This window comes from Lysobacter antibioticus, assembly GCF_001442535.1.
Taxonomy (GTDB): Bacteria; Pseudomonadota; Gammaproteobacteria; order Xanthomonadales; family Xanthomonadaceae; genus Lysobacter; species Lysobacter antibioticus.
Genome location: NZ_CP013141.1, coordinates 927,123 through 1,037,035, shown reverse-complemented (window position 1 = coordinate 1,037,035; position 109,913 = coordinate 927,123). Strand labels below are relative to the sequence as shown.

At 67.9% G+C, this 109,913-nt stretch carries 105 protein-coding genes (2 of these 105 cut by a window edge); 53 read left to right on the top strand and 52 right to left on the bottom strand.

Annotation, left to right across the window (positions count from 1 at the left end; translation table 11 throughout):
- From GLA29479_RS04385 to GLA29479_RS04350, 9 genes are all read left to right on the top strand, one after another.
- Positions 1-208: the end of a histidine phosphatase family protein gene (locus GLA29479_RS04385; protein ID WP_057918854.1), read on the top strand. The gene continues 437 nt to the left of window position 1, outside the view; the window shows 208 of its 645 coding nt (coding positions 438-645); the start codon falls outside the window, past its left edge; the stop codon is at positions 206-208.
- A gap of 31 nt (positions 209-239) precedes the next feature.
- Positions 240-581, top strand: coding sequence for a hypothetical protein (locus tag GLA29479_RS24315; RefSeq protein WP_144436346.1), 342 nt, complete (start codon positions 240-242; stop codon positions 579-581).
- A gap of 694 nt (positions 582-1,275) precedes the next feature.
- Positions 1,276-2,190, top strand: coding sequence for an energy transducer TonB (locus tag GLA29479_RS04380; RefSeq protein WP_057970893.1), 915 nt, complete (start codon positions 1,276-1,278; stop codon positions 2,188-2,190).
- Positions 2,191-2,251: 61 nt separating this feature from the next.
- The gene (gene folC, locus GLA29479_RS04375) at positions 2,252-3,541 is read left to right on the top strand and encodes a bifunctional tetrahydrofolate synthase/dihydrofolate synthase (protein WP_057970892.1); all 1,290 of its coding nucleotides are present in this window, start codon (positions 2,252-2,254) and stop codon (positions 3,539-3,541) included.
- 174 nt (positions 3,542-3,715) lie between these two features.
- The gene (locus GLA29479_RS04370; protein WP_057970891.1) at positions 3,716-4,828 is read left to right on the top strand and encodes an SPOR domain-containing protein; all 1,113 of its coding nucleotides are present in this window, start codon (positions 3,716-3,718) and stop codon (positions 4,826-4,828) included.
- Positions 4,829-4,930: 102 nt separating this feature from the next.
- Entirely contained in the window at positions 4,931-5,770 is an 840-nt protein-coding gene (locus GLA29479_RS04365) for a CvpA family protein (protein ID WP_057970890.1), read from the top strand.
- 33 nt (positions 5,771-5,803) lie between these two features.
- The gene (gene purF / locus GLA29479_RS04360) at positions 5,804-7,273 is read left to right on the top strand and encodes an amidophosphoribosyltransferase (protein ID WP_057918849.1); all 1,470 of its coding nucleotides are present in this window, start codon (positions 5,804-5,806) and stop codon (positions 7,271-7,273) included.
- A 7-nt stretch (positions 7,274-7,280) separates the two neighbouring features.
- A complete protein-coding gene (locus GLA29479_RS04355) occupies positions 7,281-8,096 on the top strand; it encodes a ferritin-like domain-containing protein (protein WP_057970889.1) in 816 nt (271 codons plus the stop codon).
- A 298-nt stretch (positions 8,097-8,394) separates the two neighbouring features.
- Entirely contained in the window at positions 8,395-10,665 is a 2,271-nt protein-coding gene (locus tag GLA29479_RS04350) for a TonB-dependent receptor (RefSeq protein WP_057970888.1), read from the top strand.
- A 151-nt stretch (positions 10,666-10,816) separates the two neighbouring features.
- Here GLA29479_RS04350 and lpxH read toward each other — a convergent pair whose 3' ends face one another.
- Positions 10,817-11,551: a UDP-2,3-diacylglucosamine diphosphatase gene (gene lpxH / locus GLA29479_RS04345; protein ID WP_057970887.1), complete on the bottom strand. Its 735-nt coding sequence runs from the start codon at positions 11,549-11,551 to the stop codon at positions 10,817-10,819.
- Positions 11,552-11,814: 263 nt separating this feature from the next.
- Here lpxH and gltX point away from each other — a divergent pair, with 263 nt between their 5' ends.
- Positions 11,815-13,215 (top strand): glutamate--tRNA ligase, encoded by a 1,401-nt coding sequence (gene gltX, locus GLA29479_RS04340; protein WP_057970886.1) that lies wholly within the window; start codon positions 11,815-11,817, stop codon positions 13,213-13,215.
- A gap of 31 nt (positions 13,216-13,246) precedes the next feature.
- Positions 13,247-13,735, top strand: coding sequence for a transcriptional repressor (locus GLA29479_RS04335; protein ID WP_036149149.1), 489 nt, complete (start codon positions 13,247-13,249; stop codon positions 13,733-13,735).
- 265 nt (positions 13,736-14,000) lie between these two features.
- On the opposite strand, the gene GLA29479_RS04330 is transcribed toward GLA29479_RS04335, so the two are convergent.
- From GLA29479_RS04330 to GLA29479_RS04320, 3 genes are all read right to left on the bottom strand, one after another.
- Positions 14,001-15,260, bottom strand: a complete 1,260-nt coding sequence (locus GLA29479_RS04330) for an MFS transporter (protein ID WP_057970885.1) — start codon at positions 15,258-15,260, stop codon at positions 14,001-14,003.
- 69 nt (positions 15,261-15,329) lie between these two features.
- On the bottom strand, positions 15,330-15,704 hold the full coding sequence (locus tag GLA29479_RS04325) for a MarR family winged helix-turn-helix transcriptional regulator (protein WP_169795613.1): 375 nt from the start codon (positions 15,702-15,704) through the stop codon (positions 15,330-15,332).
- Between the two features lie 223 nt (positions 15,705-15,927).
- Positions 15,928-17,952, bottom strand: a complete 2,025-nt coding sequence (locus GLA29479_RS04320; RefSeq protein ID WP_057970884.1) for a TonB-dependent receptor — start codon at positions 17,950-17,952, stop codon at positions 15,928-15,930.
- A 91-nt stretch (positions 17,953-18,043) separates the two neighbouring features.
- Between GLA29479_RS04320 and GLA29479_RS04315 the strand changes: the two genes are divergently transcribed.
- The 3 genes from GLA29479_RS04315 (at position 18,044) to GLA29479_RS04305 (ending at position 19,681) form a co-directional block, all read left to right on the top strand.
- Positions 18,044-18,451, top strand: a complete 408-nt coding sequence (locus GLA29479_RS04315) for a MerC domain-containing protein (protein WP_057918841.1) — start codon at positions 18,044-18,046, stop codon at positions 18,449-18,451.
- Between the two features lie 175 nt (positions 18,452-18,626).
- Entirely contained in the window at positions 18,627-18,815 is a 189-nt protein-coding gene (locus GLA29479_RS04310; RefSeq protein ID WP_031373010.1) for a 30S ribosomal protein THX, read from the top strand.
- Between the two features lie 233 nt (positions 18,816-19,048).
- Entirely contained in the window at positions 19,049-19,681 is a 633-nt protein-coding gene (locus GLA29479_RS04305) for an outer membrane beta-barrel protein (RefSeq protein ID WP_057970883.1), read from the top strand.
- A 145-nt stretch (positions 19,682-19,826) separates the two neighbouring features.
- Here GLA29479_RS04305 and GLA29479_RS04300 read toward each other — a convergent pair whose 3' ends face one another.
- Together GLA29479_RS04300 and hutI are read right to left on the bottom strand one after the other, a co-directional pair.
- Complete coding sequence (locus tag GLA29479_RS04300; protein WP_057970882.1) at positions 19,827-21,029, bottom strand: dipeptidase; 1,203 nt, start codon at positions 21,027-21,029, stop codon at positions 19,827-19,829.
- Between the two features lie 226 nt (positions 21,030-21,255).
- Positions 21,256-22,503 carry an imidazolonepropionase gene (hutI, locus tag GLA29479_RS04295; RefSeq protein WP_057970881.1) on the bottom strand — a complete coding sequence of 416 codons (1,248 nt, stop codon included), beginning with the start codon at positions 22,501-22,503 and terminating at the stop codon, positions 21,256-21,258.
- Between the two features lie 135 nt (positions 22,504-22,638).
- On the opposite strand from hutI, the gene GLA29479_RS04290 reads away from it, so the two are divergent.
- Positions 22,639-23,919, top strand: a complete 1,281-nt coding sequence (locus GLA29479_RS04290) for a formimidoylglutamate deiminase (protein ID WP_082638272.1) — start codon at positions 22,639-22,641, stop codon at positions 23,917-23,919.
- Positions 23,920-23,989: 70 nt separating this feature from the next.
- Here the strand turns inward: GLA29479_RS04290 and GLA29479_RS04285 are convergent, their stop codons facing one another.
- The 3 genes from GLA29479_RS04285 to GLA29479_RS04275 form a co-directional block, all read right to left on the bottom strand.
- Positions 23,990-24,502 carry a methylated-DNA--[protein]-cysteine S-methyltransferase gene (locus tag GLA29479_RS04285; protein WP_057920160.1) on the bottom strand — a complete coding sequence of 171 codons (513 nt, stop codon included), beginning with the start codon at positions 24,500-24,502 and terminating at the stop codon, positions 23,990-23,992.
- Positions 24,502-26,076 carry a DNA-3-methyladenine glycosylase 2 family protein gene (locus tag GLA29479_RS04280; RefSeq protein ID WP_057970880.1) on the bottom strand — a complete coding sequence of 525 codons (1,575 nt, stop codon included), beginning with the start codon at positions 26,074-26,076 and terminating at the stop codon, positions 24,502-24,504. Before GLA29479_RS04280 ends, GLA29479_RS04285 begins: the two co-directional genes overlap by 1 nt.
- Before the next feature lie 909 nt (positions 26,077-26,985).
- Positions 26,986-28,227, bottom strand: coding sequence for an alkaline phosphatase family protein (locus GLA29479_RS04275; protein WP_057970879.1), 1,242 nt, complete (start codon positions 28,225-28,227; stop codon positions 26,986-26,988).
- Positions 28,228-28,393: 166 nt separating this feature from the next.
- Here GLA29479_RS04275 and GLA29479_RS04270 point away from each other — a divergent pair, with 166 nt between their 5' ends.
- Both GLA29479_RS04270 and GLA29479_RS04265 read left to right on the top strand, forming a co-directional pair.
- Positions 28,394-28,948 carry a YybH family protein gene (locus tag GLA29479_RS04270; protein WP_144436345.1) on the top strand — a complete coding sequence of 185 codons (555 nt, stop codon included), beginning with the start codon at positions 28,394-28,396 and terminating at the stop codon, positions 28,946-28,948.
- A gap of 119 nt (positions 28,949-29,067) precedes the next feature.
- A complete protein-coding gene (locus GLA29479_RS04265) occupies positions 29,068-29,406 on the top strand; it encodes a hypothetical protein (protein WP_057970878.1) in 339 nt (112 codons plus the stop codon).
- 139 nt (positions 29,407-29,545) lie between these two features.
- On the opposite strand, the gene GLA29479_RS04260 is transcribed toward GLA29479_RS04265, so the two are convergent.
- A complete protein-coding gene (locus GLA29479_RS04260) occupies positions 29,546-30,127 on the bottom strand; it encodes a TetR/AcrR family transcriptional regulator (protein ID WP_057918834.1) in 582 nt (193 codons plus the stop codon).
- A gap of 143 nt (positions 30,128-30,270) precedes the next feature.
- Between GLA29479_RS04260 and hutU the strand changes: the two genes are divergently transcribed.
- Positions 30,271-31,941, top strand: a complete 1,671-nt coding sequence (gene hutU / locus GLA29479_RS04255; protein ID WP_057970877.1) for a urocanate hydratase — start codon at positions 30,271-30,273, stop codon at positions 31,939-31,941.
- A gap of 81 nt (positions 31,942-32,022) precedes the next feature.
- Here the strand turns inward: hutU and GLA29479_RS04250 are convergent, their stop codons facing one another.
- Together GLA29479_RS04250 and GLA29479_RS04245 are read right to left on the bottom strand one after the other, a co-directional pair.
- Positions 32,023-32,451 carry a hypothetical protein gene (locus tag GLA29479_RS04250; protein ID WP_144436344.1) on the bottom strand — a complete coding sequence of 143 codons (429 nt, stop codon included), beginning with the start codon at positions 32,449-32,451 and terminating at the stop codon, positions 32,023-32,025.
- Positions 32,452-32,699: 248 nt separating this feature from the next.
- Positions 32,700-33,143, bottom strand: coding sequence for an SRPBCC family protein (locus GLA29479_RS04245; RefSeq protein ID WP_057970875.1), 444 nt, complete (start codon positions 33,141-33,143; stop codon positions 32,700-32,702).
- A 266-nt stretch (positions 33,144-33,409) separates the two neighbouring features.
- On the opposite strand from GLA29479_RS04245, the gene GLA29479_RS04240 reads away from it, so the two are divergent.
- Positions 33,410-34,834: an MATE family efflux transporter gene (locus tag GLA29479_RS04240; protein ID WP_057970874.1), complete on the top strand. Its 1,425-nt coding sequence runs from the start codon at positions 33,410-33,412 to the stop codon at positions 34,832-34,834.
- A 100-nt stretch (positions 34,835-34,934) separates the two neighbouring features.
- Here GLA29479_RS04240 and GLA29479_RS24310 read toward each other — a convergent pair whose 3' ends face one another.
- The 4 genes from GLA29479_RS24310 to GLA29479_RS04225 form a co-directional block, all read right to left on the bottom strand.
- A complete protein-coding gene (locus GLA29479_RS24310) occupies positions 34,935-35,390 on the bottom strand; it encodes a hypothetical protein (RefSeq protein WP_144436343.1) in 456 nt (151 codons plus the stop codon).
- A gap of 75 nt (positions 35,391-35,465) precedes the next feature.
- Positions 35,466-35,816, bottom strand: a complete 351-nt coding sequence (locus GLA29479_RS04235; RefSeq protein ID WP_057918828.1) for a VOC family protein — start codon at positions 35,814-35,816, stop codon at positions 35,466-35,468.
- 31 nt (positions 35,817-35,847) lie between these two features.
- On the bottom strand, positions 35,848-36,726 hold the full coding sequence (locus GLA29479_RS04230) for an alpha/beta hydrolase (protein WP_057970873.1): 879 nt from the start codon (positions 36,724-36,726) through the stop codon (positions 35,848-35,850).
- A gap of 201 nt (positions 36,727-36,927) precedes the next feature.
- Positions 36,928-37,839, bottom strand: coding sequence for a CsgG/HfaB family protein (locus GLA29479_RS04225; RefSeq protein WP_425599969.1), 912 nt, complete (start codon positions 37,837-37,839; stop codon positions 36,928-36,930).
- A 354-nt stretch (positions 37,840-38,193) separates the two neighbouring features.
- Between GLA29479_RS04225 and GLA29479_RS04220 the strand changes: the two genes are divergently transcribed.
- On the top strand, positions 38,194-39,354 hold the full coding sequence (locus GLA29479_RS04220; protein ID WP_057970871.1) for an AAA family ATPase: 1,161 nt from the start codon (positions 38,194-38,196) through the stop codon (positions 39,352-39,354).
- A gap of 166 nt (positions 39,355-39,520) precedes the next feature.
- Here the strand turns inward: GLA29479_RS04220 and GLA29479_RS04215 are convergent, their stop codons facing one another.
- A complete protein-coding gene (locus GLA29479_RS04215; protein ID WP_057970870.1) occupies positions 39,521-40,462 on the bottom strand; it encodes a LysR substrate-binding domain-containing protein in 942 nt (313 codons plus the stop codon).
- Positions 40,463-40,603: 141 nt separating this feature from the next.
- Here GLA29479_RS04215 and GLA29479_RS04210 point away from each other — a divergent pair, with 141 nt between their 5' ends.
- The 3 genes from GLA29479_RS04210 (at position 40,604) to GLA29479_RS04200 (ending at position 42,907) form a co-directional block, all read left to right on the top strand.
- The gene (locus GLA29479_RS04210; protein WP_057970869.1) at positions 40,604-41,620 is read left to right on the top strand and encodes a zinc-dependent alcohol dehydrogenase family protein; all 1,017 of its coding nucleotides are present in this window, start codon (positions 40,604-40,606) and stop codon (positions 41,618-41,620) included.
- Positions 41,621-41,780: 160 nt separating this feature from the next.
- On the top strand, positions 41,781-42,347 hold the full coding sequence (locus GLA29479_RS04205) for a GNAT family N-acetyltransferase (RefSeq protein WP_057918822.1): 567 nt from the start codon (positions 41,781-41,783) through the stop codon (positions 42,345-42,347).
- The gene (locus tag GLA29479_RS04200; RefSeq protein ID WP_057970868.1) at positions 42,344-42,907 is read left to right on the top strand and encodes a GNAT family N-acetyltransferase; all 564 of its coding nucleotides are present in this window, start codon (positions 42,344-42,346) and stop codon (positions 42,905-42,907) included. The genes GLA29479_RS04205 and GLA29479_RS04200 overlap by 4 nt, the downstream gene beginning before the upstream one ends.
- Position 42,908: 1 nt before the next feature.
- On the opposite strand, the gene GLA29479_RS04195 is transcribed toward GLA29479_RS04200, so the two are convergent.
- From GLA29479_RS04195 to GLA29479_RS04180, 4 genes are all read right to left on the bottom strand, one after another.
- Positions 42,909-43,991: a DNA methyltransferase gene (locus tag GLA29479_RS04195; protein ID WP_057970867.1), complete on the bottom strand. Its 1,083-nt coding sequence runs from the start codon at positions 43,989-43,991 to the stop codon at positions 42,909-42,911.
- Complete coding sequence (locus GLA29479_RS04190) at positions 43,978-45,111, bottom strand: radical SAM family protein (protein WP_057970866.1); 1,134 nt, start codon at positions 45,109-45,111, stop codon at positions 43,978-43,980. The genes GLA29479_RS04195 and GLA29479_RS04190 overlap by 14 nt, the downstream gene beginning before the upstream one ends.
- A 117-nt stretch (positions 45,112-45,228) precedes the next feature.
- Positions 45,229-46,653, bottom strand: a complete 1,425-nt coding sequence (locus GLA29479_RS04185) for a nicotinate phosphoribosyltransferase (protein WP_057918818.1) — start codon at positions 46,651-46,653, stop codon at positions 45,229-45,231.
- A gap of 74 nt (positions 46,654-46,727) precedes the next feature.
- Positions 46,728-47,783, bottom strand: coding sequence for a bifunctional nicotinamide-nucleotide adenylyltransferase/Nudix hydroxylase (locus GLA29479_RS04180; RefSeq protein WP_057970865.1), 1,056 nt, complete (start codon positions 47,781-47,783; stop codon positions 46,728-46,730).
- A gap of 139 nt (positions 47,784-47,922) precedes the next feature.
- Here GLA29479_RS04180 and GLA29479_RS04175 point away from each other — a divergent pair, with 139 nt between their 5' ends.
- Positions 47,923-48,915 (top strand): hypothetical protein, encoded by a 993-nt coding sequence (locus GLA29479_RS04175; RefSeq protein ID WP_248842796.1) that lies wholly within the window; start codon positions 47,923-47,925, stop codon positions 48,913-48,915.
- 114 nt (positions 48,916-49,029) lie between these two features.
- Here the strand turns inward: GLA29479_RS04175 and GLA29479_RS04170 are convergent, their stop codons facing one another.
- On the bottom strand, positions 49,030-49,257 hold the full coding sequence (locus GLA29479_RS04170; RefSeq protein WP_057918816.1) for an RNA-binding S4 domain-containing protein: 228 nt from the start codon (positions 49,255-49,257) through the stop codon (positions 49,030-49,032).
- A gap of 171 nt (positions 49,258-49,428) precedes the next feature.
- On the opposite strand from GLA29479_RS04170, the gene GLA29479_RS04165 reads away from it, so the two are divergent.
- Positions 49,429-50,421: a zinc-dependent alcohol dehydrogenase family protein gene (locus GLA29479_RS04165; RefSeq protein ID WP_057970864.1), complete on the top strand. Its 993-nt coding sequence runs from the start codon at positions 49,429-49,431 to the stop codon at positions 50,419-50,421.
- A gap of 10 nt (positions 50,422-50,431) precedes the next feature.
- The gene (locus GLA29479_RS04160; protein WP_057970863.1) at positions 50,432-50,821 is read left to right on the top strand and encodes an MAPEG family protein; all 390 of its coding nucleotides are present in this window, start codon (positions 50,432-50,434) and stop codon (positions 50,819-50,821) included.
- Position 50,822: 1 nt separating this feature from the next.
- On the opposite strand, the gene GLA29479_RS04155 is transcribed toward GLA29479_RS04160, so the two are convergent.
- Positions 50,823-51,092 (bottom strand): GIY-YIG nuclease family protein, encoded by a 270-nt coding sequence (locus GLA29479_RS04155; RefSeq protein ID WP_057970862.1) that lies wholly within the window; start codon positions 51,090-51,092, stop codon positions 50,823-50,825.
- 151 nt (positions 51,093-51,243) lie between these two features.
- Between GLA29479_RS04155 and GLA29479_RS04150 the strand changes: the two genes are divergently transcribed.
- Both GLA29479_RS04150 and GLA29479_RS04145 read left to right on the top strand, forming a co-directional pair.
- Entirely contained in the window at positions 51,244-52,278 is a 1,035-nt protein-coding gene (locus GLA29479_RS04150; protein WP_057970861.1) for a fatty acid desaturase, read from the top strand.
- A 325-nt stretch (positions 52,279-52,603) separates the two neighbouring features.
- The gene (locus GLA29479_RS04145; protein ID WP_031373429.1) at positions 52,604-52,915 is read left to right on the top strand and encodes a metalloregulator ArsR/SmtB family transcription factor; all 312 of its coding nucleotides are present in this window, start codon (positions 52,604-52,606) and stop codon (positions 52,913-52,915) included.
- Positions 52,916-52,949: 34 nt separating this feature from the next.
- Here the strand turns inward: GLA29479_RS04145 and GLA29479_RS04140 are convergent, their stop codons facing one another.
- From GLA29479_RS04140 to GLA29479_RS04125, 4 genes are all read right to left on the bottom strand, one after another.
- Positions 52,950-54,005, bottom strand: coding sequence for an SRPBCC family protein (locus GLA29479_RS04140; RefSeq protein WP_169795612.1), 1,056 nt, complete (start codon positions 54,003-54,005; stop codon positions 52,950-52,952).
- Positions 54,002-54,988: an acyl-CoA desaturase gene (locus GLA29479_RS04135; protein WP_057918810.1), complete on the bottom strand. Its 987-nt coding sequence runs from the start codon at positions 54,986-54,988 to the stop codon at positions 54,002-54,004. The genes GLA29479_RS04140 and GLA29479_RS04135 overlap by 4 nt, the downstream gene beginning before the upstream one ends.
- A gap of 297 nt (positions 54,989-55,285) precedes the next feature.
- On the bottom strand, positions 55,286-55,780 hold the full coding sequence (locus tag GLA29479_RS04130; protein WP_057970860.1) for a GreA/GreB family elongation factor: 495 nt from the start codon (positions 55,778-55,780) through the stop codon (positions 55,286-55,288).
- A gap of 101 nt (positions 55,781-55,881) precedes the next feature.
- Positions 55,882-56,451, bottom strand: a complete 570-nt coding sequence (locus GLA29479_RS04125) for a hypothetical protein (RefSeq protein ID WP_057918808.1) — start codon at positions 56,449-56,451, stop codon at positions 55,882-55,884.
- Positions 56,452-56,625: 174 nt separating this feature from the next.
- Between GLA29479_RS04125 and dbpA the strand changes: the two genes are divergently transcribed.
- Entirely contained in the window at positions 56,626-58,044 is a 1,419-nt protein-coding gene (gene dbpA / locus GLA29479_RS04120) for an ATP-dependent RNA helicase DbpA (RefSeq protein ID WP_082638269.1), read from the top strand.
- A gap of 110 nt (positions 58,045-58,154) precedes the next feature.
- On the opposite strand, the gene GLA29479_RS04115 is transcribed toward dbpA, so the two are convergent.
- Together GLA29479_RS04115 and GLA29479_RS04110 are read right to left on the bottom strand one after the other, a co-directional pair.
- Positions 58,155-58,550, bottom strand: coding sequence for a DoxX family protein (locus GLA29479_RS04115; protein ID WP_057970859.1), 396 nt, complete (start codon positions 58,548-58,550; stop codon positions 58,155-58,157).
- A gap of 160 nt (positions 58,551-58,710) precedes the next feature.
- A complete protein-coding gene (locus GLA29479_RS04110) occupies positions 58,711-59,910 on the bottom strand; it encodes a glycoside hydrolase family 64 protein (RefSeq protein WP_057970858.1) in 1,200 nt (399 codons plus the stop codon).
- Positions 59,911-60,258: 348 nt separating this feature from the next.
- Between GLA29479_RS04110 and GLA29479_RS04105 the strand changes: the two genes are divergently transcribed.
- From GLA29479_RS04105 to GLA29479_RS04095, 3 genes are all read left to right on the top strand, one after another.
- Positions 60,259-61,677, top strand: a complete 1,419-nt coding sequence (locus GLA29479_RS04105) for a M1 family metallopeptidase (protein WP_248842795.1) — start codon at positions 60,259-60,261, stop codon at positions 61,675-61,677.
- Positions 61,678-62,135: 458 nt separating this feature from the next.
- Positions 62,136-64,580 (top strand): TonB-dependent receptor plug domain-containing protein, encoded by a 2,445-nt coding sequence (locus GLA29479_RS04100; RefSeq protein WP_057970857.1) that lies wholly within the window; start codon positions 62,136-62,138, stop codon positions 64,578-64,580.
- A gap of 31 nt (positions 64,581-64,611) precedes the next feature.
- Positions 64,612-65,031 (top strand): TfoX/Sxy family protein, encoded by a 420-nt coding sequence (locus GLA29479_RS04095; protein ID WP_057918804.1) that lies wholly within the window; start codon positions 64,612-64,614, stop codon positions 65,029-65,031.
- A 663-nt stretch (positions 65,032-65,694) separates the two neighbouring features.
- On the opposite strand, the gene GLA29479_RS04090 is transcribed toward GLA29479_RS04095, so the two are convergent.
- Positions 65,695-66,579: a LysR substrate-binding domain-containing protein gene (locus GLA29479_RS04090; RefSeq protein ID WP_057970856.1), complete on the bottom strand. Its 885-nt coding sequence runs from the start codon at positions 66,577-66,579 to the stop codon at positions 65,695-65,697.
- Positions 66,580-66,716: 137 nt separating this feature from the next.
- Here GLA29479_RS04090 and GLA29479_RS04085 point away from each other — a divergent pair, with 137 nt between their 5' ends.
- From GLA29479_RS04085 to GLA29479_RS04075, 3 genes are all read left to right on the top strand, one after another.
- Positions 66,717-67,013: a cupin domain-containing protein gene (locus GLA29479_RS04085; RefSeq protein WP_057918802.1), complete on the top strand. Its 297-nt coding sequence runs from the start codon at positions 66,717-66,719 to the stop codon at positions 67,011-67,013.
- Positions 67,014-67,284: 271 nt separating this feature from the next.
- A complete protein-coding gene (locus GLA29479_RS04080; RefSeq protein ID WP_082638268.1) occupies positions 67,285-68,217 on the top strand; it encodes a DMT family transporter in 933 nt (310 codons plus the stop codon).
- A gap of 262 nt (positions 68,218-68,479) precedes the next feature.
- Positions 68,480-69,391 carry a cyclase family protein gene (locus GLA29479_RS04075; RefSeq protein ID WP_237051674.1) on the top strand — a complete coding sequence of 304 codons (912 nt, stop codon included), beginning with the start codon at positions 68,480-68,482 and terminating at the stop codon, positions 69,389-69,391.
- Positions 69,392-69,466: 75 nt separating this feature from the next.
- Here GLA29479_RS04075 and GLA29479_RS04070 read toward each other — a convergent pair whose 3' ends face one another.
- On the bottom strand, positions 69,467-70,339 hold the full coding sequence (locus tag GLA29479_RS04070) for a LysR family transcriptional regulator (protein WP_211265031.1): 873 nt from the start codon (positions 70,337-70,339) through the stop codon (positions 69,467-69,469).
- Between the two features lie 119 nt (positions 70,340-70,458).
- On the opposite strand from GLA29479_RS04070, the gene GLA29479_RS04065 reads away from it, so the two are divergent.
- On the top strand, positions 70,459-71,115 hold the full coding sequence (locus GLA29479_RS04065; protein ID WP_057970854.1) for an NAD(P)-dependent oxidoreductase: 657 nt from the start codon (positions 70,459-70,461) through the stop codon (positions 71,113-71,115).
- A gap of 153 nt (positions 71,116-71,268) precedes the next feature.
- On the opposite strand, the gene GLA29479_RS04060 is transcribed toward GLA29479_RS04065, so the two are convergent.
- The 3 genes from GLA29479_RS04060 to GLA29479_RS04050 all read right to left on the bottom strand — a co-directional run bounded on the left by GLA29479_RS04060 (position 71,269) and on the right by GLA29479_RS04050 (position 73,866).
- Positions 71,269-72,255 (bottom strand): aldo/keto reductase, encoded by a 987-nt coding sequence (locus GLA29479_RS04060; protein ID WP_057970853.1) that lies wholly within the window; start codon positions 72,253-72,255, stop codon positions 71,269-71,271.
- A 298-nt stretch (positions 72,256-72,553) separates the two neighbouring features.
- Complete coding sequence (locus GLA29479_RS04055; RefSeq protein ID WP_082638267.1) at positions 72,554-73,450, bottom strand: DUF72 domain-containing protein; 897 nt, start codon at positions 73,448-73,450, stop codon at positions 72,554-72,556.
- Positions 73,447-73,866: a VOC family protein gene (locus GLA29479_RS04050; RefSeq protein WP_057918798.1), complete on the bottom strand. Its 420-nt coding sequence runs from the start codon at positions 73,864-73,866 to the stop codon at positions 73,447-73,449. The genes GLA29479_RS04055 and GLA29479_RS04050 overlap by 4 nt, the downstream gene beginning before the upstream one ends.
- Positions 73,867-74,000: 134 nt before the next feature.
- On the opposite strand from GLA29479_RS04050, the gene GLA29479_RS04045 reads away from it, so the two are divergent.
- Complete coding sequence (locus tag GLA29479_RS04045) at positions 74,001-74,351, top strand: GFA family protein (protein WP_057970852.1); 351 nt, start codon at positions 74,001-74,003, stop codon at positions 74,349-74,351.
- A 182-nt stretch (positions 74,352-74,533) separates the two neighbouring features.
- Here GLA29479_RS04045 and GLA29479_RS04040 read toward each other — a convergent pair whose 3' ends face one another.
- The 4 genes from GLA29479_RS04040 to GLA29479_RS04025 all read right to left on the bottom strand — a co-directional run bounded on the left by GLA29479_RS04040 (position 74,534) and on the right by GLA29479_RS04025 (position 80,306).
- Positions 74,534-74,842, bottom strand: a complete 309-nt coding sequence (locus GLA29479_RS04040) for a hypothetical protein (protein WP_057970851.1) — start codon at positions 74,840-74,842, stop codon at positions 74,534-74,536.
- The gene (locus GLA29479_RS04035) at positions 74,778-77,129 is read right to left on the bottom strand and encodes an FdhF/YdeP family oxidoreductase (RefSeq protein WP_057970850.1); all 2,352 of its coding nucleotides are present in this window, start codon (positions 77,127-77,129) and stop codon (positions 74,778-74,780) included. Before GLA29479_RS04035 ends, GLA29479_RS04040 begins: the two co-directional genes overlap by 65 nt.
- Positions 77,126-78,043: a formate dehydrogenase accessory sulfurtransferase FdhD gene (gene fdhD / locus GLA29479_RS04030; protein ID WP_082638266.1), complete on the bottom strand. Its 918-nt coding sequence runs from the start codon at positions 78,041-78,043 to the stop codon at positions 77,126-77,128. The genes GLA29479_RS04035 and fdhD overlap by 4 nt, the downstream gene beginning before the upstream one ends.
- Before the next feature lie 421 nt (positions 78,044-78,464).
- Positions 78,465-80,306, bottom strand: a complete 1,842-nt coding sequence (locus tag GLA29479_RS04025; RefSeq protein ID WP_057970849.1) for a DUF885 domain-containing protein — start codon at positions 80,304-80,306, stop codon at positions 78,465-78,467.
- A 956-nt stretch (positions 80,307-81,262) separates the two neighbouring features.
- Between GLA29479_RS04025 and GLA29479_RS04020 the strand changes: the two genes are divergently transcribed.
- Together GLA29479_RS04020 and GLA29479_RS04015 are read left to right on the top strand one after the other, a co-directional pair.
- Positions 81,263-83,914 (top strand): TonB-dependent receptor plug domain-containing protein, encoded by a 2,652-nt coding sequence (locus tag GLA29479_RS04020; RefSeq protein WP_082638265.1) that lies wholly within the window; start codon positions 81,263-81,265, stop codon positions 83,912-83,914.
- A gap of 446 nt (positions 83,915-84,360) precedes the next feature.
- Positions 84,361-85,197, top strand: a complete 837-nt coding sequence (locus GLA29479_RS04015) for a DUF4349 domain-containing protein (RefSeq protein ID WP_057918794.1) — start codon at positions 84,361-84,363, stop codon at positions 85,195-85,197.
- Positions 85,198-85,257: 60 nt separating this feature from the next.
- On the opposite strand, the gene GLA29479_RS04010 is transcribed toward GLA29479_RS04015, so the two are convergent.
- The gene (locus GLA29479_RS04010; RefSeq protein ID WP_031372893.1) at positions 85,258-85,554 is read right to left on the bottom strand and encodes a hypothetical protein; all 297 of its coding nucleotides are present in this window, start codon (positions 85,552-85,554) and stop codon (positions 85,258-85,260) included.
- 148 nt (positions 85,555-85,702) lie between these two features.
- On the opposite strand from GLA29479_RS04010, the gene speG reads away from it, so the two are divergent.
- Positions 85,703-86,287: a spermidine N1-acetyltransferase gene (gene speG / locus GLA29479_RS04005; RefSeq protein WP_057918793.1), complete on the top strand. Its 585-nt coding sequence runs from the start codon at positions 85,703-85,705 to the stop codon at positions 86,285-86,287.
- A gap of 148 nt (positions 86,288-86,435) precedes the next feature.
- Here the strand turns inward: speG and GLA29479_RS04000 are convergent, their stop codons facing one another.
- On the bottom strand, positions 86,436-87,389 hold the full coding sequence (locus GLA29479_RS04000; protein WP_082638971.1) for a peptidylprolyl isomerase: 954 nt from the start codon (positions 87,387-87,389) through the stop codon (positions 86,436-86,438).
- A 23-nt stretch (positions 87,390-87,412) separates the two neighbouring features.
- The gene (locus GLA29479_RS03995; protein ID WP_057970847.1) at positions 87,413-87,871 is read right to left on the bottom strand and encodes a DUF1579 family protein; all 459 of its coding nucleotides are present in this window, start codon (positions 87,869-87,871) and stop codon (positions 87,413-87,415) included.
- Between the two features lie 179 nt (positions 87,872-88,050).
- Between GLA29479_RS03995 and GLA29479_RS03990 the strand changes: the two genes are divergently transcribed.
- On the top strand, positions 88,051-88,416 hold the full coding sequence (locus GLA29479_RS03990) for a PadR family transcriptional regulator (protein ID WP_031372897.1): 366 nt from the start codon (positions 88,051-88,053) through the stop codon (positions 88,414-88,416).
- Positions 88,413-89,351, top strand: coding sequence for a sensor domain-containing protein (locus GLA29479_RS03985; protein WP_057970846.1), 939 nt, complete (start codon positions 88,413-88,415; stop codon positions 89,349-89,351). Before GLA29479_RS03990 ends, GLA29479_RS03985 begins: the two co-directional genes overlap by 4 nt.
- A 375-nt stretch (positions 89,352-89,726) precedes the next feature.
- Here GLA29479_RS03985 and GLA29479_RS03980 read toward each other — a convergent pair whose 3' ends face one another.
- The 3 genes from GLA29479_RS03980 to GLA29479_RS03970 form a co-directional block, all read right to left on the bottom strand.
- A complete protein-coding gene (locus tag GLA29479_RS03980) occupies positions 89,727-90,119 on the bottom strand; it encodes a hypothetical protein (RefSeq protein ID WP_057918790.1) in 393 nt (130 codons plus the stop codon).
- 519 nt (positions 90,120-90,638) lie between these two features.
- Positions 90,639-91,883, bottom strand: a complete 1,245-nt coding sequence (locus GLA29479_RS03975) for a polyhydroxyalkanoate depolymerase (RefSeq protein WP_057920151.1) — start codon at positions 91,881-91,883, stop codon at positions 90,639-90,641.
- Positions 91,884-92,177: 294 nt separating this feature from the next.
- Complete coding sequence (locus tag GLA29479_RS03970; RefSeq protein ID WP_057970845.1) at positions 92,178-92,786, bottom strand: class I SAM-dependent DNA methyltransferase; 609 nt, start codon at positions 92,784-92,786, stop codon at positions 92,178-92,180.
- 157 nt (positions 92,787-92,943) lie between these two features.
- Here GLA29479_RS03970 and GLA29479_RS03965 point away from each other — a divergent pair, with 157 nt between their 5' ends.
- Positions 92,944-93,366, top strand: a complete 423-nt coding sequence (locus GLA29479_RS03965) for a CopD family protein (protein ID WP_057973058.1) — start codon at positions 92,944-92,946, stop codon at positions 93,364-93,366.
- Between the two features lie 234 nt (positions 93,367-93,600).
- Here GLA29479_RS03965 and GLA29479_RS03960 read toward each other — a convergent pair whose 3' ends face one another.
- The 3 genes from GLA29479_RS03960 to GLA29479_RS03950 all read right to left on the bottom strand — a co-directional run bounded on the left by GLA29479_RS03960 (position 93,601) and on the right by GLA29479_RS03950 (position 97,594).
- Positions 93,601-95,310, bottom strand: coding sequence for an alkaline phosphatase (locus tag GLA29479_RS03960; protein WP_057970844.1), 1,710 nt, complete (start codon positions 95,308-95,310; stop codon positions 93,601-93,603).
- Positions 95,311-95,540: 230 nt separating this feature from the next.
- Positions 95,541-96,713 (bottom strand): MFS transporter, encoded by a 1,173-nt coding sequence (locus tag GLA29479_RS03955; protein ID WP_057970843.1) that lies wholly within the window; start codon positions 96,711-96,713, stop codon positions 95,541-95,543.
- A 104-nt stretch (positions 96,714-96,817) separates the two neighbouring features.
- A complete protein-coding gene (locus GLA29479_RS03950) occupies positions 96,818-97,594 on the bottom strand; it encodes an SDR family oxidoreductase (RefSeq protein ID WP_057918785.1) in 777 nt (258 codons plus the stop codon).
- A gap of 131 nt (positions 97,595-97,725) precedes the next feature.
- On the opposite strand from GLA29479_RS03950, the gene GLA29479_RS03945 reads away from it, so the two are divergent.
- The 4 genes from GLA29479_RS03945 to GLA29479_RS03930 all read left to right on the top strand — a co-directional run bounded on the left by GLA29479_RS03945 (position 97,726) and on the right by GLA29479_RS03930 (position 101,066).
- On the top strand, positions 97,726-98,151 hold the full coding sequence (locus GLA29479_RS03945) for an ArsR/SmtB family transcription factor (protein ID WP_082638970.1): 426 nt from the start codon (positions 97,726-97,728) through the stop codon (positions 98,149-98,151).
- 176 nt (positions 98,152-98,327) lie between these two features.
- A complete protein-coding gene (locus GLA29479_RS03940; protein WP_057970842.1) occupies positions 98,328-99,653 on the top strand; it encodes a dicarboxylate/amino acid:cation symporter in 1,326 nt (441 codons plus the stop codon).
- Positions 99,654-99,737: 84 nt separating this feature from the next.
- Positions 99,738-100,268: an energy transducer TonB gene (locus tag GLA29479_RS03935; RefSeq protein WP_057970841.1), complete on the top strand. Its 531-nt coding sequence runs from the start codon at positions 99,738-99,740 to the stop codon at positions 100,266-100,268.
- A gap of 87 nt (positions 100,269-100,355) precedes the next feature.
- Positions 100,356-101,066, top strand: coding sequence for a hypothetical protein (locus GLA29479_RS03930; RefSeq protein WP_057970840.1), 711 nt, complete (start codon positions 100,356-100,358; stop codon positions 101,064-101,066).
- A 16-nt stretch (positions 101,067-101,082) separates the two neighbouring features.
- Here the strand turns inward: GLA29479_RS03930 and GLA29479_RS03925 are convergent, their stop codons facing one another.
- Complete coding sequence (locus tag GLA29479_RS03925) at positions 101,083-101,571, bottom strand: NUDIX hydrolase (RefSeq protein WP_057970839.1); 489 nt, start codon at positions 101,569-101,571, stop codon at positions 101,083-101,085.
- 204 nt (positions 101,572-101,775) lie between these two features.
- On the opposite strand from GLA29479_RS03925, the gene GLA29479_RS03920 reads away from it, so the two are divergent.
- Positions 101,776-103,188: a M16 family metallopeptidase gene (locus GLA29479_RS03920; RefSeq protein ID WP_057970838.1), complete on the top strand. Its 1,413-nt coding sequence runs from the start codon at positions 101,776-101,778 to the stop codon at positions 103,186-103,188.
- 12 nt (positions 103,189-103,200) lie between these two features.
- Positions 103,201-104,625, top strand: a complete 1,425-nt coding sequence (locus GLA29479_RS03915) for a M16 family metallopeptidase (protein ID WP_144436340.1) — start codon at positions 103,201-103,203, stop codon at positions 104,623-104,625.
- A 95-nt stretch (positions 104,626-104,720) separates the two neighbouring features.
- Here GLA29479_RS03915 and GLA29479_RS03910 read toward each other — a convergent pair whose 3' ends face one another.
- Both GLA29479_RS03910 and GLA29479_RS03905 read right to left on the bottom strand, forming a co-directional pair.
- Positions 104,721-105,164 carry a hypothetical protein gene (locus GLA29479_RS03910; protein WP_057918779.1) on the bottom strand — a complete coding sequence of 148 codons (444 nt, stop codon included), beginning with the start codon at positions 105,162-105,164 and terminating at the stop codon, positions 104,721-104,723.
- On the bottom strand, positions 105,161-105,574 hold the full coding sequence (locus GLA29479_RS03905) for a hypothetical protein (RefSeq protein WP_057970837.1): 414 nt from the start codon (positions 105,572-105,574) through the stop codon (positions 105,161-105,163). Before GLA29479_RS03905 ends, GLA29479_RS03910 begins: the two co-directional genes overlap by 4 nt.
- A gap of 115 nt (positions 105,575-105,689) precedes the next feature.
- Between GLA29479_RS03905 and GLA29479_RS03900 the strand changes: the two genes are divergently transcribed.
- The 3 genes from GLA29479_RS03900 (at position 105,690) to GLA29479_RS25165 (ending at position 107,578) form a co-directional block, all read left to right on the top strand.
- Complete coding sequence (locus GLA29479_RS03900) at positions 105,690-106,298, top strand: NADPH-dependent FMN reductase (RefSeq protein WP_057970836.1); 609 nt, start codon at positions 105,690-105,692, stop codon at positions 106,296-106,298.
- The gene (locus GLA29479_RS03895; RefSeq protein WP_031372917.1) at positions 106,295-106,792 is read left to right on the top strand and encodes an acyl-CoA thioesterase; all 498 of its coding nucleotides are present in this window, start codon (positions 106,295-106,297) and stop codon (positions 106,790-106,792) included. Before GLA29479_RS03900 ends, GLA29479_RS03895 begins: the two co-directional genes overlap by 4 nt.
- Before the next feature lie 558 nt (positions 106,793-107,350).
- Complete coding sequence (locus GLA29479_RS25165; RefSeq protein WP_169795611.1) at positions 107,351-107,578, top strand: hypothetical protein; 228 nt, start codon at positions 107,351-107,353, stop codon at positions 107,576-107,578.
- 527 nt (positions 107,579-108,105) lie between these two features.
- Here the strand turns inward: GLA29479_RS25165 and GLA29479_RS03890 are convergent.
- Together GLA29479_RS03890 and GLA29479_RS03885 are read right to left on the bottom strand one after the other, a co-directional pair.
- Positions 108,106-108,819 (bottom strand): C40 family peptidase, encoded by a 714-nt coding sequence (locus GLA29479_RS03890; protein WP_057920149.1) that lies wholly within the window; start codon positions 108,817-108,819, stop codon positions 108,106-108,108.
- A gap of 182 nt (positions 108,820-109,001) precedes the next feature.
- A complete protein-coding gene (locus GLA29479_RS03885; RefSeq protein WP_057920148.1) occupies positions 109,002-109,526 on the bottom strand; it encodes a C40 family peptidase in 525 nt (174 codons plus the stop codon).
- A 182-nt stretch (positions 109,527-109,708) separates the two neighbouring features.
- Here GLA29479_RS03885 and GLA29479_RS03880 point away from each other — a divergent pair, with 182 nt between their 5' ends.
- Positions 109,709-109,913, top strand: the beginning of a protein-coding gene (locus GLA29479_RS03880) for an FKBP-type peptidyl-prolyl cis-trans isomerase (RefSeq protein ID WP_031374224.1). The gene runs 275 nt beyond the window's last position; only the first 205 of its 480 coding nucleotides appear in the window; its start codon is at positions 109,709-109,711; the stop codon falls past the right edge of the window.

The following is a 109,913-nucleotide window of genomic DNA, read 5'->3' as shown; positions in this document are numbered from 1 at the left end:
GCTGGTGGTCGCGCACGATGCGGTCAACCGCGTCCTGCTGTGCAAGGTGCTCGGCATCCCCTTGTCGAAGCTGTGGACCTTCCGTCAGGCCCCGACCACGTTGAACCTGCTGGAAGGCGACAGTGTCGACACGCTCGACGTGGTGCGCTTGAACGACTGCAGCCACCACACCGCCTTGTTCGGCGAGGCGGTGCATCGGGCGTTGTGACGGGATCGGATCGACCGGAACGGGCGCTTCCATGGGGGCGCCCGTTTTTGTTTGGGGCTATGCGAGTGTTCGCGATCCGATCATCGAAGAGGCCGCGATCCATATTGCAGTTGCGGTTGCATCGGATCGAAGCCTGAAGTTGCGCTTGCCTGGCCTTTGTCTAGGCGTTCGACGATGGCCTTCGCCTTCGCCTTCGCCTTCCTTTGCCTTTGCCTTTGCTTTTGCCTTCGCTGTTGCTGTGCGCCGTCTAAGCCTCGCGAAGGCGATAGAAGACCCGGAGGGCGGCGCGCAGGGATGCGCGCCGTTTTTCATCGGGACAGGGATGTCCCGTATGAAAAAGCCCTGCGTTGACATCGCTCGTGCGGGCCTGTGACTCAAAGAAAAGCATTTTTCTTTGGTTACCTTTCTTTTGTTGCTTATGACAAAAGAAAGTGACCCGCCGCTTTAGTGGCGGAAGCTCTTAGCGTTTGATCTTGTTTGTATGAAAGCCTCAAGCAAGAGCAAAGCTTCCGTCCGCTAACGCGGCCGGGTTACTTTCTTTTGCTGAGCCCAAAAGTCCGTCTGGATTCCCTTCGGTCAAAGCTAACCAAAGAAAAGGGCTCTCCTTGCAAGGGCACAGGCCACGAGTGCGGTGCTATCGCCGGGATTTTTCGATAAGACGTCCCTGTCTTATCGAAAAACGGCGCACGTCCTGTGCGCCGCCCTCCGGGTCTCCATTTGACCGGTAAAGCGGCAAAGCAGATCAAAATCTCAGCAACAGCAACAGCAACAGCAACAGCAACAGCAACAGCAACGGCAACGGCGAATGGACCACTGTAGGAGCGGCGTAAGCCGCGACCGCGGCCTCACGGTTTCGCGCCGTACCGATCAAGCAAGAGAAGGTCCCAGGCGACACATAACGATGCTCCGGCCGATTGGACGCGCCGCAGAGCGACGATGCCGTTGACCTCGAGCGCCTTCGCCGGCATCGCCCTCGCCCCGGCGCCTGTGTTGCAATACCCCCGCCGCAGGACGCGGCGCGAGAGCAGGGAATGGCAGTGTTGAAACTCGTATGCAGTTTTGCGGCCATGTCGGCCGTATTGTTCGCCGCGCCGGTCGCGGCGCAGTCGATCGATGCGGGCGCCGGTGCGCCGATGCCGGCCGGCTGCCCCAGCGGCGGGCAGTCGTGGCCGCCGCCGAAGTATCCGACGGAGATCTTCGGCGCCGCCGGCACGGTGACCCTGGTGTTGGATCTCGACCGCTGCGGTCAGGTCGATCAGGTCTGGATCGAGACCGACTCGGGTTACGAAGCGCTGGACCGCGCTGCGGTGGAGACGGCGAAGAAATGGCGCTTGACTCCCGAATATCGCGATGGCGCGGCGGTGCCGTCGAGGGTGCGGGTGCCGGTCGACTTCGTACGACCCTCGCCGGAACAAATGGCCGCCCAGCAGGCCCGCGCCCAAGCCAAGTGGGACCAGGTCTGGCCCCTGGCCCAGGTGCCCGAAGTCGCCGCCGCGCGCGACGGCAGCCTCGACGGTTTCCTGCCCGATGCCTTGCCGATGGAGGAGGGCAGTGCGGTCGAGCTGATAGCCAGGGCGCGGCGCGAAGGCCGCGAGTTGTCCGGCGGCGAACTGGGCTGGCCGGCGCTGCGCATTACCGACGACCGCGGCGCGTTCCAGTGGCTGTTGATCGAAGACAGTCATCCGGCGGCGCCTTCGCTGGTCCGCCAGCGCCTGGTCAGCGACGGCAAGAAATCCTTTTACGTCAGCCGGGTGCTATGCGGCGCGGCCAAGGCTACGGCCTGCGCGAAGCTGGATCGGACGGTGCGCGACTGGCCGCGTCAGCGTCCGGGCCCTGCGATGCCGCAGCAGTTGTCGGCGGAGCCGCCGTTGCCGCCGCGGCAGACCCCGTCGCAGCGTCCGCTCGGGCCCTCGCGGCTGGCCCCGGACGATCCGAAAGCACCCAGCGATCCGACGGCGCGGCCGGCGTGGCAGCGCGGCTGAGGCGTCGAACCGCCAGCGCCGGCCGATCAACCCGGCCGGCGTATCTGCGAGAATTCGCGCCATGCAACGCACGCTCGCCGACTGGCTCTCCCACATCGAACGCATCCACCCCAAGTCCATCGACATGGGGTTGGAGCGCATCCGCATCGTCGCCCAGCGCCTGGGCCTGAAGCGTCCGGCGCGCAAGGTCGTCACCGTCGGCGGCACCAACGGCAAGGGCTCGACGGTCGCCTTCATCGAGGCGATCGCGCGCGCCGCGGGCTGGCGCGTCGGCGCCTACACCTCGCCGCATTTGCTGGCCTATAACGAACGCATCCGCATCGGCGGCGCCGATGCCGGGGACTCGGCCCTGGTCGAGGCCTTCGAGGCCATCGAGGCCGCGCGCGGCGAGGTCGTGCTGACCTATTTCGAGTACGGCACCCTGGCGGCGCTGTGGCTGTTCGAGCGCGCCAAGCTCGATCTGGCGATCCTCGAGGTCGGCCTGGGTGGGCGCCTGGACGCGACCAACCTGGTCGACCCGGACGTCGCAGTGATCACCACCGTCGACATCGATCACCAGGACTACCTCGGCCCCGACCGCGAGAGCATCGGTTTCGAGAAGGCCGGCATCGCCCGCGGCTGGAAGCCGTTGATCCTCGGCGACGACGACCCGCCGTCGAGCGTGCTGCGCCATGCCTACGCGATCGGCGCTTCGGCGGTGCGCGCGGGCTGCGATTTCTTCTTCGAGGCCCTGCCGCCGGAAGCCGGTCAGGCCGATGAGGGGCCGCGCTGGCGTTGGCGCGAGGTCGGCTACAGCGTCGAGTTGCCGATGCCGGCCCTGGCCGCGCCGGCGCAGATGCGCAACGCCGCGGTCGCGGTGGCGGCGCTGCGGGCCTTGGGCAAATCGCCCACGCGCCAGCAGTTCGCCGAGGGCGTGGCGGCGGCGCACGTGCCCGGGCGCCTGCAGCGTTTCGAGCGCGATGGCGTCGAGATCGTGGTCGATGTCGGCCATAACCCGCAGGCGGCGCGCGAGTTGGCGGCCTGGTTGGCCGCCGGGCCGGCCCCGGGCCGGACCCACGCCGTGTTCGCCGCGCTCGGCGACAAGGACGTGGCCGGCGTGGTCGCGGCCTTGCATGCAGGCATCGACGCCTGGCATTTGGCCGGCCTGGCCGACAGCGGGCCGCGCGGGATCGGTGTCGAGGCTTTCGCCGAACGGCTGCGCGACACCGCGGCCGGCGAGGGCAGCCGGCATGCCGACGTCGCCGCCGCGCTGGCCGCAGTGCGGGCACAAGCCAGTGCCGGCGATCGCATCCTGGTGTTCGGTTCCTTCCACACCGCGGCGGCGGCATTGGCCTGGCTGGCGGCGAATTGAGCCGGGCCGCTGCGCGCCTTGCTTCCCCGGTGGTATCGGAAGCCTTGCCGCCGCGGCCTTTCGCCGTCGGCGATTCTGAATACAACGCTCCGGGCCAGGCATGCACACCGGTCCATGCCCGCCGCGGGGGTATAATTCGCGCCGGTAACCGGCCCTGCGAGTGATCGAGTAGCGATGGAACCTGCCCTGAAACAGCGATTGATCGGTGCGATGGTCCTGGTCGCACTGGCGGTGATCTTCCTGCCCATGCTGATCAAAGGGCCCGCGCCCGAAAGCGGCGCCTCCGATGTTCCCCTGACCTTGCCGGACGCGCCTGCGGGCGAAACCGAGACCCGCGAACTGCCGCTGGTGACCCCGGGCGATGCGCCGCAGGGCGGCGTAGTCGGCATGGAACCGGCCGACGTCACCCAGCCGGCCTCGGCCGGCAGCGACACCTTGCCGACCGTGGACACCGCGGCCGGCGCCAAGACCATGCAGCCGGCCTCCACCGCCGGCGGCGATTACGCGGTCAGCTTCGGCAGCTACGCCAGTGCCGGCGATGCCGACCGGGTGATCGCGGCCCTGCACGCCGCGCGCCTGCCGGGCTATCAAGAAACCGCCGCCGGCGCCGGCGGCCGCACCTTGTACCGGGTCCGGATCGGGCCGTTCGCGACCCAGGCCGACGCCGAGGCGGCGCGACTGGGTTCGAGCAAGGTCCGCAAGGACGTCAACGCCAAGGTCGTCGTGCTCAACGCCGATGCCGCCGAGGCGGCCGATCCGACCGTCGCCACGACCGCGCCGGCCGCATCGGTGCCGTCGGTGAGCGCGCCGACGCCGCTGGCCGAGAGCAAACCGCTCAAGCCTGCGCCGCTGCCGGCGGAAACGCCGAAGCCGGTCGCGGCCAAGCCTGCGGAAACCAAGCCGGCCAAGCCCGTCGAAACCAAGCCCGTCGTCCCGGCCAAGCCTGCCGAAACCAAGCCGGTGGCGACGACCAAGCCGGCCGAGACCAAGCCGGTCGCGAGCAAGCCTGTGGAGCCGGCCAAGCCCGCGCCGAAGCCGGCCGCGGCCGGCACCGGTTTCGCGGTCCAGCTGGGCGCGTTCGGCAACGTCGACGAGGCCAACAAGCTGCGCGATCGCGCACGGGCCGCAGGGTTCAGCGCTTTCGTCGAACAGGTCCGGACCGACAAGGGCACGCTCAACCGCGTGCGCCTGGGCCCGGTGGTCAATCGCGCCGACGCGGACAAGTTGAAGGCGCAGGTCGCTGGCAAGCTCGGCGTCGGCGACGCATTGGTCAAGCCGCACCCGTGACGGTTCGCGGCGTGGCCTGCGGTTGAATACATCGGTGCAAGGCGCGCCGATGCAGGGCGTGCCGCTCGAGCGTGCGCCAGCGACGAGAGGGAGCGTCACGCTATGACAGCACTGGATTGGGGTTTGTTGTTGATCGTCGGTTTGTCGGCGCTGCTCGGCATGCTGCGCGGTCTGATCGGCGTGGCGGTGTCGCTGGCGGCGTGGCTGCTGGCCGGCATCGCCGCCTACGTGTTCGGCGGCGAAGTCGGGCGCAGCCTCGGCGACGGCGAAATGGGCTGGCTGTCCTACCTCGGCGGCTATGCGCTGATTTTCGTGGCGGTGTGGATCGGCGTCGGCCTGTTCGGCATGGTGGTGCGGCGGATCGCGCACTCGGCCGGCTTGTCGGAGATGGATCGTTTGATGGGCCTGGGCCTGGGCGCGGTGCGCGGCGTGTTCTTCGCCTGCGCCTTGCTGGTGGTGCTGGGCATGACGACCTTGCCGCGCGAACCCGCATGGCGCGGTTCGATCGTCGCCGCGATGCTGATGCCGGGCGCGGAACTGATGCGCGCCGCATTGCCGGACGGCATGGCGCGCAAGGTCGACCTGGAAGGGCGCGGCACCTCGTTGCAAGCGACGGTCCAGGCCCAGGCCAAGAATCTGGAAGACAAGCTGCCGAAGTTATCCGGTGGATTGCCGGGCGGATTGCCGGGCGGACTGTCGGACATGATGCCGAGCGGCGGCGGGCTGGATTCGCTGCCGCAGGCCGTGCCCGAGGGCTCGGCCGGCGGCTTGTCCGGGGGCTTGCCCGATAGCCTGGCCAAGGGCCTGCCCGACGTGCTGCCCGAGGCGGTGCGCGACATGCTGCCGCAGAAGGGCCAGCAGGGCGCCACGGCGACGCAGATCAAGGGCGACCCGGCCAAGGTCGGCGCCGACCGCAGCAAAGACGAAAAACGCGTTCATTAGCAACAACAACGACTCTCAGCAGGATCAAGCGCTATGTGCGGCATTCTCGGTATCGTCGGCAACACGGATGTCGCCGCTCAGCTTTACGACGGACTAACGGTGCTGCAGCACCGCGGCCAGGATGCGGCCGGCATCGCCACCGCCGACGGCGCGCGCCTGCGCGTGCACAAGGGCAACGGCCTGGTCAGCGACGTCTTCAACGAGACGGCGATGCGCCTGCTCGAAGGCCGCGTCGGCATCGGCCATTGCCGTTACCCCACCGCCGGCAGCGAAGGCTCCGACGAGGCCCAGCCGTTCTACGTCAATTCGCCGTTCGGCATTGCGCTGGCCCACAACGGCAACCTGATCAACACCGACATGCTGCGGCGCGAGGTGTTCGAGCAGGACCGCCGCAACGTCAACACCGAGTCCGACTCGGAAGTGTTGCTCAACGTCTTCGCCCATGAGCTCGACCGTCATCGCGCGCTGACCGCCGAGTCGGCGTTCTCCGCGATCGAAGGCGTGCACCGCCGCTGCGTAGGCGGTTACGCGGTGGTCGCCACCGTGCTCGGCCTGGGCCTGGTCGCGTTCCGCGACCCGCACGGCATTCGCCCGCTGGTGCTCGGCAAGCGCAACACCGGCGGCCAGGACGAATACGCGGTGGCGTCGGAATCGGTCGCCCTCGACCTGCTCGGCTTCGAGCGGCTGCGCGACGTGCGCCCGGGCGAAGGCATCGTGGTCACCCCGCGCGGCGAGTTGTTCAGCCGCATCTGCGCCGAACCGCGCCAGCATGCGCCGTGCATCTTCGAGTACGTGTATTTCGCCCGTCCCGACTCGATGATGGACGACGTCTCGGTGCACAAGGCGCGCATGCGCATGGGCCAGACCCTCGGCGAGAAGATCCAGCGCCTGCGTCCGGACCACGACATCGACGTGGTCATCCCGATTCCCGACACCTCGCGCGACTCGGCGCTGGAAATCGCCAACACGCTCGGCGTGAAGTACCGCGAAGGCTTCATCAAGAACCGCTACGTCGGCCGCACCTTCATCATGCCGGGCCAGGGCGAGCGGGCGAAGTCGGTACGGCGCAAGCTCAACCCGATTCCGCTGGAGTTCCGCAACCGGGTCGTGCTGCTGGTCGACGATTCGATCGTGCGCGGCACCACCTCGCGGCAGATCGTGCAGATGGCGCGCGACGCCGGCGCGCGCAAGGTCTACCTGGCCTCGGCGGCGCCGCCGGTGCGGTTCCCGAACATCTACGGCATCGACATGCCCTCGACCGACGAACTGGTCGCGCACGGCCGCACTGACGAGGAAGTGCAGACCCTGCTCGGTTGCGACTGGCTGATCTACCAGGACCTCGAGGCCCTGGAGCAGGCGGTGTCCGGGCCGAAGCACCGCATCGATCACTTCGACTCGTCCTGCTTCAACGGTGAATACGTCACCGGCGTGGAGCCGGGGTATTTCGAGCGCATCCAGCAACTGCGTTCGGACGAGGCCAAGAAGACGCGTCGAGCGTCCTGAACCCGGGGTGCGCGCGGTGACTTCGCTGTTCGACGCCGCGCGCGCCTGCCTCGACGCGTCCACCCCCGAGGCGAAGGTCGAACTGACCTTCGCCGCCGCGCAGGCCTTCGCCCGCGGCGAACTCGCGCTACCCGAGGATGCGCCGCCGCCCGAGCCGATCCGCATGCCGGGCCGGCCGGCCAAGCCGGCGCTGGTGCATCCGCGCGAGTTGCCCAAGCGCGGCTTCGGCACGCCCGACGGCCGCGCCGCGTTCGTGCACGCGATCGCCCACATCGAATTCAACGCCATCGACCTGGGCTGGGACGCGGTTTATCGCTTCCGCGGCCTGCCGGCGCAGTTCTATGCCGACTGGGTCGGCGTGGCCAACGACGAGGCCCGTCATTTCAGCCTGCTGCGCAACCGCTTGCGCGAGTTCGGCTACGACTACGGCGATTTCGACGCCCACAACGGCCTGTGGGAAATGGCCGAGAAGACCGCGCACGACGGCTTGGCGCGCATGGCCCTGGTGCCGCGCGTGCTGGAAGCGCGCGGGCTCGACGTGACCCCGGGCATGATCGTCAAACTGCGTTCGCTCGGCGACTCCGCGACGGTGGCGATCCTCGAAACCATCCTGCGCGAGGAAGTCGCTCACGTCGCTGCCGGTTCGCATTGGTACCGTTGGTACTGCGAACGCGCCGGCATCGACCCGCTGCCGCGCTTCCGCGAACTGCTCGCCGAATACGCACGCGCCGTGCTGTACGGGCCGTTCAATTTCGATGCGCGCAGCGCCGCCGGCTTCGACGAAGAAGAGCTGCGCATGCTGGAAGCCTTCGCCGCGCGCTGAGCCGCCGTCGGCCGGCGGTCTTTGCACGAATTATTCCGCCAATTGAGCCCGTCTGCCGGCGACGGGAAATGGATCGGGGCGAGGGCCAACGCCGCAGCTGCGAATGCATTGCCCCGCGGCTGCCATCTTCGCCAGCGCAATCTGCGCACAGTACCAGCGCCGACTCGATCAACTGACGCGGTTCTGCAATATCCCGTTCACACCGAGTCGACAGACTTCCGGGCTTCGCTCTGACGCCGCCCAAGAGCGGACTGCGCATTACGCGCGGCGGCCACTCTGATTTGGAAGTTCCCCTGAAATGACGACGAAGACGACGCTCCTCGCCGCCTCGATTCTGTGCTGCCTGTACGCCGGCAACAGCCTCGCCGCCGAAGCCGCCACCCCCGCCTCCGCTGCCGATCCGGCCACCGCCGCGGTCGCCGCGGGGGCGCTCGACGATGCCACCACCCTCGATGCGGTCTCGGTGGTCGGCACCGGCCAGACCCGCCAGGTGCAGTCGCTGGGCAAGCAGGATCTGCAACGCGTAGCCGCCGGCACCAGCCCGCTCAAGGTCATGGCCAAGCTGCCGGGCGTGCACTTCCAGAGCTCCGATCCCTGGGGCAATTACGAGTGGTCGAGCAAGCTCAGCATCCGCGGCTTCTCGCAGCAGCAGCTCGGTTTCACCCTCGACGGCGTGCCGCTCGGCGACATGAGCTACGGCAACCACAACGGCCTGCACATCAGCCGCGCGATCGCTTCCGAAAACCTGTCCGGTGCGGAACTCTCGCAGGGCAGCGGCGCGATCGACACCGCGTCCTCGGGTAACCTCGGCGGCACCTTGCGCTTCTTCAGCGCCGACCCGATGGCCGAGTACGGCCTGCGCCTGGCCCTGACCGTCGGCAGCGACGCCACCAGCCGCACTTATGCGCGCATCGACACCGGCGACCACAACGGCTTCAGTGCTTACCTCAGCGGCGTGTTCCACACCACCGACAAGTGGAAGGGCGACGGCCCGCAGCGCAACGGCCAGTTCAACGGTAAGTTCGTCTACGCCAACGACGACGTCAAAGTGACCGGCTTCGCCGCGACCTCGCGTCGCCGCGAAACCGACTACGCCGACCTGTCGCTCGAGTCCGCGCGCCGCCTCGGCATGGATTGGGACAACTACGCCAACGACTGGCAGCGCGCGATCGACGCCGCCAACGGCAAGTTCAGCGGCGGCGTGACCAGCCTCGACGACGCCTACTACATCGCCCGCGGCGTGCGCGACGACGACTTGGCCTACCTCAGCGCCGACTGGAACGTCAGCGACGACCTGGTGCTGGCGGCGACCGCTTACTACCACAACAACCAGGGCCAGGGTCACTGGGCGACGCCGTATTCGGTCTCGCCGACCGTGCCGCTGCGCATGCGCACCACCGAGTACGACATCGAGCGCACCGGCATCATGCCGAGCCTGACCTGGCAGATCGGCGATCACCGTCTGCAGGCCGGCCTGTGGCTGGAAAAGAACGCCCACGGTGTGCAGCGCAACTTCTACGACCTGCAGCGTAACGAGCCGCCGAACGAGATCTTCTTCTACCGCAACCCTAGCGCGCGGGTGTTCCGCCAGCGTTTCGATACCGACACCCGCCAGTACTACGTGCTCGACCACATGGAGTTCATCGGTGGCCGCCTGGCGATCGATGCCGGCTTCAAGGGCCTGCGCGTGGAAACCGACGGCAAGACCCTGATCGGCGGCGCCAGCCGCGCCAGTGGCAAGCTGGTGTCGGAAGACAATTTCCTGCCGCAGCTCGGCGCGCGCTGGCAGTTGAGCGAGCACGAGGAAATCTTCGGCTCCTACAGCGAGAACCTGTCGGCGTTCCGTACCGGCGTCAACGGCCCGCATTCGACCTCGCAGGCCGCGTTCAATGCCGCCGTCGCCTCGCTGGAGCCGGAAAGCTCCAAGACCCTGGAAGCGGGCCTGCGCACCAGCCGCGAGCAGATCGAGGCCTCGGTGGCGGTGTACCGGGTCAACTTCGAGAACCGCCTGCTCGCCATCGCGCGCTGCGCCGGCATCGTCGGTTGCGCGTCGAGCTTCGCCAACGTCGGCGACGTCGAAAGCCGCGGCGCCGAAGTGACCGTGGTGTGGAAGCCGTTCGCCGGCTTCAGCTGGTACCACTCGCTGGCCTTCAACGATTCGCAGTACGAGTCGGATTATCTCGACGGCACCAAGCTGGTGCGCACCAAGGGCAAGCAGGTCGTCGATGCTCCCAAGCGTTTGTACGCAACCGAAGTGCGTTGGGAACGCGACGGCCTGTCGCTGCAGCTCGGCGCCAAGTACACCGACAAGCGCTACCTGACCTACCTCAACGACTCCTCGGTCTCGGGCTTCTGGGTGGTCGATGCGTCGGCGTCGTACGAGTGGAAGGAGCTGTCCTGGGCCGATGCGTTCAAGTTGCAGTTGAACCTGACCAACGCCTTCGACAAGCAGTACTTCGGCAGCCTCGGCACCAACGGTTTCGTCGCCTCCGATCCGCGCGGCCTGAACTACACCGTGCAGTCGGGCGCGCCGCGCCAGGCCTTCCTGACCGCGGAAGTGCGCTTCTAAGCAGTAGCTTCGGAAGTAGCTTCCCAAGCCGCATCGGGTTCCGATGCGGCGGGGCGCTCGGATCGGGTTCGATCCAACCGTCTTATGCGAGCGCCCGGACTTCGCGTCCGGGCGTTTTCGTTTCTGCGACGAATGGCTGCGGGCGGCTGGCTCAGTCCAGCGTCTGCAGGCGGGCGCCGTCGCGGTCGACGCGCAGCACCGAGCCTTGCTCGTACCAATCGCCGAGCACTATGCGACGGCAGGCGCGTCCAGCGACGTCCAGCTCGTGCACGGCCGGGCGGTGGGTGTGGCCGTGGATCATGCGGTCGATGCCGTAGCGCGCGAAGGTGTCGGCGACCGTGGCGGGCGACACGTCGGTGATGGTTTCCATGCGGCCCTCGTCGCGCAGGCCGGCCTGATGCGCCTTGCTCGCGGCGCGCGCCTGTTGCGCGAACGCCAGGCGCGCGGCGAGCGGCTGCGCCAGGAACTGCGCCTGCCAGGCCGGGTGCCGGGTCTGGGCGCGGAACTGCTGGTAGGCGACATCGTCGGTGCACAGCAGGTCGCCGTGGCCGATCAGGGTCGGATGGTCGTACAGCGACACCACTGCGGGGTCGGGCAATATCGTCATGCCGGCGCGCCGCGCGTAGTCCTGGCCGAGCAGGAAGTCGCGATTGCCACGGATGAAGTAGACCGGCACGCCGCAGTCGGCGAGGGCCTTGAGTTCGCGCGCGACGAAGGCGCCGGTTTCGGACGGGTCGTCGTCGCCGACCCAGGCCTCGAACAGGTCGCCCAGGATGTACAGCGCATCGGCGCCATAGGCTTCGTTGCGGACGAAGCGGCCGAACAGGTCGGTGATCTGCGGACGCTCGGCGTCGAGATGGAGGTCGGAGATGAAGAGGGTCGTCATGGGCTTAGTTTAGCCACGCTCGTTAAGACCGCGTGCTGGGCATCGTGCGCCGTCTGCTCGGCCGGCCGATGGATCGGCGGATGGAACGAGGACGGGGCGGTTTCGGCTTTCGCCGGAATGACGCGGCCTGGCCTCCAATAGGCGCCGGAGCCTGGCTCGAGACCGTTCGACCCCGGCACGGGCGCCCCTTCGCGGCTTTTCCCGACGCCTGCGCCCCGGCTCCGTTAAAATCCCCGGTCTCCCAGGATTCACCGAGCCTCCGCATGACCTGCCGCACCCGTTTCGCCCCCAGTCCCACCGGCTACCTGCACATCGGCGGCGCGCGCACCGCGCTGTACTGCTGGCTGGAGGCGCGCCGCGCGGGCGGTCAGTTCATCCTGCGCATCGAGGACACCGACCAGGAGCGCAGCACCCAGGCCGCGATCGACGCGATCCTGGAGGCGATGGACTGGCTGGGCCTGGACTACGACGAAGGCCCGATCTACCAGACCCACCGTCTGCAGCGTTACCGCGAGGTCGCCGAGCAGATGGTCGCGGCCGGCACGGCCTATTACGCCTACGAGACCAAGGAAGAGCTGGCCGCGGCGCGCGACGCGGCGATGGCGGCGAAGGAAAAGCCGCGCTACAGCGGCGCCTATCGCGACCGTAACGAACCGTTCCGCGACGACCCGAACCGGGTGATCCGCTTCAAGAACCCGCTCGACGGCACCGTCGTGTTCGAGGACAAGGTCAAGGGCCGCATCGAGATCGCCAACAACGAACTCGACGACCTGGTGATCTTCCGCGCCGACGGCTACCCGACCTACAACTTCGCCGTCGTCGTCGACGACCTCGACATGCGCATCAGCGATGTCGTGCGCGGCGACGACCACGTCAACAACACCCCGCGCCAGATCAACATCTATCAGGCGCTGGGCGCGCCGGTGCCGCATTTCTCGCACCTGCCGATGATCCTGGACGAGGAGGGCAACAAGCTCTCCAAGCGCACCGGCGCGGCCGACGTCATGCAGTACCGCGACGCCGGTTATCTGCCGCACGCGCTGCTGAACTACCTGGTCCGCCTGGGCTGGTCGCACGGCGACCAGGAAATCTTCTCGATCGAGGAGATGACCCGCTTGTTCGAGCTCAAGGACGTCAACTCCAAGGCCTCGCGCCTGGACTCGGCCAAGCTCGGCTGGCTCAACCAGCAGTACCTCAAGAGCGACGATCCGGTCGCGGTCGGCAAGCACCTGGAATGGCATTTGCTCGACAACGGCTACGACCTGGCCAGCGGCCCGGCCCCGGCCGACGTGGTGATCGCCCTGCGCGACCGCGTGCAGACCCTCAAGGACATGGCCGAGCGCGCCTCGGTCTGGTACCGGCCGCTGACCGAGTACGACGATGCGGCGGTCGCCAAGCACCTGACCGAGAATGCCCGCGCGCCGCTGGCCGAAGCCCGCACCCGCCTGGGCCAGCTCAGCGCCTGGACCGCCGAGACCGTGTCGGCGGCCCTGCACGAGACCGCCGAAGCCCTCGCCATCGGCATGGGCAAGGTCGCCCAGCCGCTGCGGGTGGCGATCACCGGCACCCAGGTCAGCCCGGACATCTCGCATACGGTGTACCTGGCCGGCCAGGCCCAGGCCTTGCAACGCATCGACGCCGCCCTCACTAAACTCCCTGCGTAGGAAGCATCGCGCCGCGATAATGGAGTCCGCCATGAGCACCAGCCACGCCTGTACCGACCCCCAGCACCACGTCCACGACGGCAACGCCTTCGTGCAGGAGGTGGAGCGGGCCTGCGAACAGCGCGGCTTGCGGCTGACTCCGATCCGCGCCCATGCCCTGCGCCTGATCGCCGACGCCGGCAAGCCGATGAAGGCCTACGATCTGCTCGACCAGATGAAGGCCACCCACGACGCCGCGGCGCCGCCGACGATCTACCGCGCGTTGGATTTCCTGCTCGAGCACGGCTTCATCCACAAGCTCGCCTCGATCAACGCCTACGTCGGCTGCCATCACCCCGGCGGCGCCCAGCATGCGGTGCCGTTCCTGATCTGCGACAGCTGCCAGTCGGCGACCGAACTGGAAGACGAACGCATCGTCGACTTGCTCGAAGGCCGCGCCCGCGCGCTCGGCTTCGTGCCGCAGGCGCAGACCCTGGAAGTGCACGGCATGTGCGCCGATTGCGTGCAGGCGAAGGCCTAAGCTCGTTGCGTAACCGCGTAACCGCGTAATTTCGCGGATTGCCCTGCCGATGGATTCGCCCCCTTTGAGAAGGGGGCTGCGCCGTGCGTGGCACGAAGTCGAAGTGGCGATGACTGGCGCGGGGGATTTGCTTCTGCTCGAAGTTGCGTTCTCGTGGCCGGGGCAAAAGCAATCCCCCTAACTCCCTTTTTCAAAGGGGGGAGTGAGCGAGATTTAGTGAGGGGACGACGAGTCGGACGCAGGCAGGGCCTATCCGGCGCAGGGCTCAAGCCTTCGCCGCGGCCAGTGCAGCGGCAGGCATCGGACGCGCCTCGCGGATCGGCAGGTTCGCCACCGCTGCCAGCAAGGCGAGCACGATGTCGGCGTACCACATCCAGGTGTAGTCGCCGAACTTCGCCATCGCGATGCCGCCGAACCAGGCGCCGAAGAAGCCGCCGATCTGGTGCGAGAACAGGGTCAGGCCGAACAAGGTGCCCAGGTAGCGCGGTCCGAACAGTTTGCCGACCAGGCCGGCGGTCGGCGGCACCGTCGCCAGCCAGGTCAGGCCCAGGCCGGCGGCGAACAGGTAAAAGGTCAGCGGCGTCGGCGGCGAGATCAGATAGATCGCGATCATCGCCGCGCGGCTGGCGTACATCAGCGCGAGCAGGTGCTTCATGCGGTAGCGCTGGCCGAGCCAACCGGCGGCGAGGCTGCCGGCGATATTGAACAAGCCGATCAGCGCCAACGACACCGCCGAAACGTTGTCGGACAGACCGCACAGGGCGATCTCGCCGGGCAGATGGGTGACCAGGAAGGCGATGTGGAAGCCGCAGGTGAAAAAGCCCACGTGCAGCATCCAATAACTCGGGTCGCGCAAAGCGACGCGCAGTTGCGCGCGCAGGCCGATCTCGGGCGCGGGCGCGGCGGCGATGCTTCCGGGCGCAGCGGCGGGCGCGGTACGGCGCCGCAACGGCCAGGCCAACGGCAGGGTCGCGATGGCCGCGACGGCGAGCGTCCACATCGCCATCATCCAGCCCGAGGCGGCGATCACCGCCTGCACCAGCGGCGCGAACACGAACTGGCCGAGCGAGCCGCCGGCGTTGATGAAGCCGGCCGCCATCGAGCGCTTTTCCGCCGGCAGACGCTGCGCGGTGGCGCCGATCAGGATCGAGAAACTGCCGGCGCCGGCACCGGCGGCGCCGAGCAGGCCGAGGGTCACCATCAGCCCCCATTGCGACGACACGAACGGCGTCAGCCCCATGCCGGCGATCAACAACACGCCACCGAACACCAGCACGCGCCCCGGCCCGCGTTGATCGGCCAGGGCGCCGAACACCGGCTGCACCGCACCCCAGACGAACTGGCCGATCGCCAGGGCGAAACTGATCTCGGCGATGCCGAGCCCGGTGCTCTGGCCGATCGGTTTGACGAACAAACCCTGCGACTGGCGGATGCCCATGGTGATCATCAGCATCGCGGTGGCGGCGAGCAGCAGCGGCCAATAGGAAGCGGGCTTGATCGTGGCGGAGGGCGGCGTGGCGTTCATGGGGATCCTGCGCGGTTGGGGATCACGGTGGGGAAGGGGCAGGGCGGCGATTCAATGGCGGCGGGGCGCTCATGCGCCATCGTCCTGTAACTGCGCGATCGCGCGGTCCAATTGCGTGTGCAGGGCGGCGATGCCTTCGGCGCCGAGCCCTTGGTCGATCGCATCCTGCGCCTGGCGCCATAGCGGCTGCGCGCGTTCGATCGCGCGCTGGCCTTCGGCGGTGATGCGCAGGCGGCGTTGGCGCGCATCACCGCCGGGGACGGTCTCGATCCAGTTCGCTTGCACCAACGGTTTGAGGTCGCGGCTCAGGGTGCTGCGGTCCATGCCGAGCTCGCGTGCGATTTCGCCGAGCGGGCGGCCCTGGCCGCCGGTGCGGCGCAGGATCGAATATTGGTTGAGGTTGAGTCCGGCCGGCGCCAGCGCCTGGTCGTAGCGTTGGCTCATCAGCCGCGCCAGTTTGCGCATGCGAAAGCAGGTACACACGCTCTGGGTAGGGGCGACGGGGGTGGTTCGCGAGGTCATTAGGTGTATATACACCTATTAGCTCCGCTACCGCAAACGCCGACACGAGGTCGGCGTTTGGGCCACGGGGATAGGTCACGACACGACTGGGAGAGAGATCGTTGAGCGCCCCGAAGTCAGGTGGCGTCCCGGGGGGAAAGCGCCGTCAGAAGAACACCCGTACGCCGAAGTCGACACCGCGTCCGGGCAGGACCACGCTGTCCTTGAGGAAGGAGGTGTGCACCCGCGCTTCCTGGTCGGTCAGGTTGCTGCCGTTGAGGAACACCTCGTAACCCAGGTTGCCGGCGTCCCAGTGGTAGGCCAGGTGGGCGTCGACGAGGGTGTAGCCGTCGGTCGGGGTTTCGTTGGCCGCGACCTTGTCCTGCTTCATGTAACGCGTGGCGCCGAGCGAAGCGCGCCAGGAATCGGCGTCCCAGCGCAACTCGCCGCCGACCCGGCCGGGGGCGATGCGCGGCAGGTTGCCGCCGTTGTCGAGCTTGGCACGCACGCTGTCGCCGAACACGCGCACGTCGAACTTGCCGGCGTCGCCGTCGAACAGGTGCGCGATCGCTTCGCCCTCGAAACCGGTGAACTTGGCGTCGGCCTGGCTCCACTGGCGCACCGGCAGGTCGTCCTCGATCTCGCCGGTGTCGAGCAGATAGATGAAACCGTCGAAGCGGGTCTGGTAGGCGGCGAGCTTGGCCTCGAATTTCGCGCCGTGGTAGTGCACGCCCAGTTCGACCTGGTTCGCGCGCTCCTTGCGCAACTCGGCGTCGCCGATCTCGAACGAGGCGGTCGCCGCGTGCGGGCCGTGGGCGAACAATTCCTCCTCGGCCGGCGCGCGTTCGGCGCGGTCGAGGTTGAGGCTCAGACGCCAGGCATCGCTGAATTTCCACAGCGCGCCGGCCGACAGGCTGACCGGGGTGAAGTCGCGCTTGGCCGCGCCGAACGGCGAGCTTTCGATCTTGTCCACGCGCGCGCCGAGTTCGAGCTGCAGCGGGTCCCAGCTGCGCTGTTCGGTGACGAACAGGCCGGCGGCGCGGGTCTTGGTTTTAGGCACGAAGGCCTCTTCGCCGATCGCCTGGAATTTGCGCTCGTAGCCCTGCACGCCGACCGCGCCGACCCAGCCGGCCAGCGCTTGGTGGGTCAGTTCCAGGCGGCCTTCGGTGGCGTCGCTGAGGAAGCGCGTGCCGACTTCGTCGCCTTCGAATTCGATGTGTTCGTATTCGGTGTTGGCCACGCTCGCGCGCAGGCCGCTGAAGATGCTGAAGGCCTGGTTGATCCCGCCTTTCAGCTCGAAGCGGTTCTGCTTCATGTCGATGTGCACCGGCGCTTCGCCTTCGAGCGCATCGCCGGGTTCGCCCGGGTTGCCGTAGCGGTCTTCGTAGCGCGCGGCGGAGAAGCCGAGGAAGCCCAGGTCGCCGACCAGCGAGGCGCCGAGCGCGCCGGTCTTGGTGTCGACGAAGCTGTTGCGCTGGCGGCCGAGCGGAGTTTCGTAATCTTTGTTGTTGCGGTACACGCCGTCGGCATGCAGCACCAGGGCGCCGTCGGCGCCCATCGCATCGACGCGGGCCATGCCGGTAACACCGTCGTTGACGGTGTCGTGGCGGATTTCGGCGCGGCCGGACACGGTTTCGTCGAGCGGACGCTCGGCGATGCGGCCGTCGACCACGTTGACCACGCCGCCGATCGCGCCGCTGCCGTAGAGCAGGGTGGCCGGGCCCTTGAGCACTTCGATCTGGTCGGCGAGGAAGGGCTCGACGGTGACGTTGTGGTCCTGGCTGACGGTGGACACGTCCTGGCTGGCCAGGCCGCCGGTCAGCACACCGACGCGCGGGCCTTCCAGGCCGCGGATGATGGGGCGGCCGACGCCGGCGCCGAAGTTGGAGCTCTGCACGCCGGGCAGCTTGCCGATGGTCTCGCCGAGGGTGGTGCCGCGCGCCTCGTCGAGCTTCTCGCCGGCCAGCACCTCGACCGGCTGGGCCAGTTCCTCGGCGCTGGACTGCAACGGGGTGGCCGTGACGACAACCGCGTCGAGGCTGGTAGCCTTGTCGTGGCGGGTGTCGCTGGCGGTGCCCGCGGGCGGCTCCTGGGCTTGGGCGGTGGCGGCTGTCGCCGGCAGGGCGAGGGTCAGGGCGATGGCGAGCGCGTTGCGACGTGCGCCGAGGAATGAACGGATGGGCTTGGGCATGATGAACCGGCTGACGATGAACTGGCGGGGGATGGTGAAATGTTATAAAGTAACGTTTACCGATTGACAACCATCCCAGAAGTCATCCCCCATGCCTTCATTGCTACGCGGCTTAATCGACCGGATCGGCGCCTTCGGCTCGCTGGCCTGCGCCATTCATTGCGCAGCGCTGCCGCTGCTGATCGCGGTGCTGCCCTCGCTGGGCTTTGCCGGTTGGTTCGACGACGGCTTCGAACTGGCCTTCGTCATCTTCGCCACCATGCTCGGCACCGCCAGCCTGATCTCCGGCTATCGCCGCCACCACGCCGTGCGCGCGCTGTCGTTGTTGGTTCCGGGCCTGAGCGTGCTGTGGATCGGCGTGTTGTACCCGCCGCTGCACGGCTCGACGCTGCCGCATGCCATCGCGATGACCTTCGGCGGCACCCTGGTCGGCTTGGCCCACCTGGCCAACCTGCGCCTGAACCACAGCCACGTCCACGACGCCAGCTGCGCCCACTGAGCGCCCGCCGGAGCGGGGGCGAACGCCTCGGATCGACGCTTGTGCTAGGCTTCGCAGCCTCGCGCGCGGCCGCGCAGCGCCGGACACCGGGCTTCGGCCCCCGGCGAAATCGCCTGCAGCCTGCGCGGACCACCATTCGATTCAACTGTAGAACGTCTTAATTAGGAGCACGACCATGGGTAAAGGCGACCGCAAGACCGCCAAGGGCAAGCGCTACAACTCCAGCTACGGCAACGCCCGCAAGGCCGTGAGCAAGGCGACCGGCACCGCCGCCGCGCCGGCAGCGAAGAAGACCGCCGTCAAGAGCGCGACCAAGGCACCGGCCAAGAAGGTCGTGGCCAAGAAGACCGCTGCCAAGGAATAAGCCGGCTTCAGCCGACGCTGTTCGAGAAAGCCCCGCATCGCGGGGCTTTTTTTTGTCCATCTGTTTGCCGACGAAGGCGCGGGCGACGGGGCGGGGGGAAGTCGCCGCATCGGATTTTCCGCGCCGCGCTTAGGCCATCGGACACACACAGACAAGATGTAATTTTTTCATTAAGATGCGCGCGTTCCCGAGGAAGGGAACGGTCATCACATTTCGAAGGATCAAGGGGATTTATGAAGAAGCAACTCGCGCTGGCGCTTGCGCTGGCCATGGCCTCGTCTGCGGCCGCCGCCGCCGACGGCCTGAGCTACACCCACGTCGAAGCCGGCTACTCGGTGCAGAAGATCGAGCTGGTCACCGTGGATGAAGACCTCGACATCGAGGACCCGAAGGCCGCTGGCGGTTACATCGCCGGTTCGGTGGCGCTGAACGATGCCATGCACCTGTTCGGCGGCTACCGCCAGGGCAGCGACGACATCGAAATCAGCTACGCCGGCAGCTACCTCGGCGAAGTCGATATCGACTCCACCCAGTATCAGATCGGCGTGGGCTACCACCACACGCTGTCCGACCGCGTCGACTGGACCGGCGAGCTGAGCTACCTGCGCACCGAAATCGACGTCGAAGACGAAGAAGCCGTCGAAGGCGACGACTACCGCGCCTCGCTCGGCCTGCGCGGCGACCTGGCGGCGAACTTCGAAGGCTGGATCAAGGCCAACTACACCGACGGCGACGTCTACGACAGCGAATTCAGCGGCACGATCGGCGCACTGGTCAAGTTCAACGAGACCTGGGGCATCGTCGGCGAAGCCGAGTTCGGCGACAAAAACAGCCAGTTCAACCTGGGCGTTCGCGCCAGCTTCTAAGCGGCTGAGAACGTGCGAGACCCGAAGCCCGGCGCAAGCCGGGCTTCTTCGTTACAGCGGCCTTGCCATTGCAATGGCGAGGCGGCGAATGTAACCGCAGCGAATGCCGATGCCGCGAACCTCGCGCGTTCGCGGCCGGCCGGGCTTACGATTTCTGCGCGAGCTTCTCGACCGCGCCCCACACCCGCAGCAGATTGCCGCCGAGCACCTTGCGGATGGTTTCGTCGGAGTGGCCGCGCGCCTTCAGGCCTTCGATCAGATTCGGATAATCGGCGACCGACTTCAGGCCGTCCGGCAGCGCGCCGCTGACGCCGTCGAAATCCGAACCGATGCCGACGTGATCGGCGCCGAGCAGCTTGATGCCGTAGTCGATCTGGTCGAGCACCGCATCGATCTTGACCGCGCGCGGCGGGTGCGATTTCTCCCAGGCCTGGTCGAAGGATTCCTGCGACTGCACGGTTTCGCCGCGTGCGCGGGCCGCGGCCTGTGCCTGCTCGAACTTCGCGTTGGCGTCGAAATAGCCCTGGGTGTCGGCGGCCGAGGCCGGGTCGACGAAGGCGTTGCCGAACACGATCTGGACCACGCCGCCCTTCGCCGCGACCGCCTTGGCGAGCTCGTCGCTGAGGTTGCGCTCGAAGCCCGGGGTGAAATGGCGCAGGCCGGAATGGCTGGCGATCACCGGTGCCTGGCTGCGCGCGAGCACGTCGAGAACGGCGTCGTCGGACAAATGCGAGACGTCGACCATGATGCCGAGCCGGTTCATCTCGTCGACGACCTTCTCGCCGAACGGGCTCAGGCCTTTCCACTTGCGGTGCTTGTCGTAGGACGAATCGCTGATGCGGTTGTCCTGGCCATGGGCGAGGGTGATGTAGCGCACGCCGCGCGCGTGGAAGCGCGCGAGCTGGGCGAGGTCGTCGCCGATCGGCGCGCCGTTCTCCATGCCGAGCGCGAGCAGCACGCGGCGACCGCGCTCGTGCAAGCGCTCGAGATCGGCCGGCGAACGCAGCAGGGCGAACTTGTCGGGATGGCGGCCGATCATCGCCTCGACCGCGTCGATCTGGGTGTGCGCGGTTTGCTGCGCGGTGCCGGCGACGTCTTCGCCGGGCGAGGTGTAGATCGACATGAAGGCGACGTCGAGCCCGCCCTGGCGCGCGCGTGGATAGTCGAACTCGACCTTGGGGGTGTCGACGCCGAGGTCGTTCCAGTGCCGCAGCAGTCCGCTCGGCGCGTCGATGTGGGTGTCGACGATGATCGCGTCCTGGGCGAAGCGCTGGCCCGCGCTCAGGGGCTGGTCGGCGAGCGCGAAAGGCGACGACAGGAGCAGGGCAAGGGCGAGAACGGTCCGCACGGTACCTCCAGGAAGGAAGCGAAACGGCGTAATGCCGCTTCGGGCGGCCAGCGTACAACAGCACGTCGCGGCTGCCTTGCGGCGGCGCAGCGTATGCGCAGGATCGTCGATGTCCGGTCGTGGTACCCCGTTGTGGTGCTGCCAAGGGTAGGAGCGGCGCAAGCCGCGACCGTCCTCTGTCGGATCGTTGCGTCGAAGAGTTCAGACGAAAACGATCGCGCCGAGCCTAGTCGACCGTATCGACCAACAATCGCCCACCCGCGAACACCCGCTGCGCCAGACCGCCGCCGAGCCAATAACACAGCTCCGAGGGATGGCCGATACGCCACTGCACGAAATCGGCACGCGCGCCGACCCTCAGCACGCCGCGATCCGCCAGGCCGAGCGCGCGCGCCGCATGCACGGTCGCGCCGCGCAGGGCTTCTTCCGGGGTCAGGCGGAAATGCGTGCACGACAGTTGCATGGCCTGGCGCATCGACAGCAAGGGCGAGGTGCCGGGATTGCAGTCGGTCGCCACCGCCATCGCCACGCCGTATTCGCGGAAGGCATCCAGCGGCGGCAGCTTGGTCTCGCGCAATACATGGAACGCGCCCGGCAGCAGTACCGCGACCGTGCCGTGCGCGGCCATCGCACGCACGCTGTCGAGCGAGGTGTGTTCGACGTGATCGGCCGACAGACCGTCGAAGCTCGCGGCCAGGGCGGCGCCGCCGAGATCGCTGAGCTGGTCGGCGTGCAGCTTGACGGGCAGGCCGAGCGCGCGCGCGGCCTCGAACACGCGGCGGGTCTGCTCCGGGCTGAAGCCGATGCCCTCGCAGAACGCATCGACCGCGTCGATCAGGCCTTCGGCGTGCAGGCGCGGCATCCACTCGCAGACTGCGTCGATGTAGTCGTCGGCCCGTCCGGCGTATTCCGGCGGCAGCGCATGCGCGGCCAGATAGGTCGTGCGCACTTGCACGCCGAGCGTGTCGTCGACCGCGCGCGCGACCCGCAGCATCTTGCGTTCGTTGTCGAAGTCCAGGCCGTAGCCGGACTTGATCTCCAGGGTGGTGGCGCCGTCGGTTAGCAGGGCGCGGGCGCGCGGCAGCGATTGGCGCAGCAACTCGGCTTCGTCGGCGGCGCGGGTCGCGCGCACGCTCGACACGATGCCGCCGCCGGCGCGGGCGATTTCTTCGTAACTCGCGCCCTGCAGGCGCAGCTCGAACTCGCGCGCGCGGTCGCCGGCGAAGACGAGGTGGGTGTGGCAGTCGACCAGGCCCGGGGTGATCCAGCCGTCGGCCTCGATCACGGTAGCGGCCAGGCTTGCCGGGTCGGCGCCGAGCGCGCTGCGCGGCCCGATATGGGCGATGCGGCCGTCGCGCCAGGCCAGGGCGGCGTCGGCGATCTCGCCGTAGCCTTGGGCGGCGTCGAGGGTGGCGAGCGAGGCGCCGACGATCAGGCCGTCGTAGCGGCCGGCGGATAGGGGTGCGGTGCTCATGGGCCGATTCTACATGGGCGATTCTGCCCGGCCGATTCGATCCGGCCGGTTCTGCCCGGCCGATTCTGCTCGGTCGATTCTGGCCGCTGCGCCGCGACGGTCGCATCGCGCGCCCGCGCAGGCGAGAATGCGCGCATGACGACCACAGACCAAGCCGCTCTCTGGACCCCCGCCGGCTGGCGCCGCGACGACACCATCATCGAACGCATCGTGCCGGGCATCGCCAACCTGCATTCGCATGCCTTCCAGCGTGCGATGGCCGGCATGGCCGAACGCCAGAGCGATCCCAAGGACAGTTTCTGGACCTGGCGCGAGACCATGTACCGCTTCGCCGGGCGCTTCACCCCGGAGTCGCTGCATGCGGTCGCCAGCCAGCTCTATGTGGAGATGCTCGAAGCCGGCTACACCACGGTCTGCGAATTCCACTACCTGCACCACGCCCCCGACGGCCGGCCCTATGCCGACCCGGCGGCGATGTCGCGCGCCCTGATCGAGGCCGCGCGCGAAACCGGCATCCGCATGACCCTGCTGCCGGTGCTGTACATGACCGGCGGTTTCGACGAACGCCCGCTCGGCGAGCGCCAGCGCCGTTTCGGCCATGAAGTCGATGCTTATCTGCATTTGCTCGACACCTTGCGCACCGAGTCCGATGAGCTGCTGAAAGTCGGTTGCTGCCTGCACAGCCTGCGCGCGGTGCCGCCGGCGCCGATGCGCGAGGTGTTGGCGGCGTTGCCGGACGACAGCCGCGTGCACGTGCACATCGCCGAACAGGTCGCCGAAGTCGAGGACTGCCTGGCGATCCGCAAGGCGCGGCCGGTGCGCTGGTTGCTGGATCATGCCGAAGTCGACGAACGCTGGACCCTGGTGCACGCGACCCATCTGGATGCCGGCGAAGTGCAGGGCGTCGCCGACAGCGGCGCGACCGTGGCGATCTGCACCACCACCGAGGCCAATCTCGGCGACGGCCTGTTCCCGCTGCGCGATTACCTCGACGCCGGCGGCGCCTGGGGGGTGGGTTCGGATTCGCATATCTCGGTGTCGCCGGTCGAGGAACTGCGTTGGCTCGAATACGGCCAGCGCCTGATCACGCGCCGCCGCAACATCGCGGTCGGCACCCATTCGACCAGCGTCGGCGAGACTTTGCTGCGCGGCGTGGTCGCCAGCGCCGAGCGCTCGACCGGCTTCGATGCGATCAGCCTGGCCGGCGATTTCCTCACCCTCGACCGCGACGCACCGGCCTTCGCCGGCGCGACCGACGAGGACTGCATCGACCGCTGGTTGTTCAGCGGCAACCGCAATCTGGTGCGCGAGGTCCATGTCGGCGGCCGCCAGCTCGTCGCCGAAGGCCGTCATCGCGATCGCGACGCGGTCGCCGCGCGCTACGGCCGGACCTTGCGGGCCTTGCTAGCGGATTGATCGATGTCCTGATCGGTATGGCGACGATCGATGCGCCGCGCATGAGTCATCGCGCGGCCGCGACTCGCGTTCAAGCCGGCGCGAACAGGTCGTCGATCGGCACCCGCCGCGGCAGCACGCCTTCGAGGGTGAGCAGGAATTCCTTGGTCGGCAGGCCGCCGCCGAAGCCGGTCAGGCTGCCGTCGGAGCCGATCACGCGATGGCAGGGCAGCACGATCGGCAGCGGATTGCGGCCGTTGGCCGCGCCGACCGCGCGCGTCGCGGTCGGCTGGCCGATATGGCGGGCCATCTGCGCATAGCTCCAGGTTTCGCCCCAGCCGATCTGCATCAGCGTGCGCCACACCTGCAACTGGAACGGCGTGCCGTGCGGCGCCAGCGGCAGATCGAACTGCTGGCGCGTGCCGGCGAAGTATTCGCCCAGTTGCTTGCGTGTTTCGAGCAGCACGCCGTTATCGCCCTCGTGCCAATCCGCGCCGCGCTTGACCGGATGCCAGGGCGCTTCGAACTCGATCACCCGCAGGCCGTCGTCGGCGCTGGCGAGCAGCAATTGCCCGACCGGGCTGTCGATGTGCTGGAACGTGATCATGCGGCTTTCCGGGGTTTCTTCGTGGCGCGCGCGGGTGCCGCGACCGGTCGAGTAGTGTCGCCGACAGCGTGACTGATCGGCACCGGCATGCTGTCGCGCCAGACGTGGATCACCGCATAGGCCCGCCACGGACGCCAGGCTTCGGCGCGCGCGTTGAGCGCCTTCGCGCTCATCCGCACGCCGTCTTCGGGCACCGCTTTCTGCAGCACCAGGTCGTCGGCCGGAAACGCATCGGGGTGGCCGAGCGCGCGCATCGCGACGTAGTGCGCGGTCCACGGTCCGATGCCGGGCAGGGCGACCCAGCGAGCGACGAAATCGTCGAGGGTGCGTTCGGCGCGGAAATCGACGCGGCCGTCGAGCAAGGCGCGCGCCACCGTGCGCACCGTATCGGCACGGGCGCGGGTCAGGCCGATCTGGGTGAGATCGGCATCGGCCAAGGCTTCCGGTGTCGGGAACAGATGTTCGAGGCCGGCTGCGAAGGGTTTGGGCAAGGCCTGGCCGAATTGCTGTGCGAGCCGCGTCGCCAGGGTGCGTGCGGCGGCGACGCTGACTTGTTGGCCGAGAATCGCGCGCACCGAGATCTCGAAACCGTCCCAGCCGCTCGGCAGGCGCAGCCCCGGGCGTTTCGCCAGCAAGGGCTTGAGGCGCGGATCCACCGATAGCGCCGCGGCGATCGCGTTCGGATCGGCGTCGAGATCGAACATGCGGCGCAGGCGGTTGGTGATTTCGAGCAGACGCGCCGGCTTCGGTCCGTGCAGTTCCAGTTTCAGCGCGTGCTCGCCGCCGGGCCAGGCGCTGACGCGCACCCAGCCGGGCGCTTCGATCGGCCCGATTACCCGGCTGTAGCTGTGCGCGTCGACGACTTCGACGCCGGGCAGGGCGCGGCCGCGCAGGAAGTCGAGCATCGCCGCGAAATCGTAGGGCGGGCGATAGCCCAGGCGCAGGGTCAGGGTATTGCCGTCGCCGTCGGGGCTTTCGTTCGGACGCCGGCGCAGATCGCGCGGCGCCATCCGGTAGGCCTCGCGGAAGGTGGTGTTGAAACGGCGCAGGCTGCCGAAGCCGGCGGCCATCGCGACCTCGGTGATCGGCAGACGAGTTTCGGTCAGCAACTGCTTGGCGAACAACAACCGTCGCGTGCCGTGCACGCCGATCGGCGGTGCGCCGAGGCGTTCGACGAACAAGCGCCGCAACTGGCGCTCGCCGACGCCGACGCGTTCGGCCAAGGCGGCCAGCGGCTGATCGGCGAGCAGACCTTCGTCGATCAGCTTGAGCGCGCGCGCCACCGCGGCGTCGCCGCGCCGCCATGCGCCTTCGCCCGGCGACAGCTCCGGACGACAGCGCAGACAGGGCCGGAAACCGGCGGCTTCCGCGGCCGCGGCATGGCCGTAATAGACCACGTTCTCGCGCTTGGCCGCGGGCGCCGGGCAGACCGGCCGGCAGTAGATGCCGGTGCTGGTGACGGCGGTGAAGAACAGGCCATCGAAGCGCGGATCGCGGCTGAAGCGTGCCTGTTCGCAGACGCGCCAGTGCGGCAGGGAGGCGGTCGGGGCGGGGGTGATGGGGGCGTCCATGGAGCAAGGCTAGCACCGGCGAGGGAGCGGGACTCGCCGGATTCGGACATGAATACTGGAGGGGGTGTTCTTGTCTTGTGGGGTCGATATACGGGGCTGGCCGGCAGCTGGCTTTGGCTTGAGAGGCAGGAGCGGCGCGAGCCGCGACCGCGGGCTTCAAGCTGACGCGACGCGTTGCTCGATGCCGCCGTACCAGCCCTGACCCCCGACCCCGATCCCGACCCGACCCGACCCGACCCGACCCCGGCTGTTGCTGTTGCTGTGCGCCGCCTCGCACTCGCGAAGGCAATAGAAGACCCGGAGGGCGGCGCGCAGGGATGCGCGCCGTTTTTCATCGGGACAGGGATGTCCCGTATGAAAAATCCCCGCGTCTGCATCGCTCGTGCGGGCTTGTGATCCAAAGAAAAGCATTTTTCTTTGGTTACCTTTCTTTTGTTGCTTTAGACAAAAGAAAGTAACCCGCCGCTTTAGTGGCGGAAGCTTTAGGCGTTTGATCTTGTTTCTTTAGAGGCTTGAGCAAGAGCAGAGCTTCCGTCCGCTGACGCGGCCGGGTTACTTTCTTTTGCTAAGCCCAAAAGAAAGGTAACCAAAGAAAAGGGCTCTCCTTGCAAGGGCACAGGCCACGAGTGCGATGCCCGCGCCGGGATTTTTCGATAGGACATCCTTGTCCTATCGAAAAACGGCGCACGTCCTGTGCGCCGCCCTCCGGGTCTACGGTTGACCGGTAAAGCAGATCAAAATCTCGGCAACGGCAACGGCAACGGCAACGGCAACGGCAACGGCAACGGCAACGGCAACGGCCGGAGGCTCGGCTTCGGGGTAGGAGCGGCGCAAGCCGCGACCTCACACAGGCGTTGCCGGTCTCGATGACGCGCTACGACTCCGTGTCGGTCGCAGCCTGCGTGGGCCTCAGGGTTCCCGCAACGCCGGCAGCAGGGGCGCGATTTCGCCGTCGTTGTGCGCGGCAGGGATGCCGATCAGACGGGCCAGCAGCGGGTAGACGTCGACGTTGTCGATCGCCGGAATCGTCGTGCCAGGTTTGAACGCGGGGCCGCGGGCGACGAAGATCGCGCGCATCGAGGGCAGGGCGGGGTCGAAGCCGTGCGAGCCTCGCGTTTGCCCGAGGCCGTCCTTGGGCAGTTTCTCGCGTTCGATCGCATCCCAACCCTCGTGCATCTGGCAGACGATCGGCGGGACCCTCGGGTGGCTGCCGTAGTGCCAATGCTCGGGCAGTTCGGCCTTGCGCCAGCAGTCGTAGGTCACATGAGGGCCGAGCAGGCGTTGCTCGACTTCGGCTTCGTGGCCGCGGTTCGGGATGATGCCGATCGATTGGCCGAGCGAAGTCACCACCGCTTGTTCCGGGCTGACCATGTCTTCGACCGCGATGCGCTGGCCCGGGGCGACTTCGGCCATGCCGTGATCGGATACCAGGACGATATTGACGTGGTCGAGTTGCTTGCGTGCGCTCAGGCCTTCGAGCAGGCGGCCCATGGCGATGTCGATGCGGGCCAGGGCCTCGCGTACTTGCGGGGAGTTCGGGCCGTGGTCGTGGCCTTCGCGGTCGAGGGCGTCGAAGTACAGGGTCGCCACGTGCGGTCGCGTCGAGGCGGGTTCGCCGAGCCAGGCCAGCACTTCGTCGACGCGGGCGTTCTCGTCGATGGCGGCGTCGAACGGGCGCCAGCGGTTCGGGCGCAGGCCGCGGATCGGCGCTTCGCTGCCGGGCCAGAACAGGGTCGCGCTGCGCAGGCCGGCTTTTTGCGCGCCGATCCAGATCGGCTCGCCGCCGTTCCACCAGCGCGTTTCGCCGACCGCGTCGCGGTCGGAAATCTTGAAGCGCCCCAGTTGTTCGTCGCTCATGCTGTTGTGGACCACGCCGTGGTGGTCGGGACGCAGGCCGGTGACCAGGGTGTAGTGGTTCGGGAAGGTCAGCGACGGATACGACGGGGTCATCCATTGCGCGCGCACGCCTTCGCCGGCGAAGCGTTCGATGTGCGGGGTCAGGCCGAGCTCGAAGTAGCTCGCGCGGAAACCGTCGATCGAGATCAGCAACAGCGGGGTATCGGCCGGCGGCGCCACGCGGGTCGGCGGAGCGCAGGCGGCGAGGACGAGAACGAGCAGGGCGGACGCAGCCGCGGAAAGAATCGGACGCATCGCGACATGATAGCGGCAGCCGGTTGCCGACCGATGTCAGACCGGCGGCGAGGGCGGCCGTGCGGCGAGCGGCCAGGGTCGGCATGATTCTCGGCATGACTTCCGTCGCTGGCGGGCAGGCCGGGGCGGGTCGATAGTGGGGGCAGACCGCTACCGAGTCGCCGCCATGCGCCCTGTCGTCCGCGCCGCCCGCTTGTCCCTGCCGTTGTCGCTGGCCTTGATCGCGGTGGCGGCCACGGCGCAGACGCCGCCGAAGCCGCTGCCGCCGCTCAGCGACGAAGAATGCGCGGTATGGGCGCGCGAACTCAGTTTCGCCGCGTCGATCGCCGAGCACGACGCCAAGGCCTTCGCCGCGCATCTGCACGAGCAGGCCGCATTCGGTTCGGGCAGCCCGCAACCGACCCGCGGCCGCGACGAGATCGCCAAGCGTTGGGCCGGCCTGATCGAGGGCAAGACTCTGCGCCTGCGTTGGTACCCGACCCGGGTCACGATCGGCGGCGCGCGCGATGTCGCCTGGTCGACCGGGCCGGCGCTGTACCAGAAGCTGGAACCCGGCGCCGAGCCGCGTTACTCGATCGGCGCCTATCAGTCGGTCTGGCACCGCGGCCAGGACGGGGTCTGGCGGGTGTTGTTCGACGACGGCCTGGTTCCGCGGCCGGCCACCGAGGCCGAGGCCATGGCCTTCCAGAACGGCCGCCGCGAGGCCTGTCCGCAAGGCTGACACGCGCCTAAACGGCCGGCGCCTGGACAGGTTCCGGCGTCGCGGCGGAGGCGTATCGTGGCTTGGCACATTAGTCGAAACTCGTATCGAAGCCCGTGCCCGTTCACAGGAGCCGCCCCATGAAACGTCTGATGTTCGCTGCGCTGCTGAGCGCTTTCGCGTTCGCAGCGACCGCGCAAACCACCGCCGCGCAGGTCGATGCCCAGGTCGAGGCGAAGGCTTCCGTCCCCGCGGTCGTTGAAGTCGATGCCCAGGCCGACACCCGCCTCGCGGCGCAGACCGAGCAGCGCAAACACGATCCGAATTGCCTGCGTCACACCGGCTCGCGCCTGCAGCCGCGCGGCAAAGACGGCTGCATCGGCGGCGCCGGCCGCAGTTACAGTCGCGACGACCTCGACCGCACCGGCGAAGTCGATGTAGGCGAAGCGCTGCGCAAGCTCGATCCGCGCCTGTACTGAGCGCGCCTCGAGCCGAGTGCGGATCGCGCAACGGTTCCGGTCCGGACGAAAGTCCGGGCCGTCCTGAAGCCCGGCCTCGTGCCGGGCTTTTTTGTGCGTGCGTTGTCCGGCCTCATGCCGGGTTTTTTGTGCGTGCCTGTCAGGCCCCGATGCCGTCGAGCAATCGCTGCAGCGAGGCCTCGTAGAAGCGGCGGAACTCGCGCTCGTCGTAGCTGAAGCGGCCGGCGCGATAGAGCGCGATCAGACCGTGGGTGTGCGCCCACAAGCTCATGGCGATGTCCCAGGCATCGCCCGCACGCAGGCGGCCGGCCTGTTGCGCTTCGATCACCACGTCCGCGACCACGTTCAAGGTCGGCGAGCGGCGCGCGCGGAAATCCTCCGGAAACCTGCGCGCCTGTTCGCGCCGCATCGAGAAGGCATGGTCGAACAGATGCGGATGGGCCAGGGCGTAGTCGAGGTAGATGCGTTGCACCGCGAGCAGGCGCGCGATCACGTCGCTGCCGTCGTTGCGTGCGCTCCAGTGGCGGGCGATCTCGTGGAAGCTGTCGTCGCTGATGCGCTGGAGCAGGGCCTCGCGATTGGGGAAGTGGCGATAGATCGCCATCGGCGTGATGCCGACCGCCTTGGCGATGGCGCGCATGGTCACCGCTTCGACGCCGCCGCGCTCGAACAGGGCGCGTGCGGCGCGCAGGATGCGGTCGGCGGTGGCGGGCGCGCTCATGTATACAGCGTATACATTTTCCTGCCGATGCGACAAATCGGGGCGGAATACGCGCTTGTCGGTGGCTGGCGGCGGCACCGGCGCTGGCTAGGCCCGAGAGCGCGGCGCGATAATTCCCGTTTCCCCAGCAGATCGGAATCGCCATGTCCGCAGCCACCCGCAACGATCCCAGCCGCATCGTCCGCGCCCCGCGCGGCAGCGAGAAGAGCTGCAAGTCCTGGCTCAGCGAAGCCGCGTTCCGCATGATCCAGAACAACCTGGACCCGGACGTGGCCGAAAACCCGGCCGAGCTGGTGGTCTACGGCGGCATCGGCCGCGCCGCGCGCGACTGGGAATCCTTCGATGCGATCCTCAAGTCGCTGCGCGAGCTGGACGACAGCGAGACCCTGCTGATCCAGTCGGGCAAGCCGGTCGGCATCTTCCGCACCCATGCCGACGCGCCGCGCGTGCTGTTGGCCAATTCCAACCTGGTGCCGCACTGGGCGACCTGGGAGCACTTCAACGAGCTCGATAAGAAGGGCTTGATGATGTACGGCCAGATGACCGCCGGTAGCTGGATCTACATCGGCTCGCAAGGCATCGTCCAGGGCACTTACGAAACCTTCGTCGAGATGGGCCGCCAGCATTACGGCGGCAATCTGAGCGGCAAGTGGATCCTGACCGCGGGCCTCGGCGGCATGGGCGGCGCGCAGCCGCTGGCGGCCTCGCTGGCCGGCGCCTGCTCGCTCAACATTGAATGCAAGCAGAGCAGCATCGACATGCGCCTGCGCACGCGGTACGTCGATGAGCAAGCGAGCGACCTCGACGACGCGCTCGCACGCATCGCCAAGTACACCGCCGCCGGCGAGGCCAAGTCGATCGCCTTGCTCGGCAACGCCGCCGAAGTGCTGCCCGAGCTGGTGCGGCGCGGCGTGCGTCCGGACGCGGTCACCGATCAGACCAGCGCCCACGATCCGGTGCACGGCTACCTGCCGATCGGCTGGAGCGTCGAGCGTTGGCTGGCCGAACAGAAGAGCGACCCCGAAGGCGTGCGCGACGCGGCCAAGAAGTCGATGCGCGTGCATGTCGAGGCGATGCTGGCGTTCCAGCAGCAAGGCATTCCGACCTTCGACTACGGCAACAACATCCGCCAGATGGCGCAGGACGAAGGCTGCAGCAACGCCTTCGACTTCCCCGGCTTCGTGCCGGCCTACGTGCGGCCGTTGTTCTGCCGCGGCGTCGGCCCGTTCCGTTGGGTCGCGCTGAGCGGCGATCCCGAAGACATCTACAAGACCGACGCCAAGGTCAAGGAACTGATCCCCGACGACGCGCATCTGCACCGTTGGCTCGACATGGCGCGCGAGCGCATCAGCTTCCAGGGCCTGCCGGCGCGCATCTGCTGGGTCGGCCTGGGTCTGCGCGACAAGCTCGGCCTGGCCTTCAACGAGATGGTGCGCAACGGCGAGTTGAAGGCACCGGTGGTGATCGGCCGCGACCACCTCGACAGCGGCTCGGTGGCTTCGCCGAACCGCGAGACCGAAGCGATGAAGGACGGCAGCGACGCCGTCAGCGACTGGCCCCTGCTCAACGCCATGCTCAACGTCGCCGGCGGCGCGACCTGGGTCTCGCTGCATCACGGCGGCGGCGTCGGCATGGGCTATTCGCAGCACTCCGGCGTGGTCATCGTTTGCGACGGCAGCAAGGAAGCCGACCAGCGCATCGCCCGCGTGCTGTGGAACGACCCCGGCACCGGCGTCATGCGCCATGCCGATGCCGGCTACGAAATCGCCCAGCAGTGCGCCAAAGAGCGCGGCCTCAAGCTGCCGATGCTCTGATCGCCGTCGATCGGCCCAGCCGATCGGGCAGGACAGAAAACGGCCCGGATTCCGGGCCGTTTTCGTTGCGGCCGCGCGGACTCAGTCCGCCTGTAGCCACTCGACTTCGAACAGATGCCGCTGGCCGGGAAAGGCCTCCTGCTCGGCCACGGCCGGGCGAAATTCGCCGCGCATGCGCAGCGCCCGTGCCGAGCCGCGTTCGATCTGCGCATTCAACAACTGCCTGAGTTCGTTGTAGCGCGGATCGTAGTGGCCATAGGACGGGTGCGATTCGCGGAGCACGCGGCCGGCGTGGAAATCGGCTTCCCAGCGTCGCCAGATCGCCCACTCTTCCTGGGCCAGGGCGAACGTGTCGTCGTCGAACGGAGTCAGCACGAAGGTGTCGGTGTAGGCGTACTCGTGCTCGTCGTAGACGCAGCTGAAGTGGAAGGGACGGCCGCCGGAATCGGCGATGCCGCTGCGCGGCCCTTCCCAATAATCCCAGATCATGTGGACGCGTTCGTAGGCCATGTCGTCGCCGTGTCGGTGGAGTCGAGCGAAGGCCGATGCGTCGTCGGCCGTCGCCATCGGCGCCATGATACGAGGCGGATCCGATGCGATGAACCCACCACAGCGGCGGCGCCCTATGCGGCCTGTGCCAGGGCTTGTCGCTTGCGGCCTTTGCGATCGCCGCGGCGCCACGCAGCCCGATCGGCCCGGTTCCCAGGCCGATCGGGGCGCGCAGTCGGATCGGCGATGGCGACGCCGGGCCGCGCTGTTCAGCCCGGGATGGTCGGCTCGACCAGCCGCTCCAGCAGGGTCAGCGATTCCTGCCAGCCGAGATAACACTGCTCGGCGGGGATTACCTCGGGGATGCCTTCCTGCACGATCTGCACATCGGTGCCGCAGGACACCGCGCGCAATGTGATCGTGGTCACCATGGTGCCGGGCAGGTTGGGGTCGTCGAAGCGGTCGTCGTGGACGATGCGTTCGTTCGGTACCAATTCCAGATAGGTGCCGCCGAAAGCGTGGCTGCCGCCGCTGGAGAAATTGGTGAAGGCCATGCGGTACTTGCCGCCGACCCGCGCATCCAACTCGTGCACGGTGCAGGTGAAACCGTCCGGCGGCAGCCACTTGGCCAGGGCGGCGGCATCGAGGAAGGCGCGGTAGATGCGCTCGGGCGGGGCGGTGAAAACGCGGTGCAAGCGGACGGTGCCGGTCATGGGTAATCTCCGTAACGAGGTGAAGCCCTCACTGTCTCCGACGAACGCGAGGGGCCTGAATCGACATTCGCATCGGATCGCCTCGCCTCGCCTCGCCGATGGCCGCGAGGCGGCGTTGCGCGGGTTCAGGTTGTAGCGCACAGCGCAGGGAAGAGGAAAGCCTGCGCTGTGTCGATCTGTAGTCCTGCGGTTCGTCGTACTGTTGTTACTGGCGCATCGGGCAGGTCGCCCTATCATCCGTCGGTGCGACCCAACAGGAGCACGCGATGAGTCAAGAACCCACAGCCGCCCTGGCCGAGCCGGCGCCGCATACGCTTTGGAGCGATCTGCGCGACGCCATCCGCGGCACCGATGCGGACTACACCAAGATCCCCTTGCGGCGCGCGGTGTTCCTGCTCGCGGTGCCGATGGTGCTGGAACTGGTGTTGGAATCGACCTTCGCCGTGGTCGACATCTTCTTCGTCGCCAAGCTGGGGCCGTCGGCGGTGGCGACGGTGGGCCTGACCGAGAGTTATCTGTTCCTGCTGTATGCGCTGGCCATGGGCCTGGCGATGGCGGTGACCGCGGTGGTGGCGCGGCGCATCGGCGAGGGCAAACGCGAGGACGCGGCGATCACCGCGGTGCAGGCGATCTTCATCGCCGTGCTGGTGTCGTTGCTGCCTGCGCTGGCCGGCATCTTCTACGCCCAGGACCTGTTGCGGCTGATGGGCGCGGACGCCTGGAGCATCGAGCACGGCTATCGCTATACCCAGTGGATGCTCGGCGGCAACGCGGTGATCATGCTGTTGTTCGTGATCAACGCGATCTTCCGCGGCGCCGGCGACGCGGCCATCGCGATGCGCGTGCTGTGGTTGTCGAACGGCCTCAACATCCTGCTGTGCCCACTGCTGATCTTCGGCCTCGGGCCGGTGCCGGCGCTCGGCATCGAGGGCGCGGCCATCGCCACCAACATCGGCCGCGGCATCGGCGTGCTGTTCCAGTTGTGGGTGCTGTTCCGCGGCGGCAAGCACATCCGGGTGACGATGGCGCAGTTCGTCTGGCGCGGCGCGATGCTGTGGAACATCGTGCGCACCTCGCTCGGCGGCGTCGGCCAGATGATCGTGGCGATGACCTCGTGGATCTTCCTGATGCGCATCCTGGCCAGCATCGGCAGCGAGGCCGTCGCCGGAGCGACCATCGCCATCCGCATCATGATGTTCACGATGATGCCGGCCTGGGGCATGTCCAATGCCGCCGCGACCCTGGTCGGACAGAACCTCGGCGCCGGCCAGCCGGAGCGCGCCGAGGCCTCGGTGTGGCATATCGGCTGGTACAACATGGCCTATCTGGTCGTGGTGTCGGTGCTGTTCTTCCTGTTCCCGACCCAACTGGTCGCGTTCTTCACCGACGATCCGCAAGTGGTTTTGATCGGCGCCGAATGGCTGCGCATCCTGTCCTACTCGTTCTTCATCTACGGCTGGTGGATGGTGACGGTGCAGGCCTTCAACGGCGCCGGCGACACGATGACGCCCACCAAGATCAACGTCGTGTTTTTCTGGCTGATCCAGATCCCGCTGTCGTACGTGCTGGCGATCACTCTGGATTGGCAGCACTCGGGCGTGTTCTGGGGCGTGTTCGTCTCGGAGACCTCGGTCGGCGTGTTCACGCTCTGGCTGTTCACCCGCGGGCGATGGAAATCGGCGCAGGTGTAGCGGGGCGAGGACGAGGTGTCGCCGCGATGCCGCTAGGCTGGCTCGCGGCGACGTTTATCGTGTTGCTGGGCAGCTGCGGTGCCCATTCGGCATAGCGGGGTCAATAGGCGCGTTTGGGAATCCCGCAGCCCGCCCAGGCCGGCTCGTTACGTTTGAGCTTGCGATAGACGTAGCGCAATGCATACCCCGAATAGCGGTCTTGAGTGCGCTTTTCCTTAAGCTGCGTGCCGGGCGGAACAGCGACCTCCAGCGTATGGGCGTCCAGCCAGCGCAATCCAATCCCCGAGCGTAAGGAATGGAACGCAACGATATTGCCTCCGCCTCGGGATTGGTCCAGATAGCAGTCGGCTAACGCCTGGGTGACGGCCCCGTCGCCATAATCGGCTTGGTAGTAGTACGCACGGCAAGGGGCCTGCGGATATCCGACCGGCTCACTCTGACAGCTCAGCGGTTCGGTACAGGAGGTGCTCAGCAGCAGCGGCACAGCGTATAAACATCGCACGAACAGGCAATGCGGCTCCCGCTTTGTAAAATCTCGCTCAAGCTCGTGATTCATGCTCGGCCTCGACCGAAATTGGAGCGCCCGCCGCTAGGGGCCATGGTTTGTCGACAGCGATAGGCCGGCCAGGGCTTAGCGGTCCGTCCACACCGCCAGCTCGTAGCCGTCCGGGTCGATGAAATGGAAGCGGCGGCCGCCGGGGAATTCGTGGCTGGCGACGATCTTCGCGCCCGCGGCTTCGACGCGGCCTTGTGCCTGCGCGAGGTCGTCGGCGTACAGCACGATCAAGGCGCCGCCCGGGCGAGGCGTGCCGTGGGTGCTGAAGCCGCCCTTCATGCGGCCGTCGTCGAACTCGCAGTAGTCCGGGCCGTAGTCGGTGAAGGTCCAGTCGAAGGCCGCGCCGTAGAAGGCCTTGGAGGCGGCGATGTCGGCGACGGTGAATTCCAGATAGTCCAGGCGCAGGTTGCGGTCGGAAGCGGTCATGAGGGTTCCTTCAAGGAGGTAAGAGACGAAGTCAGCCCGCCGGGCGCGGACGGACTTGCTCGGCCAGGAATCCGGCCAGCGCGCGACGGAACTCCGGCGAGTCGGCGGCGTTCGTATGATCGCGCGCGGGCACGATCAGCAGCCGCTTGCGCTCTGCGGGCTGGGGCGTCGCCTGGTACAGAGCCTCGGCGAAGCGCGGCGGCGTGGCGGTGTCGTTCTCGCCCGCGACGAACAGCACCGGCTCGTCCAGGGTGGCGACGACCTGTTGGTTGCCCTGGCCGGCCAACGCGCCCGCCGGGGCGACACGCCGCACCAGCATTCGCGCCCACAGCTTCTGCCGGGAGCGCATGTACGCGCCCCAATCGTCGAAGCTGGTCACCGAGCTTTCCAGGATCAATCCGTCCAGCTGGCGCGCCGCGGCGACCTGGCCGGCCATGAAGCTGCCCAGCGAATGGCCGTGCACGATCAGCGGCATCGCGCCCAGTTCGTGATCTTTACGCAGGCTGTCGTAGACGGTGGTCGCGTCGGCCAGCAAGGCCTCCAGCGAGGCGGTGCCGGTGCTGGCGCCATAGCCGCGGTGATCGACCAGGACGAAGTTGACCGGCGCCTCGGCATAGGCCTTGGCGCTGGTCGCGGCATGCTTGGCCACGGTGTAGCCGTTGCCGCCGAAATACAGCACCGTGGCGACCGCGTCGCTGCGCAGGAAACGCAGCGAATACAGCTGCGCGCCGTCGGCGGCGGCGATGCGGGTTTCTTCGATGCGGTAAGCCGGAAGCCGGGTGCGCAACGCGGCCAGGTCGGCCGAGGGCGCCGCGCGCGGGATCACGATGTTGTCCTCGCGCACGTGCCAGGTGCAGGCGGACAGGCTGACGACGAGCCACAACGAACACAGACGGCGGACGAGCTGCATGGGTTCCTCCCTGAGAATGACGGTGCGTTGCCTGGCCGGCCCGCGGCGGACGATGCCGCTGTGCACCGGCTCGCATGTATCGCCGATTGCCCGGCCGAAAGAAAGCGGGCCGATCCGGCGGGGCGGTGCGGCAGCGAACCGCGCTAACGAAAAAGGCCGCCGGTTTCCCGGCGGCCTTCGCGTGCGCGAACGGGTCGCGGCTTACTTCGACAGTTCCAGCGCCAGCGAGGACACCCAGCCCTTGTTGCCGAGTTCGTCTTCGACTTCCCACATCGCACCCTGCTTGGTGCCGGTGGGGTAGAGCATCATGCCCGGGTCGAGCGGACGCACGACCTTGCCGCTGCCGGAAGCGTTGGCGAACAGGCGCGCGGCCTTGACCACGGTGACGGCCTGCTGCGCGTTCGATGCCGACGGGTTGCCCGACAGGCCGCCGAGTTCGGTCACCAGGTTGGTGTAGGCCTGCAGGTAGGCCATGGTGATGACCTGGCCGACTTCGGTGTTGGCATACCCGGACACGCCGGCGCCGCCGAGACCGCTGCTGCCGAACAGCGCGCCGCTGGCGCCGAAGCCGATATCGGTCTTCTTGGCGCTGCCTTCGGCCATCGCGACCTGCTCGGACGAACGCACGTCGGTGACGGTCAGGACCACGTCGGCGGTCTTCTTGCTGAAGTTGAGGTTGCTGGCCACCGCGCCGGCCTTGCCGCCGATCAAGCCGCCGAGCAGGCCGCCGATCGCGTTGCCGCCGGCGTTGCTGTTCTTGGAGATCAGGTCGGGCACCAGCACGTAGTCGGCGGCGCGGACCTGGCCCTTGCCGATGTTGGACTTGTTGCGCAGCTGGCCGCTGGAGGCGAGTTCGCGTTCGCGCATGGCCATGTCCATGCCGGCGCCGCGGTCGACCAGGGTGAAGCAACGCGACTTCTGCACGAACACCTTGATCAGCTTGCTCGGAGCCGGCAGCTGTTGGCCGCTCCACCAGTTGACCGTGTCTTCCGGCTCGATCACCGAGATCGCGCCCAGGTTCTTCGAGCAGGTCGGAATCTGGTTCATTTTTTCCGCACGCAGATCCTGCGCGCTCTTTCTCTGCGCCCAGCCCGGTGCGGCGCTCAGCGCCATACCCAGCCCGATCACGCACGCCACCGCTTGAATTCCCCTGCTTGCCGTCTTCATCGTTTCTTCCTTAATACTGCTTTCCTGTTTGCCGCGACACGATGATCGCGGCGCCTGACGGAGTCCGTTCGTCACCCGGCTTGCGCTGCCTGAGCAGCGGGAGGTCGCCGGGGCCCCAGACGAAGTCGGCCGCGACGGATCGCGCCCGAGTGGAGACTCGCCCGCCAATGATAACGTGATCGCCGTTCGCTTCAGGTCACCCACCCGTCGACTTTGACAGGCGGTCGCGGCCGGCGAGACGGGCGTGGCCTACAAGAGCGGGCCCGTGCGTCGCACCGTTTTCCCCTCGAGTCCCAGCCCATGTTGAGCACCCTGGCCGTCGCCAATTACCGGTCCCTGCGCCAGCTCGCGCTGCCGATGGGCCGCTTGAACCTGGTCACCGGCGCCAACGGCAGCGGCAAGTCGAATCTCTATCGTGCCTTGCGCCTGCTGGCCGAAACCGCCCAGGGCGGGGTGGTGCCGGCGCTGGCGCGCGAGGGCGGGCTCGGCTCGACCCTGTGGGCCGGCCCGGAAACGATCTCGCCGCGGATGAAGCGCGGCGAGGTGCCGGTGCAGGGCGTGGCGCGCACCGAACCGGTGTCGCTGCGGCTGGGTTTCGCCGGCGACGAGTACGGTTATGCGATCGACCTCGGTCTGCCGGTGCCGAGCCGTTCCCTGTTCGCCCACGACCCGGAGATCAAGCGCGAGGTGATCTGGAGTGGGCCGTTTCTGCGCCCGGCCAGCGTGCTGGTCGACCGGCGCGGGGCGATGGCGCGGGTGCGCGACGGCCGTGGATGGCGGGTGGCGGCCGAACATCTGAGTCCGTTCGAGAGTCTGTTCGGCCAGATCGCCGACCCGCAGACCGCGCCCGAGGTGCTGAGCCTGCGCGAGACCATCCGCGGCTGGCGTTTCTACGATCACTTCCGCAGCGACGCGCAAGCGCCGGCGCGGCAGCCGCAGCTCGGCACGCGCACGCCGGTGCTGAGCCACGACGGCCGCGACTTGGCCGCGGCCTGGCAGACCATTCGTGAGATCGGCGACCCGCAGGCGCTCAACGAAGCGGTGGCCGATGCGTTCCCCGGCGCGCGCGTGAGCGTGGTCGGCGACGGTGGGCGTTTCCTGTTGGAATTTTCCCAGCACGGTCTGTTGCGGCCCTTGTCGGCGGCGGAATTGTCCGACGGCACCTTGCGTTATCTGCTGTGGATCGCCGCCTTGCACACGCCGCGGCCACCGCCGTTGATGGTGCTCAACGAACCCGAGACCAGCCTGCATCCGGACCTGTTGCCGGCCTTGGCGCGCTTGATCGCGCGCGCCGCCACCCGCACCCAGGTCTGGGTGGTGTCGCACGCCTCGCGTCTGATCGCGGCCCTGGAGGCCGAGCCGGCTTGCAACACCATCCAGTTGGAAAAGCAGTTCAGCCAGACCGGTGTGGTGGGGCAGGGCATGTTGGATGCGCCGGCGTGGTATTGGCCGGAGCGGTAGGCGAAGCAACTGCGCGTTGGTGGCGACGGCATCGACTGCACTCGCAACAGCAAATCCCCCCTCGGCCCCCTTTTTCAAGGGGGGCAGGGGGGATTTGCTCTTGCTTCTGTGGTCAGACCAGAGCAAAGCGAGCGACTAACGAATCACCCGGCACCCATCGGCGCATCTAGCCGCAGACCACCGCCGGGTTGGCCGGGTCCCACGCCACCAGCTGCGGGATACGCTCCACCAACAAGTCGATCGCCGCGCGGGTGCGCAGCGGCAGGTAATGGGTGTGCGGCCAGACTGCGTTGATGCGGCTGCCGATGACACGGTCGGCGTACATCACCATCTCCAGTTCGCCGTTGCGGACGTAACGCGACAACATCCAGCACGGCAGCAGGGCCAGGCCGGCACCGGCGACCGCGGCGTCGGCGATGGCTTCAAGATCATCGAAACGCAAGCGCGCCTGGACCCGCGGTTCGCGCACTTCGCCGTCGTCGTCGCGCAACCGCCACGGCACGGTGTGGCCGTTGCGCCCGTACACGACGGCCTGATGGCCTTCGAATTCGTCGACGTTGCGCGGCCGTCCGCAGCGCGCCAGGTAGTCTGGCGAGGCGCAAATGCCGAGCCGTTCTTCGGTCAGCTGACGCGCCGCCAAAGTCGAGCTGTCGGGCAAACGGCCGATGCGGATCGCCAGGTCGTAGCCGTCCTCGACCAGGTCGACGACGCGGTCGCTGAAGGACAGGTCGATGTCGAGGCGCGGATGGCGTTGCGCCAGCTCCAGCATCACCGGCGCCACGCAACGGCGGCCGAACTGGACCGATGCGCTGACCCGCAGGCGCCCGCTCGGTTCGCGCCGGCCGCTGTCCAGCGCGGCCTCGGCGGCGTCGAGTTCGGCCAGGGCTTTGACGCAACGTTCGTAATAGGCTTGGCCGTCGTCGGTCAGGCTCTGCCGGCGTGTGCTGCGGTTGAACAGGCGCGCGCCGAGCTGCTGTTCGAGCCGGGCGATGCGCTTGCCGATCGCCGAACGGGTCACGCCCAGACGCTCGGCCGAGACCGCGAAACTGCCGGCCTCGGCCGCTTGGACGAAGGCGACGATGCCGAGCAATCGGTCGTTGACGGCCATATTGGTTCCTGGTGCGCTACAGAATGTGGATTAAGAAGAGGCACTGCGGATGTATCGGAAGCGATATCGTAGCGCCACTCGATCGTTCCGGCACCTGTTCCCGACCGCCGACGGTCGTCTCCCCTCACACAAGAGACAAACATGAAGGCTTATCGCATCGATAGTGGCGCCGGCATCGGCGCGTTGCAGCAGTTCGAGCGCGCGTCCGCGCCGTTGGGCGCCGGCCAGGTCCGGATCCGGGTGCGCGCGGTGTCGCTGAACTTCCGCGACCTGATGATTGCCAAGGGCACCTATCTGCGCGACCCGGTGGCGCCGTTCGTGCCGGCCTCCGATGCGGTCGGCGAGATCGTCGAAGTCGGTGCGGCGGGTTCGCTGTGGAAAGTCGGCGACCGCGTCGCCACCAGCTTTTTCCCGTATTGGCTGCAGGGTGCGCCGACGCCTTACGCCACCCGCGATGCCTTCGGCGCGGTCGTCGACGGCGTGCTGGCCGAAGAAATCGTGGTCTCCGAACAGTCCGTGTTCGCGGTGCCCGCGCATCTCGACGATGCCCAGGCCGCTACCCTGACCTGCGCCGGCGTCACCGCCTGGAACGCGATGTTCGTCGAGGCGAAGCTGCAGCCCGGCGCCAGCGTGCTGCTGCTCGGCACCGGCGGCGTCTCGATCTGGGGCCTGCAACTGGCCAAGGCCGCCGGCCTGCAGGCGATCGTCACGTCCTCGAGCGACGAGAAGCTGGTCCGCGCCAAGGCGCTCGGCGCCGATGCGACCGTCAACTACCGCACCACCCCGGAATGGCAGGACGAAGTGCGCGCGCTGACCGGCGGCCGCGGCGTCGACGCGGTGCTCGAAGTCGGCGGCAAGGGCACCTTGCAGCGTTCGATCGATGCCGCGGCGATGGGCGGCACCATCGCCGTCATCGGCGGCGTCAGCGGCTTCGCCGGCGAGTTCGATCCGTTCGCGCTGATCACCGGCGCCAAGCGCCTGTCGGGCATCTACGTCGGCAGCCGCGGCATGGCCGAGGACTTGTCGCGTTTCGTCGGCGTCAACCGCATCGTCCCGGTGGTCGATCGCGTGTTCGGTTTCGACCAGGCGCGCCAGGCCTACGACTATCTCGACGGCGGCGCTCACTTCGGCAAGGTCGTGATCCAGGTCGCCGGCTAAGCGGCATCCGCTCGGGAATACCTGCGGCGGCCGCGGAACGTTCCGCGGCCGTCGTACGCGCGCGCGGCGCAGCGGCTGTCGCGCACTGCGACTTTCCGCCGATGTGCGGGGCGCGGGCGGTGTGCGATCTTGGTCGCAACGCTGCCAGTCCCGAACGCGCATGACTACCGCCCATACCTCCACATCGCCTACGACCGCCGACGCCGTGCGGATCCGCCGCGCCGGCGCCGACGATGCCGGCGCGCTCGCGCTGGCCGGTGCGGCCACGTTCCTGGAAACCTTCGCCGGCATCCTGCACGGGCGCGACATCGTCGAGCACTGCCGCAAGCAACATGCGCCGCAGGTCTATGCGGATTGGCTGGACGATGCCGGCGCGGCGCTGTGGCTGGCCGAAACCGCCGAAGGCGCGGCCCCGGTCGGCTATGCGGTGATCGCGCCGCCCAAGTTGCCGCTGCACGATCTGAGCGAGGACGACCTCGAACTCAAGCGCATCTATCTGCTCTCGCGTTTCCATGGCGGCGGCGTCGGACGCGAGTTGATGGAGCAGGCGGTCGCCGAGGCGCGCGTACGCGGTGCGCGACGTTTGCTGCTCGGCGTCTATGCCGGCAACACGCGGGCTTTGGCGTTCTATGCCCGCAACGGTTTCGAGCACGTCGGCGAGCGCCGCTTCCAGGTCGGCGGCAATACCTACGGCGACGCCATTCTGGCGCTGGACTTGCGCCGGTGAGCGTCCTCGTCGAGCGCCTCGGCGCCGGGCGCATCGAGGCCGCGTTGAGCCTGGACGGCAGTTTCCTGGTCGATTCGCGGCTGAGGCTGCACGCGCGCGACGGCATCATCGGCTACGAAGTGGTCGCGCTGGCGCCGTACCGCAAGCGCTACGGCGACGAGGCCGGCGATGACGACTTGCGCGACTATCTCGCCGCCGCCGATCGCGTCGCCTTCGTCGCGATCGAGCGCGGTGAGGTCGTCGGCCGCGTGCTGGTGTCGACGAACTGGAACGGCCATGCCCTGATCGACGACATCGCGGTCGACGCCGGCCATCGGCGCAGCGGCGCGGGTGCGGCCTTGCTGGGTCGCGCCATCGCCTGGGCGCGCGAGTGCGGGCATCCGGGCGTGATGCTCGAAACCCAGGACCGCAACGTCGCGGCCTGCCGCTTCTACGAGCGCCACGGCTTCATCCTCGGCGGCTTCGACCGATGCCATTACGCCCACGATGCGGCCGTGCGGGACGAGATCGCCTTGTTCTGGTACCTCGACCTCGCTGCCCCTGACGTAGCGGGCGACTGATTCAGGCGCTGTCGGCTTGCTGTTGGCTGGCGAGCCCCGACCCCAGCCCCAGCCCCAGATCCAGGCGCACCAAACGGCCGAGCCGATCGCGCCGCTGCGCACGCAGATACCAATGCTGCGCCAGCCGTTCGATCCGCAGCGGCGGCCGCACCGGCTCGCCCCACAGGGTCAGTTCGTAATGGCGTTCGTGCAGCCAATACAGCAGGCGATTGAGCTCGGCCTCGTCGTCGGGCAGGCACAGGTCGGCATCGGCCGGCGGACGCGGCAAGGCCTGCGGCCCGTGTTCGAGCCAACGCGCGAAGCTGCCGTACAGCGTGTATTCGAAACCGGCCGCGCGCATCGCCTCGAGCTCGCCGCGGGTGCTGTCGAGGCAGACCGTCTCGGCGATTTTCTGGAACACCAGCGCGTACTCGTGGCTGCGGTTGCTGCGAGTGGAAGCCGCTGACAGCGGTTCGGCGTCGCGCTCGTAGCACAGCAGCCGCTCTTCGCGCGCCACGAACAGTTCGCCGAGCATGCGGCCCAGGTCCCAGGCCAGCGGCAACATGCGGCCCTCGACGACCACGTTCTCGGCCATCGCGATGCACAAGCCGCCCTCGGGCAAGGCCTTGCGCACGGCATGGAAGATGTCGCGCAAACGCTGCAGGTAAGCGGCGTAGTCGCGTTCGTCGTAGAGTTGGCCCGCGTTCGCGCCGGCCTGCGGCCAGCGGCAGCCGAAGTAGGGCACGCTGGTCAGGCACAGGTCGATCGGGCGCGGGATCTCGACCTGCGGCAGGCCGCCGACCGCGATGGGCGCATCGACGCCGTGGCGCGCGAGGCGCTCGCGGGCGAGTGCGGCGCGGCCGGCGTCGATTTCGGTGCCGCAGCCGCTGCGGCCTTCGAGCGCGGCGGCGAGCAAGGTCGTGCCGAAGCCGCAGAACGGATCGAACACGCATTGCCCGGGTCGGGAGAAATGCCGCACGAACGGTCGCATCTGGTTGACCCAGCCGCAGTCGCGCCCGGCCAGGCCGTCGCGCTGGCGCAAGTCTTCGGGCAGACGGTGCTCGGGCGGATCGGGCGTGAGCACCCACCAACTACGGCTGTCCATGCGCGGGCTCCCAGAGAATGTCGCGGTCGGGCTGCCAACCCGCGCACAGGCGGCCGTTGGCGTGGAAAACGAGCTTGTAGAGGTCGCCGCTGGCATGGCGGCGATGCATCGCGGTGTAGTCGGAGGACTCGAACACCAGCTCCAGGCCGCGGCGCTCGTCGTGCAGGCGCAGGTTCCAGAAGTAATAGCCCTCGGTGATCTGTTGCGGCGTCATCTTCGACCACCACGATGCGGCCATGCAGTCGGCCAGCACGTCCTCGACGGCGACGCGCTCGCGCTCGATGTAGCGGCGGCTGGCGTTGTCGCGATAGTCCGGGCCGAGGCGCGAGAACTCGCGGAAGATCACCGTGCCCGCGCCGCAGTGCTGCGCCCAATCCAGGTACGCCTCGATGCCGGCGGCATCGTCGACGCCGCCGTGTTGGAGGATGCAGACCTGACGCAGGGGCAGTGCGTCGGCGATGCCGCGCGCGACGCGCTCGAACACCGCGGCCTCGGCGATGGCCTCGTGCTCGCGAAAACGCATGATGGCCTGGTTGCGCAAGGGGTCGGGATGGTGGCGCGACAACTCGACCCAGGACAGCCCGAACTCTTGCAGGGCGGCGATCAACTCGGGGCCGCGACCGCGGGCGAAACCGGCGCCGTTGCTGTAGAGCACGCGTTCTTCGACGACGACGCCATCGCCTTCGGCTTGGGCGAGCGTGCTCAGCAATTGCAGGAACCAGGCTTCATCGTCGCTGGCTTCCAGCCCCGACAGCGACCACGACAGCGGTACGCCGCGCAACTGCGCCAGCGCCTGCGACAAACTCGCGAAGTAATCGGCAGCGGGCCGCAGGGTCTGCGCGAGCGTGCCGTGTTCGAGCGGGCGCAGGGTTTCCGAACAGAACCGGCATCGCGCCGAGCAGGCGCGCGCGGAAGCGTAAGGGGTGAAAGTGATCGGTTGAGCGAAGCGGTAATCGCGGCCGTTCAAGCGGTGCGAATACCAGCGAGCGTCGTCGTCGCCGGGCGCGCGTCGCGCGAGTTGCGGCGTCGCCGCGCGCAGACGTTCGAACAGGGGCGAGGCGGCGCTGAGGGGCAGGCTGGCCGGATCGGCGGCGGCAAGCCCTTCGAGAGGGGCTGGCATGGCTGGGTCCTGGATGGGATTCGTGCGTTGGCGTGCGGATCGCGGGCTTGCCTTCGCTTTGACCCTCTCCCTCGCACGGGAGAGGGGACGCAAGCGAGGTTTCAGCCCACCCTTACCTCAAAGCCGCGCCGCATTCGCCAGCGCGCGCACCTGGGCGAAGGTCCAGTCGTTGACGATGCGGCCGTCCTCCCACACCGTCACCATGGCATCGTCGAAGCCCATCGGCTTGACCGCTTCTTCCAGCGAGGCCGCTTCCGGCGGTACCGGCACGGTCTTGAAGTGGCCGTATTCGCGATGCCGCACCAGGGTCATGCGGCCGCGCTTGCTCGACTTGCCCTTGTCGGTGACCGGGTCCTTGTAGACATCGATCCACTCGCCGTCGATGCGCGCGGCCGAGCACTTGAGCGCGAACTTCTGGGTGTCGCGGTCCAGGCGCTGCAGCAGCGCGCCGCCCATGCCGAAGGCGAGGTTGTCGGTGGCGTAGCCGTAGCTGGTGATGCGTTCGAGAATCGCGCGGATGCTGGTCGGGTTGATGCCGTCGCCCTGGATCACCCGCACGTGGTTGAGCACCTTGTAGCCCTTGCCGTTGACGGTGTGGCCGAAGGCTTCGTCGAGCATGCTCACGCATTGATGGACGACGTCGACCGGGTCGCCCGAGTCCGGACGCACCACCAGGGTCGCGCCGGAGGCGATCACTTCATCGCGCAGGGTTTTGCCCCAATGCTCGCGGATCGCGTGGAAGATGTCGTAGCTGTCGGAGACCACGGCGACGATCGCGCCGGGCTTGCCGAACTGGGTCAGCATGTTGCGATAGGCATCGACCTCGTGCTCGCGGCCCCAACTGGTGATGGTGCTGTGCTCGGCCGCCGGAATCGAATAGCCCGCCATCGGCTCGTGGTAGTAACGGCGCGCCAGCAGCAAACCCGAGACGGTGTCGGTGCCGAGGAAGTTGACCAGGTGCGCGGCGCCGCCGAATGCCGCCGATTCGGTGCTCGACACGCCGCGCGCGCCGAAGTCGTGCAGCTTGAACGGCAACTGGCCTTCGGGGTCGTCGCTGGTGCGTTCGAGGAACTGGCGGATGGTCTGCTTGGCGTGCCAGCTGATCGTCGCCACGGTGACCGGATACCACAGCCGCAGCAACAGGGTTTCCAGATAGGACGGCACCCAGTAGGCCTGCGGGTCGGTTGATTCGATCGTCACCAGGGCCTGGTGGGTCGGCACCACCGTGCCCTCGGGCACGGCGCGGATGCGGATCGGCAGCAGGCCGCCGTGGGTGTCGACGATATAGCGCCAGCCGGCTTCGTTGAAGGGCTCGCCGTGGGCGGCGAACAGGTCGCGCGCCTCGTCGATGTCGGCGTGGGTGACCGGCTTGGCCAGGTATTCCTTGAGGATCGCCTGCAGGCCGAAGAACACGGTGCGGTCGTGCACGCCGCCGCGCGATTCCACATAGAAGAAGGTGGCGTCGGTGCCGGGCGGGTATTGCAGCCAGTGGCTGGCCTTGTAGCTGTCGGTGTTGAGCAGCAGGTTGTCGAGGCATTGCATGACGGGAAGCTCCTTCGCGTCGAGTGTGGCCGGCGGTCTGTCCACCGGCGCGGAAACCGGGCGGTCCGGATGGATCAGCCGCGGCCGAGAAAGTATTCGAGGATGTGCAGGTGGTCTTCGTAGAGTTGCGGGCCCATCTCCAGCGCTTCGGCCACCGCGATCCAGCGCGCTTTGTCGGCGTCGTCGCCGCCGCGCACCGGCGGCAGTTCGCCGCTCGGGAAATCGAAGTGGTAGGCGTGGGTGATGGTGCGGCCGCGCGAGCTGCGCTCGGGGTGATCGAACACGCGCTCGCTCTTCAGCGAGCCCTTCAACACCGGCAGCGGCAGCTTGAGCCGGGTTTCCTCGCGCAGTTCGCGCAGGCAGGCATCGAGCAGACTCTCGCCCTGGCCGACGAAGCCGCCGGGCAAGGCCCACAGGCCCTTGCCCGGCTCGGCGCGGCGGCGCACCAGCAAGACGTGGCCGGAATGCACCACGACCGCGTCGGTGGTGACGAAGGTCGGCGGGTAGGGCGCATCGGCCCAGGCGGCGCGGTAGCGCTCGATGAACTGGTACTCGGCGACCAGTTGGGTAAACGCCGGCGAGCTCTTGCGGAAGGCTTCGAGCATGTCGAACACCGGGCCGGGCACGTTGGCGCGGATCAGCATCAGGCCGCCATGGCTGTCGATCTGGTTGGCTTCGAACAGATAGCGGCGCAGCTCGGTCGCCGACAAGGTGGCGGTGTGGCTGACGTCGACCAGCGGCCACTGCGGAAACTCGCGCAGGTAATAGCTGGAGGCGTCCTTGTCCATGCCGATCAGGCCGACCCGCGATTCGCTGCCGCCGCCGTCGTGGCGGACCGCCTCGGCGACGGTGCGCTGCACGCTGGCGATCCACTGGCTCTCGTTGTAGAGGTGGTCGCGCAGCGGCTGCACGATCAGGCGCTCGCCGGCGTCGGCCAGGGTGGCCTGGATCATCACCGCGCGCTCGGCGACGGTGAAGGGGTTCTTGATGGTGCGGGGGGTGTCGGCGGAACCGACCAGGAAGATGACCTTGCGGGCCTTGCCCAGCGCGTGGCGGGCGACGGCGGCATGGCCGTTATGGAAGGGCTCGAAGCGCCCGATGAAAACGAGGTAATCGAATTCGATTGCCATGAGAATCCCTCACGGTTTGAGTCGCCGCCGGTCTGTCCGAGGGCGTGGAGAAAATGCTACGCCGATGGCGCGCGCCGTCAAGTGCCGGCGTCGCCCGCAGGCTGCGCATACAATCGACCGACTTTGCATGGAGGCAGCGATGGCGATGATCGTTCCGGAGTTCTGGGCCGAAGCCCGGGTCCACGAGGCTTTCGATAAAGGCCACGCGAGCGGTCGGCGTTCGCTGACGGTGCGTCGCTTCGGGTGGTCCGATGCGAGTCTGCACGAGGCGCAGGCGATGGCCGATGCGCGGGCGCGCGAGGCCTTCGACCGCATCCTCGCCGGCGAGAGCCTGCTCAAGCGCGAGCCGCGCGTGCCTTACGACGCCGAGGGCCTGCCGATCCGCGAGCAGATCGTCGAGCGCGACGGCGACCTCGTCGTCACCCGCAACAGCTACGGCGCGCGCTGCCTCAATACCCCCGAGGTCTTGTTCGCCGACGTCGATTTCGATGAGCCGACCTCGGCCTGGCGCCGCAGCTATTTCTGGACCTCGCTCGCGCTCGCCATCGGCGTCGGCATCATCACGCGCTGGGGCCTGGGCGTGCTGACGATGATCGCGATGCTGTGGCTGTTCGCCTGGATCGCCAGCCTGCAGTCGCGGCGCAGACACCGCGCCGACGGCGGGCCGGAAGGGCGTGCGACCGCGCGCATCCAGGCCTTCGTCGCCGCGCATCCGGACTGGCATCTGCGTTTGTATCGCACGCCGAAGGGCTTGCGCTTGCTGGTCATGCACCGCGTGTTCGATCCGAACGAAGCGGCGGTGATCGAGTTCTTCGATGCGATCGGCGCCGATTCCTACTACGCGCTGCTGTGCCGGCGCCAACACTGCTTCCGCGCACGGGTCAGCCCGAAGCCCTGGCGCATCGGCATTCAGACCTATCTGCGGCCGCGCCCCGGCGTGTGGCCGATCGCCGCCGAGCGCTTGCCCGAACGCGAGCGCTGGGTCGCCGACTACGAGCGCAAGGCCGAGGGCTACGCCTCTTGCCGTTTCGTCGAGGCGCTCGGCAGCAGCGACTACGTCACCGCCACGCGCAGCGTGCAGCGCGCCCACGACGATTGGTGCAGGGCGACGACGACCTTGCCGTTGGCTTGAAGCGATGGCCGGGGTGGCCGCGCTCGATGCGCGCGGCGCTTCGGTCAGCCCGGCTTCGATAGGCCACGCCTCGATAGGCGTCGCTTCGATAGGTGGCGCTTCGATGAGCGGCGCTCAGGCGCCGGCGACGACCTCGATCGTCACGTCCTCGCAGGCCACCGTCTGACCGGCGCGGATCTTGCAGGTCTTGCGCAGCTCTACCTGGCCGTCGACGCGGACCGCGCCGCTGGCGACCATCGCCTTGCCGGCGCCGCCGCTGTCGCACAGGCCGACCAGCTTGAGCAATTGGTTGAGTTCGACGTGTTCGTGCTGGGCGTCGAGTTCGAAACGGATCGGTTGCATGCGGGCTGGGCGTGAACGGGTGGGGCAGGGTCGCAGTGCTGAGACCTGGGCGCAAGACGTTTGCACAGTCGCGGGCGTACTCTCGCGTATGCACTCGGCCGCCGGAGCCTGCGTGGATCGGGTTCCGGCCGGGCCGCAGCGCCCTTTCCACCGCCTCGAAGGACTCATTCCATGAAGAAAGCCCAGTACGCGCAGCGCGGCCCGGTGCCGCAGGACGTCATCGAGGCGGTCGAGTTCGAGGCGCCGCCGTTGAACGCGGGCCAGGTGCTGATCGAGGTACTGGCGTCGCCGATCAATCCCTCCGACGTACTGACCCTGACCGGCGAATACGGTCTGCTGCCGCCGCTGCCCGCGGTCGGCGGCAACGAGGGCGTGGGCCGGATCGCCGCGGTCGGGCCCGAGGTGAGCCATCCCCAGGTCGGGCAAACCGTGCTGTTGCCGATCCAGGGCGGCAGTTGGGCCACCCACATGGTCGCCTCGGCCAAGGGGCTGGTGCCTTTGCCCGACGGCGCCGATCCCAAGCAATTGGCGATGATCACCATCAATCCGCCCACCGCCCTGCTGATGCTGAGCGAGTTCGTCGACCTGCAGCCCGGTGATTGGGTGATCCAGAACGCGGCCAATTCCGCGGTCGGCAGCTATCTGATCCAACTGGCGAAGCTGCGCGGCCTGCGCACCGTCAACGTGGTGCGGCGCGAGTCGGCGGTCGAGGCGGTGCGCGCGGCCGGCGCCGAGGTGGTGCTGGTCGACGGCGACGACCTCGCCAAGCGCGTGCGCGAAGTCACCCAGAAGGCGCCGATCCGGCTCGGCATCGACGCGGTCGGCGGCGTGGCGACCCAGCACCTCGCCCAATCCCTGGGCGAGGGCGGCGTGTTGGTCAACTACGGTGCGATGAGCGGCGAGGCCTGTTCGATCTCGCCGGCCTCGTTCGTGTTCCGCGACGTGACCCTGCGCGGTTTCTGGCTGTCGCGCTGGTTCCAGGCGGCGACGCCGCAGCGCCGCGCCGAGGTGTTCGGCGAAATCGGGCGCCTGGTCGCGAGCGGGCAACTCACCGCGCGGGTGCAGGCGACCTATGGCCTGGACCAGATCAAGCAGGCGGTCGCCGCGGCCGCCGCCGGCGAGCGCGACGGCAAGATCCTGATCCTGCCGAACGGTCCGGTCTGAGGGCGCGCGCATGAGCATCGAACTGCAGATGCTGGCCTGGTCGATCGCGCTCGCGATCGTGCACCTGCTGGTCGCGGCGACCTTCATGACCCAGCAGCGCGGGGTGCGCTGGAATGCCAGCGCACGCGACGGCACCCCGGAGCCCTTGAGCGGCGTGGCCGCACGCGTCGACCGGGCCTGGCGCAATTTCCTCGAAACCTTCCCCTTGTTCGCCGCGGCGGTGCTCGCGGTTGGGCTGGCCGGCCGCGGCAACGACGACACCGCGCTCGGTGCGCAGCTCTACTTCTGGGCGCGGCTGGTCTACGTGCCGGTGTACGCGGCCGGCATTCCCTACCTGCGTTCGGCGGTGTGGGCGGTGTCGCTGTGGGGCATGCTGAAGTTGCTGTGGGCCCTGTTCTGAGTCAGGCCGGGGCGGTTTCGGAGGCCGCGTTCGCGCAAAGCGCCCGTTTGGCGCTCGGCGACAGCTGCTTGATCGCATACTCCGCGCGCAGCGCCGACGAACGGTCGGGATGCGGAAACTGCGCCAACAGTCGCGCCGGCGGGTGCGAACGGGTGTAGCGCGCGCCCTTGCCGGCGACGTGTTCGGCGTAGCGGCGCTCCACATCGACGGCGATGCCCGTGTACAGGCTGCCGTCGCGGCATTCGATCAGATAGACGTACCAGGCGGACATGCCGCATAGCCTAGCCGGGGTGGGGGCGACCTGGCCGAAACCCGGGGCAAAAGTCCGAAGCCGGATAGCGATCACGTCCATACGCCTGCGAACGTCATTGCCAGGTCAGGAAGCGCTCACCACAATGGAACGTCCTTCATGGAGTTGCCGCTTGAACGCCGACGCCGAATCGCAATCCACCGTCACCAACCTGCGTCAGCTTTGCGCGCGTTTCGCCAAGCCCCACCTCGGACGGGCCGTCTGGCAACTGGTCAACACCCTGGTGCCGTTCGCCGCCCTGTGGACGCTGATGGCCTGGAGCGTGGTCGGTAACTGGGGCTACGGCTGGACCCTGCTGATGGCGATCCCGGCGGCCGGCCTGTACGTGCGCACCTTCATCATCCAGCACGACTGCGGCCACGGCTCGTTCTTCGCCAGCAGCCGCGCCAACGACCTGGTCGGCCGCTGCCTCGGCGTGGTCACCCTGTTCCCGTACGGCTATTGGAAGAAGACCCACGCCATCCACCACGGCACCTCGGGCAACCTCGACCGCCGCGAGATGGGCGACATCGAGACCCTGACCGTGGCCGAGTACCGCTCGCGCTCCTGGTTCGGGCGCCTGTGCTACCGCCTGTACCGCAGCACCCCGGTGCTGCTCGGCGTCGGCCCGCTGTACCAGTTCGTCATCAAGCACCGTTTCCCGTTCGACCTGCCCTTCACCTGGAAGCGCGAGTGGGCGAGCGTGCTGTTCAACAACCTGGCGCTGGGTCTGATCCTGCTGTCGATGGGCTTCGCGATCGGCTGGCACACCGTGCTGATGGTGCATCTGCCGGTGGTGTTGATCGCCGGCGCGGTCGGCGTGTGGCTGTTCTATGTCCAGCACACCTTCGAAGACGCGTACTGGACCCGCAAGGACGATTGGAACTCGCACGAAGCCGCCATCGCAGGCAGCTCGTTCTACGACCTGCCGCATATCGTGCATTGGTTCACCGGCAACATCGGTTACCACCACATCCACCATCTTTCCAGCCGCATCCCGAACTACCGCCTGCGCGAAGCCTACGAATCGAGCCCGCTGCTGCAGGCCGCACCGCGCCTGACCATCTGGTCGAGCCTGAAGTGCGCGCAGCTGAAGCTGTGGGACGAAGAGCTCAAGCGCATGGTCGGTTTCCCGAAGCGCGTGCGCGTAGAGGCCGTCGGCGCCTGAGCCGGGCTTCTCCCGTGCAGCGCAAGGCTGCACGGTCCGGGCCGCTGCCGGCGACGCGAGGCGTCGCCAGGGCCTGAGCGGCCGATTCGATGCCGCGACGCGAGCGGCCTGATCCGATACGACCCCAGTGAAGTCTGGCGACACTGCGTCGCCAGCGATGCTTGCCTTCGCGAGTCGCGTTGCGCCGCCGCGTCTGCGCCGTATTCCTTCCGGCCCGCCAGGCCGAGCCCAGGCACCGGCCCGACCGGCGGCGCTTGACTTCGAGTGGGTCGGAATTAGTATTTTAGTTAATTAAACAAATATCCGGGGCCGCGGTTTCCGCCTGATGCAGGACAAGATCTTCGAAGCCCTGGCCTCGTCGCCGCGACGGCAGATCCTGGCCTTCCTGTCCGAGCGCGAACTCAGCGCCGGCGACATCGCCGCGCGCTTCGAGATGAGCGCGCCGGCGATCTCGCGGCATCTGTCGGTGCTGGTCAACGCCGGGCTGATCAGCAGCGAGCGCCGCGGCCAGTTCGTGGTCTACAAGCTGGTGCCGGACAACCTGGTCAACACCCTGACCCAGTTCGCCTTCGAGATCTGCCCGGTGGGCGGGCCGCTCAAGCGCGAAAGCCGGCGCGCCAAGAAGGCGGCCGGCTGAGTTTCGTCTCTGCGTTTTTTATTCGGCTGGCCCTTCACGCCGCCGGCCGCGCCTGCGCGCGCTGCCGGTAGAAGTCGAGGATGACCTCGCTGAAATCGCCGATCAGCCAATCGGCCAGCGGCGCGGCATACCAGTTGAAGCCGGTGCTGACCCGGTAGTCCATGCGGATCGTCAGCAAGGTGGCCTCGCCGCGCGGGGTCAGGGTGTAGGTGGTATCGCGCAGATCGAAGTAATCCCCGCCGATGCGCACGTGATCGTCGAGCGCGCCGGCCGGCACCGAATCTTCCTCGAACAGGTACTGCCAGCGCACGTAACGCTGCGGTTGCCAGTCGCTGGACATCTGGCGGAAGTGGATGCCCTTGCCCATGCGCACCTCGCGCACCAGGCCGCGCTCGCTGCGATGGGTGACGCCGGCGAGCGGGGTCGGCACGCCGATCCGGTACATCCAGGCGCGATCGACTTCGGCCGCCTGGATATGGTCGGCGTCGAGCAGGTGCTTCCAGACTTCGGCCGGCGTCGCCTGGATCAGCGTGCTGCGTTCGACGTGCTCGAAGCGTTGCGGCGTCTCGTTGCCGACGCCGAACGCGGCCAACACCACCGGCAGGGCGACGAAGCTGTAGACCGTCGGGGTGCTGGAGCGCATGTTGAGGCGGCAGATCGCTCCCATCACCACGCCGCCCAGCCCACCCATGGCCGCGAACAAGGGCAGGGCCATCAGCACGCAAATCAGCCCCTCCAGCATCATGAGCATGGTGCCGAGCACGCACAGCGACACGCTGAGCACCGGCATGAAGAAGTGATACCCGATGCCGCGCGGTTTGATCCTCTCGGCCAGGTACACGGTGACCGCGCCGATAGCGAACGGCGCAAGCACGACGAACACCCACAGCATGGTCGCGAAAGCGCTGCCGGGCTGGCCATTGAAGGCCAGGCGCAGCAGCAGTCCGATCAGGGCGCCGCCCAGTATCGGCGCGATGCCGGCCAGGACGGCGAGGCCCGGACTCAGGCGCCGCGCCGGCGGTGCAGCCGCAGGTGTGGGCAGCGGTGGCGGGGTCGGCAGCGGCGGCGGTTCGGGCGGTTCGGTGCTCATGGGACGGTCCGGGTGAGTCGAGTGGGCGCGGCGTCGGCGAACGCTGCCGCGGAGGTCGGTTCGAGGCGATGCAGTTCCTCGCGCGGCGGCAGGTCCTGCGGCAGGCGCAGGCGCCAGACCAGGCCGATGCGCTCGCAGGCGCGCAGCAACCACCAGCCCGGGTCCCATTCGCCGGCATACAGGCCGAGCCGGGCCGAGCCGGGAAACGCATGGTGATTGTTGTGCCAGCACTCGCCCATGGTCAGCAGCGACATGAAGCGCACGTTGCGCCCCTGCACCGCGGCGCCGCGCACTTCGTGGTGCATGCCGCCGTGGTTGTGGGCGAAGTAACCGACCAGCCAGTGGCCGAACACGCCGGCGGCGACGCGCGCGCAGACGCCCCAGAACACCCAGCCCCAGCCGCCGATCGCGAAGAAGGCCAGCGCCCACGGCAGGTGCTGCCACATCCAGGTGCGCTGCAGGAAACGGTAGTAGCGATCGTCGGCGATGCGCGCCTCGACCTCGATGCGCGGCGGCGCGCTCAGGCGCAGCTCGCAGTGCAACTGCCACCAGGCGTCGATGGCGAAGGGCTGGCGATGGGCGAGATAGTCGTGGCAGTCGGGCAGGCGCTGAGCGTAGTCGCGCAGGTCGTGGCTGCGCACCAGGCCGATCGGCCCGGCCAGGCCGACCTGCACGCCGCAATACACCAGCAGGTATTCCAGCCACTTCGGGCAGCCGAAACTGTCGTGGATCAGCTTGCGGTGCATGCCGAGCGAATGGCCGAGCAAGAGCACGGTCGCGGTGGAGACCACGAACAGAGCGAATGCCGACCAGGTGAAGGTGGCGACGCCGCCGACCACCGCGCCCAGCGCCATCGTGGTGAACCACAGCGAGCGCACCGGCTCCCAGATCACCCGGCCGTCGCTGACGCTGCGGATCGAGTCGAGTCGGTCGGCCTGCGACTGGACGCGATGCGATCTCAGGCTGTCGGGCAATGCGTTCATGACCTCTCCCTGGTGGAACGTGGCGAACAGTGACATGCCGGGCGCCGCCGGAACTTGCGAGCGGTCGCCGCTGCGGTATGTACAGCGTCGCTGCAGGTATTCAGCAATTAACTAATTTGCTAAATGATTCTTCCGCCATCGGACAGCGTCAAGCCCTTGCCGACGAGCGGTCGGGGAAGAGCGGCAGGGATGCGTGGGCACGCGAAGGCGTGCCCTTGTCGCCGCGCGATGCCGGCGACGCGGCGCCGACGGCCTGCATCGGGGCTGCTTTGCCGATGCGGATGACGCGCCCGCGGCTCAACCGTAATCGATCGCCAGCACTTCGATCGCGAGATCGCCGGCCGGTCGTTTCCAGACCACGCTGTCGCCGACACGCGCGCCGTGCAGGGCGCGCGCGAGCGGCGACACCCAGCTGATCAGGCCGAGTTCCGGGTCGGCTTCGTCTTCGCCGACGATGCGGTAGCGGTATTCGCAGCCGTCGTCGTCGACCACTTCGACCCGCGCGCCGAAGGCGATCAGCTCGGACGGCTGGCGCTCGGGCGCGATGGTGATCGCGCCGAGGATGCGCGCCTGCAGCCAGCGCAGTTCGCGTTCGATGTAGGCGGCTTCGAGCCTGGCCCCGACCGCGTTCGCGTCGATCTCGCCCAGGCGCCGTCCGGCATCGTCCAGGCGCGTGCGCAGCAAGGCCATACCGCGCGGCGTGACGTAGTTGGGATGCTCGCTGATCGGCAGTTCGGGCAGATCGCCGGCGTTTTCGTCGCCGTCGCCTTCTTTCACGAAAGCTCGGCTCATGGAGGCGTGCAAGGCGGAATCATGCGGCCAGCCTAGGCGGCGATGCGTTGCCGCCGGGTGAGCGCGAGCAGCGGCTGCGCCGTATGGCGCGGCACTCGCGCTTATTGGACGAAGTCGAACAGGCGATAGATCCACGACACCTGGTAGATCAGGCTGGCGGCGACGAAGACGCGATGGAAGGTTTCCGAGCGGGTGCGGATGGCGATCAGGCACAGCAGCACGTAGCTCAGATTGCGCAGCGGGTATTCGATGCCGAAGCTGTCGAAATAGGCGCGGCCCTTGATCAGGGTGTCGCCGAAATCGATCAGGTAGGACACCGCCATGATCCCGAAGAACCATTTGCGCCGCGACTGGAAGTACTCCCGCCAACTGCCGTAGTCGCCGATGTCGTCGGGAAACAGCAGGGTGCACAACAGGTACAGCACCACCACGTACAGGATCAGGAAGGCGTAGGCGACGAAGCTCCACTGCACGTGGTGGACCAGGCGGAATTCCCACCACCAGAAATGCGCGAGCAGGGTGAACATCGAGATCGCCCAGGCGATATGGACGCCATAGACGCGGTCGCGGCCGGGGTGCTGGACGAAGCGCGCCAGGCCCTTGAGCAGGGTGGTGATGGCCAGGCCCAGCACGATGCCGAGCAGGACGCGGATATGCAGGAACTGCTCCATGACGGGTCTCCGCTCAGGCTCGGGTCGGCGTGCCCGGGTAAGGGCGCTCGGGCCGGCAGTCTGGCGCCGCCGGCGACCGCAGCAGCATAGGCCGGACCGCCCCGATCCGGTGCGGCGACGGCGGCAAACCGTGCGGCCGAGCCCAAGCTCGGCCCGAAGCTGCGATCATGGCGCATGAACGATTCCATCTCGCCCACCGCGGCCCCGGCCGCTGCCGCCTCCTTGGCCTTCGACACCCTCCCGCTCGCACCGGCCCTGTTGCAGGGCGTGGCCGCGCTGGGCTACACCGCGATGACGCCGATCCAGGCGCGCGCACTGCCGGCGATTCTCGACGGCCGCGACCTGATCGCGCAGGCGCCGACCGGCAGCGGCAAGACCGCCGCGTTCGGCCTGGGCCTGCTGCACCGGCTCGACCCGAGCGCGATCAAGACCCAGGCGCTGGTGCTGTGCCCGACCCGCGAACTCGCCGACCAGGTCGGCCAGCAACTGCGCAAGCTCGCCTTCGCGATCCCGAACCTGAAAGTGTCGGTGCTGTGCGGCGGCATGGCGCTCGGGCCGCAACTGGCCTCGCTCGAACATGCGCCGCACGTCGTGGTCGGCACGCCCGGCCGTCTGCAGGAACTGCTGCGCAAGAAGGCGCTGAAGCTCGACGGCGTGCGCACCCTGGTGTTCGACGAAGCCGACCGCATGCTCGACATGGGCTTCGAGGAGCCGATGCGCGAGATCGTCGCCAAGACCCCGAAGACGCGCCAGAGCCTGTTGTTCTCGGCGACCTTCCCCGAGGCGATCCGCGACCTCGCCCGCGGCGCGATGCGCGAGCCGGCCGAGGTCACGGTCGAGGGCGAGGCCTCGGCGCTGCAGATCGAACAGTATTTCTACGAAGTCGAGGCGGCCAAGAAGACCCCGCTGCTGGCTACGCTGCTGCTCGAGTACCGCCCCGATTCCTGCGTGGTGTTCTGCAATATGCGCAAGGACACCGAGGAAGTCGTGGGCTCGCTGAGCCATTACGGTTTCACCGCGTTGGCCCTGCACGGCGAGATGGAACAGCGCGACCGCGACGAGGTGCTGGTGCGTTTCGCCAACCGCAGCTGCAACGTGCTGGTCGCCAGCGACGTGGCCGCGCGCGGCCTCGACGTCGAGGAACTCGCCGCGGTGGTGAACTACGACCTGCCGACCGACCCGGACGTGTACGTGCACCGCATCGGCCGCACCGGCCGCGCCGGACGCGGCGGCATCGCCCTGAGCCTGTGCGGGCCGCGCGAGACCGGCCGTGCCGAGCAGATCCAGGAACGCCAGGGCGCGCCGCTGGCCTGGCGCCGCGCCGTGCCGCTGGCCGGCAAGGCCAAGAACGCACCGGTCGCTCCGATGGAAACCTTGCGCATCGACGCCGGCAAGACCGACAAGCTGCGGCCCGGCGACATCCTCGGCGCCCTGACCGGCGACGCCGGGCTCAAGGCCGATGCGATCGGCAAGATCAACGTTTACGCGACGCGCTCGTACGTGGCGGTGGCGCGCGCGCAGGCCGGCGCCGCGCTCGCGCGCTTGCGCGAGGGCAAGATCAAGGGCCGCAAATTCAGGGTCAACCGGATTTGAATGCCTGATCGTTATGAGCGGGTCGCGATGATCCGACCCGCCGTGTGAGGCGCCAGCCGCTGCGGCGGCTGGCGTCGGCGATGCCGCGCCGGCTCTTTACCGTTGCGTCCCTACTTGCCGTTGAGGCTGTACTTGCCCGGGCCGAACAAGGCCAGCGCGACCGCGCTGGCCAGGAACATCGCCTGCAGTTCCAGCGCCCAACCGCCTTGCTCGTTGAGCTGGCCGATCTGGCCCAAATGCACCAGGCCCAGCGCGACCAACATATTGGCGGCGATCAGGGCCGCGCCGATGCGCGCGTGATAGCCGACGATCACCAACACCGGCGCAAGCACTTCGCCGATCAGCACGCCGTAGCCGAGGAAACCCGGCAAGCCCTGCGATTCGACCAGGCCGACGATGCCGGCAGTGCCGCTGCGCAGCTTGGCGATGCCGTGCAAAAGGATCAGCACGCCTAGCGCGAGGCGAAGAATCAGCTTGCCCAGGTCCTGCTGCTTGTCGGCGTTCATGGCGTCTCCGATGCGGGCCGCCGCGATGGCGGGTCGCCCGCATCATAGGCCAGGCCCGGACAGGGCTTGCTGCGCTGCGGCAGGGCAGCCGGCCGTGCGTTGCGAGCGCACGACCGGCCGGTCCGCCACGGCGAAGGCGCTAATCGTCGCGGCAGCTTGGTCAGCGCAGGGCGCGCAGGGTCACCGTCAAGGTGTCCGGGTCGCCCGAACGCGCTGCCCCGCTGAAGTCCTGGCCGCCGCTCGGCGAGACGTCGTCGTAGGGGAAGGCGTAGCCGCGATTGTCCGGCAGGCGCTCGTGGACCAGCCGCGCATAGTGGTTGGTCTGGGTGTTGCGGTAGAAGCGGCTGGCGACTTCGCCGTTGGGCTGGTCGGCGTTGTCGAGCAGGGTGGTGCGGTTCAAGGCCGCAGCCAGGCGCGGAATGATCGCCTTGCGCACCTCGCTGGCGCCGGCGAGGCTGAAGGGACCGCTGTCGCAGCTCAGCACGTCGGCGGTGCTGGGCCGGGCGAAGGTTTCGCCGTTGTTGAAACGCAGCAGGCCGTCGCCGCCGACGCGCGCGGTCAGGCGGCCGAAGCCGGACTGGGTATCGACGGTCAGGGTGGTCGAGGCGTACTTGCTCCAGACCGCGTTGATATAGCCGCTCAGATAGTTCTGGAAGCGGCCGGCCTGGTAGTGCGCGCTCATCGCACGCAGATTGAGGCCGTTGCTGCCGCGCTGGATCAGCGAGTCCCAGGCCGAGCCCTCGCGGCTGGCCTGTTGTTGCAGCGCGTAGCAGATCGGGTCGAGCGAACCGGCGGGCAGGCCGGGGATGGTTTCGACCCGGCCCGACAGCGAGCGCAGCGACAGCCCCAGGGGCGCGGCGACGAAATCGACGTAGCTGATGTTGGAGAACAGCTCGTACTCGTTGAAGGTGAATTCGGCGAAGGTCCAGTTCTTGTTGAAGTTCGGATCGCTGGTGTTGAGGAAGCTGGGGTGGACGATGGCCGGTCCCGGATTGACGAAGAAATTGAGTTTGCTGCCGGTGACCACGTAGATGCGCGCGCCGTACATGCGCGGCACCGAAACCCGCGTCGACGAGCCGTGGCCGCCGAGCGCGATCGCGCAATCCTGGCCCAGCGGCGTCACCGGCGACGAGGGCGAGGGCGGGTAATAGCTGCCGCCGTCGGCGCGCACGAACAAGGGGCGCCCGCCCGACAGACCGACCACATAGGCATAGGCGGTGTTCTGCCCCGAGGCATTGACTAGGTTGAGGGTGAAGCGCTGCGGTGCGGCCGCGGCGGCCTCGCGAGAGGCGAAGGGCGCGACGACGCCGGCCGCCATCGCGGCGGCGGAGGCGCTGAGGAAAGTACGGCGAGTGACCATCTGGAGGGCTCCTGACAGGGGCAAGCCTTCGGCGTCCCGTGCCCAGGCGGGCCCAGGCGGCGCAATGCCGCGGGAAAGCGCGGGCTTGGCGTGGGTGGGCGTGACCGCCCGCGACGCGATCGCCCGCGCGCCTGCGCTCACGGTACGCACCTTGGCCGCGAATGACAGCGCTGTCAGTGATCGGGGGCGCAAATCCAACGCTATCCCTAACCGCAGACAAACCATGAACGGCCGATGGGTTCAGCGCAGCGTCCGCATCGGCGATGATCGACGCCCGATCCTTTGGGTCGGCCCGAGCGGACACGAATCGCAGGACCGCGATCGGCAGGGGAAGGGATGGAGCAAGCGATGCGCGATGCAGTAAACCAGGTCGGCCAATCCCGTGCGCGCAGCCGCTTGTTGCGGCGCACGATCGCGGCCGGCGTCCTCGTCTGTACCGCCTTCGCCGCTCTCGCCGCTGCGAGCAAGGCCCCCGGCGAAGTCGCGCGCGCCGGCGCCGACATCGACGTGCTGCACTACACCGCGCGCATCGAGCCGGATCTGGCGGCCAAGAGCTTGCGCGGCCATGTCGCGATCCGCTTCATCGTCCGCACCCAGGGCGCGCAACGTTTCGATTTCGACGCCGGCGAGCTCGACATCGTCGCGGTCAGCGAAGACAAGAAGCCGCTGAGTTTCGACAAGCTCGACAAGCGCGTGAGCGTGCGCCTGGCGGCGCCGGCCGCGGCCGGTTCGCGCCATGAGATCGAAATCGTTTATCGCGGCGCGCCGCGTTTCGGCCTGGAATTCCATCCCGAGCGCAACGAGCTGTACACCGTGTTCTCGACCAGCCAGTGGCTGGTCTGCATCGACGCACCGCAGGAACGGGCCACGCTCGATCTCACCGTCACCTTGCCTGAGGGGCTCAAGGCGGTCGGCAACGGCCGGTTGATGTCGAAGTCGGCGCTCGGCGGCCGCCGCGAGGCCTATCGCTGGCGCCAGGACGCGGCCATGCCGAGCTATGTCTACGGCTTCGCCGCCGGCCGCTACAACGAAGCCGGCGGCACCAGCGAGAACGCCGTGCTGCGTTATCTGTCGAGCGACCTGCAGGCGCCGCAGTTGCGCCGGGTGTTCGCAGACACGCCCGACATGATGCGTTTCTTCGGCCGCCGCGCCGGCATCCGTTACAACGGCACCTATAGCCAGGTGCTGGTCGCCAAGACCATCGGCCAGGAACTCGCCGGCTTGTCGCTGATGTCGGAAGCCTACGGCCGCGAAGTGCTCGACGACCCGAGCGCGCAGGCCTTGATCGCGCACGAAGCCGCGCACCAGTGGTGGGGCAATTACGTCACCTGCCGCGACTGGGGCCATTTCTGGCTCAACGAGGGCTTCGCCAATTTCATGGCCGCGGCCTATCTGCAGCATCGGTTCGGCGACGAGGCCTATCGCAAACAGGTCGATGGCTGGAAGCGGCGCCTGGACAAGCTGCGCGAGACCGGCAAGGACCACGCGCTGATCTACGAGCACTGGAGCAAGCCGAGCGCCGACGATCGCGCCGTGGTGTACCAGAAGGGCGCCTACGTCCTGCACCTGTTGCGCGAGGAACTCGGCGAGCGCGCATTCTGGGGCGGCGTTCGCGCCTACACCCGTGCGCACTACGGGCATTCGGTGGTCACCGCGGATTTCCGCCGTGCCATGGAGCGCGCGAGCGGCCGCGACCTGGGCGAGTTCTTCGCGCGCTGGGTGGAATCGGCTGAGGTCGTGGCGAAGCCGGCCGCCGGGGCGAAGTGAGCGCGGCACGCAGCCAAGGGTAGGAGCGGCGCAACCAAGGGGTAGGAGCGGCGCGAGCCGCGACCGCGTCGATTCACAAGCCGACGTCGCCGACAAGCAAACCTGCGAATCGGCCGATCCACGGCCCGACGGGGCATCGTCGCCGGTCGAAGTTTCGCGGTCGCGGCTTGCGCCGCTCCTACCCAAGAGCGGCGCAACCAAGGGGTAGGAGCGGCGCGAGCCGCGACCACGAATCCGTCCGATCGCGGCACCGTCCCGATCCGGCCCGGCCGCCTTTTCAACCTCGATCGGCCGACGCCCCGGCCCCTCGCCCCGTCTCCAGGCACCTGTGCCGCGCCATCGATTGCGCGGCCCCGAGCACCGTTTGTTTGCATTTCAGAGTCGCGGACTGTGCACGAACTGGCGTCTTGGCTTTAGGCTAAGGGGATGCCCAGCCCGCCCCGCCAAGGATCCTCGCTATGACGCAAGCCAGCCGCCGTCCTCTCCGTCCCCTCTGCCGTGCCCGCCTGTTCAGCGCCGTCCATTGCGCGCTGTGGGTCGCCGGCGGCCTCTTCGCCGGCAGCGCCGCCGCCCAGGAGACCGAGGCCGCACCGGCCCAGGAGAGCGAAGCCCGGACCCTGGAGACGGTGTCGGTGCTCGGTTCGCGCCGCAGCCAGCGCTCCTCCGACACCACCTCGATCTCGCCGGTCGACGTGCTGCCCATGGCCAAGAACACCGAGGAAGGCGCCCAGTTCGACCTCGCCCAGTCGCTGCAATACGCCGCGCCCTCGTTCAACTCGACCCGCCAGAGCGGCGCCGACGGCGCCGACCTGGTCGACTCGGCGGCGCTGCGCGGCCTGGGTTCGGACCAGACCCTGGTCCTGGTCAACGGCAAGCGCCACCACACCACCGCCTTGCTCAACCTGTTCGGCGCGCGCAACCGCGGCAACACGGGCACTGACCTCAACACCATCCCTTTGATGGCCATCGACAGCGTCGAGATCCTGCGCGACGGCGCCGCCGCCCAGTACGGCTCGGACGCCATCGCCGGCGTCATGAACATCTCGCTGAAGAAGCGCAAGGGCTGCGAAGCGGTCGCCGGCTACGGCCAGTATTCCAAGGGCGACGGCGAGAACTGGCTGGCGACCGCGTACTGCGGTTTCGGCCTGGGCAGCGACGGCACCATCGGCATCACCGGCGAATACCAGGACCGCGGCCGCTCCGACCGCTCCGAGCCGGCCGGCAGCCCGCGCATCATCGGCGACTCGAAGATCCGCAACGAGACCATTTTCGTCAACGGCGAGAAGCCCCTCGGCGAAAACCTGACCCTGTACTTCACCGGCGGCGTGCAGAACCGCGATGCCTCCTCAGCGGCGTTCGCGCGCGACGGCCTGGGTTCGGAAGACATCCCCTCGCGCAATTCCGCGGCGATGTACCCGGACGGTTTCGTGCCCTTCATCGACGGCGAGCTCAAGGACCGCTACGGCATCCTCGGCCTGCGCTGGAGCATGGGCGAGTGGAACGCCGACCTGTCCTACACCTACGGCTTCAACGAGCTGCGCTACGACATCAACAACACCCTCAACGCTTCGATCGCCAACCTCGACCTGCTCAACGGCGGCCGCGGCGTCAGCGCCGACAGCTTCGACGCCGGCGGCTTCTCGTTCCAGCAGAAGACGGTCAATTTCGACGTCAGCCGTTTCTACGACCAGGTCTTCAACGGCCTCAACGTTGCCTTCGGCCTGGAGCGTCGCGACGAGCGTTACAAGATCTTCGCCGGCGAGCCAGGGTCATACATCGACGCCGACGGCGTGGGCGAGGGCGGCAACGCCGGCAGCCAGGGCTTCCCGGGCTTCCAGCCGGCCGACGCCGGCGCCCACAAGCGCGACAACTGGGCCGCCTACGTCGACCTCGAAGCCGACTTCACCGACCGCTTCACCGCCGGCGTGGCGGTGCGTTACGAGGACTACAGCGACTTCGGCAAGACCACCACCGGCAAGCTCGCCGCCGGCTTCCGCGCCACCGACACCTTGATGCTGCGCGCCTCGGCCAGCACCGGTTTCCGCGCGCCGTCGCTGCAGCAGAAGTTCTTCTCTTCGACCATCACCGACTTCGTCAACGGCGAGCCGGTCGACGTGGTGATCGCGCCCAACGGCGGCACCATCGCCAACGCCGCCGGCCTGCCGCTGCTGACCAAGGAAGAGTCGCGCAACTACACCCTCGGCCTGACCTGGTCGCCGACCGCCGACACCTCGCTGACCCTCGATGCCTACCGCATCGACATCGACGACCGCATCGTGCTGAGCGGCCGCTTCGACACCACCGACCCGACCATCGGCGGCATCCTCGACGACCTCGGCGTCGGCCAGGCGCAGTTCTTCGTCAATTCGGTCGACACCCGCACCGAAGGCCTGGACTTCACCTTCAACAACGAGCGCCAGCTCGGCGAAGACGTCAAGCTCGGCACCTTCTTCGCCCTCAACCTCAACCGCACCAAGGTCAACGCCATCCACGCGCCGCCGGCGCTGGTGGGCCGCGAAGACGTGCTGTTGTCGGAGCGCGAGCGCTTGTTCATCGAGCAGGGCGCGCCGAAGTCGAAGGCGGTGCTCGGCTTCGACCTGTCGCGCGGCCCCTGGGCCGGCAACGTCAAGGTGATCCACTTCGGCCCGCAGACCCTGGGCACGTTCTCGGGTACCGCCGGCGGCGTGCCGAATGCGCGCTACAAGGCCAAGACCTCGGCCGACCTCAGCGCGACCTATTCGTTCTCCGACAATACGAAGCTGACGGTGGGCGGCGCCAACATCTTCAACGTCAAGCCGACTCGCCAGAACGCCGACGAAACCGACAACGGCCATATCTTCGACAGCGTCCAGTTCGGTCTCAACGGCGCGGCGTATTACGTGCGTCTGTGGCACCGCTTCTGATCGAGGCGAAGGTGGCGATGAAGGCGTTCGCGTGAGCGAGGCCTTCATCGCCCATCTGCGCGACCTGGCGTCCGGCTTCGGCGCCTTGTCGGCGCGCAGCATGTTCGGCGGCCATGGCATTTATCACGACGGCCTGATGATCGCCTTGATCGCCGATGAAGCGGTCTACCTCAAGGTCGACGCGCAGACCGCGCCGCGCTTCCGCGCGGCCGGCTGCGAGCCCTTCGTCTACACGCGCCAGCGCAAACCCATCGAGCTGAGTTTCTGGTCGGTGCCGGAGTCGGCGATGGATTCGCCGCAGGACATGAAACCTTGGTTGACCCTGGCCTACCAGGCCGCCCTGCGCAAAGCCAACGCCGCGCCGCCGAAAAAGGCGAAGGCCAAGAAGGCGGTAGCGAAGAAGGCTGCGGCGAAGAAAGCGCCCCGTCGCAAGCCCGCCGCGCAAGATTGAGCGCAAACCCTCCTCCTGTAGGAGCGACGTGAGTCGCGACTACGGAACGGGTAGGACACCAAGCCCGATGTAATCGATCGAAGCGGCAAGCCCCTCGGCCCTGCGCGCTTTCGCAGCGCTCACCTTACGCGGTCGCGGCTCGCGCCGCTCCTACCCAGGAGCCGCGCAGCAAGGGGGTAGGAGCGACGCGAGTCGCGACAGGGGACGGGTCGAGAACCGATCCCTGCGTGATCGGTCGAGGCGGCAACGTTATCGGCGCATCGTGCTTCCCCAGCCCATCGTTATCGCGGTCGCGGCTCGCGCCGCTCCTACCCAGGAGCCGCGCAGCAAGGGGTAGGAGCGACGCGAGTCGCGACAGGGACGGGTCGAGAACCAATCCCTGCGTGTGATCGGTCGAGGCGGCAACCTTATCGGCGCATCGTGCTTCCCCAGCCCATCGTTATCGCGGTCGCGGCTCGCGCCGCTCCTACCCAGGAGCCGCGCAGCAAGGGGTAGGAGCGACGCGAGTCGCGACAGGGACGGGTCGAGAACCAATCCCTGCGTGTGATCGGTCGAGGCGGCAACGTTATCGGCGCATCGTGCCTTCGCAGCGCATCGATTCGCGGTCGCGACTCACGTCGCTCCTACAAAGGACGCGCGGCTGCGACGCGGCCGGTCGCTCAATCAATCCTTCTTCACCGCCAACAACCAATCGAGAAAGCTCTGCGCCGCCGGGCGCAGGCGGCGGTGGGCGGGGTAGATCGCGTAATAGCCCCAGCGCGCCGGCATCGACGGGCCGGGCAGGCGCACCAGTTGGCCCGAGCGCAGATAGGGCACGGCGATCTGTTCGCGCGCCAGGGCCACGCCGATGCCGTGGGCGGCGGCCATCATGGCGTCGGTGGTGTCGCTGAAGGTGTAGCGCTCTTCGAGCTTGCGGCCGTGCACGTCGGCGGCGCGGAACCAGTCGTGCCAGCCCTGGCGGGCGTGGTCGGCGATCAACGGCAGGTCGGCGATCTGCGCCGGCTCGGTGATCCGCTCGATGCCGGGCATGGTCGGCGAAGCGACCGGGAACAAGGCGTCGTCCATCAGATGATGCGAGGTCAGCCCAGGCCAGTGGCCGCCGCCGTGGCGGATGCCGAGGTCGGGGCCGCCTTCGTCGAATCGCGCCAGCGCGATCTCGGTATCGAGGCTGAGCAGGATTTTCGGGTTCGTGTTGGTGAACTCGCTCAGCCGCGGCAGCAGCCAGGTGTAGGCCAGCGAGTGCAGGGTGGTGATGCGCACCCGGTCGGTCTCCTGGCGGCTGACCCGCAGGCTGCGCAACACGCCGTCCATGTCGGCCAGGGCGGTGCCGGCGGAATCGGCGAGTTGGCGCCCTTGCGGGGTCAGTGCGACGCCGCGCGCGTGGCGCTGGAACAGGCTCACGCCGAGCCGGCTTTCGAGCTTGCGCACGTGATGGCTGACCGCGCTGGCGGTCAGATGCAGCTCTTCGGCGGCGTGGGCGAAATTCTGATGCCGCGCGGCCGCTTCGAAGGCCGCCAGGGCCGGTAACCAATCTGCCCGCAATGCCATGATCAGCCTCAAATCTTATTTGTGCCTGAGCGCCAAAGTATGCGCTTGTCTTGGCTGGCGGGCCAGTCAAAATAGGCGTCAGGGAAGAGCCAGATTGTTGTCACGACCCGCCGCGACCCACCCCCCAGTACCTGCGTATGAGCCTCATCGACCTGCTTGCGACCTCCGCCGAACTGCCCGCCGCCTGGCGCTCGACCGTGGTCGGACGTTTCGGCAGCGCCAACTTCAAGCTGGTGCGCATGGACGCCGGCGCTTACGAGGAAGAGACGCACGATTTCGTCGAGGGCCTGCTGGTGCTGGACGGCGCGATGCGTCTGAGCATCGGCGGTGCGATCGTCGAAGTCGGGGCCGGGCAGCTCTATGTGGTGCCCGCGGGCGTGGCCCACGCGGTCGCGCCGGGCAGCCGCGGCACGCTGGCGATTCTGGACGTCTGAGCGAGCTGCCGGCGGAGCCGGCGCAACACTCGATCCGCTATTGATCGGATCCGTTCTTGATTGGATCCGGATATCCGCAGCCGGGCCGCGTACCGATACTGCGATCGGGCCCTGCGCTCGATGGCGCTTGGCCATGGCGGGCCTTGGTTCTGCGTATCGCGCAACGGCGTCCGTCGCCGCTGCGCCCACCGCGCCGCCGCGAGGCCGGGTGCGGCCGTGTTCCCCCGCAGGCGCCCGCATCGCGCGGCCGCCGTTTTCGAGGACTTAGCGCATGCGTTCCCCCGAACTCGCCGCCAACGTGGCTTGCAACTGCCCCGCATCTCCGGCCGTCGTCGCCGCCGACTCCGAGCGCGCCGCCTGGCGCACGCCGCTCGAGCTGACCGTGCTCGGCGCGATCTGGGGTTCGTCGTTCCTGTTCATGCGCGTGGCGGCCAAGGACTTCGGCGCGCTGCCGCTGGTGGAAATGCGGCTCGGCCTCGGCGCGTTGATCCTGTTGCCGTTCCTGTGGAAGGCGCGCGAATCGTTCAAGGGCGCGATCTGGGCCAAGCTCGCCTTGATCGGCGTGATCAATTCGGCGGTGCCGTTCGTGCTGTTCGCCTGGGCGGCGCAACGCGCGCCGGCCGGCATCGGCGCGATCACCAATTCGATGGCGGTGTTGTTCACCGCGCTGGTCGGGTTCCTGTTCTTCGGCGAGAAGATCGGCATGCAACGCGCGGTTGCCTTGTTCGCCGGTTTCGCCGGCGTGGTGGTGCTGGCCAGCGGCAAGACCGCCGGTGCGAGCATCGGCTGGGCGGTCGCGGCCGGTTGTACCGCCGCCTTCCTGTACGGCATCGGCGCCAACCTGGTGCGCCGCCAACTCACCGGCCTGCCGGCCGCCGCGGTCGCCGCCGCGACCCTCGGCACTTCGGCGCTGTTGACCCTGCCGTTCGCGATCGCGCAGTGGCCGACTCATGCGATCCCGGCCAAGTCCTGGCTGTCGGCGGCCTTGCTCGGCGTGCTCTGCACCGGCATCGCCTTCGTCATGTACTACCGTCTGATCCAGCGCATCGGCGCCGGCCGCGCGGTCGCGGTGACCTACCTGGTGCCGCTGTTCGGCGTGGCCTGGGGCTGGATGCTGCTCGGCGAGCCGTTGACCGGCACGATGCTGATCGCCGCGCTGTTGATCCTCGGCAGCGTCGCGTTGAGTCAAAGGGCGGCTAAGTAAGCGGCGCGGTGCCCGTGCCGCCGGCTGCGTCGGCTGTCTCGGGGCATCGATTCGGCAAGACTCCAGGCCTCGCTTCACGCGTCACCCTGCGCAGTTGCAGGTGCCGGCTCCTTCCGGAACCCCAAACCGTCATCTCCGCCTACGCGGAGGACGCGCAAGAACAGTGCGCCGGCCTGCTGCTCTCAAGCGTGCGCCGATACCGATCGGCGAGATACTCGCAACCGCACAATCCCCATCGCCTCAACCCTTCGCGGAGATTCGCTTGAATTCCATCCAGTATCGCGTCCAGTTCGATTTCGAAATCGAGTTCAGCAACGGTGGCGGCCTGCAGGGCCAGGGGTTTCGCCTCGACATCGACGGCGACGACATCGGCGATGCCGAACTGGTCGACTACATCGTGCGCGACTTGCGCCTGCTGATGGTCGGGCCGGCGCGTATCCTCAACAAGCAGATCCTGGTCGAAGCGCACAAGCGCAAGGCCGGCGGCCTGGAGCACGGCGCGACGCGTTATGTCGACCTCAGCCACACCATCGAGGACGGCCTGGTCACTTATCCGGGCATGCCGGCCGCGCACATCTGCGATTACCTCAGCCGCGAATATTCGCGCGAGATCTACGCCGAGGGCACGCAGTTCCATATCGGCCGCATCGACATGGTCGCCAACACCGGCACCTACATCGACTGCCCCTCGCACCGTTACGAGGACGGCGCCGACCTGTCGCAGATCCGTGCGGAAGACTGCGCCGACCTCGACGCGATCGTGGTGCGTATCGCCCCGTCGGTGAAGAGCATCGACGTCGCCTATTTCCGCGACCTGGAGCTGCGCGGCCGCGCGGTGTTGGTGCACACCGGTTGGGACAGGCACTTCGCCACGCCGGCCTATGCCGATGGCCATCCTTTCCTGACCGAAGACGCGGCGGTGTGGCTGCGCGATTGCGGGGTGAAGCTGGTCGGCATCGATTCGATGAACATCGACGATACGAGCCGCGACGACACCCGCGGCAAGACGCGTCCGGTGCACTCGACCCTGCTCGGCGCCGGCATCCTGATCGTCGAGCACCTGCGCAACCTCGCCGCGCTGCCCGACGAAGGCTTCAGCTTCAGCGCGGTGCCGCCGAAGGTGAAGGGCATGGGCACGTTCCCGGTGCGGGCCTTGGCGAAGATCGTCGGCTAAGGTACCCGGGCGTTCGCTCTCCTTCTCCCGCATGCGGGAGAAGGTGCCCGCAGGATGGATGAGAGCACGCAGCCGCTACTGCTGCGACCCCAGATAGTCCTGCAAGGCCGCGATCGCCATGCGCACCTTGGCCGGCTGCGAATCGCGCTGCGCTGTCACCGCGTAGACGCCGAGCGGTGCCATCGTCCATTCCGGCAGTACATGCACGGCGCGGCCATCGGCCAGCACCGGCGCCGCATCCGGCTCGGGCAGGCGGACGATGCCGAGCCCTTGCAGCATCATCTGCTTGAGGGTCTCGGCGTTGTTGCCGACGATGCGCCCGCCGATCCGCACCCGCCGCGAGGGTTCGCCGTCGCGATGCATCTCCACGTACTCGGGCTGGTTCATCACGCTGAGGATCAGCATCGAGTGGCCGGCGAGTTCCTCCGGCGTGCGCGGCAGGCCGTGGGTCTGCGCATACGCCGGCGAGGCCAGCAGCAGATGCCGCCACTCGGCCATGCGCCGCGCGATCAGGTTGGAGTCGGCGAGCCGGCCGACCCGGATCGCCAGGTCGATGCGTTCGGCGATCAGGTCGATCTGGCGGTCGTCGGCGAAGATCCGCAGCGACAGTTCGGGATAAGCGCGCATCAATGGCGCCAGCGCCGGCGCCAGATGCGCGGCGAAGCCGATCGGCGCGGCGATGCGCAACTCGCCGCGCGGTTCGTCGCGCAGGTCGCCGAGGCGGCCGTCGGCGCTGCGCGCGGCGTGCAGCATCGCCGCGCAGTCCTCGTAATAGGCCTGGCCGATCTCGGTCGTGGTCAGCTTGCGGGTCGAACGGTGCAGCAGAACCACGCCGGTCTCGGTCTCGAGCTGGCGCAACTGCTGGCTGACCGCCGACGGGGTCATGTCGAGTTCGCGGGCGGCCGCGCTCATCGAGCCCAGCTCGACCACCCGGGCGAACAAGGCCATGCGTCTGAGTCGGTCTATCGTGAAGTCTAGCTTCATGGTGATAGCGTCCTGGGCTGGATTATCGCGGGGTCTGTAAGTCAGCAGACTATATCCCGTCCAATCCACTACGGGAGTCCCCCATGAACATCGTCCTGATCGGCGCCACCGGCTACGTCGGCCGCGCCCTGCTCCAAGAAGCCCTGCAGCGCGGCCACCGCGTCACCGCGGTCGCCCGCGACACCTCGTCGCTGCAGGCGCACGACGGCCTGACCGCCAAGCCGGCCAGCATCGACGGTGAAGCGGCGGCTTCCGCGACCGTTGCCGCGCTGGCCCGCGGCCACGATGCGGTGATCGCCTCGTACAACGCCGGCGGCTGGAAGAACCCGAACGTCGGCCGCGACACCGTCGCCGGCTATACCCGGATCGTCGAAGGCCTGAAGCAGGCCGGCGTGCCGCGTCTGCTCGTGGTCGGCGGCGCCGGCAGCCTGGAGATCGCGCCGGGCCAGCAGGTGCTCGACCAGCCCGGCTTTCCGGCCGAGTACCGCGACGGCGCCGAAGCCATGCGCACGGTGCTCGCCACGCTGCGCGAAGAAAGCAGCCTGGACTGGAGTTTCCTGTCGCCGGCCGCGCATTTGGTGCCGGGCGAACGCAGCGGTCGTTACCGCGTCGGCGGCGATCAATTGCTGGTCGACGACAAGGGCGAGAGCAACATCTCGGTGCAGGACTATGCGGTCGCCTTGATCGACGAACTGGAGCAGCCGGCGCATTCGCGCAAGCGCTTCACCGTCGCTTACTGATCATTGCGTGCGATGGAAACGAAGGGCGCGGCAGCGGGGCTGTCGCGCTCTTCGTTCTTGCGGGGTGGTTTCAACTTGTCGTCGCGGCGCGAATAGGTAGTCCCGCGGTCGCGGCTTACGCTGTTCCTACAACGACAAGGCGGCAACAAGCTGTCAACCGATCGCCGCGACCAGGGCCTCGCGTTGTTTCGCATCGAGCACAGGGCCGACGCCTGCCTTGAGGTTGTCGGTCTGGTTCTTCGGCTTGGACGTCGCAGGAATCACCACCGTCACCGCCGCTTCGCTGAGGGCGAACTTGAGGAACAACTGCGCCCAGGAATCGGCGCCGGCCTCGGAGGCCCAGGGCGGCAGCGGTTTGCCTTTGACCTGCGAAAACAAACGCCCGTCCTCGAAGGCGCGGTTGACCATCACCGCGATGCCCAGTTCGCGCGCGAGCGGAAACACCGTGCGTTCGGCCGCGCGCGAGACCGGCGAATAATTGATCTGGACGAAGTCGGGCTTGAACGCGCGCATGTCTTGCGCGAGTTGTGCCTGCGCTGGTTCGCGGTAATGGGTCAGGCCGACCAGGCGTACCTTGCCTTGCTGTTTCAGTTCGCGCGCGAGCGCGAGTTGGGTGCGGGTGTCGCCCAGGTTATGCACTTGCAGCAGATCGATGCGATCGGTGCGCAGGCGGCGCAACGAGGCCTCGAACTGCGCCAGGCCTTCGTCGCGGCCATTGACGCCGGAGAGCTTGGTGGCGAGGAACAGACGCTCGCGCAGCTTGGCTTCGGCGACGAGATCGCCGAGCACGTCCTCGGCGCTGGAGTAGGTCGGCGCGGTGTCGATGACGCTGGCGCCGGCATCGACGAAACGTTTCAGCACCTCGCGCAGGGGCGCACGCGAGGCCGCGTCCGTGCCGACCTCGAAGCTGCCCGAGGTGCCCATGCCGATCACCGGGATGGATTCGCCGGTCGCCGGAATCGTGCGTTTGAGAAGGGTGCCGGAGAACGGTGTTTCGGCCGGTGCCGCTGCCGGGACCTCGGCGGATGGCGTCTGCGTCGGCGCGGGCGGCGATTCGTGGCTGCATGCGGCCAGCGGCGCGAGTGCGAAGCCGCTCGCGGCGAGGGAGACGGTACCGAGGAAATCGCGACGACTGGCCATGGCGGAGACTCGCTGTGGGATCGGTGCGGCAGTACGTGGGTCTGCGGAGGCCTTCGGGGGCGGCCGCGGTATGGCGATTGTGGCACCGAATCGTGGGCGGCGAGAGGGCCGGTTGTCCGTGCGCGATCGATGGCCGTATCGAATCGACGCGATCGGAACGAACGCGGTCGCGACTTGCGTCGCTCCTACCCTTAAAGCCGTGCACCGGGGTAGGAGCGGCGCGAGCCGCGACCGCGATGTGTCGCGCGCCGGCGCGACTTCCCGCAGGCCGGCGTCGCGGCGACAGGGATTCGCTCGCTTAGCGCGCGCCCAGCTTCTCCAATAAACGCATCGCCGCCGCCGGGTTGCGTTCCTTCGCCGCGCTGATGAAATAGACGAAGACTTCGCGCGGCTTGCCACCCTCGAGGGGCGCGGCGACATGCGGTAGTTCGGGACGATCTCGGCCCTGCGCCCAGGCCTGCGCGCGTTGCTTCCAGTCATCGAGCTCGGACTCGGGATAGCCGGTCGCCACGTCGCTGCGCGAACGCATCAGGCGGGCGTAGACGAAATCGCCGGTGACGTCGGCCAGCGACGGGTATTCGTCGGAGTCGGTGAATACCGTGGCGATGCGGTGCTCGCGCGCCAGCCGCACATAGGCCTCGTCGAGGAAGCTCGGATGGCGGACTTCCAGTACGTGCTTGAGCGCGCGGCCGTCGAGCGTGCGCGGCAAGCTGTCGAGGAACGCAGCGAGGTCGTCGCGGTTGAAGACGCGGTTCGGCGTCAGCTGCCACAGGATCGGCCCGAGGCGTTGGCCGAATTCGCTCAAGCCGCCGTCGATGAAGGCCTTCGCGCCGTTGCCGGCCTTGGCCAGGGCGTCGCCCTGGGTGATGCGGCCCGGCGCCTTCAGCGAGAACACGAAATGCTCCGGCGTTTCCGTAGCCCACTTGGCGTAGGTGGCCGGCTTCTGCGCGCTGTAGTAGGTGCCGTTGATCTCGATGCTGCTGAGCTGGCGGCTGGCGAACTCGAGCTCGCGCCGCTGCACCAGCTTTTCGGGATAGAAGTTGTTGCGCCAGGGCACGAAGGTCCAGCCGCCGATGCCGGCGCGGATGCCGTCGACCGGGCCGGGACCGGCGCCGAAATCGCCGGCCGGAGCCGGGGCGGCGGGGGCGGCGAACAGGTCGCCGGGTGCGGAGTCGCTGCTGCGTTTGCGATTCATAGGTTCCACGGGTTGTAGGTGCCGAACCACCACAGTCGGCCTTCGAGGTCGCGGCAGGTGTACGCGCGTCCACCGTAGTCCTGGTCGGCGATCTCGACCACGATCTCGGCGCCGGCCGCGCGCGCCTGCGCATAGTGCTCGTCGGCGTCGCTGACGACCACCGAGCAGGCCTGAGTCTCGCGCCCGCCGATCTCATCGGGTTGGACGATGCGCTGGCCCCATTCGCTGCTGTCGTCGACCGAGCCGAGCATGATCATGCCCGGCCCATAGGTCAGCTGGGCATGGTGCACGGTATCGCCGTCGGCGTAGACGGCGTGTTTCTCGAAACCGAACGCGCGGCACAGCCATTCGATCGCGGCGGGTGCGTTGCGGTAACGCAGGGACGGGATGATGGTACTGCCGACGATCGAGTCCATGAGGCGCTCCGTTGGTGTATTGGCGGCGCGGGCCGGGTAGGCGGCGAGGGGTGTCGGGAGTCAGGGCGACGAGCATAGCGCGGCGGCGTTATCCTCGCGTCTTCATGGGCGCCGCACCGCGGCGGGAGCATGCGATGACCAAGTATTCCGGCGGCTGCCATTGCGGCAAGGTCGCTTACGAGGTGGAAGGCGAGATCGACCAGGCGATCGACTGCAATTGTTCGATGTGCCAGCGGCGCGGCGGCCTGTTGTGGTTCGTGCCGCGGGCCTCGTTCGTGTTGAAGACCGATCCGGCCGACCTGGGCCTGTATCACTTCAACAGGAACAGCATCGACCATCATTTCTGCAAGCACTGCGGCATTTCGTCCTTCAGCCAGGGCAGCATGCCGGACGGTACGCTGATGACGGCGATCAACGTGCGTTGCCTGGAGGGTGTCGACCTGGCCTCGGTCAAGGTCGTGCCGGTGGACGGGCGCAGTTTCTGAGGTCCATGGTTTGACGACCGGCGTTGCGTAAGTGACGCCTCGCATGGAGGTTCGTGGTCGCGGCTCGCGCCGCTCCTACCCAAGAGCCGCGGCCAGGGGAGGGGCAGCTCGCGCGGTGACCGCGCCAAAACAATAATGACGTAGCCAGCGTTTCCAGGGCTATTTCGAAACGCCGATGCGCTCTAATCGCGCTGCTCGCCGCCACCCGTTCGCAGCCGTTCGCGCCCGCGCTCGGTCAACACCGCGACTTGGGTTTCGCCGCGCATCTCCACCCGCACCCAACCCGGACCGGTGTGGCCGCCGATGGCGTCCTCGCCGATCCAGGCCAATTCGCGCAACAACACGCTCATGCGCAGGCCCAGGCGCTTGCACAGGCGCGGCAGGGACACGCCGTCGGCTTCGCCGGCCAGCATCGCCAGCAGGGCCTCAGTCGACTCGGACAAGGCCGATGTCCCTGGACGCTTGCAGGCTCTGCGCTGCTTGCGGCACATGCGGGTGCACGATCACCGGGATCGATTTCGAGGTCGGAGTGCGCGCCTCGTCGGCGAAGCTCGACAGCGGCACCAGCGCATTGGTCTCGGGATAGTAGGCGGCCAGGCAGCCGCGCGGGATGTTGTACTCGACCAACAGGAAGCGTCGTGCGATGCGTTCGACGCCGTCCTCGCACAGGCTTTCCAGGTCGACCCAGTCGCCGGCGTTCATGCCCAGCGCGGCGATGTCGTCGCGATGGATGAACAACACCCGACGCTCGCCGAACACGCCGCGGTAGCGGTCGTTCATGCCGTAGATGGTGGTGTTGTACTGATCGTGCGAGCGGGTCGTCGCCAGGGTGAACACCGGTTGCAGCTGGCTGGCGCGTGCGCGGTGCACCGGCAGGTCGGTTGGCACCGCATGGGTCTTGAACAGCGCCTTGCCCTCGGCATTGAGCCAGCGCCGTTCGGCCGCGGCATTGGGGAGGTGGAAACCGCCGGGCACGCGCACGCGCCGGTTGAAATCGTGGAAGTCCTCGAACACCTCGGCGATCTTGTCGCGGATGCGGTCGTAGTCGCCGACCAGCCACAGCCACGGCACCTTGCTGCGTGCGCCCAGGGTGGCCGCGGCCAGGCGCGCGACGATCGCCGGTTCCGACAACAGGGTCGGCGCGGCCGGCGCGTTGATGCCCGCCGACAGGTGGACCATGCTCATCGAATCCTCGACGGTGACGCCTTGCGGGCCGCTGTCCTGGATATCGATCTCGGTGCGGCCGAGGCAGGGCAGGATGTAGGCGTCGCGGCCGTGCACGAGGTGGCTGCGATTGAGCTTGGTGGTGACGTGCACGGTGAGCTCGCACCCGCGCAGGGCGCGATGCGTGGCGTCGGTGTCGGGCGTGGCGGTGGCGAAGTTGCCGCCCAGGCCGAAGAAGGTCTTGCAGCGGCCGTCGAGCATGGCTTCGATCGCGCCGACCGTGTCGTGGCCGGGTTCGCGCGGCGGCTCGAAATCGAATACCTCGCGCAGGCGGTCGAGAAAGGCCGGCGACGGCTTTTCGTAGATGCCCATGGTGCGGTCGCCCTGCACGTTGCTGTGTCCGCGCACCGGGCAGGGGCCGGCGCCGGGACGGCCGATGTTGCCGCGCAACAGCAACAGGTTGCCGAGCATGTGGATGGTCGCGACCGAATGCTTGTGCTGGGTGATGCCCATGCCCCAGCAGCAGATCACGCTGCCGGCTTGCGCATACAGGTCGCCGGCGCGTTCGAGCTCGGCGCGGCTCAGGCCGGATTCGGCTTCGATGGTCTCCCAGGCCTCGGCGGCGACGTCGGCGGCGAAGCGCTCGAAGCCGCGGGTGTGCTCGGCGATGAAGGCGATATCGATGACTCTTTCGCGGCCTTCGCCCTGTGCCTGTGCGTCGAGTTCGAGGGTGCGCTTGATGATGCCCTTGACCGCGGCCAGGTCGCCGCCGATGCGCAACTGGAAATAGTCCGAGGAGATCCGGGTCGAACCGTTGTGCAGCATCTCCAGTTTGTCCTGCGGGTCGGCGAACTTCTCCAGGCCGCGTTCGCGCAAGGGATTGAACGAAACGATCGCGGCGCCGCGCTTGGCCGCCTTGCGCAGCTCGCCGAGCATGCGCGGATGGTTGGTGCCCGGGTTCTGGCCGAAGATGAAGATCGCATCGGCGAGCTCGAAATCGTCCAGCAGCACCGTGCCCTTGCCGACGCCGAGCTGGGCCTTCATCGCCGTGCCCGAGGGTTCGTGACACATGTTCGAGCAGTCGGGGAAGTTGTTGGTGCCGAACTCGCGCACGAACAACTGGTACAGGAAGGCGGCTTCGTTGCTGCAGCGCCCGGAGGTGTAGAACAAGGCCTGGTTCGGCGAATCCAGGGCGTTCAGATGCGCACCGATGCGGGCGAAGGCTTCGTCCCAGCCGATCGGCAGATAGCGGTCGCTGGCCGCGTCCCAGCGCATCGGATGGGTCAGTCGGCCCTGGTTCTCCAGCCAATGGTCGCTGTAGCGCGCGAGCTCGGCGACCGTGTATCGGGCGAACAGTTCCGGCGTGGCGCGGTGCCTGGTCGCTTCGGCGGCCACCGCCTTGGCGCCGTTCTCGCAGAACTCGAAGGTCGAGGTGTGGTCGCGATCGGGCCAGGCGCAGCCGGGGCAGTCGAATCCGTCGGGCTGGTTGGCCGAGAGCAGGGTGCGCGCGCCGTGCACCGGCACGTCCTGTTCGAGCAGGTGTCGGGCGACGCTGCGCAACGCGCCCCACCCGCCGGCGGGGCCGTCGTAGGGGCGGATGGTCTTCTTGCTCATGAATGCGATTCCGTTGCATTGCCGTCGCCGCCATCGTCGGCGCGCGCGTCGCGCGGCCCGTTCTCGATCAGGCGCTGCGCATGGGTGTAGACCGCGTGCCCGTCGTCGCGGGCGAAGCCGATCAGGGTCAGGCCGGCCGAGTCGGCCAGCGCGATCGCCAGCGTGGTCGGCGCCGAGATCGCAGCCAACAGCGGGATGCCGGCCTGCGCGGCCTTCATCGCCATCTCGAAACTGGCGCGGCTGGTGACGACGGCGAAACCCTGCAACGGGTCGAGGCCGGCGGCGACCAGCGCGCCGATCAACTTGTCGAGGGCGTTGTGGCGGCCGACGTCTTCGCGCACGAACGACACGCGACCGTCGCGGCCGGCCCAGCCGGCGGCATGGGTGGCGCCGGTCAGGGCGTTCAAGGGTTGGCGTTCGCGCAGTTCGTGCAAGGCGCGGTGCAAGGCCTGGACGCGGATCGGCGCGCTGTCGCGCAGACGCGGCGGCGGCCGCAGCACCGCCTCGATGCTTTCGGTGCCGCACACGCCGCAACCGCTGCGGCCTTGCAGGTTGCGCCGGCGTTGTTCGAGCGCGGCGGCGCGGGCCTCGGGAATGGCGAGGCGCAGGGTGATGCCTTCGAGCGAGGTCGCGATTTCCTCGACCCGCAGTTCGTCGGCGCGCGCGACGATGCCTTCGCTGAGCGAGAAGCCCAGGGCGAAGTCGGCCAGGTCGTCGGGCGTGGCCATCATCACCGCGAACGGCGTGCCGTTGTAGACCAAGGCGACCGGCACTTCGGCGGCGACCGCATCCACGGTGTCGTCGACGCGCGCGCCGCGGCGGCGGCGCACCGGGCGCGATACCGCGCCGGCGCGTGCCGTGTCGGGCGCGGCCGAGGGCGGGGTTGCCGACGCCACGGCGTTGTCACTGGACATGAGACCTCTCCGATTACGAAGGTTGTTGCCTGCGCTCTGCGCCACTATGCGCCCCGGGACATAAAGCAGGGGTCAATCCGGAAGCGTGAGCGAGGCTATTCCAGGCGGGTGGCGACCTGTATCAGCGGTCGATTATCGCCGGTCGACCGGCTCTGGCCTTCGCCTGCCGCGATCCGGGAGTGGGGCGACGCGGGCGGCCGTGGTTCAGTCGCTGCCGAGGCGGCGTGGTCGCGGCTTGCGCCGCTCCTACCCAAGCGCCGCGCTGCAAGGAGTAGGAGCGGCGCAAGCCGCGACCGCGGGCGATCGGCGGCGGCGTCACTCCGGCTGGCCACATGCGCGATTGGCCACGTGGAAGATCGCAGGTGCACGTACCAACAAAAAGCCCGCCATGCGGCGGGCTCTCGTTGCTGCGAACCGGTCTTCAGAGAATCGGCTCGTCCAGCATCAGCTCGCGCACGAAACGCACCGGCGGAGCGCCGTAGGACAGCACTTGGTCGTGGTAGGTCTTGGCGTCGAACTTCGGCCCGAGCTTGGCTTCCACCGCCTTGCGCATGTCGAAGTGTTCCTGCGCGCCGACGAAATAGGTCGGCAGCTGCGCCGAGGTCAGTTGGGCGCGGACCCACTTGCCGGCGGCTTCGCGTTCCTGCTGGAAGGTCTGCTGGGTCATGAACTGCATGGCCTGCTCGCGGCTCCAGTCTTCGACCTGCACGCCCTGGTCGAGAATCGCATTGCCGATGCTGCGCAGGTAGAACTTGAGCTGGACCAGGCGGAACAGCGGGTCGTTGTCGAGGTAACCGGCATCGGCCATCACGTCCTCGGTGTACACCGCCCAGCCTTCGGCGAACACGCCCGAACGCAGCACCGCGCGCAGGGTCGAGGGCGCCTTGGCCGAATGCGCGCCTTCCAGGTAGTGGCCGGGCATTGCTTCGTGGATCGACAGCAGATGCACCATGCGCGTGTTGTATTCGCGCAGGAAGGAATCGACCTGGGCGTCGCTCCAGTCGTCCGGAATCGGCGAGATCGCGTAGTAGGTATCCAGGCCCTTGTCGAGCGGGCCCGGCGAGTCGCAATAGGCCAGCGCCACGCCGCGCTGGAACTCCGGCATCAGGATGATCTTGACCGGCGCGTCGGGCACGGTCACCAGGTTCTTGGCGCGGGTGAAGGTCGTGGCTTCCTCGAGCGTCTGCTTGGCGAAGTCGACGACCTTGTCGCGCGCCGGCTTGTCGGCATAGGCCAACTCGAGCGCGGCTTCGATCGCCTTCTGCTGCTGTTCCGGCTTCGGCTTGTCCGGCAGTTCCGGTGCGCCCGGCTTGCCCTTGAGCTCCTTCTGCGCGATCGCGTACATCTCGGCGCGCACACGGGCCAGCTCCGATTGCGCGCGCTGCATGATCTCGGCGCGCGAAAGCGAGGAGTTGAGCGAAAACTTCAGCTTCTCGTCGTACAAGGTCTGGCCGATGCGGAAATTGCCCTTGGCGTTCGGCACCAGGGTCTTGTCGAGCCATTCCTGTTGTTCGGCGACGGCCTTGCGCAGCCCGGCGACGGCGGCGTCCAGGCGCTTGCGCTCGGCGCCCTTGAGCTGGCCGGCGTTGGGCGCGATGAAGGTGTCGATCAGGCTGAGCACGCCGGCGTTCTGCTTGGCGACGGTCTCGGCGTGGATCTTCGGCACCCGCGCCGGGTCGAGGTTGGCGCGGGCCTGGGCGAAGATCGAGGGGATCTTCTCCATGCGCGCGGTCGCCGACTTCAGGCGCTGCGGCATCGGCGCGAACTCGCGCGCCATCAGGTTGTAGATCGCGTCGCCGGCCAGGCCGCTGTAGACCATCGGGTCCCAGGCCCAGTTCTGCAGGGTTTCGATCGACCACACTTCCGAACGCAGGCGATTGCGCAGGATCGCCGCATCGACCTGGTTCTCGCGCGACAAACGGGTGGCGTCGACGGCGTCGAGTTCGGCCAGCAGCTTGCGGTTGAAGTCGAGCTGGCGCTGGCGGCCGGCGGCGCTGAGGTCGTCGAGCTCGGCGTCGAAACGGTGGTCGCCGATCTGGGTCGCGCTGACCGGGTTGATCTGCATGACCCCGTCGAGCCAGCGCTTGGACAGCGCGGCGAAGGCGGCGTCGACGGCCGGATCCGAGCTCGCCGCGGGCGCGGCGGCGGTCTTGGCCACGGCGGTGGGCGCGGCGGTTTCGTGCGGCCCGCAGGCCGACAAGGCGAGGGCCAACAGGGTCGGGGTGAGGACGAAAGAGAGCTGCGAGGGACGCAACAGGCGCATATCCGATCTCGGTCGAGGGGGCGGCCGGGCCGCAATGCGCGGAGGATATGCGAAGGCGATGGGGGGCGCATGGGTCATAGGTCCGGGCGGGGAAGTGGGCGGCGCGGCCGATTGCAGGGGCGCCGCTGGCGGCGCGCTCGCGGGCAGCGGACTTTTCCGATCCTGTCCTCCGCGCAACGGCCGTGTCGGCTGTCGGATTTCGCGGTTTTCGTGGGCGCCGGCGACATAACCATCGGCAATGCGCTCATGCGCGCCGCGGCATGAGGCGGCCTGAATAATGAACACCGGGTCGCACTGACGCGATCGCGTGCAAGCCTTGGCCTGCGGGGCTTGCACGCGATTCGTCCCGATCGCCGGCGCATTGCCCGGTTCAGGATTGCGGCGGCCGGCGACGATGACGGCGGCGAATCGGCACGGCGAGTCGATTGACGTCGCTTTATCGCGATGCAACATATCCCTCGTCGCCGGCCTCGGCGACCCTTACTCCGCTGCCGACGACCTCACCGTGAATCCTGCAGGACCGACGAAAACTCACGCCGCATCGCCCCGTTGCATGGGCGCCTGCCGCTGTCGCGAGTGTTGCCGCTGAATCGCGCATCGCTACGCCTCGTCCGTCCGCTACCTCTTCACGTTCGTCTTCGCCGCCATGTCCGCTTCGATCCTGAAATCTCCGCCCGCGACCACGTTCGCTTCGCTGCAGCCCCGACCCATCGCGCGAATGCCGATGCGCTGTCGTTGTAGCCGGCAGGTGATGCCCGCGACGGGTTGATCCTGCCAGCACCGTCTTTCGCCCGACCCGGATCGGTACGCGGCCGCACGGCAACGCCGTCCCGCGATTCCCTCTCCCTCTCGTGACCGTACTGCGCTTGCGCAGCGCCAGCGGCTGCGTGCCGTTCCGGGCGGGCGTTCTTGTTCGTTTTTTCGTCTTTCCCTTCGACTCGTCCCCAGGAAGCCCCATGTCCCTCGCTCTTGTTTCGTTCCGCCCCGGCGTGCGTTACCGACGCCTCGCTCTCGCACTTTCGATCGCACTGGCCGCGCCGCTGGCGCAGGCCGACGATGCCGCCGCCGCACCCGACGCCGCGGCCGGCGTCACCCTCGATGCGGTCCAAGTGACCGGCACCCACCTCAAGCGCAGCGACGAGGCCGGGGTCAACCCGGTGTTGGTGATCGATCGCGCGCAGATCGAGAAGAGCGGCAAGGTCACCGTGTCCGACCTGCTGCGCAGCCTTACCGTCAACAGCGGCAACAGCTTCAACGAGCAGTACACCGGCAGCTTCGCCAATGGCTCGGCCGGCGTGTCGCTGCGTGGCCTCAGCCAGAAGAACACCCTGGTGCTGGTCAACGGCTATCGCGTCGCCTCCTACGGTTTCGCCCAGAACACTCAGGACAATTTCGTCGACCTCAACGCCTTGCCGCTGGGCGCGATCGAGCGCGTGGAAATCCTCAAGGACGGTGCCTCGGCGCTGTACGGTTCCGACGCGATCGCCGGCGTGGTCAACCTGATCCTGCGCCGCAAGATCGAAGGCCTGGAAGTCGATGCGGCCTATGGCGCGGCGACCGAAGGCGGCATCGATCAGAGCAGCCTCGGCCTGCGCGCCGGCCACGGCGATTCGGCCAAGGACGGCTACAGCCTGCGTTTCAGCCTGGACGTGTTCAAGCGCGGCCGTCTCGACGCCGACGAGCGCGATCTGACTCGCGACGGCGATTATCGCGACCAGCCCGGCGGGCGCCTCGCCGGTTGGTCGACCCAGGGCGGCGCCTATCTGTCGAACCCGCGCGCACCGGTGGCGTTCGCGTGCCAGCCCGGCACCCAGTCGCGGCCCTACGCCGATTTCGGCAGCCCGCTGCCGGGTAATGCCTGCGCGTTCAATACCCAGCCGTTCCGCACCCTGGTGCCGGACGTCGAGCGCTATCAGGCGCTGGTCGCCGGCGATGTGTGGTTCAACGATTCGCTGCAGGGTTTCGCCGAGATCCTCTACAGCACCAGCCACAACGGCACCTATTTCAGCGCGCCGATGTCGGTCGGCGCCGGCCTGCGCGCCTACGACCGCGGCACCGGTCGCCTGGTCGACATCCCGGCGGTGTTGCCGGTCGGGCATCCGAACAATCCCAATGCGGTGCCGACCCCGTTCGAGTATTCCTTCCTCGACCTCGGCGCGCGCTACAAGATCAACAAGTCGCAGTTCCAGCGCACCCTGGTGGGTTTGCGCGGCCACGGCGAAACCTGGGACTGGGAAGTCGCCGCCAGCCATTCGGAAAGCCGCCAGCGCGAGTACGTGCGCAACTTTCTCAACCGCTACGCGTTCGAGCAGACCCTGGCCAGCGGCAGCTACGACTTCCTCAACCCCTCGCGCACGCCGGGCGCGCTCGACGCCCTGCGTCTGTCGACGCGGCGTCCGGGCACCTATCGCCTGAGCACGGTCAGCGGCAAGATCTCCGGCTTCCCGTGGCAGTGGCGTGCCGGCGACGTGGGTGTGGCAGCGGGCGTGGAATTCCGCGACGAGGCCCAGGACGCGCGCACCAGCCCGCAGGTGCTGTCGGGCACCGAACTGCGCCCGGCGATCAACCTGATCGACGGCAGCCGCCGCGTGTCGGCGGCGTTCTTCGAACTCAGCCTCAAGCCCTGGCAGCAGGTCGAAGTGCAGTTGGCCGGCCGCGGCGATCACTACGACGACTTCGGCAGCGCGTTCTCGCCCAAGCTCGGCATCCGCTGGCAGGCCAGCGACGATTGGCTGCTGCGCTTCAACGCGTCGCGCGGCTTCCGCGCGCCGTCGTTGCCGGAGATCGCGCAGAGCACCACGATCAGCTACGGCAGCGTGATCGACCCCTACGATCCGGTGCAGCCGGGCGCCTCGCGCGGCGTGACGATCCTGCGTGCCGGCAACCCCGACCTCAAGGCCGAGCGCTCCAGCAACATCAACCTCGGCGTGTTGTGGGCGCCGGACGCCGACACCAGCCTCGGCGTGGACCTGTACCGGATCCGCCAGGACGATTTGATCGCGCCGGACAACGTCCAGTTCGTGGTCTCCAACCCGCAGACCCATCCCGGTCGGGTCACCCGCGATGCGCAGGGCCGCCTGCAACTGGTCGAGAACCGCTACGCCAACCAGGGCACCCTGACCACGACCGGCTTCGACATCGAAGGCCGCAAGGTCTGGCATGCCGGCCAGGCCGACTGGACCCTCGACGGCACCTGGACCCGCCTGCTGAGCTACGAGCAACCGCAGGTGGCCGGCCAGAGCGCGCTCGAAGGCGCCGGCGGCAACCGCTTCGGCGCGCTGCCGAAGTGGCGCGGCATCACCTCGCTGGCCTATGGCCGCGGCGACTGGAACGCGCAGCTGTCGTGGCGTTATATCGGCGGCTACCGGCAGCAGGTCGTCGATGCGCGCAGCAACCCGGGCCTGGACGCCAAGGTCGACGACCATCATCAGTTCGATCTGTACCTGGGCTACGAAGGCCTGCGCGACACCACCTTGTATGTGTCGGTGCAGAACCTCGCCGACAAGGACCCGCCGTTCGATCCCGCCGGCGGTGCGTTGCCCTACGACATCAGCCAGTACGACGCCTTGGGCCGCTTCGTCACCGTGGGGTTCAAGCACAAGTTCTGATCGGCGTGCCTAGGTGGGAATGATGGTCGATAGGCGGGTGGCGTAACCCGCCTGCCGTGGTTCCCGCGACGGCGACCACCCGGGGTTTACCGAGGCATCGCTCTGAAGTCTCTACGGCCCGGCCAGGGCGCATCGCGCCCTGGCGTTCATGGATGCGCGAGCCAGTGGCTCGCAAGCGCATCCATTCACCCTCTCCTTCGCGGGGATGACGGTTGGACAGACCCAGCGGGATCTACCCATCGTCGTTCCCGCGAAAGCGGAAATCCAGTGCTTTACCGCGGCACTGCTGTCCAGTCTTTGCTGTGTTTCCGAGGGGTGTTCAACCCCGATGGAGGCGGCCCGACGTTAGCCATCGTCATGGCGCCCAGCGCAAACCCGCTGCGCCCCCGGCCGCGGTGGCATAGTGCGTGGGCCGAACGGATCACGGACAACAGGGAGAACGGATCATGGCGTATGGATTTGCGAAGCGGCTGCTGGCCGCGACGTTGGCGGTGGGACTGCTCGGCGCGTGCAGCAAGCACAACGCCGCGACCATGGAAGAGTCGGCCGCGGTGCCGATGGCCGACCTGAGCAAGCCCGATGCCGGCGGCTCGGCGCCGTCGCCGGCCAAGGCCGATCTCGGCGTGCTGCTGGCCTACGAACACCGGCTGCGGATCCGCCTGCCGGGCGAGCGCATCGCGACCCAGGCCCAGGCCGTGCAGGCGGCCTGCAACGGCGGCAAGCTCGGTGCCTGCGCGGTGCTCGGCATGAACCAGAGCGGCGGCGACGAGCCGAGTGCGACCCTGCAGGTGCGCATCGTGCCCGAGGGCGTCGAGCCTCTGATCGCATTGGCCGGCAAGGGCGATGAAATCAGCGAACGCAGCATCCAGGCCGACGATCTGGCCACCGCGGTGCGCAACAACACCATGTTGCAGGACCGCTTGCAGAAAGAGCACGCGCGCTTGCTCGAGTTCCAGGACCGCAAGGACCTCAAGGTCGCCGACGTGCTGACTTTGTCGAACCGCATCGCCGAGATCGAGGCGCAGTTGCAGGGCGCTCAGCAGGAGGCCGCGCAACAGCAGCGGCGCATCGCCACCCAGTTGGTGACCTTCAACTTCGAGACCACCCGCGCCCAGGCCAGCCGCAGCGAAATCGGCGAAGCCTTCCGCGATTTCGGCGGCATCGTCGCGGCGGTTATCGCGTTCCTGATCCGCGCCTTCGCGGTGTTGTTGCCGGTGCTGGCGGTATTGCTGCCGCTGGTGTGGCTCATCCGCCGCACGCTGCGCAAGCGTCGCAAGGCCTGAGGCGGCGATGCCGCCGGCCTTCGGGCCGGCGCTGCGCCCGCTATCGCCGCAAGCGCCGGCTCAACGTTCTTCGTCGGTTTCGAACTCGACCAGCACGTCCAGGTCGAAGGCCAGCGCTTCCACCGCTTCGCGGACCTTGTTCGCGGTGGAAGCGTTGGGCGCGTCGACCTCCAATTCGTGCACGCCGGGGCCGGCGTCGTCGGGCAGGCCGGCGGAACTGGAATCGGAGTCGTCCATATGCGGCATCAGGTCGGCGACTTCCTCGACGTGTTCGATGCCTTCCAGGCTCGACAGCAGGTTGCCGATGGCGCGCGCGTCGTTCTCGTTGCCGGTGATGCGCAGTCTGAGCAGGGGCATGGCGGAACCTTCGCGCAGGGGGGAGTCCGCAGGCTAGGCAGCCGACGGCTAAGGCGATGTGAAACGTCGCCATCGGTCCGCCTATTGCGATGCGCAACGTGGGTAAAACGTCACACCGGCTGCATGCCGGTGGAGTAGGGTAACGGCCATGACTACGACCTCCGCCGACGAGCATCCCGTGCCGAGCGTCACCCTGCGTCCGCTGGAGCGCGGCGACCTGCATTTCGTCCATGTGCTCAACAACAACCGCAGCGTGATGGGTTATTGGTTCGAAGAGCCCTACGAGTCCTTCGTCGAACTCGAAGAGCTGTACCGCAAGCATATCCACGACCAGTCCGAGCGCCGCTTCATCGTCCAGGACAGCTCGCAAGAGCGGGTCGGGCTGGTCGAGCTGGTCGAGATCGACCACCTGCACCGGCGCGCCGAATTCCTGATCATGATCTCGCCGGAACAGCAGCGCCGCGGTTACGCGCGCGCGGCCACCGACATGGCGATCAACTACGCTTTCCGCGTGCTGAATCTGTACAAGCTTTATCTGCTGGTCGACGTCGACAATTCGCGCGCGATCTCGATCTACGAGCAGGCCGGGTTCCAGCGCGAAGGCGTGTTGATCGACGAATTCTTCAGCGACGGCCGCTACCACGACGTGGTGCGGATGTGCCTGTTCCAACCGCAGGCGCTGGAGCGCGGCGCCAGCGCCAAGCCGCTGTCGCGCGGGCCCGAGAAGGACTGAGGCCGGCGCCGAACGGCGCCGAACACGACTGAGGCGGCGCCGAACGGCGCGGAACACGGTTGAGGCCGGCGCCGAATGGCGCGGAACATGGCTGAGGCCGGCGCCGAACGGCGCCGGCCGTGCAAGACCCGGCGCCGTCGATGCGAGCTTATTTCTTCTTGCCCTTGGTCTTTGCCTTGGACGGCTGCGCCGCGGCCTGCGCGGTTTGCTCGCGCACCGGCAGCGGCACGTTGCAGATGTTGATGTGGCCGGCCGGCTGCTTGTACCAATCGTCGCGGCGGTTGCGACGCGATTCGACCAGCTCGGCGAACAGCGGCGTATCGGTGCGCAACACTTCCAGGTTGGCGCGTTCGGCCTTCGGCACGTCGGCGGCCAGGCGGATCGCACGGATCGGCGTGCGCTCGGCCGGGGTCTCGTAGAAGCCCAGGTTGCCGGTGCCGCGCGGCAGCGACGACAACAGCTCGATGCCCTTGACCACGCGCCCGACCGTGGTGATGTTGCGGTCGAGGTGGCGCGGCGATTGCCCGGTCACCACGTACAGCTCGGTGCCGTTGCTGGAATCGGCGGCCATGTCGCGGCCGGCGCCGACGGTGCCGTAGCAATGGGCGAGCCAGCTCGAACCATTGGCCGAATCGCGCGCGGCCGGGAAGCCGGCGACGAAGCCGGCCTCGGCCGCCCAACCGTCGGCGTCCGGCAACACGGTCATCGCCAGGCCCTGGCTCTTGCGGGCGAATTCGGCCGGCAGCTTCGGCTTGACGCCGCGGCCATAGGGCTTGCGCGTGGCCGCGTCCTCGGCATTCGCGTCGCCCCATTGCACGACGTAGTTGTCCTGCGAGCGGTTGATGCTGAGGCCGTTCCAGTACTGATTGGTGGCCAGCGCGCGGATGTTGGCGACGTGGGCCGGCGCGAACTGCGGCGCCAGCTCGATCACCACGCGGCCGCGCGGCAGCTCGACGTACAAGGTGTTCTTCGGGTCCAGGGGGCGCCAGTCGGCGGGCTGGCTGGCGTCGAGGATCTCCTGCATCGGACGCGCCGGGGTCTGCGCCGCTGCGGTCTGCAGCACGGCGACGGTCAACAGGCTCAGCAGGGCGGTTTGCGGCATCGAACGCATCGGGCGATCTCCTGTCAGGGCTGGCGAGTGTAGTCGCCGCGCATGAATTCGGCGAAGTCGGTTTCGCCCGGGAAGCGGTGCTCGATGACGAAGCGGTGGCGCTCGCCGTCGAGTTCGTAGCGATAGCGCGATTCGCCGCGCCGGGTGACCCTGTCGAAATGCAGGCTGTCGCCGCACCAGCGCCCGCGCGCCGGCGTGGCCGGATAGCCCAGCGAGTCGAACCACCACCACAGCACCTGGTCGCTGCCGGGTTCGACCACGAACACGCCGTGGGCGCGGAACACGGTCTGGCCGTCGCGTTCCTGGCGGTAGTCCTGGATCAGCGCGCCGCCGTCGAGGGCGATCCGGTAGTGGCCGTGGCCGAGCGAGGCCGCGTCCGGGGGGGCATCGGCGCTGCGCTCGGGCCCGGACCAGGCGCCGGCGAGGCGGTGCAGCAGGGCGATCGGGGCGGGGTCGGCTCGGTGCGGTTCCATGGTGTGGGCGGGACCTCGTCGATGGCGTCGTTGGGCCGGGGCGCGGCGCGGCCGGGTCGCCGCAGCCTACCCCAGCCCGCCGAGCGGAAAGCGGCCCTGCGACTCGTCCCGGTGACTATCGGCACATTCGCTATACCGAACTTCGCACTAGTCTGACCTCAACGATAGCGGAGAGCGACATGACCGACTTCGATAACCAGCTGCGAAAGTTCCAGAAAGAGCTCAGTGCCGGCACCGTCTCGCTGGCCCTGTTGGCGGTTTTGGCCTCGGCCGCCGAGCCGATGTACGGCTACCAGATCGCCAAGCGCCTCGAACGCGAAGGCGAGGGCGTGCTCAGCGGCAAACAGAGCGCGCTGTACCCGGTGTTGCGCAACCTCGGCGCCGGCGGCCTGCTCGACAGCCACGTCGAGCCCTCGGTGACCGGCCCGCCGCGCCGTTACTACCGCATCACCGAAACCGGACTGTCCGTGCTGCGCGAATGGGTCATGGCCTGGCGCGCCACCCGCGATTCCGTCGATTCCGTCCTTCAGGGGCTAGCACTATGAACACCACCGCCACCACCGGCTCCTTCGCCCGGCCCGACAGCGCGCTGCCGCAGTCGATACCGGACTACCTGGATCGCCTGCGTGCGGCCTTGGCCGGCGCCGACAAGGCCTTGATCCAGGACGCGCTGTACGACGCAGAGGAATACCTGCGCTCGGAGATGGCCGAGAACCCGGGCCAGAGCGAGGCCGAGGTGATCGCCGCAGTCGCCGGCAGCTACGGAGCGCCCGACGAGGTCGCCGAGATCTACCGCGACACCGAGATCAAGGTACAGACCGCGCTGCGGCCGCCGGCAGCGAAGCGGCGTCGGTCGCTGCTCGGGCGCTTCTTCGGCGTGGCCGCCGAACCGCGCACCTACGCCGCGCTGTTCTACATGCTGTTCTCGCTGGCGACCGGCATCTTCTACTTCACCTGGGTGAGCACCGGTCTGTCGATGTCGCTGGGCATGTTGGTGCTGATCGTCGGCATCCCGCTGTTGATCCTGTTTGTGGGCTCGGTGCGGATCCTGTCGCTGGTCGAGGGCCGCCTGGTCGAGGTGATGCTCGGCGAACGCATGCCGCGCAGGCCGCTGTATCACAACCGCGAACGGCCGATCCTGGAGCGCATCAAGGACATGTTCACCGACCCGCGCACCTGGGGCACCTTGATCTACATGCTGCTGATGCTGCCGCTCGGCATCGCCTACTTCACCGTCGCGGTGACCGGTTTGAGCATCGGCCTGACCCTGGTATTCCTGCCGATCGCGCGTTTGTTCGGCTTCGAGTACGGCACCGTCAACATCGATGGCATCGACCTGCTGGCGCAAGGCGAGCCGTGGGCCTGGCCGGTGGTGATGATCCTCGGCGTGCTGACCGTGTTCGCGACCCTGCACATCGCCCGCTTCGTCGGCAAGTTCCATGGCCAGCTCGCCAAGCATCTGCTGGTGCGCTCGAGCTGATAACCCGCTCCATGTCGCGGTTGTTGCCGCGGTCCCGAACGCAACGAAGCCGGCCCGATGCCGGCTTCGTTGCGTTCGGGCGTCCATCCGCAACCAGCTCGTTCCGGCCCGTTAGCTTTGGTCTTTTTTGGTTTTTGGCTTCTGGTTTTGCTGTTGCTGTTCCCCCCTTTGAAAAGGGAGGATTTGCTTTTGCTTAGCCGCACGCATCGCACCGAACAGCAAATCCCCGCGCCGACACCTCCATCGGGCTTCGTGCTCATGTCGGGCGCTCGCCCCCTCTCCAGGGGGCGATGTGAGAGGCGTGTTCGTAGAGCGCCGCTCAAGCGTCGTGGCTGCGATTCGTTCGCGGTTGAGGCGCGTGAAGCAGGTCGCGCATCACTGCAGGAAGCAGCTGAGCTTGACCTGCAGGAAGCTGGCCTGCTCCTGCTGCATCGCGGCCTGGCAGACCGGGTCGGTCGACGAGCCGGCTTGCTGGCACTTCATCGCGCGTTGCTGCGAAACGATGTTGTACATCTGGCGGTTGACCGAACACTGCGGCGTCGGCGCCGGGCATTGCGCATCCATCAGCTGCCAGTAGACGTTCTCGACCTGCTGGTGCTGCTGGCAGATCGGGCTGTTCGGGCCTTGCGTGGTGCAGGCCTGGACGCGTTGGATGTGGCTGATCTCGACTTGGATGCGAGCGGACTGGCAGGCCGGGGTGGCGGCGGAGGCCGCACCCGAGCACAGCATCAGGGCGGACAGGACGGCGGAAACGGTGGCGAATTTCATGCGGTTCTCCTTGAGTCGGGGGCCATGGAACGAGTCGAGGGATGAAGCACGATCCGGGGCAAGGGCGCGGACAGGGCGCCATTCCTTGCGACGGGACGTAGGAGCGCGCAATCGCAGTCGGCGATCGCGCTTGCGACGAGCGCGCGGGGTGGCGCAACGCGACGCGTCGGCGTTGCGACGGGCGATGGCGAGGGAACGATGCGATGCGGCATTGGGCCTTCCTGGCATGTCGCGAACGGCGTGGCCGGTTCGCGTGGTCCTTGTTCGCCGAGCTGATTCGATGCGGCCTCGAAGCGAGGGCGACTGCACAGGCAGCGTTCGGTGGGGCGCGGCGATCCTTCAGCGGGCCTCAGCGCAGACTCTATCCGCAAAATTCGCCGGGTCCTGGCGGCGACGGCCGCGTTTGCTACGCAGTCGACAGTTTTTCCGTGCGAATCGGCGGGGTTCTTGCAAAAAAAGCCCGATGCATGGCATCGGGCTCGGGTTGCGGCGGCGGTGCGCGCTTTGGCGCGGGAAAGCTCAGGCTGCGTACTTGGCGATGAACTTGCGTACCTGCGGATAGACCTGCTCGCGCCAGCGGCGGCCGCTGAAGATGCCGTAATGGCCGGCGCCGAGGATGGTCAGGTGCTCGCGGTCGGCTTCGGCCACGCCGGTGCACAGGGTGTGCGCGGCGCGGGTCTGGCCCTGGCCGGAAATATCGTCGAGCTCGCCTTCGATGGTGAGCAGGGCGGTGTTCTTGATCGCGCCCGGATTCACCCGTTCGCCGGCGACGTCCCACAGGCCGCGCGGCAGCAGGTGCTCCTGGAACACCACGCGGATGGTGTCGAGGTAGTACTCGGCCGGCATGTCGAGCACGGCGTTGTACTCGTCGTAGAAACGGCGATGCGAGTCGGCGTCTTCGAGATCGCCCTTGACCAGGTCCTGGTAGAAATCCCAGTGCGACTGGAAATGCCGTTCCGGGTTCATCGCGACGAAACCGCCGTGCTGCAGGAAGCCCGGGTAGACGCGGCGGCCGCGGCCGGGGAAATTGGCCGGCACGTGGTGGATCAGGTTGCCCTCGAACCACCACAACGGCTTGTGCACGGCGAGATCGTTGACCTGGGTCGGGCTTTCGCGGGTGTCGATCGGGCCGCCCATCATCACCAGCGAACGCGGCGTGGCTTCGCCGCGCGCAGCCATCAGCGAGACCGCGGCGAGCACCGGCACGGTCGGCTGGCAGACGCTGATCACGTGCAGGGTCTCGGCGCCGATCAGGCGGATGAAATCCTGGATGTAGGCGACGTAGTCGTCGAGGGTGAAGGCGCCGTCCTCGGCCGGCACCATGCGCGCGTCGACCCAGTCGGTGATGTAGACCTTGTGGTCGCGCAGCAGGGTCTTGACCGTGTCGCGCAGCAGGGTGCTGTGGTGGCCGGACAAGGGCGCGACCACCAGCACCGGCGGATCGTCCTTGAGCTCGGCGATGTTGTCGGCGTCGTCGGCATAGCGCTTGAAGCGCAGCAGCCGGCAGAACGGCTTGCGCTGCATCTCGCGCTCGATCACCGGATAGGCGTTGCCGTCGATCTGGATCGAGTGGATGCCGAACTCGGGCTTCTCGTAATCCTTGCCGACCCGGTACAGCAGTTCGTAACCGGCGGCCAGGCGCGAGGCGCCGGGCACGGCCGAGAGCCAACTGCCGGGCGCGGCGAACATCTTCGCGCCGGCTTCGGCCCAGTAGGTCATCGGCGCCATCCAGGCACGGCCGAGTTCATGCATCTGATAAAGCAGCATCGGATGGGACTCTCTGTGACGTTACGACTGTGGCGGTACGGCCTGAGGCCGGAGCGTGGAGGCTCCGGCCCGGGTGGTTTGCTGCGCCGCAGCATAGCGGATTGGGATGGCGGTCGCGTGAATGGCCCGAGCGAGTGCGACCGGCGTTCCAGGATGGGCTGAGACGCGCGGCGTGCCGGTTGATGGCCTTGCAGGAGCGGCACGAGCCGCGACCGTCATGGTTCCCGCTGACGTCGTGGTTGCGGATTCGCGGTCGCGGCCTGCGCCGCTCCTACCCCGGGGCCAAGTGCTTCACTCAGCGGTTTCCAAAGCCGCGGTGCCGCCGCGCAGGTCGGGCGCCAGCCACAGGTGCGAGCCCAGGCTGGCGAACCCTTGGGCGGCGAAGCGTTCGCGATAGAACTTGGCCGGGCGGCGCTTGAAGCCGACCGTATCGCCCTCGATGCCATCCTCGCGGCTGAAGGTTTCCAGGAAGGCGACGCCGCCGCAGAGTTCGGCCAGGCCGGACAGGCCGCGGTCGAGTTCGCGCGTGTCCAGGTAGTGCAGCACATCGCTGCAGATCAGCAAGTCGACCGGCGCGCTGGGGCGCAGGAACTCGAAGTCGCCGAAGCGCGCCAGGTGCAGGTTGCGGCTGCGGCCGTAGCGGCCGATCGCGTACTCGCTGCTGTCGAAGCCCAGATAGCTCGCGCGCGGCCGCAGCTTCAGCAGCGGCGCCCGCCACGGCCCTTCGCCGCAGCCGATGTCGAGCACGCTGCGCAGCGGGCGTTCGAGGTGGTATTCGGCCGTGGCCACGGCCAGCGCGACCTTGCGCGCGAGGCGGGCGCTGCCGCCGATGGCCTGGTCCTTGAGGGCCGGGTCGCGGTACCAGCGCTGGAAGTAGTCGCGGTCGTACTGTTTGCTCATGTGGGCGTCGGCGTTGCGTGGAGCGTGGCATCCTATCGCGCCCGGCCGGCGGACAGGACGCGGCGCGATGCGCGCCGGCGGTCCGTGCGATGGTTTCGCCATCGACTCCGCCCGCCAGTACCGCCAGTACCGCCAGCCGACTTCAGGACGCCCGCGCATGAATGCCTATCTGTGGACCAAGACCTTCCATCTCGTGTTCGTAATGGCCTGGATGGGCTCGGTGTTCTACCTGCCGCGGATCCTGGTCAACCTGGCCGAGGCCGGCGACGAGCCGGCGGTGCGCGCGCGCCTGGTGCTGATGGGCCGGCGCCTGTACCGCTTCGGCCACATCATGTTCGGCGTCGCCGCGATCCTCGGCGGCGTGCTCTGGTTCGTGTTCCACATGAGCGGCGGCTGGCTGCACGCCAAGCTGACCGTGGTCGCGGCGATGCTGGCCTTCTACATCGTCACCGGCCGCTGGCTCAAGGGCGTCGACCAGGGCCGCGCGCTGCCGTCCTCGCGCACTCTGCGCATCTTCAACGAGATCCCGGTGTTCGCCCTGATCGCGATCGTCTGGCTGGTGTTGGCTAAGCCGTTTTGAGGCGGGAGGCGGGAGGCGGGAATCGGGAATCGGGAATCGGGAATCGTAAAAGCGGGCCGACGCTGGTGACCTGGTAACGAAAAACGGCGACCTGCTGGCAGGTCGCCGTTTTGTTGTTCGCCCCGAAGAAGGGGCTGAGCGTAAGCGATGCGAGAGGGCGTTCGGTCGCGCGCCCTGCGCCTTGCTCTTGCTGTTCCCCCTTTGAAAAGGGGCAGGGGGGATTTGCGCTACGCCTCAGCGATTCTTGAAATCGTCCGCCTTCGGCAGCGTCAGCGGAATCGCGTTCGCGTCGCAATCGCCCTTGGCGCACAGCGCAGCGCGCAGCTTCGGCATGCTCTGCAGCATGAAGTGATAGATCGTGTTCTGCTCGACGCTGCCGCGCACGGCGTCGCTGCCGGGGCCGCGCGCCCAGATGCCGACGTCGTCGCCGCCGTGGGTCTCGGCGTTGGTCGGCACCAGCGCTTCCTGCATGTAGTCGGGATGCTCGGTGTCGACCTTGCTCAGGTCCGGGCGTCCCTTCTCGGCCATCTGGGTGCCGCTGACGGTGTGCGGGTAGCGGTGCGGGCCTTCGGGCTGCTGCGCGCTGGCGCCGACGTAACCGGGGCCGTTGCTGTAGCTGAGGGTGGTGTAGGGCATGCCGAGCGCGTCGCGGGCGTAATCGCCCGGGTCGCCTTCTTCGCCGCTGCTGCCGCGCACCTTGCCGAGCATCGGGTTGCCGCGCACCGGGTAGCCGACGAAGCTCAAGGTATGCGAGTGGTCGGCGGTGACCAGGATCAGGGTGTCGTCGGCCGAGGTCGCCCGGTTCGCGGCTTCGACCGCTTCGCTCAGCGCGATGGTGTCGGTGAGGGCGCGGTAGGCGTTGCCGAGGTGGTGGGCGTGGTCGATGCGTCCGCCTTCGACCAGCAGCACGAAGCCGTTGTCGCCCTTGATGCGCTTGAGGCGCTCGATCGCCGCGGTGGTCATCTCGGCGAGCGAGGGTTCGCCGGCGCCGTCCTGCGGGCGGTCGTGCGAGAACTGCATGTGGTCGGGTTCGAACAGGCCGAACAGCGGCTGGTCCTTCGGCGCCGCGGCGAATTGTTCGGCGTTCCAGACATAGGTGCCGCCGGGGTGGCGCTGCTTCCAGGTCGCAACCAGGTCGCGGCCGTCGAGGCGCTGGCCGACTTTGTCGTCGTATTCCGGGTCGCGCTGTTCGACGGTCATGAAGTTGCCGCGGCCGCCGCCGAGCAACACGTCCGGGCCGGTGCCGTAGGGCGATTCGATCATCTGCCGGGCGATGTCGGCGCAGCCTTCGGCCTTGGCCTTCTCCGGCAGATCCATGTCGTTTTCCCAGTTGCGATCGGCCGAATGGCTGAAGGTCGCGCCGGGGGTGGCATGGGTGACGCGGGTGGTGGTGACCACGCCGGTGGCCAGGCCGCTGCTCGCGGCGAGTTCCCACAGGGTCAGCATCGGCGCCGCCAACGCGCCGGCGCAATCGCCGCGCGCGGCCTGCTGGCCGATGCTGAGCACGCCGGCGCGGGTCTTCACCCCGGTCGCCATCGCGCTCATGGTGCCGGCCGAATCGGGCGTCTGCGAATCGGTGTTGTAGGTCTTGCTGAGCGCGGTCGAGGGGAAGCGTTCCCAGCTCAAGCGGTTTTCTTCGCCGGGCGCGCCCTTGAGCTGGCCGGCCAGGATGCGCGCGGCGGCCACCGTGGTCAGGCTCATGCCGTCGCCGACGAACAGGATGACGTTCTTGGCCTTGCCGCCGATGGCGCCGCGTTGCGCGGCCTGGGCGGCGCCGTCGCGATACCACCAGGCCGGCGTCTCGCCTTGCGGGTGTTGGATCGCGGGGACGTCGATGGCGACGCCGTGCGTCGCCGGTGCGTCGCTGCGCGTCGGCGCCGAGGCGGCGCAGGCGCTGAGCAGCGCGGGAACGAGAAGGACGGAAGCGGAACGCAGCTTGGACATGGACGGCCGGCTTGGGATGGCTAGCCGGCGATTATGCCCCGGGTCTGTGACGGCATTTACGATTGCCGGAAATGTGCCTGGGCCATCGCCTTTGCCGGTCGTGGCGGTCCGCCTGGAGGCGGGGTTGGCGCGGCGGTCGCAGGCGATGGCGTCGTGGCTGTGGCGACCCTTCGGCGACGACGCTGCCGACCCGCAGGCCGCGCCGACGCCGGCCTGCGAAACCGTCTCGATCAGATCGCCATATCCAGGCGCCGGTCGGCACGGTGTTCGAGGAAATTCACCACCAGCCCCAGCCCGATCACGAACGCGGCGACCACCAGGATCTGGTTGAGCCCGACCTGGCGCAGCACTACGCCGCCGATCAGCGAGCCCAGGGCGATGCCGATGTTGTAGCCCGACACGGTCAGGCTGGAGGCGATCTCGGCCGAACCCGGAATCAGACGGCGCGACACTTCGATGCCGTAGTGACCCAGCGACGGCGTCGCGCTCATCGCGAACAGGCCGAGCACCAGGATGCCGGCGTAGGCCGCCGAGGGCAGGCCGATCAGGAAATAAATCGCCAGGAACAAGGCCGCGATCAGCGCGTAGTTGAAGCCGATCGTGCGCGACACCCCAAAGCGCGCCGCGGCGATGCCGCCGACATGGTTGCCCAGCACCACGCCGATGCCGAACAGCAACAGCAGCAGGTTGGCGGTGTCCTGGCTGTAGCCGAGCGAATCGATGATGAGCTTGGGCAGGTAGGTGTAGGCGATGAAGTAGCCGCCGAACAGCAGGACGATCTTCATCAACGCCGACAGCACGCGCGGGTTGGAGATCACTGCGACGAAACTGACTTGCTGCGAGTCGATATCGCGGCTGCCCGCACGCGCCGGTATCCAGCGCCACATCGCCGCCGCGGCGACGAAATAGCTGGCGCCGAGCAGCCAGAACGTCGCTTGCCAGTGATAGTGATCGCTGACGAATCCCATGATCGGGATGCTCAGCACGATGGCGATGGTCAGGCCGGACACCACCTGGGACATGCCCTCGATGGTCGAGCGCGGGCTGAGCTTGCCGGCCAAGGGCATCGCCAACGAGAAGAACAGGCCGTGATTGGCGCCGAGCAACAGGCGCGCGATCAACAGCAGGCCGAAATGCTCGCTGGCCGAAGCGAGCACGGTCAGCACTCCGGCCAGGGCCATCGACACCGCCAGGGTCAGGCGGGCGTCGTAGCGCTGCAGCAACCGCGTCAGCAGCGGCGCGCCGATGGTCACGCCGATGGCGTAGATCGCCACCAGCCAACCGAGCTCGTCGCTGCTGCGGTGCAGTTGATGGCTCAGCGACGGAATCAGCCCGACCGTGCCGAATTCGGCCGAGCCGAGCGCGAAGGCGCCGAGCAGGAGAGAGAACAGGGGTTTGTTCATTGTTTCGCGATTCGGGAGTAGGGATTCGGGATTGGCAGGGGCAAGAGCGTGGGAGCAGGAGCGCCGGTGCGACGAATCACTACTCCCGAATCTCGAATCTCGGCTTATAAATGACTGCCGCCGCTAGCATCGAGCGTGGTGCCGGTGAGCCAGCGGCCCTCGTGCGAGGCGACGAAGGCTACCGCATCGGCGATGTCCTCCGGTTGGCCCACCCGCTGGATCGCCTGGCTTTGCAAAATCGCGGTGCGGCCGGCGTCTTCCTGCAGGAAGGTGTTCATGACGGTTTCGATGGCGCCGGGCGAGACGTTGTTGACGGTGATGCCGCGCGCGGCGAACTCGGGCGCGAGCTGCAGGGTCAGGGTTTCGAGCGCGCCCTTGCTGGCGGCGTAGGCGGCCAGGCCCGCGGTGGCGACGCGGGTCGAGAGCGAGGAGATGTTGACGATGCGGCCGCCTTCGTTGAGACGCGGCGCGGCCTGCTGGATGGCGAAGAACACGCCTTTGACGTTGACGTCGAACAGACGGTCGAACTGCGCCTCGGTGGTGTCGGCGGGCGTGGCGACCACGGCGACGCCGGCGTTGTTGACCAGGATGTCGAGGCCGGGCCGGCCGGTGGCGTCGAGCAGGAACGCATCGAGTTCGACGTAGGCCTGGGCGATCGACGCGACCGAGCCGAGGTCGGCGCCGATGGCGACCGACTTCACGCCCAGCGTGCGGATCTCGGCGGCCACCGCTTCGGCCTCGTCGCGCGAGGCGCCGTAGTTGATCGCGACATGGGCGCCGTCGCGGGCCAGGCGCAGAGCGATGGCGCGGCCGATGCCGCGGCTGGCGCCGGTGACGAACGCGGTCTTGCCGTGCAGGGGTTTGCTGGAAAGCGTGCTCATGATGGGTGTCCGGAGGGGGAGGGACGACTGGGCTGGGTGGTTGGGGAGGACAGATGTGTTATTCTGTTGTTCCGATATTCGGAACTATGGAAACCATAGCAGCAGGCCTCGGCTTGTTGCAAGCTGTCGCCATGAGACCCCTGCATCACCCCGCCATCGACGACATCGAGATGACCAGCGTGCTGTATGCGCTGGCCGACCCGGTGCGCCTGGGCATCGTCCGCTCGCTCAGCCGCGACCATCCGGTGTCCTGCGTCGGCGCCTGCATCGACGAGGAACTGCCGCGCGCGACCTTGTCGCGGCACTTCGACGTGCTGCGTTCGGCCGGCCTGGTCAACACGGTCAAATCCGGAACGCAGTATCTCAACACCCTGCGCTGCGACGATCTCGAACGGCGTTTCCCCGGCCTGCTGCGGGCGATCCTGGCCGGCGCAGCGGGATCGCAACCGACCAGGAAGCCGTCGGCGAAACCTGCTGCGAAGCCGGTGGCCAAGGCCGCGCCGCGCGGACGCCGCGTCGAGGCTTCGCGCACGCCGCCGGCGAAGGCCCGTGCATGAAAGCGCGGACTGTGTCGCGCTGTTTTGCCGAAGCGGTCGCTCTTCATGAAATTTCGTTGCCGGCTTATGCGCTAGGGTTTGCCGGCGACGTATCGAACCTGTTTATGGTGTGCCGCTCGCTCCGCACCGGGCTGGTCCGGCCGGAGTCTTCCGACGAATCTTCTGGATAGTCCGTCATGACCGCCTTGCTCTCCGCGTGGTTCCGCATTCCGTTCTGGCAACGCGTGGTCGGCGGCTTCGTGCTCGGCGCGCTCGCCGGCTGGGCCTTCGGGCCCGCGGCCGAAACCTGGTTCGGCCCGCTCGGCGATCTCTACGTCACCCTGATCAAGATGATCGCGGTGCCGCTGGTGTTCTTCGCGGTGATCAACGCGGTGGCCTCGCTGCACGGGCAGAAGTCGATCGCCGCGCTCGGCGGACGCACCTTCCTGTGGTTCGCGGTCACCGCGGTCCTCGCCGTCGGCATCGGCCTGGCGGTCGGCACCGTGTTGCAGCCCGGCAGCGGCGTAATGGGGCTGGCGATCGACAGCGGTTACAAGCCGCGCGACGTGCCCAGCGTGACCAAGGTGCTGCTCGACGTGGTGCCGAGCAATCCCTTCTACGCCCTGACCGGCATCGGCACGACCAAGAACGCCGCCGGCGAGACCGTGCTCGCGGCCGGCAAGGGCTCGATCCTGCCGGTGATCTTCTTTGCCGGTTTACTCGGCTTTGCGATGGTCAAGCTCGGCGAGAAAGTCGCCGGGGTGCGCAAGCTGGTCGGCGAGACCAGCGACCTGATGATCCAGGTCACCCGCTTCGTGCTCGAAGTCACCCCGATCGGCACCTTCGGCCTGATCGCCGCGCTGGTAGGCGCCTACGGCTTCGAGAAGCTGCTGCCGCTCGGCAATTTCGTGTTCGCCCTGTACCTGGCCTGCGCCCTGCATATCGTCGTGGTCTACAGCGGCCTGTTGCTCGCGCACGGGCTGAACCCGTTGAAGTTCTTCCGCGGCGCCGCGCCGGGCATGCAGGTGGCGTTCGTGAGTTCGTCGAGCTTCGCGGCGATGCCGGTGGCGATGCGTTCGATCACCCACAACCTGGGCGTCAATAAAGATTATGCGGCGTTCGCCTCGCCGCTCGGCGCCAGCATCAAGATGGACGGCTGCGGCGCGATCTATCCGGCCTTGTGCGCGGTGTTCATCGCCCAGTACACCGGCACGCCGCTGACCGCCGACCAGTACTTCATCGTCATGATCGCTTCGGTGCTCGGCAGCTTCGGCACCGCCGGCGTGCCCGGCACGGCGGTGATCATGGCCACCGTGGTGCTCAGCGCCGCCGGCCTGCCGCTGGAGACCATCGGCTATCTGTATGCGATCGACCGCGTGCTCGACATGATGCGGACCATGACCAACGTGACCGGGCAGATGCTGGTGCCGGTGCTGGTGGCCAAGGAGACCGGCCTGCTCGACAAGGCGGTCTACGACGCGGCGCCGACGAATGTCGGGATCGAGGAAGAAAGCAAAGCCTGAGCGAGGACGAAGGCCATGCAGGGTGTGAAGCGTCGATGCAAGCGTGCGGGCGGATCGGTTGCGTGCCGATCGTCGCTTCTGCTGTTGAGCCTGAGCCTGCTGGCGGCGTGCGCGACGCACCCGAGCCCGCCCGAGGTCGAAGAGACCAGCCGCAGCGGCCAGGTCGGCGTGCGCTCGATCGACAAGCTGATGCCGGCCAGCGAGCGCATGCAACTGGCCGACAACGAAACCTTCCAGATGCCCTTGGCCGAATACGGCAATCCCAATCCGCTGTATCCGCCGATGCTGCTAGCCCAGCGCCTGCCGCCGCAGACGATCTGCCTGCGCGTGGCCATCGGCGAGGACGGCAAGGTCATGGACAGCCAGCCGATCGACGATGCCGCCAGCGGTTGCCCGCGCCCGGCCCAGACCGACCCGCGCTTCGTCGAAGCCGCGCGCAATGCGGTGGCGCAGTGGCGTTTCGACCCGGCGTTCCGCTGCGTCTATCCCGGGGCACGGCCGATCGACGAGCAGGGCTGCGTCAGCGGCCGCGAAGAAGCGGTCGCGGTGAGCCTGGCCTTTAGCTTCGTGTTCGAGCAGGAAGACGGCAAAGGCTCGGTACGGGTCGGCGGATAAATCGGCGCGTTCGTTCGGCGGATCGAAGATACCGGTGCCTTCGCGATGGCTGCGTCGCGATCGCACTCGGACAGCGAGGACACAGGGATGTCGGTGGAAGTCGTGTCGCGTCCGATGACGCAGGCGGAGTTCGGCGAGCTGGCATGGTCAAGCGACGCCGGGCCTGCGCCGGTCAAGACGGCGTTTGGCAACTGGCTGGTCGCGACAGCCGCGCTGAGTCTGCTGATGGCCTTGCTGTCGATGGGGGCCGGCTGGTTGGCGCGGACGCTGTTCGGCGTCGGGGCCTGGGTCGATGAGTACGCCTCGTTCGCGGTCCTGGCCGGCGCAGCGGCGATCGCGCTGGGCTGCGCCGTGCACGCGTGGCGCCAGGCCAGACGGCTCGGCCGCTTGCGAGCTGCGTCTCGCGCCGCCTATCGGGCCGATATGCAGGCGGGGACGGTGAACGAGGAGTCTTACGAGTTCAGCGAGTGCAAGCCGCTGGCCGAGCCCGAGCACGGTGGTCTGGTGTACCTGCTCAAGATCGACGCCGGCCGTTGCCTGGCGGTCTACGATTACGACAGCATGCGGATCGCCATGGACGACGGCGATCCGTCGAGCAGCCCGATGACACCCAGCCGCTGCGCGACCCTGCGCCGCGCGCCGGTCTCGGGGTACGTGTTTTCGTTGGAATTTTTCGGTGCCGCCTTCGGCAAGGCCGTGCAGGGCGAGCTGCCCGCCGAGGTGGGCAACTGGCCGGAGCACGGTGAGGTCTGGGCTGTGCCGTGGAACGACATCGAGCGGCGGCTCGACGGGGCTTGAAGCTGTGCGCTCGCGCTTAGATCCGCGAGTACTTCCACGACTGCATGCGCCCGTCCCGATACGGCATCACCCCGTGGAAGGGGCGTGGGTCGGCGTCGAACACCAGCGGCAGGAACTCGCGGTCGCCTTCCCACATCGGCAGCTCGTGCAGACGCTCGATCTCCACCCAGTCCAGCGTGCCTTCGGGGTTGCTCGCGAACGGCGTGCCGTCGAAGGCGGTGATGGTGAACACGAAGCCCAGCCAATCCTCGCCGTGCTTGCCGAAGCCGGGCCAGCTGATGGTGCCGCGCAGGTTCATCGCGGTGCAGTCGATCCCGGCTTCCTCGAAGATTTCCCGGCGCATGCCGGCGACCACGTCCTCGTCGGGTTCGAGCTTGCCGCCCAGACCGTTGTACTTGCCCAGCTGATGGTCGTCCGGGCGCGCGTTGCGGTGGACCATCAGGACTTGGCGGCCATCGGGCGAAATCACGTAGCCCAGGGTGGCCACGATAGGCGTATACGGCATCGGCGAGGGTGTCTGCAGAACAGGAGCGGGGCCGCACAGTGTCGGCGATTCGTCCCGCAACGACCAGCGCCGTCGATCCCCCTACGTGACTTTCGACCCGTATCGGCGGGCCCGTCCCGGGTTAGGGTGCCGGAGCCTCCGGCGCGTCGCAGCAGCGGTCCCGCGACGGCCGACGGACTCATTCGACAGGACAGGGAGATTCCCATGCGCAAGCGTCACCTCTGCGTGCTGCTGGCCGGTCTGACCACGATCACGACCGCTGCGTTCGCCACTGCGCACGCGGCCGAGAGCGATCGCTGGCAGTTGCCGGTCGCAGTCAAGAAGCTCGACAACGGATTGACCGTGGTCGTTTCGCAAGACCACAGCTCGCCGACCGTCGGCGTCAGCGTGGTCTATCACGTCGGCATGCGGCTGGAGCCGAAGAACCGCACCGGCTTCGCCCACCTGTTCGAGCACCTGATGTTCCAGGGCACGCCGGTCGCGCCCAAGGGCGTGTTCGACCAGGTCATCAGCGGCGGCGGCGGGCGCAACAACGGTTCCACCCGCGCCGATTTCACCAATTACATCGAAGTCGCGCCGGTCTCGGCCCTCGACCGCATCCTGTGGCTCGAAGCCGACCGCATGAAGACCCTCGACTTCAATCCGACCACGCTCAAGAACCAGCAGGACGTGGTCAAGGAGGAGATCCGGGTCAACGTGAAGAACCAGCCCTACGGCGGCTTCATGTGGATCGACATCGGCCAGCACGCGTTCCAGAAGTGGGAGAACAATCACGACGGCTACGGCAGCTTCCAGGACCTGGAGAACGCCAGCCTGGAAGACGTGCGTTCCTTCCATCGCGACTACTACGGCCCCAACAACGCCGTACTCGGCATCGCCGGCGACATCAGCCCGGAAGACGCCTTCAAGCTCGCCGATAAGTACTTCGGCGCGATCCCGGGCCGTCCGACCCCGCCGCCGCCGGATTTCGCCGAAGGCCTCAACACCAAGGAAAAGCGCATCGAGCAGACCGACGCGCTGGCGCAGGTGCCGGCGATCGCCGCGGCCTGGAAGATGCCGACCCGCGGCAGCCGCGACCATGCGCCGATGGCGGTGCTCGGCAGCCTGCTCGCCGGCGACGAGGCTTCGCGCTTGTATCAGGGCCTGGTCAAGCAGCGCCAGATCGCGCTCAACATCGACGCGCTATACGGCCTGACCGACCCCTGGACCTACAACGGCCCGACTTTGTTCACCCTGTTCGCGCTGTACAAGCCCGACACCAACGCCGATGCGGTGCTCGCCGCGATCGACGAGGAGGTGGCCAAGGTCGCGCGCGACGGCGTCGACGCGGCCACCCTGAAGCGGGTCAAGACCCACATGCTCGCCGATTGGTACAACGGCCTGGAGAGCTTCATCGAACGCGCCGACACCGTCGCGCGCATGCAGACCTTGTGGGGCGATGCCAACGTGGTCAACAAGATCCCCGGCTGGATCGAAGGGGTGACCTCGGCCGACCTGCAGCGCGTCGCCAAGACCTATCTGACCCGCGCCAACCGCACCGTGATCGACCGCAAGCCGGTCGCGATGGCGGCGCCGGCCGCGAAGCCCGCAGCGGCCGCGCCGTCGGCGGCGAACTGAGGAGGAGACGACATGAGAATCCACAACAATCTGCTCGCCCTGTCGACTTCGCTGGCCCTGGTCTGCGCGCTCGGTACCGCCGTCGCCGGCCCCGCCGCCAAGCTGCCCAAGCAACTGCCGCCGCTGGCCGCCGACAAGGCGCTGCCGGTGCCGCAGATCGCCCAGAAGACCCTCGCCAACGGCCTGCAAGTCTGGGTGGTGCCGCGCAAGGGGCTGCCGCGCGTCGACTACGCACTCGCTGTGCGCAGCGCCGGCTATGCCAGCGACGGCCCCGATGCCTCGGGTTTCGCATCTCTGTATGCCGGCCTGCTGACCCAGGGCACGGCCAAGCGCAACGCCAAGGCGATCGCCGAGGCCGCGCAGGGCTACGGCGGCGCGATCGGCGCCAACGCTCTCAACGACGGCGTGCTGCTCAGCGCCAACGCCTTGCCCTCGCAGGCCGAGCCGATGATGCGGCTGTTGTCGGAAGTGGCGCAGCAGGCGAACTTCCCGGATGCCGAGGTCAAGCTCGCCCAGGCCAACGCCCTGCAAGGCTTGAAGGTGTCGCAGGCGCAGCCGAGCTTCAAGGCCACGCGTGCCTTGCTGAAAGCGACCTACGGCGATCACCCTTACGCACGCAGCCAGCCGACTGAGGCGGCGATCAGCGCGGTCACCGCGGAGAAAGTGCGGGCCGAACACGTACGCCGTTTTCGCCCGGACCGCGCCTTGTTGATCGTCACCGGCCGGATCGGCGCGGAGGAGGGCTTCAAGCTCGCCGAAGCCGCCTTCGGCCAATGGAAGGCCAGCGGCGAAGCCATCGCCGACGCCGCGCCTGCGCGCGCCAACGCCGATCCGCAGCGCATCTTCGTGCAGCGCGACGGCAGCGTGCAGTCGGCGGTGCGCCTGGGGCGTCCGGCGATCGCCGCGACCGATGCCGACTACCTGCCGGCGCAGTTGGCCGGCATCGTCCTCGGCGGCGGTTTCAGCAGCCGTCTGATGCAGAACTTGCGCGAAGACAAGGGCTATACCTACGGCGCGCGCGGCGGCCTCAACGCTCTGCGCGACGGCGGCAGCATCCAGGCCTCGGCCGACGTCCGCAACGAAGTCACCGGCGCGGCGATCAGCGAATTCATCTACGAATTCGGCCGCCTCAACGACTACCCGGTGCCGGCGCAGGAGCTCGAAGACACCAAGCGTTACGTCGCCGGCGGTTATCTGATCGGCAATCAGCTGCAGAGCTCGGTCGCGGCCTCGTTGGCGAGCAATTGGCTGTACGGCTTGCCGCCGGAATTCCTCGGCGAGTACGTGCCGAAGATCCGCGCGATCAGCGCCGAGCAGGTCCAGGCGATGGCGAAGAAGTACTACGCCTCCAAGGACCTGTCGATCGTCGTGGTCGGCGACTACAAGGCCGTCGAAGGCCAGCTCAAGGAATACGGCGAGTTCAAGCTGGAGAAGTAAACCCGGCCGCTCATCCAACAGCGAAGCCCCGGCCGTCGATGGCCGGGGCTTCGTCGTTTCGGAACCTTGCTGTCTGGATGCCGAGCCGGCGACGCCTAGTTCTCGCCGAACCACTTCAGCACCACGCCGACCGCGAGGCCGGCGAAGACCAGGCCGACCACGCCGTACAGCAGACCGGTGAGGAACAGGCCATAGCCGCCCGGGAACGCGCCGACGATGGCGCCGGTGACCAGCGAATACGCCCCGTACAAGGGAATGAAGATCAGCCGCGCCAGCCACACCCCGCGCTCGCCGCGCTGGTCGCGAGGCACCGGGCTGCCGGTGGCGGCCCAGCGCACCGCCATGCGCGCAAGCACGACCGGCGCGAACAGCAGGGCGACCGCTTCCAGGGCTTTGTAGCCGAGCACCAGGCCGACCGCGAGCATGCCGCCGCCGATCAGCATCGCGGTGTCGTCGCCGGGCGCGCCGAAGCGGGCCAGGCCGGCACCGATCAGGAAGGCGACGACGAAGACGCCGAAGCCGTAGAACACTTGTTTCATGCAGTCGCCCGCTCAGGTTTCGAGATCAGAAAAGCGCCGAGCCAGCTGGCCGGTAAGGGCAGCAGCAGTCCGGCGAGGGTCATCCACAACGGGTGGGCGAACATCATCGATACCGCGATGACGCTGGCGACGATCAGGCCGCCGATCACCAGCGCGGCGCCGCGGCGATGGCGGCGCGCGATCAGCGCCGCGACCAGGCCGCCAGCGAAGGCGCCCGCCGCCCAGCCCGCCACCACCAGCGCCATGGCCGCGAACGGCGCCGTCGCCACGTGAGCGGCGAGGGCGGCCGGATCGCGCGGATCGACCGTGGACGCGAACGGATGCACGCGTACCGACGCGAGTTCGAACAGGTGCATGCTCGCCATCGCCACCAGCATGCCGGCGATGACCGCCAGGATCGTGCGAATCATGATTCCGTCCCTCCCCGGATCGGATGCGCGGAGCATCGCCCCACGGACGCCGGGTTTCAAGCTCCCGCCGCCGCGACGCGTCGCGCATAATCGGCGCCTCGCCACGGAGCCCCCCATGCCCCCAGCCAATCCCGCCGTTTCGCCGGTGCGTCTGCTCGCCTTCGCCGGCAGCCTGCGCGCGGGCTCCTACAACCGCCGCCTGATCCCGGTCCTGGTCGAAGGCGCACGCGCCGCCGGCGCCGAAGTCACCCTGATCGAGCTGCGCGACTACCCCTTGCCGATCTACGACGGCGACATCGAGGCCGAGGGCATGCCGGAACACGCGCGCCGCCTGCAGGCCTTGCTGGCCGAGCACGACGGCCTGTTGATCAGCACGCCCGAGTACAACGGCTCGATGCCGGCCCTGATCAAGAACACCCTGGACTGGATCTCGCGGCCGCTCGCCGACGGCCGTTCCGGCACCGCCCTGTTCGCCGACAAGGTCGCCGGCATCGTCTCGGCCTCGCCGGGCCCGCTCGGCGGACTACGTTCGCTGCTGGTGCTGCGCGACGCCCTGGCCAAGCTCGGCCTGATCGTGGTGCCGCAGCAGGTCGCGGTCGGCCAGGCCGCCGACAAACTCATCGATTTCGGCCAGTTGAACGACGAGCGCCAGCGCGACGCCGTGCATCGCGTCGGCGCCGCCGTGGTGCGTCATCTCAAGGTTTACCAGGGAGCTCCGGCATGAAAGGCCAACAACGCGAATTGAACCTGCGCTTCCTGGCGCAGCCGACCGACGTCAACTACGGCGGCAAAGTCCACGGCGGCATGGTCATGAAATGGATCGACCAGGCCGGCTACGCCGCCGCGGTCGGCTGGAGCGGAAAGTACAGCGTGACCGTCGCGGTCGGCGGCATCCGCTTCGTCGCCCCGATCCGGATCAGCGACCTGGTCACCGTGCACACCAAACTGATCCACACCGGCACCAGCAGCATGCATTTCGCGGTCGACGTGAAGGCCCGCGACCCGGGCCTGGACGACGGCGAACCCGAAGAGCGCCTGTGCACCCACTGCGTCATCGTGTTCGTCGCCATGGACCAGGTCGAAGGCAAACCGACCCCGGTGCCGTCGTGGACCCCGGTGACGGAGGACGACAAGCGTCTGGCCGAGTACGCGCTCAAGGTAATGGAGTTGAGCAAGGGCATCGAGGCGACGGTCGAGCGGTACGTACACGAGGGATGAGGTTCGCCCGCTGCACTCGGGTCCGGGCTTGTGCAGGAGCTCTGGGCTTGTGTAGGAGCGACGTGAGTCGCGACCGAGGGACGCGCAGAATCTCCATCGCCGTCGCTGCCGATCGAAGCCGCGAACTGTCGCAGGGTAGGAGCGACGTCCTCCTGGATTTCCTTCGGCTACAAGTCGCGACCGTGTTGCTCGCAGTTGTTGCGGACTTTGCCGCAGAGCGATGAAGCAACGTGAACATCTAAAGCTTCCGTCCGCTGACGCGGCCGGGTTACTTTCTTTTGCTGGCCCAAAAGAAAGCTAACCAAAGAAAAGGCCTTCCTTGACGAAGCTCCCCTGCGAGTGCGCAGCCGACGCCGGGATTTTTCGATAGGACATCCTTGTCCTATCGAAAAACGGCGCACGTCCTGTGCGCCGCCCTCCGGGTCTACGGTTGCATCGCGAGTTCGGAACTGCGCCAAGCTTTCACGTCAACGTCAACGGCAACGTCAACGGCAACGTCAACGGCAACGTCAACGGCAACGTCAACGGCAATGGCAATGGATGACCTGTAGGGGCGGCGTGAGCCGCGACCACGAACTTTCGATGGCGACGATGTTTCACAGCCGAAGCCAAATCCCGTCCTCGGTCATCGCTTTGGCCTTGGCTGTTGTTGTGCGTCGCCTAGCACTCGCGAAGGCAAAAGAAGACCCGGTGGGCGGCGCGCAGGGACGCGCGCCGTTTTTCATCGGGACAAGGATGTCCCGTATGAAAAATCCCTGCGTCAGCATCGCTCGTGCGGGCTGGTGATTCAAAGAAAAGCATTTTTCTTTGGTTACCTTTCTTTTGTTGCTTATGACAAAAGAAAGTAACCCGCCGCTTTAGTGGCGGAAGCTTTTGGCGTTTGATCCTGATCCTGACCTTGCTGGAGCGATGCGCCGCAAGACCGCAACAACGCGGTCGCGGCTCGCGCCGCTCCTACCCCGCGAAAGCACGCCGCTTCGATCGACGAAGGCGGCGATGCCATCGCTGCGCATCCCGCGGTCCCGGCTTGTGACCGGAGGAAATCCAGTAGGACGCCGCTCCTACCCGGCGACGGCACGCTCCTTCGATGAGCGATATCGGCTTTGTCGCCTCTGCGCGTCCCTTGGTCGCGGCTCGCGCCGCTCTACCCCGCGAAAGCACGCCGCTTCGATCGATGAAGGCGGCGATGCCATCTCCGCGCGTCCCGCGGTTGCGACTTACGTCGCTCCCACGGGGGCGGCGTAGCCGCTCAGGCCCCAAAACGAAACAGGCCGCCCGAAGGCGGCCTGCGAATATCGATCGGGAAGCCGGACTCAGATGCCGTCGACGCGACGGGCTTCCATGAACTTGCCGCTCCAATAGCCGGTGTCCAGGCTGGAGACGGTCACGTCCTTGCCAGTGCGCGGGGCGTGCACGAAGCGGCCCTCGCCGAGGTAGATGCCGACGTGGTCGACGCGGCCGCGGCGGCCGAAGAACACCAGGTCGCCTTCGGTCATCGCGTCGCGGTCGATCACCGCGCCGGTCTTGGCCATCTCGCGCGAGACGCGCGGCAGTTCGATACCCAGGGCGTTGCGGAACACGTAGCCGACCAGGCCGCTGCAGTCGAAGCCCTGGTCCGGGGAGCTGCCGCCCCAACGGTAGGGGGTGCCCAGTAGGCCCAGGGCGCGCTGCAGCATGCTCTTGATGCGGCTCTGCTCGGCGGCCGGGATGTCGGTCTTGCCGAGATTCACGTTCGGGCCCAGCAGGCGGTTGAGGTCGGTCGCCAGGAGCAGGGCGCGGTCGGACAGGGTCATGGCCTCCGGGAGCATGTTGCTGGCGGTCGGCTCCGGCGCATCGGCCGAGTCGTTACGCAGCGAGGTGCCGCCCGGGAGGGAACTGCCGAGGCTCGAACCCAGCGCAGAGGACTGCTGGGCGAAGGCGGGCAGAGCGCAGACCGCGAGTGCGGCGGTCAGCAGGATTCGTTGGCTGGCCCGGACGACCGTGGTCGTGCGAGCGGTGGCGCAAGGTGCTTGGGGGGTGGCAGCCAGGCGGCCGTGGCGAGTCAATTGGGTCGTCACGTATTAATCACGAAGTCGTCACCGATGGGGGATGATGCCCGTCATGTGGGAGACATAGGTTCAAATTTCGTTAGCAGGTCGTTAACAAGGCTGTGATTTGATTCACATTTTTCATTAGCGCCATGCCAGATAGCGCATTCATGAAAGTCTCACTACTTCCTGAGAACCCGCTTCGCGCCGCTGTAATGGCTGACCCAGTAAGGGCCGTCGAGGTGATCCAGGCGGACCGTTCCGCCGGTGCTCGGGGCGTGGACGAAGCGGCCCTCGCCGACGTAGATGCCGACGTGGGAGACGTTGCCCTTGCTGCCGAAGAAGACCAGGTCGCCGGCGGCCAGGCGCATCGGCTCGATCTTGGGCCCCTGGTAGGACGCCAGGTCGCGCGAGGTGCGGGGCAGGCTCAGCGACAGCATGTCGCGGTAGACATAGTTGACCAGGCCGCTGCAGTCGAAGCCGCTGTCGGGGGTGTTGCCGCCGTAGCGGTAAGGCGTGCCGACCAGGCTGATCGCCCGCATCAGCACCGCGTTGGCGGCGCCGGGGTTCTCCGGCTCGGTCCGGGGCCATTCGCGGACGGACTTGGGCGGGGGCGGGCGGCGGACGACCTCGCGACCGCCGCCGCAGGCGCTCAGCAGGGCGCACAGGGCCACTGCCACGGCGAGCGCCGGCCACGGCTTGCGCACCCGCGCTGGCGCGGGAGCGGTGTTGCCGGGATAATGCGCGGCCTTCGTCACGGCCGATAGCTTGGCGGCTAAGCGCCGAGACGACAAGACAGTCCACGTGTCGTTTTGTGGCGGCCCGCTCAAAGACGAGCCGCCGTTTCCTTTCCTGATCGCCCGATGGCGGTCTCCAGTCGGGTCCTGCAATGAAAATCGAGAAAGATCGCGTCGTCCGTTTCCACTACACCGTCTCCGAGCAGGGCAGCGAGCCGCTCGAGACCTCGGAAGGCCGCGACGCGCTGGCGATCCTGATCGGCCACAACAACATCATCCCGGGCCTGGAAAAGGCGATGGACGGCCGCGAAGCCGGCGACAAGTTCGAAGTCGACGTGGTCGCCGCCGAAGCCTACG

Excerpts from the sequence above, each read along its gene's own strand:
- GLA29479_RS24315 (WP_144436346.1), top strand. The coding sequence starts at position 240 with ATGGGGGCGCCCGTTTTTGTTTGGGGCTATGCGAGTGTTCGCGATCCG.
- GLA29479_RS04380 (WP_057970893.1), top strand. The coding sequence starts at position 1,276 with ATGTCGGCCGTATTGTTCGCCGCGCCGGTCGCGGCGCAGTCGATCGAT.
- folC (WP_057970892.1), top strand. The coding sequence starts at position 2,252 with ATGCAACGCACGCTCGCCGACTGGCTCTCCCACATCGAACGCATCCAC.
- GLA29479_RS04370 (WP_057970891.1), top strand. The coding sequence starts at position 3,716 with ATGGAACCTGCCCTGAAACAGCGATTGATCGGTGCGATGGTCCTGGTC.
- GLA29479_RS04365 (WP_057970890.1), top strand. The coding sequence starts at position 4,931 with ATGACAGCACTGGATTGGGGTTTGTTGTTGATCGTCGGTTTGTCGGCG.
- purF (WP_057918849.1), top strand. The coding sequence starts at position 5,804 with ATGTGCGGCATTCTCGGTATCGTCGGCAACACGGATGTCGCCGCTCAG.
- GLA29479_RS04350 (WP_057970888.1), top strand. The coding sequence starts at position 8,395 with ATGACGACGAAGACGACGCTCCTCGCCGCCTCGATTCTGTGCTGCCTG.
- lpxH (WP_057970887.1), bottom strand. The coding sequence starts at position 11,551 with ATGACGACCCTCTTCATCTCCGACCTCCATCTCGACGCCGAGCGTCCG.
- gltX (WP_057970886.1), top strand. The coding sequence starts at position 11,815 with ATGACCTGCCGCACCCGTTTCGCCCCCAGTCCCACCGGCTACCTGCAC.
- GLA29479_RS04335 (WP_036149149.1), top strand. The coding sequence starts at position 13,247 with ATGAGCACCAGCCACGCCTGTACCGACCCCCAGCACCACGTCCACGAC.
- GLA29479_RS04330 (WP_057970885.1), bottom strand. The coding sequence starts at position 15,260 with ATGAACGCCACGCCGCCCTCCGCCACGATCAAGCCCGCTTCCTATTGG.
- GLA29479_RS04325 (WP_169795613.1), bottom strand. The coding sequence starts at position 15,704 with ATGAGCCAACGCTACGACCAGGCGCTGGCGCCGGCCGGACTCAACCTC.
- GLA29479_RS04320 (WP_057970884.1), bottom strand. The coding sequence starts at position 17,952 with ATGCCCAAGCCCATCCGTTCATTCCTCGGCGCACGTCGCAACGCGCTC.
- GLA29479_RS04315 (WP_057918841.1), top strand. The coding sequence starts at position 18,044 with ATGCCTTCATTGCTACGCGGCTTAATCGACCGGATCGGCGCCTTCGGC.
- GLA29479_RS04310 (WP_031373010.1), top strand. The coding sequence starts at position 18,627 with ATGGGTAAAGGCGACCGCAAGACCGCCAAGGGCAAGCGCTACAACTCC.
- GLA29479_RS04305 (WP_057970883.1), top strand. The coding sequence starts at position 19,049 with ATGAAGAAGCAACTCGCGCTGGCGCTTGCGCTGGCCATGGCCTCGTCT.
- hutI (WP_057970881.1), bottom strand. The coding sequence starts at position 22,503 with ATGAGCACCGCACCCCTATCCGCCGGCCGCTACGACGGCCTGATCGTC.
- GLA29479_RS04290 (WP_082638272.1), top strand. The coding sequence starts at position 22,639 with ATGACGACCACAGACCAAGCCGCTCTCTGGACCCCCGCCGGCTGGCGC.
- GLA29479_RS04280 (WP_057970880.1), bottom strand. The coding sequence starts at position 26,076 with ATGGACGCCCCCATCACCCCCGCCCCGACCGCCTCCCTGCCGCACTGG.
- GLA29479_RS04275 (WP_057970879.1), bottom strand. The coding sequence starts at position 28,227 with ATGCGTCCGATTCTTTCCGCGGCTGCGTCCGCCCTGCTCGTTCTCGTC.
- GLA29479_RS04270 (WP_144436345.1), top strand. The coding sequence starts at position 28,394 with ATGCGCCCTGTCGTCCGCGCCGCCCGCTTGTCCCTGCCGTTGTCGCTG.
- GLA29479_RS04265 (WP_057970878.1), top strand. The coding sequence starts at position 29,068 with ATGAAACGTCTGATGTTCGCTGCGCTGCTGAGCGCTTTCGCGTTCGCA.
- GLA29479_RS04260 (WP_057918834.1), bottom strand. The coding sequence starts at position 30,127 with ATGAGCGCGCCCGCCACCGCCGACCGCATCCTGCGCGCCGCACGCGCC.
- hutU (WP_057970877.1), top strand. The coding sequence starts at position 30,271 with ATGTCCGCAGCCACCCGCAACGATCCCAGCCGCATCGTCCGCGCCCCG.
- GLA29479_RS04250 (WP_144436344.1), bottom strand. The coding sequence starts at position 32,451 with ATGGCCTACGAACGCGTCCACATGATCTGGGATTATTGGGAAGGGCCG.
- GLA29479_RS04245 (WP_057970875.1), bottom strand. The coding sequence starts at position 33,143 with ATGACCGGCACCGTCCGCTTGCACCGCGTTTTCACCGCCCCGCCCGAG.
- GLA29479_RS04240 (WP_057970874.1), top strand. The coding sequence starts at position 33,410 with ATGAGTCAAGAACCCACAGCCGCCCTGGCCGAGCCGGCGCCGCATACG.
- GLA29479_RS24310 (WP_144436343.1), bottom strand. The coding sequence starts at position 35,390 with ATGAATCACGAGCTTGAGCGAGATTTTACAAAGCGGGAGCCGCATTGC.
- GLA29479_RS04235 (WP_057918828.1), bottom strand. The coding sequence starts at position 35,816 with ATGACCGCTTCCGACCGCAACCTGCGCCTGGACTATCTGGAATTCACC.
- GLA29479_RS04230 (WP_057970873.1), bottom strand. The coding sequence starts at position 36,726 with ATGCAGCTCGTCCGCCGTCTGTGTTCGTTGTGGCTCGTCGTCAGCCTG.
- GLA29479_RS04225 (WP_425599969.1), bottom strand. The coding sequence starts at position 37,839 with ATGGCGCTGAGCGCCGCACCGGGCTGGGCGCAGAGAAAGAGCGCGCAG.
- GLA29479_RS04220 (WP_057970871.1), top strand. The coding sequence starts at position 38,194 with ATGTTGAGCACCCTGGCCGTCGCCAATTACCGGTCCCTGCGCCAGCTC.
- GLA29479_RS04215 (WP_057970870.1), bottom strand. The coding sequence starts at position 40,462 with ATGGCCGTCAACGACCGATTGCTCGGCATCGTCGCCTTCGTCCAAGCG.
- GLA29479_RS04210 (WP_057970869.1), top strand. The coding sequence starts at position 40,604 with ATGAAGGCTTATCGCATCGATAGTGGCGCCGGCATCGGCGCGTTGCAG.
- GLA29479_RS04205 (WP_057918822.1), top strand. The coding sequence starts at position 41,781 with ATGACTACCGCCCATACCTCCACATCGCCTACGACCGCCGACGCCGTG.
- GLA29479_RS04195 (WP_057970867.1), bottom strand. The coding sequence starts at position 43,991 with ATGGACAGCCGTAGTTGGTGGGTGCTCACGCCCGATCCGCCCGAGCAC.
- GLA29479_RS04190 (WP_057970866.1), bottom strand. The coding sequence starts at position 45,111 with ATGCCAGCCCCTCTCGAAGGGCTTGCCGCCGCCGATCCGGCCAGCCTG.
- GLA29479_RS04185 (WP_057918818.1), bottom strand. The coding sequence starts at position 46,653 with ATGCAATGCCTCGACAACCTGCTGCTCAACACCGACAGCTACAAGGCC.
- GLA29479_RS04180 (WP_057970865.1), bottom strand. The coding sequence starts at position 47,783 with ATGGCAATCGAATTCGATTACCTCGTTTTCATCGGGCGCTTCGAGCCC.
- GLA29479_RS04175 (WP_248842796.1), top strand. The coding sequence starts at position 47,923 with ATGGCGATGATCGTTCCGGAGTTCTGGGCCGAAGCCCGGGTCCACGAG.
- GLA29479_RS04170 (WP_057918816.1), bottom strand. The coding sequence starts at position 49,257 with ATGCAACCGATCCGTTTCGAACTCGACGCCCAGCACGAACACGTCGAA.
- GLA29479_RS04165 (WP_057970864.1), top strand. The coding sequence starts at position 49,429 with ATGAAGAAAGCCCAGTACGCGCAGCGCGGCCCGGTGCCGCAGGACGTC.
- GLA29479_RS04160 (WP_057970863.1), top strand. The coding sequence starts at position 50,432 with ATGAGCATCGAACTGCAGATGCTGGCCTGGTCGATCGCGCTCGCGATC.
- GLA29479_RS04155 (WP_057970862.1), bottom strand. The coding sequence starts at position 51,092 with ATGTCCGCCTGGTACGTCTATCTGATCGAATGCCGCGACGGCAGCCTG.
- GLA29479_RS04145 (WP_031373429.1), top strand. The coding sequence starts at position 52,604 with ATGCAGGACAAGATCTTCGAAGCCCTGGCCTCGTCGCCGCGACGGCAG.
- GLA29479_RS04140 (WP_169795612.1), bottom strand. The coding sequence starts at position 54,005 with ATGAGCACCGAACCGCCCGAACCGCCGCCGCTGCCGACCCCGCCACCG.
- GLA29479_RS04135 (WP_057918810.1), bottom strand. The coding sequence starts at position 54,988 with ATGAACGCATTGCCCGACAGCCTGAGATCGCATCGCGTCCAGTCGCAG.
- GLA29479_RS04130 (WP_057970860.1), bottom strand. The coding sequence starts at position 55,780 with ATGAGCCGAGCTTTCGTGAAAGAAGGCGACGGCGACGAAAACGCCGGC.
- GLA29479_RS04125 (WP_057918808.1), bottom strand. The coding sequence starts at position 56,451 with ATGGAGCAGTTCCTGCATATCCGCGTCCTGCTCGGCATCGTGCTGGGC.
- dbpA (WP_082638269.1), top strand. The coding sequence starts at position 56,626 with ATGAACGATTCCATCTCGCCCACCGCGGCCCCGGCCGCTGCCGCCTCC.
- GLA29479_RS04115 (WP_057970859.1), bottom strand. The coding sequence starts at position 58,550 with ATGAACGCCGACAAGCAGCAGGACCTGGGCAAGCTGATTCTTCGCCTC.
- GLA29479_RS04110 (WP_057970858.1), bottom strand. The coding sequence starts at position 59,910 with ATGGTCACTCGCCGTACTTTCCTCAGCGCCTCCGCCGCCGCGATGGCG.
- GLA29479_RS04105 (WP_248842795.1), top strand. The coding sequence starts at position 60,259 with ATGCGCGATGCAGTAAACCAGGTCGGCCAATCCCGTGCGCGCAGCCGC.
- GLA29479_RS04100 (WP_057970857.1), top strand. The coding sequence starts at position 62,136 with ATGACGCAAGCCAGCCGCCGTCCTCTCCGTCCCCTCTGCCGTGCCCGC.
- GLA29479_RS04090 (WP_057970856.1), bottom strand. The coding sequence starts at position 66,579 with ATGGCATTGCGGGCAGATTGGTTACCGGCCCTGGCGGCCTTCGAAGCG.
- GLA29479_RS04085 (WP_057918802.1), top strand. The coding sequence starts at position 66,717 with ATGAGCCTCATCGACCTGCTTGCGACCTCCGCCGAACTGCCCGCCGCC.
- GLA29479_RS04080 (WP_082638268.1), top strand. The coding sequence starts at position 67,285 with ATGCGTTCCCCCGAACTCGCCGCCAACGTGGCTTGCAACTGCCCCGCA.
- GLA29479_RS04070 (WP_211265031.1), bottom strand. The coding sequence starts at position 70,339 with ATGGCCTTGTTCGCCCGGGTGGTCGAGCTGGGCTCGATGAGCGCGGCC.
- GLA29479_RS04065 (WP_057970854.1), top strand. The coding sequence starts at position 70,459 with ATGAACATCGTCCTGATCGGCGCCACCGGCTACGTCGGCCGCGCCCTG.
- GLA29479_RS04060 (WP_057970853.1), bottom strand. The coding sequence starts at position 72,255 with ATGGCCAGTCGTCGCGATTTCCTCGGTACCGTCTCCCTCGCCGCGAGC.
- GLA29479_RS04055 (WP_082638267.1), bottom strand. The coding sequence starts at position 73,450 with ATGAATCGCAAACGCAGCAGCGACTCCGCACCCGGCGACCTGTTCGCC.
- GLA29479_RS04050 (WP_057918798.1), bottom strand. The coding sequence starts at position 73,866 with ATGGACTCGATCGTCGGCAGTACCATCATCCCGTCCCTGCGTTACCGC.
- GLA29479_RS04045 (WP_057970852.1), top strand. The coding sequence starts at position 74,001 with ATGACCAAGTATTCCGGCGGCTGCCATTGCGGCAAGGTCGCTTACGAG.
- GLA29479_RS04040 (WP_057970851.1), bottom strand. The coding sequence starts at position 74,842 with ATGTGCCGCAAGCAGCGCAGAGCCTGCAAGCGTCCAGGGACATCGGCC.
- GLA29479_RS04035 (WP_057970850.1), bottom strand. The coding sequence starts at position 77,129 with ATGAGCAAGAAGACCATCCGCCCCTACGACGGCCCCGCCGGCGGGTGG.
- fdhD (WP_082638266.1), bottom strand. The coding sequence starts at position 78,043 with ATGTCCAGTGACAACGCCGTGGCGTCGGCAACCCCGCCCTCGGCCGCG.
- GLA29479_RS04025 (WP_057970849.1), bottom strand. The coding sequence starts at position 80,306 with ATGCGCCTGTTGCGTCCCTCGCAGCTCTCTTTCGTCCTCACCCCGACC.
- GLA29479_RS04020 (WP_082638265.1), top strand. The coding sequence starts at position 81,263 with ATGTCCCTCGCTCTTGTTTCGTTCCGCCCCGGCGTGCGTTACCGACGC.
- GLA29479_RS04015 (WP_057918794.1), top strand. The coding sequence starts at position 84,361 with ATGGCGTATGGATTTGCGAAGCGGCTGCTGGCCGCGACGTTGGCGGTG.
- GLA29479_RS04010 (WP_031372893.1), bottom strand. The coding sequence starts at position 85,554 with ATGCCCCTGCTCAGACTGCGCATCACCGGCAACGAGAACGACGCGCGC.
- speG (WP_057918793.1), top strand. The coding sequence starts at position 85,703 with ATGACTACGACCTCCGCCGACGAGCATCCCGTGCCGAGCGTCACCCTG.
- GLA29479_RS04000 (WP_082638971.1), bottom strand. The coding sequence starts at position 87,389 with ATGCCGCAAACCGCCCTGCTGAGCCTGTTGACCGTCGCCGTGCTGCAG.
- GLA29479_RS03995 (WP_057970847.1), bottom strand. The coding sequence starts at position 87,871 with ATGGAACCGCACCGAGCCGACCCCGCCCCGATCGCCCTGCTGCACCGC.
- GLA29479_RS03990 (WP_031372897.1), top strand. The coding sequence starts at position 88,051 with ATGACCGACTTCGATAACCAGCTGCGAAAGTTCCAGAAAGAGCTCAGT.
- GLA29479_RS03985 (WP_057970846.1), top strand. The coding sequence starts at position 88,413 with ATGAACACCACCGCCACCACCGGCTCCTTCGCCCGGCCCGACAGCGCG.
- GLA29479_RS03980 (WP_057918790.1), bottom strand. The coding sequence starts at position 90,119 with ATGAAATTCGCCACCGTTTCCGCCGTCCTGTCCGCCCTGATGCTGTGC.
- GLA29479_RS03970 (WP_057970845.1), bottom strand. The coding sequence starts at position 92,786 with ATGAGCAAACAGTACGACCGCGACTACTTCCAGCGCTGGTACCGCGAC.
- GLA29479_RS03965 (WP_057973058.1), top strand. The coding sequence starts at position 92,944 with ATGAATGCCTATCTGTGGACCAAGACCTTCCATCTCGTGTTCGTAATG.
- GLA29479_RS03960 (WP_057970844.1), bottom strand. The coding sequence starts at position 95,310 with ATGTCCAAGCTGCGTTCCGCTTCCGTCCTTCTCGTTCCCGCGCTGCTC.
- GLA29479_RS03955 (WP_057970843.1), bottom strand. The coding sequence starts at position 96,713 with ATGAACAAACCCCTGTTCTCTCTCCTGCTCGGCGCCTTCGCGCTCGGC.
- GLA29479_RS03950 (WP_057918785.1), bottom strand. The coding sequence starts at position 97,594 with ATGAGCACGCTTTCCAGCAAACCCCTGCACGGCAAGACCGCGTTCGTC.
- GLA29479_RS03945 (WP_082638970.1), top strand. The coding sequence starts at position 97,726 with ATGAGACCCCTGCATCACCCCGCCATCGACGACATCGAGATGACCAGC.
- GLA29479_RS03940 (WP_057970842.1), top strand. The coding sequence starts at position 98,328 with ATGACCGCCTTGCTCTCCGCGTGGTTCCGCATTCCGTTCTGGCAACGC.
- GLA29479_RS03930 (WP_057970840.1), top strand. The coding sequence starts at position 100,356 with ATGTCGGTGGAAGTCGTGTCGCGTCCGATGACGCAGGCGGAGTTCGGC.
- GLA29479_RS03925 (WP_057970839.1), bottom strand. The coding sequence starts at position 101,571 with ATGCCGTATACGCCTATCGTGGCCACCCTGGGCTACGTGATTTCGCCC.
- GLA29479_RS03920 (WP_057970838.1), top strand. The coding sequence starts at position 101,776 with ATGCGCAAGCGTCACCTCTGCGTGCTGCTGGCCGGTCTGACCACGATC.
- GLA29479_RS03915 (WP_144436340.1), top strand. The coding sequence starts at position 103,201 with ATGAGAATCCACAACAATCTGCTCGCCCTGTCGACTTCGCTGGCCCTG.
- GLA29479_RS03910 (WP_057918779.1), bottom strand. The coding sequence starts at position 105,164 with ATGAAACAAGTGTTCTACGGCTTCGGCGTCTTCGTCGTCGCCTTCCTG.
- GLA29479_RS03905 (WP_057970837.1), bottom strand. The coding sequence starts at position 105,574 with ATGATTCGCACGATCCTGGCGGTCATCGCCGGCATGCTGGTGGCGATG.
- GLA29479_RS03900 (WP_057970836.1), top strand. The coding sequence starts at position 105,690 with ATGCCCCCAGCCAATCCCGCCGTTTCGCCGGTGCGTCTGCTCGCCTTC.
- GLA29479_RS03895 (WP_031372917.1), top strand. The coding sequence starts at position 106,295 with ATGAAAGGCCAACAACGCGAATTGAACCTGCGCTTCCTGGCGCAGCCG.